Source organism: Leptospira ryugenii, assembly GCF_003114855.1.
GTDB classification, from domain to species: Bacteria; Spirochaetota; Leptospiria; order Leptospirales; family Leptospiraceae; genus Leptospira_A; species Leptospira_A ryugenii.
Genome location: NZ_BFBB01000003.1, coordinates 242,420 through 357,762, shown reverse-complemented (window position 1 = coordinate 357,762; position 115,343 = coordinate 242,420). Strand labels below are relative to the sequence as shown.

The window sequence follows — 115,343 nt, the reverse complement described above, 5'->3', positions numbered from 1 at the left end:
CTAAAATTTTGGCAAGAGCAAATTCTGAAGACTTTCTGAGTTTAGAATCTCGCCTTTCACAGTACATACGGTCACGAATGATTTCAAAGTAATCCTGAGAAAGGTCAACAGTACAAAAGAGAAGTAACTTTTGGTACACTTGGTGGAACTGGTATTGGGAGTAGTGTTTTTTCAGATCTTCCACAAGTTGGTAGAGTTTGGAAAGATAAAAGGCATCTACTCTTTCCAATTCATTTACATTGGAAAAATAAGAGAGGGCTTCTTTCTTGGAATTTCCTAATAAATAGCGGAAGGTATTACGGATCTTTCTATAATTGTCTGCAACGATTTTTATGGAATCTTTTCCAACCTTTACATCATCTCGAAAATCCTGAGTGGAAACCCAAAGCCTTAAAATATCTGCCCCGTAGATATTGATGATATCAGTGGTTGGGTTGATGACATTCCCAAGCGACTTTGACATAGCATGCCCTTTCTCATCCAAGACATATCCATGTGTGAGAACATTTTTGTATGGTGGTACTTTTCGGATAGCCATGGATGGCCAAAGTGAGGATTGGAACCAACCTCTATGTTGGTCCGATCCTTCCAAATAAAGATCCGCAGGTTCTTTTCCTATTGAATCCCCAAAGACTGCAAAACTGGAAACTCCTGAATCAAACCAAACATCCAAAATGTCTTTGTCTTGTTTGAGTTCTTCTGAACCGCATTGCGAACACTTTGTACCGGATGGCAATAGTTCCTTAGCTGATTTTTCATACCAGACTTCGATACCTTCCCTTTTTACGATCTCAATGAAGTGCGAGATAGATTCCTTTGTTAGATGAGTATGGTTACAAGATGTACAGGTATAAGATGGGATAGGAACACCCCAATTTCTTTGTCTAGATAAACACCAATCGGGACGAGACTCCACCATAGAGCGGATACGAGTGATGCCCCAATCTGGTATCCAGTTCACTTTGTCTATTGCCTTTAATGAATCTTCTCGTAGATTTGCATGGTCAATCGAGAAAAACCATTGTGGAGTCGCACGGAAGATCAGAGGTTTTTTACTTCTCCAACTATGCGGGTAAGAGTGTACGAATTCTGAATAATGAACCAAAGCATTTTTTTCTTTTAAGATCTCAACGATTTTGGGATTGGCATCCCAGATTTTAATCCCCTTCATCAAGGGAAATTCATCCGTATAACGACCGTAATCATCTACGGGTGAAAAAGGTGGTAAACCTGCTGCAGTCCCTACCCGGTAGTCATCAGTTCCGTGGCCAGGTGCAGTGTGTACACAACCAGTTCCAGCATCTAAAGTTACATGCGGTCCAAAGAGGGGAATAGATTTTTGGTCAAGGAAGGGATGACGGAATACCATCTTTGCTAGATCGTCTTTGGAAAGAACGGTCTCTTTTTGTAATGAAAGGCCTGTTTTTTGGCTTACGGCCTCTGCAAGTCCAGTCGCTAGGATTAATTTTCCATGGCTGTCAGATTGAAAGACAGCGTATTCAAGTTCTGGGTTGAAACAGATTGCTAAGTTAGCCGGTAAAGTCCAAGGAGTCGTTGTCCAAATCAAAACGGATTCGTTTGTTTTGCCCTCTACAGGGAACTTAACGTAGATGGAGGGAGAGGTATGGTTTTGGTATTCAATTTCGGCTTCTGCATGCGCTGTAGCTAAATCAATGCACCAATAGACTGGCTTTTTGCCTTTATAGATATAACCCTGTTCGAATAATTTCCCAAAGACTTCGACGATCTTTGCTTCAAATTCAGGTGCCATGGTGAGGTATTTATTGTCTTCCTCCCAGAAACACAGAAAGCGAGTTAAGTCTTCTCCCTGTTTGGCGATATATTCATTTGCATATTCACGGCATTTTTTTCTGAGCTCTGTGGGGCTTGTATTCCTTGCTTCCTTGCCAAGGTTTTTTAGAACTTGAACTTCAATGGGAAGTCCATGGCAATCCCAACCTGGGATCATGTCTGCATATAGACCTGACATCGTTTTGGATTTTAAAATGAGGTCTTTTAGAATTTTATTAAGAGCATGCCCTGTGTGGAAGTTCCCATTGGCATAGGGTGGGCCATCATGCAAAACAAAGCTAGCTCGGCCTTTGCGAATTTCTTTCATCTTTGCAAAGGTTTTGTTTGTTTTCCAGTCTTGGATTTGTTTGACCTCTCGTTTGGAAAGGTCGGCCTTCATTGGAAAATTGGTCTCGGGGAGTGCTACCGTTTTCGAATACGGATTCTCGGATTCTGCTTTTGCCATGGTACAGCCATAGTTTGCAAGTAAGGAGAAATCGAAAACGGAAAAATCCGAAATGGAGCTTAGAGTTTCACTCTCACCCCAGGAAGTTCATCACGGAGTCTTTTCACATCGGCCTTTTCAAAAGGTATCTTCTGGAAGGAAATTTCTTTAAGGAAGGATAGTTTCCCAATGTTTTTCGGTAAACTTTGGTAGCTCCGCAGTAGGGTCAGATCCAATCTTTCTAAACTTTTGATGGAGGCCAAAATCTCTACGTCCTCTTCAGTCAGTTGGATTTTTGTTTCATCCAAGGCTAGAGTTTTGAGCTCTTTCAGTTCTCGAAAAAAAGTTGGGACTCTTTCCAATTTGGTTCTTCCTAAAAGAAGGACTTCTAAGTTTTGTAAATTTGCCAAGCTACTCGGCAAAGACTGGATGGGATTGCCATACAGATTTAAAATCTTAAGTTGCTTTAGCTCTCCTAGTTCCTCTGGAATAGCCACGAGAGAGTCGTACTGTAAGGTCAACTCTTCCACCTTTTGGAGTTTGGAGATTTCTTTGGGCAGGTAGGCGATTTCTTTTTTGGAGAGATTCACAACTCTTTCTTGTTGGTTCTCCTCTATCCATTTGTTGAGATCAATCGTTTCCTTCTTACAATCTGCAAATAGACCCAATAGACACACTGGTAAAAGCAAAGAGATAGGTTTCATGATTACCTAGATTTTGCTTTGCGTATCCTTTGGAAATGAAGAATTTGCAGAGGCTTGTCTACGTGAGAAAAATACTCGAATTGAGATGGTTCATTAAGGAGATAAAGAAATGAGTGTCGGATAGTTTTTCTGCCTTTCCTTCCATTTTGGTTTTTAATCCTTCAATACGGCCTTCTTGCCATAGAAGCACATAACCGTGGATGAGCGACCACAAGAGGAAAGAAATCTCACGGATGTCACCTTGTTTGATGATACCACCCTCCTGCAATTTGTTTACAGCATCCAAAAGAACTTGAAAGGATGCAAAGCCAGCCTTCTGGCAAGCAGGGTAATCTTCATAATCATCCAAGGTTTTGGAAAACATCAATCGATAGATTTCTGGGTTATCATTTGCAAATTTAATATAAGAGAGGCACATCGATTGGAAGGCTTCTCTTGGTTCAGTCTCCAAGTTTTTGCAACCTTCGAGAAGTGCGATACGGAATTGAATGAACCCATGTTCCACCATGTTTGCCAGTAACACTTCTTTTTTCGGAAAATGTTTGTTTGGTGCTGAATGAGTGACACCTAACTTTTTTGCAATCTCTCTCAAACTTAAGGTTTCGATGCCTTCTTTTTTGATCCAAAGAAGGGACTCCTTTAAAATGGCATCTCGCAAATTTCCATGGTGGTAGGATTTTCTCATTCGAACCATAGTTTCATTCTAAAAATAAATCTTTCCTGTGTCTACATTTTTCATTGACAAAAGAGAGAATGTGGATATTGTCTACATTTAATGTAGTCACTGTCAACCTGGAGGGGAGATGAAGGCATTAATCACACAAAGTTTGGTCCTCTTATGTATTGGATTTCATTTTTACTGTAAACAAGGGAATGGATCGATCGAAAAAGAACTTCCCGTAAATGGTTTTCGCATTCTGGAATCCATCCCTTTAAAGGAGATGGTGCTTCGAGCCAAAGTAAACCAAAGAAAAGGAGAGAGGGAATACTACTTGGAATTCTCAAAAGATCACGAAAGGATCTTACGAGAATACAAACCAAACAAACTTAGGCTGAGTTTACCCTATGCTATGGCAAAGGATATCTTTGTGGATCTTCAATACCGCGAAGAGCGCATCGTAAGTCGATTTTCCTTTCCCCAAGGACTCATAGATTCTGCCGAATTGAAATGTAGTTTTTATACAAAGGATAAATATACCTACCCGGTTCCAGTTGAATCAATCTACAATCCATTCGGGAAAAGTCCGAGTGTTTACATCGTGCGAGATGGAAAAGCTGTCTCAGTTCCTATCACAGTACAAGGTGTTCACCAAAATTTGGTCCTTGTGAGTGGAGATCTTACGGAAGGATCGATTATCATAAAATCTAGATTAGGTGAATTATTTTCTGGCCTCAAAGTAGGTGTCAAATTATGAATTTAGCAAATTTTGTATTAAACCGTAAAAATTTAATTTTAACGATTAGTATCTCTCTCTTCTTTTTGGGGATTTTAGAATTTTTTGTGGTACCGAGGGAAGAAGACCCCAGGCTTAAAGAAAGAGTGGGTGTCCTACGACTCATCTATCCTGGTGCATCCATTGAATCTATGCGAAAGTTGGTTGCTAAGCCCACCGAAGAGGCATTAGTTGAAATACCAGAGATTTCAGTTTTAGAATTGAGGATTCGTCCCGAAGTATGTCTAGTGGAAATTCGTTTGAACGAAGATCTCGGTTCTGAACAGGAAATCAATGAAGCATGGAAGAGGGTTGAGGATGTTTTAAAAACCAAGGAGTCCGTTTTCCCGAGAGGAATGTTTCCTTGGGATTTGAATCGAAGGGTTCTAGACCAAGAAGCGATTTTGATTTCTTTAACAGGTTCTGAAGATCCGATTCTACTCAAAGATACATTGGAAACTCTTCGAACTGAGCTTTTGCAATTGCCACAAGTAGCAAAAATCAATCGATTAGCAGATCCCGAAGAGGAGGTCGAGATTTTTATCCCCAAATCTAGGTTAGATGCAAAAGGCATAGGATTACGTTTTTTAAATGATTGGATGCGAGCCGCAAATCATGAGATTCCGCCCGGAACATTTGCTTTAAGTGGAAAAAAGACAATTATAGAAACTGATTCTTGGTTTCGGAACATAGAATCGATAGAAGACTTAATCATTCCACTTGCGAGTGGAGAGATAGTAAAGGTTTCCGATATTGCAACGGTAAGGCGGATCCCAAAAAAACCACAAACTGAATGGATGCGGTTGAATGGCACACTTTCGGTAGGAATAAGCATTGTTGCCAAAAAGAATATTGATCTGATCAAATTCGGAGAAAAGGTCAATGCTGTGGTTAGCCAGTGGCAAAAGAGACACCCAGATCTAAAATTAACAGTTATCAATTCTCAACCAAAATATGTAAAAGACAGGTTGCAAGAGTTGGGTGTAAATCTTTTATCAGGAATTCTAATCGTAGCCTTGGTACTTGTCGGTATGATGGGATTGCGTTTGGGACTTTTATCCGCATTCATCGTTCCAATGATTGCCATAATTAGTTTGGGGATATATGGATTGTTTGGTGGCGTTTTACACCAGATATCAATTGCCGCCTTTGTTATGGCCTTGGGTTTACTCATTGATAACGTCATCGTGGTTCTGGAAAGTATCCAAGAAAAAATTGATGGTGGCATCGCATTGGCAGATGCTCTTACACAAACAATTTCAGATCTAGCATTCCCTTTGCTCAGTGCGACGGGCACAACATTGGCTTCTTTCATTCCACTTTTGGGCTCTAAGGGAAATTCTTCAGACTTTACTAGAGCGATTCCAATCATCAATATGCTGACTTTGTTTGTAAGCTTTGTCTTTGCCATTTTGGTAACGCCTATCCTTGCAGAAAAATTTCTTAAGCCAAAACGAACAGAAAAGGCGGATCCCTTTCTCAAATTATCTGAATCGGTAGGAAAACAGGTTATCAAACACTATCGTTTTTTCTTATTGGTTGCTGGAATCAGTTTCCTTGTGGCAATGTCTGGCTTTCCTTTGATACCAAAGAAATTCTTTCCTGACGCAGATAGAGACCAGCTTCTTGTGGATATCCGTCTCCCAGAAGGAACCGATGTAACGAGAACCAATGAGATTGCTAAAAAAGTTGAATCTTGGATCCAAGGAGATAAGCGAGTAAAAAATGAAACTGTATTTGTTGGCAGAACCTTGCCACTCTTTTATTACAACCTAAACCAATCACCAAACAGCCCACACATTGCTCAAATTTTGATCAATATGAAAAACAAAAAGGAGAAAGAATCCTTTAAAGCAGAACTGCAGAAGAAAATCGATACTGAAATAAGCGAAGGATATGTGATCCTACTTGAGTTAAAACAAGGACCACCTATCAAAGCTCCCATCGAACTCAGGTTTTATGCAAATGAGTTTGAGGACTTGGTGTCGACAAATCAGTTGGTATTACAAGAACTTACAAAGATTTCTGGTTTGAAAGAGATCCGTAGTGATTTGAGTATTGGAACACCAAAAGTGAATTGGCAAGCAGACGATGCCTCGCTCAGTCGATTTCGTTCCAATCGGTCGGACCTTAGTTTGAGTATCCTTTCTCAGACAAGGGGAGTTCCCGTTGGAAAGTACCAAGCGGGAGACAGAGCCATCCCACTTGTGATCCGCACCATGGAGCCAGGAGATTTGAGCATCGAATCTATCTCGCAAAGCACATTATTTTCCACAAGGACAGAGCCTATCAAACTTTCGAGTTTGAGCCAAACAAGTTTGGAATGGGAACCATCCTATCTCTTCAGAAGGAATTTAAAAACCGGATTTACCATTTTAGCAGAATTAGGTCCTGGGCTTTCCGTAGATGCAATCGTTCCCAAAATTTCTGGAAGAATTGAATCTTTATCGCTTCCCAATTCCATAAAATGGGAGTTTGGTGGTGATCAGGCAGAATCCTCAGAGGCAAACCAATCACTTCTGGCCGTGGCACCCCTTGGGATGATGTTACTCATTTCCTTTCTCTTGTTTGAATTTGGATCTTGGAAAAAAGTAGGGATCATTCTCATTACGGTGCCTCTCTCTTTGATCGGAGTTGTCCCTGGTCTTTTGATAACAGGCCAATCGTTTGGCTTTTTGTCTCTTTTGGGAATCTTTGCACTCGTCGGTATCGTCGTGAACAATGGAATCTTACTTCTGGATTATGTTGGCAGTAGCCAAAGGGAGGGGAAGAGTTTGGAATCTTCCGTTCAATTTGCAATCCAGAAACGAATCCGTCCTATCTTACTTACTTCCATGACGACGGTCGCAGGCCTACTACCTTTGGCATTTTCGGAGGCAACGTTATGGCCACCATTTGCATGGACTATGATTTCTGGATTGTTAGTGTCCACATTGCTAACATTAGTTGTCGTTCCCTCGGCTATCTTATTGATATTAGGGAAGAAAAACGAAAGTACGAAAATAAAAAAGAAATTCCTAGGTTTCATTGCACTCTTTTTAGCATTTCCTCTTTCAATCTCTGCCGAAACAGTACTCGATTGGAAGGATGTTCTACGAATAGCAGAAGAAAGTCCTCGAGTTAAACTGGCCTGGGAAGAGTGGAGGAGAAAACACTTTGAAACCGAGAAATTGAATCGCGCAGTGTATTATCCTAAATTAGGTTTATCTGTAGAACATGTGGATAGAAATAAAACTCTTTTTCCCAATGCATCTCTTCCTATTGTAAATGGATTGAACCAAAGTTATTGGACAGGTGGAGTGGAAATCCAACAAACACTCTTTGATCCAGCCAATTGGTTTGCTGTCTCAAAGGCTTTGGAATATTCCGAAGATGCTAGTAAACTTCTCTCCTTTCGAGCAAAGGAAACTTCCCAATCAGAATCTCTGCTTGCCTATATCAGCATCCAAAGGATTCAGAAAAAAATAGCTAATTTGAAGGATCTACAAAAAACTTTGAACCAACGAATGGTAGAATTGAAAAGACTCTATCTACTTGGCCAAGTAACCGAGGGCGAGTTATTTCGGATTGAGCAAGCGATCAACCAAACCAAAATTGCGATCGAAGATTTGACTGAAAAACAAAAAATCGCAACTCTCTACTTAAAAAGACTCCTTGGTTTAGAAGAGCAAATCAGCTTAGGAGGACTTCCTGACATCAATGACCTAAAATTCCAAGTCAATGAAAACGATTTGGAGCCACGCCTTGAACTTAGGGCCTTACATAAAAAGATGTTTGCATTGGAAGAGCAAAAGAAATCGATAGAGTATGAAGCCTATCCAAAGTTAGTTGCAAAGGGTGGATACTTTTACTTAGGTACCCAACAATTCAATACAAATGATTGGGCACAAATCTCTCTTGGAGTTTCTGTAAATCCTTTTGATGGAGGAGTGCGAAAGACTCGTTCCGATGAGTTGGATTCTCAGATGATCTCTGTCCGAGAAGAAATTAAGGATTTGATCAGAGCTCTCGTATTAGAAAAAGAGGATTCCAAGTCACAGATAAAAGTAAAAGAGACTGAACTTGAAATCCGCTCCTCTAATGTAAACAAATCTCGGTATGCTTCTAGAAAAGAATACGAAAGAATGAAATCTGGTCGTGTGAATATCAACACTTGGATAGATGCAGAGGTTATGTATACTGAAGAAAAAGATAAATTTGATATGTGCCAATTTGATTTGTTGGAAAATTGGGTTCGTTATCGTAACGTATTAGGGATTGCTTATACGGTAAATCCATAAGAAAAAGATAGACAGGGGGAAAATCGTAGAGATTTCTTCCCCTATGGCCCTCATACAATATACAAACGATCATACCATTTTACAATCTTCCGAAACTGAATCTATCCTTGATTGTTCCTTGCGAAATTCGCTACCTCACAAGCATGCTTGTGGGGGAAAAGCGAGGTGTTCCACATGTCGAGTTTTGGTTTTGGAGGGTCTTGAAAATTGCCCACCTAGAAATGAATTGGAAGAGGCTTTAGCCAAGGCAAAAGGTTTTTTACCGAATGTGAGACTTGCCTGCCAGACAATCCCAACAGGGGAAGTGCATTTGCGTAGGTTAGTTATAGATGATGAGGATGTTGAACTAGCTAAGGAACAGGGAGCAAATGGTTTCGGAAAGGAAAAGGAAGTGGCTATCCTTTTTAGCGATATACGAGGTTTTACTTCCTTTGCGGAATCAAATTTGCCTTACGATGTGATCCATATCCTCAACCGCTATTTTAAACAAATTGGGGAGGTCATCTTAAAAAACAAAGGTTACATAGATAAATACATTGGCGATGGGATTATGGCAATCTTTGGATTAGAAGACGGAGAAGAAGCAAATGAAATCTGTTTTCAAGCTGTGCAATCTGCACTTTTGATGTTAGAAGAATTGGATAAGTTAAATGAATATCTTGAATTGAATTTTGATGTTCAGTTCAATATTGGTATCGGGATTCATTTTGGAGAGGTAATCATTGGTGAGATTGGTCACCCACTTAGCAAACAAGTAACAGCTATTGGTGATAATGTAAATTTGGCTAGTCGCATTGAGCAGTTAACAAAGGCGACCTCAGTGAAAGTTCTTCTGAGTAAAGAAGTGAAAGAGAGAGTTCAGGATCGAATCAAAATCGGTAAAAGTTTCCAAGCAAAAATTAAGGGCAAAACCGGACTCTATCATATTTTTGAAGCTTTATCTCTTAAATAGGGGATAGTTGCAAGCTTAGATTGGCTTCGTTTTGGTGGAACATTAGAAGTGAGCTGAGTTTTAAAATTTTTAAAATTCTTTCCACACTCTTAGTGGTGTGAAGCAGGTAAATTTCTCTACCTTCTTTTTTGAGTTTCATCTTTTTATGGATGATGATCCCAAGCACTGCTGAGGATACTTCTTCTACTTCAGAAAAGTCAAGAAATACATGTTTTTCATTTTGGTGGAGAATGCCATTTAATTCTCTTTCAAATTGGGTGACAGATAGAATATCCAAACAATTTGTTTCTACTTTATAAATGGTAGTTGTTTCCATCTCACGAATCATCTTGTTTCCCTTCCTTACATCAAAGGAAACGGATTTAAAAAAAATAAGTTAACGTACATCTGGATTTTTTTGCATGTTTGCTTCTTTTCCTGTTAGAGTTTTATAAGTCTTTTTTTCCCGTTTTGAAAAAAAAATGCTAAAGCCTCCTCTTGAAACTTAATTGCTAGAATTTGCCAGTGCCCTAAAAAAACTGGGAAAGAATTCAGGTAATGTATGATTAAAATTTCTGGCCTCCACAAATCCTACGGCAGTCAAGTTCTCTTTGAAGATCTCAGTTTTAGCATCAATCGCGGTGAAAGAGTGGGGATCGTAGGACGGAATGGACATGGAAAATCCACACTTTTCCAAATCATGTTAGGCCATACAGATTATGATAGTGGAACCTTAACTGTGCCCAAAGGATATAAAATTGGTCACTTAGAACAACATTTAAAATTCACAAAAGATACGGTATTGGAAGAATGTGCGCTTGGTTTACCTGAAGGTGAAGAGTATGAAACCTGGCAGGTAGAAAAGGTACTCTTTGGGCTTGGGTTTACAGAAAAGGATATGGAAAGATCGCCGAATGAATTTTCTGGTGGGTACCAAATTCGAATGAATCTTGCGAAACTTTTGGTTTCTAGACCCGACATGCTCATGTTAGATGAGCCAAATAACTATCTAGACATTGTCACGATTCGTTGGTTGGAAGAGTTTTTAAAATCTTGGGAAGGCGAAGTAGTACTCATCACTCACGACAGAAGTTTTATGGATAGTGTGGTGACCCATGTAGTGGCCGTACATAGAAAAAAGGCCATCAAGGTAGAAGGAGATACTGAAAAATTATACTCACAAATCAACCAGGAAGAAGAGATTTATGAAAAGACACGTTTGAATGAGGCAAAAAAAAGAAAACAAGAAGAGCAGTTCATTGCCAGGTTCAAAGCAAAGGCAAGTTTTGCAAGCCGTGCCCAATCAAGAGTGAAGAAATTAGAAAAACAAGGAGAGATGAAAGCATTAGAAAACATTGAGGATTTAGAACTTTATTTCAATGCCAAAGAATTCAATGCCCAGCAGATGATGTCAGCAGAACATCTAAACTTTTCATATAATGGCCAAACTCCTTATTTGATAGAAGATTTTTCGATCAGTGTCGGAAAGAGAGATCGTATTTGTATCATAGGAAAGAATGGAAAGGGAAAGTCTACTCTACTCAAGATGTTGGCAGGAGAGTTACAACCTGTAAACGGAACGATCGCAAGGCATCCTTCCCTTAAAGAAGGCTACTTCGGTCAGACAAATAAAATGTCTCTCAAGGATGGTGCAAGCATTGTCGAAGAAATAATGAGTGCTGACCCAAACTGTTCCGAGGGGAAGGCAAGAAATATTGCGGGCGGATTGATGTTTTCTGGAGATTCCGCACTTAAAAAAATCAAATTTCTGTCTGGTGGCGAAAAAAGTAGAGTGATGTTAGGAAAAATTTTGGTGACTCCTTGCCATCTTTTGTTTTTGGACGAACCAACTAACCACTTAGATATGCAATCATGCGATTCATTGATCGAGGCTATCGATCTATTTGATGGATCAGTCATTATGGTCACCCACAACGAAATGCACTTACGCGCAGTGGCCACCAAATTGATTGTTTTTGACCATGATACCATCCAAGTTTATGATGGAACCTATGATGATTTTCTCTCTGATGTTGGTTGGTCTGATGAGATGTAGGTTTTCTAAAACGTACATTTTGTCCGAAATCCTATAGATGCGTATTTCAAATTTCACCTTAGAAAAAATTGCAACAGGTAGCAGAGCACGTGCCACGAGTTTTGAAACCATGCATGGTAAGGTGCAAACGCCCATTTTTATGCCAGTTGGAACACAAGCCACCGTCAAAACTCTCAATGTCGAGACTCTAAAGAATGTAGGTTCAAATGTTTTATTAGCAAATACCTACCATTTGTTCATCCGCCCAGGCAAAGAGGTATTTGATCATTGTGGTGGGATCCATTCCTTTATGAATTGGGATAGGCCTGTTCTGACCGACTCGGGTGGGTTTCAAATCTTTAGCCTCCCCAATGCGCGAAAAATCACAGAAGAGGGCGCTCGGTTTCGCAGTTATTTGGATGGCAAAGAAATTTTACTCTCACCTGAAGTCAGCATACAGATGCAAAGGTCTATCGGTTCTGATATTATGATGGTATTGGATGAATGTGTTCCTTCCACTGTTTCTCATTCAGAAGCAAAACGAGCCATGGAGCTCACCCATCGTTGGGCGAAAAGAAGTTTAAAGGCACGAGAAGACAGCAAACAAGCATTATTTGCCATTGTGCAGGGAGCCTGTTTTGAAGATTTGCGCAAAGAAAGTGCAAAAGTTCTATTGGATATGTCTTTTGACGGTTATGCAATTGGCGGTTTAGCTGTTGGAGAAACCAGGGAAGAGAGAGAGCATTTTGCCGAATTTGTCGCAGATCTTTTGCCAAGAGAAAAACCAAGGTATTTGATGGGTGTAGGGACTCCCCTTGATTTACTTGAGGCAGTACATAGAGGAGTGGATCTTTTTGATTGTACGATACCTGTAGAACTAGCACAAAGAGGGGTAGCATTTACAAGCCAAGGAAAGATCCAGATCCATAGAAGTCGTTACCGATTTGCAAATGAAAGTTTGGATGTAGAGTGTGCTTGTCGTACATGTAAACACTATAGTAAGGCCTATCTACATCATTTGATCAAAGCAAGTGAAGTTTTAGGTTGGCAACTTCTCGCAGAACATAATTTGGTATATTATCATAACCTAATGTCGGACATGCGTTCTGCTATCCTAAATGGAACGTTTCTTTCTTATTATGCGAATAAGAAGGAAGAAGTTCTCCAATCGGATAACACAAATGCTTCTTTTAGTCGGATCATAGGAAAAAAGGAAAAAAAGTTAAGTTTAGGGAATTATTTTCTTTTGGAAAATGTTGAAAAACATATTTTTAGCATCCAACATACTGTGTCGGGAGAGGTTATGCATTCTATACACTCTCCGGATGAAGAAGCAAATGCTCTCTACATACGGCATTCCCAATTAGAAAACCGCTTACGAGAAGGGAAAGAAAGGGAGATAGTGGTTTGGGATGTTGGACTTGGAGCTGCACACAATGCAATGGCGGCATTGTTACTTAGTAAACAAGAAGATTTAGGCAAATTGTCTGTAGAGAGTTTTGAAAATGATTTAGACCCTCTCCGATTAGCCTTACGCCACCAGGGTCGTTTCCCGCATCTATTCCATAAAGCCCCCAAACAATTGCTAGAGAGTGGAATTTTTATTGGAGAGAATGTGGAATGGAAACTCCATTTAGGTAATATACAGGATACATTTCAGAAAGCAAAACTTCCAGATGTAATTTTTTACGATCCTTTTTCCTACAAAACCAATGCAGAACTTTGGGATTTTTCCTGGTTTTTACAACTGAATCGATATCTCAAAGGTGCAAACAAACAAATACAATTGCTAACTTATTCCCAATCAACTCTTGTACGTTCTGCACTTTTAGCTGCTGGCTTTTATGTTTGTAAGGCGGAAACCTTAGGTGAGAATAGAGAATGTACGATAGCCTATACGCGAAAAGAACCAATGATTTCGGGACAGATTTTAGGAGAGGAGTGGCTTGGTCGTTGGAAGAGAAGTGATGCGAAATATCCAAACTCCTATCAGAATAGAAAGGAAGAATGGGAAAGATTGGTGCTTTCCCATCCTCAATTCACCGAATAAAATTAGCTTAGGGATTCATACGGTATGTATCTTTAAGCGCGAGGATTTTATTCACATAAAACGTATCAATCTTTTCTTGATCATAGATAGATTTACGAACCAATCCTAAACAAAGTTTGGAATGAGCCTCTGAAATTTTTTCTTTACCCGCAAGGTCAGTTGCATACCTTGAAAAATCACGGACAAATACATGAAAGATTGCATCTAGGCTATCCTCATCTATCGAATCAAATTCAGAATATTCTAATATGAGCTGTCCGTAAATGATCAAACTCAATAACTCTCCGATGGAAAGCATCAAATCAATATCTGTCTGGTCTTCTTTGGAGAGCGATAGAGTTTTGACTAGCTCAACGAAAGATTGAATTTGTGATTTGAATACATTTAGATTTGGAGTGCTAAATTTTCCGTAAATTTCTTCATAATCACCGAGAGGGACATTGCGCGTTGCCTTCGTTGTTGCGCCTTGAGCAAAGAGAAAATCATCGCTTTGGGGAGCGGTGATGTGAGGTACTTTTTTCGCTGGTTTTTTCTCAAATAGATAAGCATTTAAGAACTGATTTACAAGCATCATATTGATATGGACTGTACCTTCTAATTTTGGTAACATGCGTATGTCACGAGTTGCCATCTCAAAGTACATATCTTTTTCAAATCCTTTGGCAGCAATGATATCCCAGAGGTGGTTGATGACCTCTTCCGCTTGCATTGTAACTTTCATCTTTACCATGGGATTGAATAGTAAATACCTTCGGTCTTCTTTCGAAGCGGCTCGCATATAATCGCAGGCGCGAAATGCAAAGGCTTTCATAGCAATCAATCTTGCATAGGCATCAATGAACAGTCGTTTGATGTGAGGAAAGTTTGCTACCGTGTCATTGAAGAGTCTACGATTGGCAGCATGGTTGAGTGCTTCATGGAAGGCATGGCTTGCAATACCGATGGATGCCCAGCCTAAATTGTACTTTGCATAGGCAACAGTAGCAAGTGCCGCATCCCAAGCATCCCTATCTTTACTTAAGATATCTTCTTCGGTGATGGGGTAGTCATTTAATTGGAATTCTGCCACATATTTTTGAGATTGGACTACATTTTGTTTCAATTCGTACTTTGGATGGTTTGTTCTCACGGCAAAGAAAACAAACTTTCCAGTTTCTGCATTCTTTCCAAAGACAGAAAGTCGGCTGGCGACGTTTCCATTTCCAATGTAGTACTTTGATCCTTTTGCAAGGTACGTGCCGTCCTTTTGTGGGTAGAGCATCATATCTGAGGAGATCAAATCGGCACCATGTTCTTTTTCGGAAAGGCCAAAGCCAAATACGCCTCCCTTCAATAAATCTTCTTTGGTTTCGTTTTTTACCTTTTCATTTTGTGAGTTCCAGATAGGGCCAAGGCCTAGGATACTCACCTGCCATACATACCAGTAGGACAAACCATAGAATCCCAAAATTTCATTGAAGTAACAATTGCGATAGTTATCAAAACGGCTTCCCTCTGTCCCAAAGGCGGGAGGTGCGAGCAATTGGCCAAAAATGTTTTCTTTTTTCAGGTGTTCAATAAAGTCATCATACCAGCGGTAACTATGATCATCACTTTTTAGTTTCTGTTTTCCTTTGGTTTCAAAGAACTGAATGGTAGATTTTAAAATATGCTGTGTTTTTTCATCCAAGTGGGAATAGTCGGTTTTCTTTGGATTTAAGATTTGCATGGGTATCCTCAAAATTTTGCTTACAGGGCAAGGAAAATGATCCACCCTAAAGAATTCCATCATTTAAAATTTAAATTTAATGTTGTTAGATTCGGCTTCCCCTTATGAATAGAAACAAATCCAGATTTTTTTGCCTCTCAAATGATCAATTTTGACCAACTAACAGCTTATAAACAAATTCCCAACCAATTGGATGGTAAATGTTTTGCTTGTGGCCCCATCCATCCAATGGGATTGCATATGGTATTTTATACTGACGAAACTTTTGTTTTTTCCCGATTGGAAGTCCCAGCTCATTTTGCAGGCTGGAGTGACCTAGTCCACGGAGGGCTCACGGCAACCATTTTGGACGAGACTCTGGCTTGGACTGCTATTTACAAAAAACAATCTTTTATTTTAACAAAATCTTTGCAGGTTGATTACTTAAGACCCTTGCACGTAAACCAAACCATCTATTCCCTCGGTAGTATCAAAGAGGTCTTATCCGATCGTGAGTTGTTGATGGAAGCCAAAATTTTCAACAGGGAAATGAAACTAGCCGCAAAAGCAGAGGGAAAGATAGTTTTATTTTCTTTGGAGGAGATGAAAGAAAGAAAGATTATTGATGAATCTTACCTTTTAGACTTTCAGAATGTAGTCTTTTCAAAGTAAGACGGATTTGTTCTTTTTTCCTAAGGTGAGGCTTTGCAGGATAAATTTATCTTTGTCGGAGAGATCAATAAACTCAGCACCAATGTGAAAACTGGAGGCGTCTCTTTTCTCTTTTCGTACGATTCGTATCTTTGCATCGATCCATTGTCCAGAAATGGCCTCACGAAGTTGGATATCCAACACCTCTGAAATTTCAATTGGATGTTCTGTTTCAAATCCTATGCCTGTCAGAGAAATATCCTTTGAAATACTTTTGAATGTTAAATCGGGCAGGCGTAAAAAGAGCTCCATACGGGAAGGAACACGCATACTGGCACGTTTGTCTTGGCTATAGATGCTGACTTTATTTTTCCCGGTGAATTTTGAATAGTAGAGAGCTTTGTCAGCCATATCATAGAGCTCCTCTGCAAAGGTTCCTTGCTTCGGATAGGTGACCAAACCACAACTAATCGTGATTTTGCGGTCTTTGAAATAAATCTTTCTAACTTGTTCCAACAATTTTTCCGCTACAATTTGCGCATTCTCTTCCCCCGTATGAGGTAATAGAATGGCAAACTCCTCTCCCCCAATTCTACAGACGGTGTCTTCGGTGCGGATATTTTGTTTGAGAGTGTTTGCAACCAATTTCAAAACCTCATCTCCGCTAGTATGTCCATGTGTATCGTTGATTTGTTTAAAATCATCGATGTCTAAAATCAATACGGAAAAAGGTGCACCATGCCTTTGGCTTTGTTTGAACTCTCTTTCTAGGGAATGGTGGAAGTGCCTACGGTTGAAGAGTTTTGTCAGTTCGTCAATGAGAACCAACTTTTCCGTGTCTGTATAAACTCGTATTTCTATGAGTTTGGGATTGTTTAACTTTTGGTTGATGCGGATGAAATAATCCAACATTGCAACACGAAAGCTGATGGGACGTTCCAGTGCGGATGAGATAGTATTTTTGTGGTCTAATATTTCTTCCCAGATTGTTTTGGCTTCGTCTTCCGGAAATTCGAGAGAGCTGAGGATTTGGAGTAAGGTTGAGTAGGTACCTGTTTCTTGGCTGTCTTCGTGTTTCAGCTCTGAGATTCTTTTTAGAATGTACTCTTCGTTTTGGGCATCTTCATCTAAGATATGAATGATTGTATCTTTTAGGCTAAGAGCTTGCACGGATTGTTTGTTTTCTATTTGAACCATAGGGAATGCGGGAATGTGATAAACATCATAGGGCTCATTCTTTTATCAAGTTTTTTCAAAAAGTGATCCTCCGTTGTGGATTCATTTTTTGATTCTTTCTTTACCTATCCGTAAATCAGCTACAAGTTGCACCTATGAAGCATGAAAACGAGTCAAAATCAATCGAGCTCACAGCGGTTCGCAATCTTTTGCAAGTAAGCGGAGAGGAGAGCACTTATTTAGAAAAATTAAACTCCTCAGAACTTACGAATTTAAAACACCAAATTCTCCAATCCGTGCAAGATGGTCAGAAAGAAATTTTCGGGACAATTGCAAAAGTAAGTAAATATATGCCAAATTTCTTAAATGCTAAAGTATCCCAGGATATTCTGGGCCCACAGATCACAGCAAATTTGTCCTATTTTTTGCCACCAAAAGAGGCAATTGGGATCGCTTCGCATTTCCCTAGTCGTTTTTTTGCAGATGTTGTCGAACATTTAGTCCCAGAAAAGATCAGTGAAATGATTGCGCTCACTCCTTTCCCTCAAATGAGAGATGCGGTGCAAGAGCTTGTGAAACGGGGGAATTTTTTTGTGATCGGATCATTGATCGATTACACACCTTTGCCTTCTGTGGATAAAATTGCCCGTGGCATTGCTGACCCGGCACACCTCATTCAGATCACATATTTTTGTCGGGACAAGGAAAGAGTTCTCGCTCTCTTTCGTGAGTTTGGAACGGAAAAAATCTTTGAAGTGATCCGTGCTGGTCTAAGGGAGGAGCTGTTTTCTATGATGCAAAGCATTTACCAATATGCGGATGAGATGTTATTAACCTTAACAGAGAATAGCATTCGAGAAAAGGACCCGAGCCTACTCGGTAGGTATGGGGAACTGATAGGCAAGCGTTTGTAAGGTGGTAAAAAACTGAATCGTATCTGCGATAATTTCTCCCTCTGGGAAGTATTGGGAAGATTGCTTTAGGACCGAAACTGTTTGGTTTTGTGTCGTCCATTTTCTATTGCATAAAGATGGACGAGGTTAGTTTGCGTTTGATGTTAAGCTACTCCACGAAACAGATCGCTCCTTGCTAAAAAAACGATTTACTATTCCTAGAGGATCCGCCTTTAGCAAGAGTTCTTCTTTGGAAAAAGATGCTTTCGGTGAGTTTGGTTGCGTATAGCTTGGTTGTATGGAACCACAAGCTTCCAGCTACTCCTGTTTTTGTGAATAGCCAAAAAAGGAAACGAAATCTGCAGATATACGTATATCTACTCTTAGTTCAGAATGAATTTATTTCAATAAAGCAAAAATGTACCTTCGTAGATCAAGGAAAGGACAATGCTTCTTTATTTTGGATCGGTTCCATGTTTCAATTTTTTTTGAAGTTCGTGAAATTCCAGAAAGGATATCGAAAAATTGATCGGCTTTTGGTAGTTCTAGACTGTCATTTATTAAAACAAGAGTTAATCTGTTAGCCGATCGGGACACAAGAGGTGAGATAAATTACGTGCATTAAAAAAAATCATACTACTCGGTAGCGTATTTGTTGTAGGAAGTATTTCTCCTCTTTATTCACAGCCGACATATGGCATGGAATATTGGCGAATTCGTTTTGACATGAGGTCAGAAAATTATATAGACTATAATTTTGATATGGCGAAACGTATAAAACGTTTTCCTGCATCTAGCCTAAATGGAATCTTCCAATAATATCTCTATACCTTAGACCCTACCATTTTACAGAGAAAAAAGACTTTAGATATCTTGGACTATGGATGGCAAACCTTCAAAGAGGATGATCAGACTCTGCGATTTAAATCTATTGAATTTGAACATTTAACTTATCTTCAATTCTTAAGTGGGAAAACAAAAGAAGCGATCTTTGAAAATCAAAAAGCAATTGATACTTTAGTGAAATCAATAGAAGAAAATTCAAAAAAGAACGCGCAAGATTTACCAGTAAGTGTGAAATTTGATATTTTCCAAAAGAATATCCTCGTTCTTACGAACATTGCACTCAAACGAGTTTTGGAAAAGCAAACAGGAGAGGTTCTAAAATACGATGAGGGTATGCTGGAAAATCGCATTTGGTTGCATGAGAGTGCAATGCATATGTTTATTTACCTCGAAACGTTTGTCATCCGAGACCGGAGTGATTTGATGGAGGCGATTTTACTTTCGGAATTAAAAAAGTCTGGAACATCGACCTTATTTGTTTCCAAGGAAATTTCTAATCTGATTTTTAAGATTATAAATGAAAGAATGAGCTATTGGATATCCCCGGAGATGAAACAGGTTCTAGATACCTATCGACTTAAATTGGATGCAACCTTACCTTCATGCGAATTTGTTAATTTAATAGAAAAGAAATGTGTATAGAACTTTTGACAAACCTACGTGATTCTATCGAAATGAAGTGGTAAGGAAACCTTTCCAATTGAAAATTTTGTTCTGTTAGGTTATTCGTTTTTTCTTTTACAAACTCGAACAAACCCTTCGCCCGGATCGACCGAGCGCCCCCGTCGAGGGAGAGCCGGATATGCGCCTAAACCATTAAGAACTAGCTTACCAATCAATGGGGAAATAGTCTTTTAGAAATTTTCCGCACCAGTGTTTGCCTGTATTGATCCCGTCAAAGAGAGGGTCAAGGACTCGTGCGGCGCCATCCACGATATCCAATGGTGGTTGAAAATCATGTAACTCTTGTTTTTTGAGGGAAAGTTCCATTGGGTCTTCATCAGTCACCCAACCAGTATCCACCGCATTCATGTAGATCCCATCTTTCGCAAAATCACTTGCAGATGTATGGGTTAACATATTCAATGCTGCCTTCGCCATATTGGTATGGGGGTGGCGGTCCTCTTTTTTGAAGCGATGGAATTTTCCTTCCATGGCAGAAACATTGATAATATGTTTTGTTCCTGTGTTGTCTTTTCGCATAATGCTAACCAGACGATTGCAAAGGACAAAGGGGGCAATGGCATTGATGAGTTGGACTTCTAAAAGCTCTGAAGTAGGGACCTCGCCAAGTTTTAGTCGCCAACTATTTGTTTTGCGAAGATCTACTTGTTGTAGGTCAGCATCCAATTTTCCTTCAGGGAAAACGGTTTCTAGTTCCTTTTGGTTGTCATGAGAATAAGGGATCATGGCAAGTTCAGCTGAGGAGCGGATGCCAATGCCTGGCAATTTTCCGGTCCATGCCACAGGTAAGGCCTTTTCCATTGCCAAATTTTTTTCGCCTGCGACTTCATGGAGCTGAGATTTACATTCCTCATAAAAACGCAGGGTGTTTCTCACATCTTTTGGTAAATCTGAGTAGGGGCTTTGTTCAAGAGGCAAAAGATGTTTGTAAAATCCTGGTGGTCTGCGGACAGTTTGTGCGGCATTGTTTACTAGAATGTCTAAACGATCTAAATGCTCTTCGAGGTAAGAACAAAAAATTTCCACACTCGGCGTATGCCGTAGGTCAAGGCCAAATACTTGCAATCTATGTTTCCAAATATGGTAGTCATCCTCTTTGGAAAAACGTACTGCCGAGTCTACCGGGAACCGTGTTGTCGCAATCACACTAGCTCCAGCACGCAGTAACATAAGAGTACTTTGGTATCCAATCTTTAAGCGCGAACCAGTGATGACAGCGACCTGGCCATCTAAAGGCGCAGACTGGAATCTTTTTGCATAATTCAGCTCTGCACATTCCTTACACATGGAATCATAAAAAAAGTGTAATTTCGTATATTCTTTTTTACAAATATAACAATTTCTTGGTGAGTGGAGCTCCTCGGCCTTTTCCCAGTTCCAGGAACTACTCGTTATCATAAGTGGTGCTTTAAAAACGGTTTCTGTCCTTGCTACCCGAATGCCTGTTAGGGCCCGCGCCTTACGTTCTTCTTTGGCAATCAGTTCTTTTCTTTGCGTCTTTACACTGCGATTTCGTTTGCGGACTTCATCTCTTGCGGGTCTAGAAATTTTACCAGCCGCAATCATCAAACGGAGACGCTCCTTTTCCTCTATACTTGTGAGAAGTTCTGTTCGCTCGGCAAGTTGTTCTAATTCGGAAATGAGCCTTTGGATATCCATACCTAGTACCAAAATGAAACTAGGAACTTTGCCCTCAATTCAAAAAGAAACAAACCGAAAAGAAAAGACAAACGGATAGAAGAGTGTAGCCGCAAGCCCGGAGGAGAATGCATAGATGAGTTCTTCTAAGGGAATGCCAAACCATCGAATGTTCAAAAACTTTTGCGTATGCCATGTGAGATCAAAGATACTCGGGTAGATCCAAAGCAAAAGGAAACAAAGGATAGAATATACGATTGTGGAGGAAACGCCACCTAAGACCGCTGGTATGAGTAGATCTCTACGTAAAAAAAGTAAGATAGAGCTAAAACTTAACATGATGAGGGGAGCTCCATAAATTAAATGGATGCCCATGGCATGAACTGTAGGAACTAGAGTCACAAAGAGTAAAACCAAAAGTAGGATGCGGTATTTGGGAGAAAAACCTCTCCCTTCCCATTTAGCGAATTGTTTTCGAAAAAAGAAAGGATAACTTGTAGAGGTGAATGCGGAAAGTCCAATGACAAACAAAAGATCCTCAATCCCAAATCCAAGTACATGGACCAAATCAAATAGAAACTTGGGCTCCCAATAGCTTGGATAAAATAAAAATTCTGTAAAGCCAAATGGAATGGAGACAATGGCAAGGATATGGATCACCTGTCGGAGGTCACTTCGGAGGAGATACACAACAAGCCCCGGGATACAAAACAAAAGGGAGAGTGTTAAGAAATGATATGATAAAATCGAAGGGTTCATGTGACCTGAAAGAAAAAAAGAATTAGCCAAACTTGTACGGAAAGATTGAATAAAATGGATAAAAAAACAAAAACGGACAGACGAAGTTTACCAGGAATCCCGTTGGAGCATAATAACTGTAATGCGATGATTGCAAACAGGAGGATATGGCCTAGTAACAAAGTTTGGCTTACAGCTGGGAAAAGGATGTATATAGAAACAAGTGAGACGACTTCACAAAACATGAGAATCAACTTGGCCGCCAAAGGGCCAAAACTCACGGCGATCGTTTTTTTATTTGAGATTTTATCGGAAGGTTGGTCAGGCAAGGAAGTGGCGATCCCACAGGAAAGGTTTAGGGGAAGTAGAACAAAAAGAAGTTCCCAAGGATATGAATTTCCTTGGCAAAGAAAAAAGGAATAGTAAGGTAAAACTAAACCAACACCTAACATTTGTAAGAACTCTCCACCCCCACGATAGGAGAGTTTGACAGGAGCATAACTATAAAAGAATAGAAGAAGGAGAGAAAGGATGGTGAGCACAAAGGGAAGGAAGGACTGGCTAGCAAGGGAAAAATACAATGATAAGGCAATACAGAGAGACATACTCAACAAAGCCGCATTGCGAATCTCTTTGGGATTTCTTTCGCCAGTCACAAGAACCCTAGAACCTCCTGAAAAAAGGGTGAAGGTTTCGTTCAGAGCATCGGTTTCCTGGTCGGCATAGTCATTGGCAAAGATGATGTAGAGTTGCAAACAAAGGCTATAGATGGCCAGACAAATCAGGATCTCGAATTTTAAATTACCGCCTTGCGCTTGTGCTATGGACAAACCTAAAACCAAAGGTGTGAGGATGTAAGATTGGGAGGGAAGCCTTGCTGCTTTTAACCAAGATAGGATCATATGTTTTCCTGTTTGTTCCATGATTGTTTGGATTGTATTTGGAAGAGAAGGCCACCTAATCCAAGTAAACAAATACCTTCTGCCATGAGGACTATAAATTTCATTCCAAAATTTTGCTCTTCCAAACCAGACTCCCAAATGCTTTTTAAGAGGGCTCCTGGAAAGTAAGAAAAGAGCTCTAATGAAAAGAAATAGAGAGTAGGCCTTGGAAATAAAATTCCAGAGATCAGTAAAAATAAAAACATAAAAAAACTCGCACTGAGGAATGCCTGCAAACTGGTCTCTAGAAAGGCACTCAAACAAATTCCCAAGCCGATGAAGGGTAAGGCTCCAAGAACACCAATGAATAGAAATAGGACAGGTGTCTCAGTGTGAAAACCGAGGGTAACTGCAAGGGATAGGGAGAGGCTTAGAGAAAATATAGCATTTGTTAGTTGTAAAAGAATTTGGGCCATATGGAAATAGATTGGGTTTGTGCTAGAAAGATACATTCTAACCCAATTTCCAGATTCTCTTTCTTGTGTCACAGACATAGCTGTAGAGAACAAGACCATAATGATGGAAAAAACCAAAAACCCAGGGACAAATTGTTGGAACTGAGAATCCTTTTGCCTTTTAGATACCACTTCTTCAGTCTCCAGCTGGAACTTAACCTGGCTTTCGTGTAGGAGTTCTGATTGTAAAAGCATAACAATCGTTTGGAGGCTGTCTTGGCTAATATTGGAATGGGGATTTGTTTTTAGAATGACCTTTAATTTTGCATCGGAGGTTTGGCTTTGGATGTAAAGTTTCAGATCGGGACTTGGGCACTCTGTTTCAGAGCTACAGAGTGTGGTATCCGAATCTACGAGTTTTGCTTTGGCTCTCTGCATCCAAGGGGAGGTTTCCCAGTCAGCGCCTCCTTCCCAATGTATCCGTATTTGAATAGCTTTTACTTTGCCAAAGACTGACCAAAAGAACAGGATAAAAAACGGCGTTGTCAAGAGAAGGAGTAAGGTGACCAGCCTGTCCCTAGTCTCTTGCCAAAGAAGCCGTTTGTAAATGCTCAACACTTTCATAACACAGTGTTTCCGAAAAGTTCGGTATAGGTTTGTTTTAGGAAAAGATATCTGTCGTCTCGATTGGGATATTTGTCTGTATCCATTGTATACGCAACCGTACCATTGCGAAGGAAGAGAATTTGATCTGAGATTTTGGAGAGTTCTTCCAAATCATGTGAAGTATACAACAGGGAAATCCCTTCGTGTAACAAGCCTTCCAAGAATGTGAACACAAGTCGTTTGCTTTCTTGGTCAAGGTTGGCAGTGGGTTCATCAAGGATGAGAAGTTTTGGTGAATGGACTGTTGCCATGGCGAGATTGAATCTCCTTTGCATCCCACCTGACAGATATTCAATGCGCTTGTCTCTTTCTTGCCACAAACCCAATTTGTGAAGGAGGTCTTCAGATTGGAGTTTTGCTTTGTCTTTGGGAAGTGAATACAGGTCTGCTAATGAGAAAAGATTTTCTAATACGGTCAATTTCTGCCAATAGGAAATGGTTTGGGGTGCGTAGCCTAAGGATTTGGGAACTTGTAATTCTTCGTGAAACTCAATCTTTCCTCTATGGAATGATTCCAGTGATAAGAGGATTTTGACTAAGCTTGTTTTGCCAACGCCATTTGGACCAAGGAGCGAAAGGCATTGGCCTTCCCAAAGTGTAAAGGAGATACCTTTTAAGACCTCCCTGTTTCCGTAATTTTTGAAAACCTGGTCAACCCACAATAATCTTCTTGTTTCCTTTTCGGTCACAATTGAAATGAAATTATCAGACACTTTTTGAGAAAGTAGAATCCCTTTGCTAAGTGAAAAAATCATTCGCATGCCCAATCTCAGTCGCTGGTTATTCGCCTTAAAAATCAAGAGCTGGCCCAAACTCCTTGTTCCGAGCTTTTTCGGCCAAATGATGGGAATGTATACGTTGCAGGAAGGTTCACTTTTTCTTTTGCTCAATGGCTTTCTCTTTACCTTCTTTCTCTTGGCTTATATTGTTCTATTGAATGATTATGCAGATATCCATGTAGATACTCTGAAAAGAAAAATGTTCCCTGACGCTGTTTCACCAAAAACGATTCCTGATGGGATATTGCCAAAAAAACAAGTGTTAGTTGTTGGAATATGCTCTGCTATACTTTGTGTTTTAGTTTCAATCTGGCTAGATATCTATTTGCAAAAAGTCTATGCGGTCTTGTTTGCCATTCTTTGCATTGTGGTCTTTGCTTTCTATTCTCTACCTCCTGTAAAACTCAATTACCGAGGTGGGGGTGAGTTTTTGGAAATGATGGGTGTAGGTGTATTGTTGCCCTATTTCCATTTTTCTCTGTATGTAGGCTTTCTTTTCCCGACCGCGCTAATGTTTTTACTTTCGCTGACAGGAGTTTTGTCTTTAACAAGCGCTATTGCAAGTGGGCTGAGTGACGAGGAGAGTGATAGAGAAGGTGGAAAAACTACCCTTGTGACCCTCCTTGGCAATGATATGGCAAAGCAGATTATCTTTTTTATATTCACCCTATCCTATTTTTTCTTCTTACTTTTTTTTATTACCCAATCCGAATGGAACCATTGGGTTTTTGTTAGTGTCTTTATCCTCTTCTATCTCTACGAATGGAAAAAAATCCAAGTCCTCACGCCAAAGGCAAGGACCAACGCCTTTGAGGAACAAAGGGTCTATAAGGACCATATCCATTACTTGATTTGGTTTGTTTTTTTTAGTTTTTCGGTGTATGCTCTCATTCGATTTTTAGTGGAGTATTTCGGTCGTGTCTGTTGATTTCAGTCATCTAGATGAGGCACTCTTAGAAAGACACCCTGAGAGAAAGAGCCTTTGTCCAGGCAGAGAAAAGGCTTCTTCCTTTGTGTCCCTTGCCAAATCTTTCGAACAGTTTGACTTCACCATTGAGGAAAAGGAAACCATCCAAGAATGTTTTAGCCAAATAATATTCACAGCAATGGAACATTTCCCAGAAAATATTTTTTGGGATTTTGATTTTGTCTTTTATCAAATGTTAGTCGATTCAAATAAATCGGAACAAGGGGTAAAAGGATATTGGATTGAGTTTTCAAAGAGAATCGGAGATATATTTTGTACCTTTGGTATCCAATCCAAAATCAAATTTAGATACATCCACGACTGGTTGTATGGATATGATTGGCTAAAGTGGACCTTGGAAAAAAAAAGAGAGGCAGAGGATCCGAGTCCGTTAGGCATTCCCTTTCTTTCCTACATCCGAGACAGGGGTCTTGGTCTATTGGAGCTCATCGATAGAGATGATCGAAATTACCCTGATCTAGGGGGAGTCTTTCGAAATCCTTTTTTCTTTTCTAGGTCAAAGGAGGAAGAGATCCTCCTACACACATCTTTGAGTTCCTCCGCCTACATTCCTATAGAAGCATGGAAATCCAAAGCATTCCCTAGGTGTGATCGTAATTATTCCTTATTGCGTTTAGAAAGAGCAAAAGAACTCAATTTACTTCCCAATGATTTACCAGGAAGCCACAAGATTTAATGAAACGGGAACGTTTGGATAAAGTATTATCCCATCTCGGTTTTGGATCGAGGACGGACGTAAAACGAATCATCGGCGAAGGAAGAGTCAGTATCAATTTACAGATTCAAAAAGATCCCTCCTTTAAAATTTCTCTCGAAGACGAGCTTTCTGTGGATTCCGAGATTCTCTTACGAAAAGAACAGTATTACTTTATGATGAATAAAGCCCCGGATTGTATCACAGCAACAGAAGATCCAAAAGAAAAGACAGTTATGGATTATTTGAAAGGAAGGCACAGGCGTATGCCACTCTTTCCCGTTGGGCGATTGGACAAAGAAACGGAAGGCCTTTTGATTCTAACAACGGATGGGGACTTTGCTCACAGGTATACATCTCCCAAACACCTAATTGAAAAGACATATTTCGCTTTGGTCCAAGGTGAAGTCACATCCAAAGACCAAGAAAAATTCAAACAGGGCATCCGTTTAGAAGATGGTTACCAAACTCTTCCAGCCGAACTCACGATTTTGGAAGCCGGTGAGACTTCAAAAGTGGAAATCCGTATTAAAGAAGGAAAGTATCGACAAATTCGCAGAATGTTTGTTATGTTAGAAAAGGAAGTTTTGTATCTTAAACGCATTCAAATGGGCTCAATTTCCTTAGATGAATCACTAAAAGTTGGAGAATACCGCGCTCTCACACCTTTGGAAGAGGCAAGTTTATAAAGAAAAACTCTCCTTTTCTTTTCACGTTTTTTTCCTCTTCTAGTTTACTTTTCTTACGTTTCCTCGTATCATCTTTCTATGGTCATTAGCACATTCCTTTCCGATCTGTTTCTCTCCATCGTAAGTTTATGGATTGCCTCTCGCTTTTGGGCACTGAGTTCTGTGGCGGCTCGAGCCTCATTCCTCGGATTTGGGATCATTGGCATTTCAGCAGGTTTGGGTTCTTTGCACTTTGCGGGGTTGACTTTCCACGACCCATTGTATCATTTTTTTGTCGCTATGTCTGGTGCTGTGGCTGTGCCTCTTATTGGCCTTGCCTTCTTTCATTTGGGAATCAAATCACTCAGCCAGAATTTTTTTCTCATCAAAGTCTTGAGCATGACCATCGGCTTTCTTATTTTTACTTATGTGTTTCCATTTGGCCTATACCAAACCATAGTTGGCGCAGTTTCTATGTTAGTTGTCATCATTGTTTGTTTAAAAAAAATCGGACGGGAACAGAAAGGAGCACTTTTGGGACTCCTAGGTGCTGTTCTTTTCATTGTAGCAGGTTTAGTGATAGGCACGAAAGGTGCGAGAGGGCCAATTTTGAATGTTGATATATTCCATGTCATGCTTGCCTTCGCAAACTATGCTCTTGGCACATCCATCCAAAGATTAAAGTAGTTATCTTTTTTCTAGGAAAGGCTCCACTAGTTCCACAAACTCTTTCGGAGCTTTTCTTGGCCTAGAAGTAGACAGTTGGACAAATAGCTGTTCGTCTCTCATACTTGCAATGGTCTCTCCTGACTCAGTAAGGATATCTTGCCTAAAATAAAATCGAATCTTTTCTATGCATTCGATCCAACTTAAGAGCAGAATCTCGGATCCTGGTTCTGGAAGTGTATGGATTTGTATATCCCCGCCCATAAAAAATGTAGTCGAGTCCGTTTCATGAATGAAGTTTAGATCAATGATTTCTTTAAAGAAAAGAAATCTCCCTTCTTCAAAGATCTTCCAAACAGACTCAGAGGGAAGATTCCAAAAACAACTCATATCACTAAATGGAATGTGCATTTTGTGCTTTAGAGTGTTTTGCTCTGGTAGTCGTTTCCCAATGCGGGTGAATGGGGAGGACTCCTGAGTAGGTATGCCCTCCAAAAGCAATCGGTTCCCCTCGGCATCAATTAGGTAGGCACTTGCTGTGATGCTACATACTTTTTTTTCATTCTGGTCATAGATAACTTGGTCAAAGTAAATGGTACGATCTGTACCTTGGCTGCCGATAGTATGGATTTCTAATTTTGCATTTTGGAATTGTTGGCTCTGGAAGCGGACATTTGTGTCCAAGGAAACAAATTTGATTCCCTTTTCGAGGCAGCTATGGATGGGGTAGCCTAGACTCTCCAAGAGAGAAAAGCGACCATCATAACAAAACCGTTCATAGGCTCGACTCGTGACATGTCGGTTCCAATCCAAATCAGAGAAGTGCGTATAACGAGAGATGCGGTTTTCAAAAGGCATAATACCCACAGGAACACCGTTCTGCTTTCTGTAAAGGGATTTCTAAGGAGAAACTTAGCGAAAAAAGAATGGTAGTTTTTGTTCTTCTGAGACTAGGTCTTGGAAGTCAGAGAAGCTCGCAAAAGGAAACCAGATTTCTTTGAAGGCCTGTAGGAGGAGAGAACGATAGTATTCTTTGTCATACCGGACCAATTTGGGGTCTTTTAGCGATTGTATCTTTTCTTCCGGTGTATATCGATTTTCTTTGCTATCGGCTCGCCTGTTGGACACGAGGTAACGAATCTTTTCACCTGCTTGCACCTCCATACCCATTTCTAACAGCTGTTTAAGGGAAATGGATGTCGCGCCATCCACTTCGTATTCTTCTGCTTCTTGCGAGGTAGATCTTTGGATCAAAAGTTCTCTCCAAGAGGCAGTTCCATTCTTTAACAAAGCATCATAATGGCGAAAAATTTCTAACACAGAGTCCTCTATGGTTTTTATGTCCTCGATGCTTTTTTTTTGGCACATCAAATCTATGATATCTAATTGTGCCTTTCTGATTAAAAGAGGCATATCCTTTCTTCTTGAATAGACACCTCTTGATTTTAAAGCACCCGTTTCAAATCTACCTATATAACGATTGGCTACTGGCATGTTTGCATCCATTGTGGAAGGAGGAAAGATTAACCATGAATAGATGCCATCTACATCCATTCGAATTTGTGTGCGTTTGTATATCTCATCACATAGATCTCCCAATTCTTCGCTAGTAAATGGAGTTTTGTCTTTTTTTTGGATAAAGATACTATCTGTAATGGCATGGATGAGTTGGTAACCTTGTTCTTCAGAGACTTCTTTTGCGGTAAGGAGTTTTTCCCGTCCAAACGCAGTCACTGATTCATGGCTTTCCAAGCGACCAAACTTTGCATTTCGATAGCCCAAGTAGCCAAAGGATGTTACCAACATCCATTTTAAGCTGGATTGTTTTGCATTGTACGCTTCCGAGAGAAGACCTGATGTTTCTTTTTTTCTTTTTTTGTAGTAAGCGCGCCTTTCTAAAACATGTTTGAGTGCATCGGACACAATACCCCTTCGTTTATTACAGATGGTATAGCCGATTTTGGGAACTCGAGGGACATCAGGATCATCTTTGCAACAAATACAATTCACACATTCAGGAGATACATTGTGTATGACCATGATACTTGGATACATTTGAGCAAAGTCAAGCTGTGCTACATTTTCCAGAACAAATCCTTGGGAAATCTCTGGTTGGAAGATCAATCCTCCTCTATCTGCATTTAGCAATTGATTGGCGGTTTTAGGGGACTCAACTGCACTTTTTTGCCAGGGAACCAAATATTTTTTTTTCAGAGCCACATCAACTTCTATATATGTTAAGGCCTTGCCCGTAGATGCACGAGCTATCTTTTGGATGGGCAATCGTGAAATACGTGCCAGTTCAACAATGCCTAATAGTTCGGCTTCTTTGAAGACAAAACTATTTCGTGAATCAATATGCCAACGACCAAATAATGGATAGGAAGCCGCACGAAAGACAATGGTTCCATATGTATTAAAACTTGTCCCTTTTGTTTGGATTTGTCTTCGAATGGGGGCAGTTTTGTCTCGGTCAAAGGCCAATGGGATTTTTAATCGTTGCGCCTCTGCAAATAAAAAAGGGAAAATCACCTGATCTCCGTAAGCCGACAAAACGATATCAGGGTCCTCTTTTTCTATGATGGTATTGATTTCAGCCAACATCCCTTCAGTAGATCTTTCTTGGATGTTGTATTCATTTTCTTCTGTTCTGAGTAAGATGCGGTTCCGTGGAATGGGAATCCTTTGGCTTTTTTCTAAAGTCAGAGAAATGGTTTTTAAGGGAGGTAAACTATATTCTAAGTCTGAAATCTGTGTGAGAGAGCGAATGCTTCGGATCACTTCTTCGCGCCCTACGGTTTCAGAAAATATTTCCAATTCGCAAAGAGGGTAGATCCCTTTTTCTACCATGTAACTAATCGGTACTTCAATATCGGTATGGTATATGTCATACTTCCCATAGAGAGCGTATAACTTTTTTGTGATTTTGGGTAGGATGCTAGGTTTGGAAATCACTAACCTCAGTACAGGTATGGTTTTGTTTTCATAGAAGAGAACCTTTTCTTCAAAACTAGGAATTTCTGCGAGAGCATCTAAATCATAGAATCGTTTGACCAATTTTTTGAGGACTTCTTTGGACCCTCGGGCATAGATTACAGGATAGTATCTATCAATGAATAGTTTCATTTTGCCTTGTTTATCTTTGGTCCAAAGAAAAATTTTCTCTTCGGAATGGTAGATATCAAAGAGATAGCCAAGTGTATGTGAAACAAATGCTTTCACAAAACGCCCTTCAAATCAATGGCCTTGGAGTTTCTGGATGTCTGCCTGGAGTTTTTTGATTTCTTTTTTGAGTTCTATGACCATGGTGAGGAGCATGGAATCAATCGGATAGGGAGATGCAGCCATAACTCCAGCTTGCACTTGTAATTTGGAAGAACGAATCAATTCATCGTAGATGGCTTGGTCTTCTTTTCGGAGGGCTCTACGAAACTCGGAAAGATTTTCTTCAATTTGTAAAATTTGGCGTGAGTAAGGTGCAATGGTTCGGCCCATAGGTTCAGACCTCCGATCTACGAATTTTGATACGCGAGAGACCTTCTTCGATTTTGAGTTCCCATAAATTGGGAGATGCTTGCAACAGTTTAGGGAAAAACATTTGGAAATTTTTGTGTCGGTATTGGACAGATTCTATGACAAGAAGAGGGATGCGGTATTCTTGGAACCTTTCTAGGCAATGCAACATCTTATGCAAAAGAAAGATGCCTTCTTCTTCTTGTACGTCACCATCTAAGAACTGTTTGCAGGGAGCTAAAAGAAAATAGATCGTATTTGACTCCTGCTCTTTTAGGAGCCGGTGCAGTGTATCGAGGATCTGGTAAGGAGTGAAGGCTCTTTGTACCAAAATCCGATCTAGGAGCGGCTCTGGGGGGACATTGCGCTTCCTTGTCTCTTGGGTAATGACAAAGGGATTGAAGCGAATGGCACAATCCAAATTGAAGATGCGAAGCCCCGCTTGGGCAAAGGCATACTCCCAATGCAGGGCCAAACGGTAGATCCCTCGTTCGCCCGTGAGGAGGGCCATACCTTTTTGGTTCCAGTTTTGGATAGGGGCATAGAGTTCCGATTCTCGGAAGGAAAGAAGGGCATTTCCCATAAATACTATTCAAATGATAAGTATAAATATGTAAAGTAAAAATAGATTTTCGTACAAATCTAGGGCCCAGTTCTTGTGTTGGCACTTGCAAATGGAAGAGAGGAAGGGAAATCCTCTATGGGCTTAGAAAAGAATTATGTGACATAAATCTAAAGCCGAGAGATCGAGTAAAAAATCTGGGTCTTTGGCATACCAACTAATTTTTATTAGATGGAGGTGGGGACTGTGTTTAAAAAAACTTTTTCGGAACAAAAATAAAAAAGAATCCAAAAAAATCATCGCATCTGGTTCTCTATCCCAATGCTCGGGAAATTCTTTCTCTTTGCCATTTGCTTACTCTTCCAACATTGCCAAATATCTTGGTACGTGCGAGAGATCAAATCCAACCAAAAGACCCAAGGGGAGCCCACCCAAGTTCGTTTGCCTATCCTAGAAAAGAAACCAAATCTCTGTTTGGTTGCACAAATGAGATATGGCCATTTTGATTCAGAGATTTCCAGTATCGATACCAAACGCGACTGGATTGATATGGAGGGCGAAGAGAAACCGAGACCCGAAGATAAGATAGACTTTTTGGGAGTTGACCCAGAGTTTTTGGTCTACCTAAAAACAAGTTTACCAAAATCTTTGCAATCCAAAATCCAAATCATTCCCATACTCTACGGAGTACCCAATTCTTTGAAAGATACAGAAGACCTAAAAATCCTTCTCAGCCCAAAATCATTTGAAAAATACGCTTTATTCAAAAAACAAAAAAACCAAGACCGAGATTGGGAAACAAAATGGAGTGCCTATACCAAGTATTTGGACCACAATACGGAAGTTATCTTCTTATCGGAGAATTGGCTAACAAAAGACTTCCGCAATTGTGAAGCCTATCTCTATTTTACTGAGCCAAAAAAAGAAGCAGACCAGATCAATATGATTGGATTTCTATTGAGTTTAGGTATACTTCCAAAAGTCGAGTATAGAAATGATACCTATTCAATCTATTACAGGGCTAAAGGAGAAAAAAAGCTTCATTTAGTGCAATACTCATTTGGCTATCGTAAAGCATTGTCTTGGCTCTTTCTGCCGACTCTTGGGCTCATGGATGAAGTCACAATCTTTGACAAACAGAATAACTTTGAAGATGAAGCTGAGGATCTGCTCTTAGATAGCCTGTCAAGCACCTTGGAGAGCAATTTATGAGACGTATCTTTCTCTTCTTATTGTTAGGACTAATACAGTGCCAAACTGTCAATGTGCTCAGAGATCCTTATGTTTACCACGGAAAGGAATCAGGAAATCTATACCAGTCCTATGCTGGAAAATTTCGCTGTTTTATCCCCGTTGATTGGAGACGAGCCGTCGTGAATGAATCCAAATATGGAATCAGTTTTTATGATGAGGACATTGGACTCTTCAAAGTGCAGGCAATCCCTTTACAAAAAACTTACTTTGAAAATCAAAAACTCGTGGGCAACGAACAAAATTTAGTCCCTTTCGTGAAAGACATCTTAGTTCGCTCAATTGGAAAACAAAAAAAGAATTACCAAATCAAAAGTGAAATGTACAGTCCGGATGTAGAAGATGGCGCTTTCTTTTTTGTATTGGAACTTCCAAAAGATATAGATATAAAAGAGAATACCTTTGCACTCTTAGCCTTACAAAAAGACGGATTCATCTATTTGATCACAAGAGACATTTCTTCACAAGCTGATGAATCTCCTTTAGAGTCTAAAGTTTTAGATTTTTATTCTCGTTTAGAGTTTTTTCCACCAAGCGTACAGTCCGTACTCAACCAATCAAATGATCTCAAAAATGAAGATGCAGAGGAGGAGGAAGGCCTGGGACTCGGTCTCTCTGGTGGCTCTTCAGGGTCTGCCAGTTTTGACCTATCTGGTATCATTCAGATCTTGCAGAGAAACCTAAATATTCCTAGTTCTAGGTTTGATATCAAACCAGGTCGATTTAAAATGAATTCTGGTATTTCTTCCAATCGGTTCAAAACACCAAACCGTGTGCATGTTAAACCCGGCAGATTTAAAAATTCCTTCCGTCCTTCCCGCTGGAGACCTTAAGATAAAGACTCTTTTTCAGGAGAGCACACTTTGTTTGGAAAATTCTTGGTAGAGTAGGCTACCTCCCAGAACGGCAGTACTAGCAATATTGTGGTCTTTCAGAACAAGAAAGGCTAGTCGGGCAGTCTTTCCATCTTTGCAAATGGTTGCTATTTTTTTTGCCCCTGATCGACTAAATTTTTGCAATAACTCTGGAAGGTTTGTGCGAATGAGACCTATGGGAAAATGAGCATCAATGTCTATACTTTGCAATTCTTCCTCATCTACCTGCAACAAAAAGTAATCTTTTCGGTTTAGGAGAATGACTTTCGGTTCTGTTAGATCAAGTCGATGTTCCTCTTTCTCGATGGCTAGGCTAGCAAGTGAGTTGATGGCATCCTTACTCTCGCCTGCCGATGGAAAGTAGGGGAATGCTGCATATTTGAGATCCGATAATGTAAATTCTTCTTGAAGAACAATCGAAAATGCATCTAACCTTAATTTGGTGTTGTTTCCCAATGTTTCATAGCCCAAAATTTTTTGGTTTTTCTTAAGGTAGATCAACTCATTTGCGATGCGATTGCCATCTGATAAAAATTCCTCCCGATCCCTTGACCAATGGAAGATCCGCGCTATCTTTTCTTTTCCGTAACTTTGTTCTGCGTCTTTCCAACTCAATCCAATCTGCCCAAACTCTACACCAAAGACGCGCAAGGTGGTGGAATGAGCCATTTTACCTAGCCGAGAGGAGAGACCTGAGGCATTTTCGGCAGCAACAAGAGCAGTATGAGAGGATATGTTGGATTGTTTTAGCCAATGATACCCATCCCTTGTTGGAACCGAAGCAGCAAGGCCACAGGCAAACACATTTTTGATATTAGTTTTGCAATGGTCATCTATTTTAATCGTTCCATCTTGCCATAATTTTAAACCAATAGATTTTGAGAGTTCTGTTCTAGGGCGAATTCCAATACAAGATATGACTCCATCTATTGGCATTTTTTGGTTATTCCAAGTAGCGCTTGTTATTTGATTTTCATTGCTTTCAAAAGTAATGTGTTTGGTATTTTTAAATACCTTTACTTTCCCAGATATTTGATTTTCCACAAGACAAGTGATTGTCTCACCAAACATAGGTAAAATCTTTTCTTCTTTTTCGATGAGAATAGCTTCGACTCCCCGTTTGTAACAAGCGTCTACTGCTTCCATACCTGCAGAACCTGCTCCAAGAACTAAAATACGTTTTTGAGCCGACCGAAATAGTCTATCTATCTGTAGAGTATCTTGGATATTACGAAGGAAAAAATGATTTTTTATTTCGGAGTGCAATCCGTCCGGGTATAGAGAGGCAGCACCCGTTGCGACAATCAATTCATCATATTTGAGTTCTGTAAGGTCCTCTTCTGATGTTGTAAAGATTGTTTTGGTCTTTGTATCAACGGCGTTGGCCTTGGTTTGTGTATAGACTTCGATGTTAAAGAATTTCTTTAGGTAGTTCTCATCTTCTTTTTTTAATTGGTCTATGCTCTTTACCTCCCCACTTAAGAAATAAGGCAAGCCCGAAAGAGAGTAGGAAACTTCATTGCCTTTTTCTAGGAGCACTATCCTTGCTCTGGCATCAAGTTCCCGAATCCGTTTGGCGGCGATAGCACCCGAGAAGGAGGCACCAATGATAGCGATTGTTTTGGGTAGCTGGTATTCTTTCGCCATAGACTAGAGTAGAAGATTCATTCAAAAAATAGCAAGTATTTACAATTGCTTTAGAATTTTAGATAGCCTGTCCATTCTTCAGGCGGTGGGTTTTTGAGAAATTCCTCGCAACGTGTCAGATAAACTCTTACAAGAGGGTCATTAGGACAATGCTTCTGGTACTCTTGGAAAGAAGATAATGCCTTATCGAAATCTTTCCCTTTAAAAAATTGCATACCTTGGAATAGAAGGCTATAGAAAACTTCCTCCTGTCGCTCTGTCTTGTTTGGTGCATAGGCTTCATAGACGACGACTGGTTTGGTTTTCCCTTTTACAATGACGGCATCAATTTCTCTAAAGGTTATAACTTGGCTATCCATACAATGCTTGCGAACGGAATCACTCACAAGGATTGGCAAAGAAAAATATTTTGTTAGACCTTCCAACCGTGATGCAAGATTGACGGCATCTCCTATCACTGTTGTATCCAATCTCTTTGATTCACCTACTGTTCCTAACATAACATTACCATGGTGAATCCCGAACCCAGCATCCAAATGGAAATTTTCTGCATATTGCAAGCGCATCCTCTCCACCTCCTTGTGCATTTCCAAAGCTGCCATCACAGCATCTTCTGGGCGGAGAGGAAACAGTGCCATAATGGCATCGCCTATATACTTATCAATGAATCCGTTGTGTTTTGCAATAATCGGACCCAAACATTCCATGTATTCATTTAAAATGAGAAATACATCTTTGGCGGAATTGGATTCGGATAGGACAGTGAAGTTGCGAATATCCGAAAATAGAATCGTCATTTGGCGTTCTACACTATCTCCTCTTGCCACCTCGAGGATTGATTTTCTCTTTAGGATTTCCAAAAATTGATTGGGAACAAAACGAGATATAGATTCATTTAATTTTTTTTCTTCATCTAAGGCTTTTTTTTGTGAATCTATCAAATCTTTTCTAGCTTGCTCTCTTTCTTTAGTAAGGCTATTGATACGATCTCCTATACCTAAACTAAGAAATATACCTTCTAAAAAACTACCGTATAGCGGGCTATAGGCGATAAAACTTGAGTAGTCAAATACGCCTAAATTCATCAAGATAAAAAAACTTACACTCACCAATAAAAAAGACCAAGCGATCAAAAAATAGCGTGCGCCAGAAAATCCTTGCTGGAAGCGATACAATGCGGAGTAACTGATAACCAAAATCGCATACAGAGGTACCACATTTGCAATGAGAGTTTGGTATGTATAAGGAAAGAGTGAAATGACCACTACGCTAAATGCATTTAGAAATATCGCAACATTGATTAATTTTTCTATCCTTGTGCCCTCTTTTTTTGGAAACAAAAAGGCTTTTGCAAAGATGGTAGCTGCTAAAGTCGCAGCAATCGAACTAATCGGACTTAAATTGAGAATGAACTCGTTTTGTGAAAAATCTATGAAAGGCATCCATTGGTTCATGGAATTGAAGATAAACAGCAGAAAGAAAAAAATATAACAGCAGTAAAAAAAGAATAATTTCTCTCGGATGGAAAAAAATAGGATTAGATTATAGCACAAAAGTAAGATCATCCCTCCATAATAAAATCCACTCATTAGGTCAGATAATTTTACAAAGCTGATGAACTCTTCTTCTTGGAAAAAGCGCAAAGGAACAAAGGTTGGTCCTGCGGTTCTTACATGGAAGTAGAGCCTTTTCGTTTCATTTTTTTTGAATTCGAGAGGGAAAACGGGGTGTTTATATGGGTACAAAATGTCCGGTTTGGCAATCCTTCGGCCTGCCTGTAGATGTTCATATCGATCATTATTGGGATTTAAATAGAATAAATTGATGGAGATGAGGGATGCAGAATCGATGGAGAGAAACCATTTCTCTATTTCTGTTTGGTTGGAGACATCCAATCTGATCCAAAGTGCAGCATCTAGAATCCCAAATGTTGCGTTGTGTCCAGTCTGTGACCACTTTTCTTCCCTTAGGCTTAAGATATCATCTAAAGTGGCTTGGTCATGGGGGTCCAACCAATATTTGGCAGATGTATTTCCATAAAGCCAATACTCTCCTGACTTTAGATGGAAGACCCCCGAGCCATCTCCCCCTTCTTTGACTTTGCAATGCCCCAAGAGAGCAAACAGTGTGCAAAGTAGAAAGTAGGTAAGGGTCTTTCTCATTTTAAAAGTAAGGTTTCAAACCGGATTCAAAAGAATCGATCAATTCACGGAGCCTCCAGTGGAATGATTGTCCAAGTACTTGCAATGCCAAACCATCCCCCTGGCTTAGGCTACCCAAAGAAACAACGTCCAATCCTTCCGCAGAAAATATCGACTTTACTTCTTGTAGGTTTTCTTTGGCTGTGCTAACAAGAAAACTTGCCCCTGTCTCACCAAAAAGAAGTGTATCCAAACGTTTGTTAGTTTCCGTTAAAGCTTGTAAGTCTACTTCCGCTTTTAATTGACCTCCGATCACTATCTTTGACAATGCGATCAGTAATCCCCCCAAGGAAAGATCTTTTGCTGATCTCAGCAATCCCTTGGCATTTGCGGACAGAATAGATTGCATTACCTTTTTTTCTGTTTCGAGGTCGCAAGTTGGAATACTACCCTGGTCCAAACCATGGAATTGGGAGAGGTATTCACTAGCACTCAATTGGGGGGAAAATTTCCCTACTAAGAGTAACTCTAGTTTGTTAGATAAGTCTTTCGGAAAGGTGCTTAGTGCGTTTTGTACATCGGCAATGACACCCACCATTCCTATCGTGGGAGTAGGATAAACTGGCCCCTCGGGTGACTCATTATAAAATGAGACATTGCCTCCGGTGATTGGCAAACCTAAACTTCTACAGGCATCCCCGAGACCTTTTACACATTCCGTAAACACATAATAGTTTTCAGGTATGTAAGGGTTTCCAAAATTCAAATTGTTTGTGACTCCATAGGGTTCTGCACCTGTGGCAACAACATTGCGGGCAGCCTCACAAACGGCAAAGGCTGCACCATGGTAAGGGTCTAGATAGGTATAACGTGAGTTACAATCTGTAGATACGGCGATTCCCTTTTTAGTTCCAGGAATACGAACAAGTCCTCCATCCTGTCCTGGTGGGACAACTTTTACCAATCCAACTTCAGTGTCATATTGTTCATAGATGGGCCTTCGAGAACAAACATTAGGCGAAGAAAGAAATTGAACCAATACTTTAGATAGATCTTTGTGTTCTAAGTCTTTTATGCTGTTTAGCCCAAATTCTTTGGCAGTATCTAGATACGCAGGTCGTTTGGTCTCTCTAACATACCTCGGAGCACCTCCGCCTAGAACAAGGCTTTCGGCAGGGATTTCTGCCTTGAGTTTTCCATCTTTTCGAATGCGTAATATACCATCGCCAGTTACGGTTCCGATCTCCTTGGAATGCAGGCCCCATTTTTCAAAGATGGCAACTAGCTCTTTCTCTTTTCCAAGTTCAGGAATGACTAACATCCGTTCTTGGGATTCAGAAAGCATGATTTCGTAGGCATTCATTCCAGACTCTCGGAGGGGAACTAAATCCAAATCCACATCCATTCCGGTTTTGCCGCGAGCGCTCATTTCCGAAGTGGCACAAGAAATCCCCGCAGCTCCCATATCTTGTATACCCACTAATACTTGTTTTTGTATAGCTTCTAGGGAGGCTTCCATCAAAAGTTTTTCCATGAAGGGGTCACCCACTTGGACAGCAGAACGTTTCTCTTCCGACTCTTTGGAAAGATCCTTCGAGGCAAAACTTGCACCATGGATCCCATCTCGGCCAGTAGTCGTTCCAACAATGTACACTTTGTTGCCAACTTTTCCTTTGGTAGAAGCGGAGGCCATTTCTTTGTGTTTGGCGATACCAACTGTCATGGCATTTACCAATGGATTTTTATTGAAGGTTGGATGTACAAACAACTCTCCGCCACCAACGGCAATCCCAAGAGAGTTTCCGTAGTCCCCAATCCCTTTGACAGCCCGACTGAGAAGATATTTGTTTCGTGCTTCCTTAGGGTCACCAAATCGCAGTGAGTTGAGAGATGTAATGGGCCTTGCACCCATAGTGAAGATATCTCTCATGATCCCTCCCACTCCCGTTGCTGCACCTTGGTAGGGTTCTACGGCAGTCGGGTGGTTATGGCTCTCAATTTTGAAAACAACGGCAAGACCGTCACCGATGTCCATTGCACCCGCGTTCTCTTCACCTGCTTCGGCCAAAAGTTTATCTGACTTGGTCGGAAGTGTTTTGAGTTGCAGGATAGAATTTTTGTAGGAACAATGTTCGGACCACATGGCAGAAAAGATCCCAAGCTCAGTAGAGTTGGGAACTCTACCTAAGATAGACTGTATCTGTTCAAACTCTTGTTCGGTGAGTCCATGTTCTTTTGCATCTGCCAAACTAACGGTATCTTTTTCCATTCTATGAAAGCCCTTTATGTAATCGTGTGGTAATTTCGATTGAAGTAGAGAAGAGGTGAACCTTCTTCCCATTTTGTGTCTTCCACCTTACCGATCACGATCCAATGATCGCCTGCCTCAATCATTTGGTGCAAACGACAGTCAAGGTTTGCTAAGGATTGGGGCAAAACGGGCGCACCCGTTTTCAGTTGGATCGGTGAAAGTGCGTCTAAAACTTCAGCTTTGTCCAGTGAACCAGAGGCAAAATCAGCGGAAATTTGTTTTTGCTCTGACTTAAGAATATTCACACAGAAAGCCTGTGCGGATTCGATTTCTTCTTTGGCTTGTGAACCCTTCAATAAACAGAAGAGGACAAGGGGCGGATCAAGAGAAAGTGAGGAGAAACTAGAGACCGTAAGCCCTCCCTTTTTGCTTGGTGATTGGTACGTAATGACAGAAACTCCACTGGCCCAACGGGAAAGTGTCGCTTTGAAGTTTTGTGCAGATGAATCCATTCCGCCTCCGAGATTGATAAATATCAATGTTTGGAATCAGAATAAATATGAAATTCAATTTGACCAAGCTGAAAAAAAAACGTCAGACTGGAAGAGTAGAGCGGAGTTTCCCATGAAAACATTGACCAAACATAGAGAATTGATTTACCAGGACCTAGCGCAAAGGTTCGACCACCCCACAGCAAAGATGGTTTTTGAGTCGGTACGATCCAAAGCGGATAGGATTAGTTTTGCTACTGTTTACAATTCTTTGGAATACCTTGTCGACCGAGGTATGGTCAACAAATTGAATATCGAATCTGATTCTGTGCGTTATGATGCTTGTGTAAGCTCACATTCGCATGTGATTTGCCAAAAATGCGGAAAGATCATAGACGTTCCGACCTTACAATTGCAGGAAAACCAAGTGGACTTTGACTCACTCGGATTTTCCGTCCAGAAAGTGGATACTGTGGTCGTAGGAGTTTGCAAAACCTGCTAATTTTTTGTAGGACATAATCCCTAATTTACCCATGTTGGTTCCATGGGTAAAATCCACAGCCTCTCCCCAGAACTCGTCAACCAGATTGCGGCGGGAGAGGTCATTGAATCCACTCATTCCATCTTAAAAGAACTCATTGAAAATTCTTTGGACGCGGGTGCAACCGCCTTGGAGATTGCCACGGAAAACGCGGGCCTTTCCCGTATCCTCGTCTCAGACAATGGCCAGGGCATACAAAGAGAAGATCTACCCTTAGCCATACAAAGGTATGCCACCTCTAAAATCCAAAACTTCCGCGATTTAGAATCACTTTCGAGCTTTGGCTTCCGTGGAGAGGCACTGGCTTCTATTGCCTCGGTTTCCCGCGTGCTACTAGCAAGCGGCACGGAAGGGCAGAGAGTTGCCTACCAAATTACCGTGGAAGAGGGAAAGGTCATTCGTGAAGAGGAAATCCCGCACTTCCAAGGAACAAGGATAGAAATCACAGACCTCTTCTATAACACTCCAGTGCGTCGGAAGTTCTTAAAATCAGAAATGGGAGAAGAAAAGAAAAATCGAATCCGCGTACAAACCATGGCTTTGGCAGAGCCTGGTGTTTCCTTTCGTTACATCCAGAATGAGAGAGAAGTTGTCTCGGTTCCCAGAGAATCAGCCTGGGAAAGAGTTTTATCTTTGTTTGGTGAAAATCTAAGGGACCATCTCTTGGAAGTACAACTCGAAAGGAATGGGATCAAGATCCAAGGCTGGATCTCCCACCCTGATTTTTATAAATCGCAAAGATCGGGGCAATTCTTCTTTGTAAACCAAAGAGCAGTGGATTTGAAGTTTAGTTCTCAAATTCTAAAACGTTGTTACGGAGAGCTTTTGCCTTCGGGCGCCTTTCCTTATGCCTTTCTCTTCCTCTCGCTCCCAGCCAATTTTGTGGATGTAAACGTTCACCCACAAAAAAGAGAAGTCCGCTTTTTATCCGAGGAAGTGATTTCAGGCCTTCTATACCAAGCCGTCATAGAGGTACTCCGCAACAAAACCCCCATCGAATTTTTAGAAATGAGACGACGCCTATCTCTGCCTCAGGTGGCACAGCTTCCCAGAGAGCAAACTTCGGATGGCGAGCCAGACCTGCTGATGGAGATGCCTCTCACCAAACGTACGCCATACGAAGTGGAAACACACGGCCCAGGCATCAACCTCCACCTTCTCACAGATTCCTCTCAAAAGCAGACTAGCTTCGTTCCCAAAAAACACTTTGGGATCGTCTTTGAAACCTTTATCCTAGCCGAAGGAGAGGACGGTCTCTATATCATAGACCAGCACACCGCACACGAAAGAATCCGCTACGAAGAAGTCCTACGTGACTTAAAACAGAAGGCATACAAAAGACAGGCTCTTCTTTCCCCCATACGTTTGGAGATGACAAAAGAGGATGCGCAGGCAGTCTTTCAGGAAAAGGAAAAACTGAGTGGTTTAGGCATTGAGATCGATGCCTTTTCCGGTGGCACCATCCTTGTCCGTGAAGTGCCAAGTTACCTAAACCCAGGAGAAGAAAAGGATACCATCTTGGAATTTCTGGAAACAAGAGAAAGCACTTGGGAAAACGAACAAGAATTATACGATGAAATGGCAAAGTGCATCGCATGCCGCTCCGCAGTGAAAAAAGGAGACCAAATCTCTGATGCTTTGATTGCGGAACTCCTCCAAAGGCTTTCCTATTGTGAAAATCCTAGCCTCTGCCCCCATGGCCGACCCACCTTGATCAAACTGACCAAAACCGATCTCCTAAAAATGTTCCATAGAATCTAAAGACAAAAACATTGAACTTTTGCATGGGAATCACATCCTTGACCTAATGCCACGTCCATTAGAAGGCAAAAACATGACACTCCGGGAGAAGGAGAAAATCCTCCTCCAAAAGATCAAAGCCGGTGATCCACAGGCCTATATGACCTTGGTCTCTCCCTTCCGCGAGAGGCTTTTCCGCAAAGCAGTGTCCATGGTAAAGGATGCCGATGATGCCGAAGACATCGTCCAAGATGCTTTGATCTCTGGCTACCGTTCCATCCAAAACTTCCGAGCCGAAGCTGGTGTCTACACCTGGCTCTACCGCATTGTTGTGAATAAATCCAAAGACCTGCTCTCCAAAAAGAAAAGGGGTCGGGAAAAGCCCATGGATGATACTGGAGACAACCAGTTTGTGGATGAAAGAGAAGGTTACGAAAAAAAACTCGAACTTTCCGAGGAGTCCGCTTATCTAATGGAAAAGATTGCCCAACTAGAAGATTCCTACAAACAAGTTCTAGAACTTCGCTATTTTGAGAACCTTTCGTATAACGAAATAGCCGAAATTATGGAATGTAATGTGGGGACTGTCAAGAGCAGGCTCTTCAAAGCGAAGGAGTTTTTGAAACACCTAATCCTGAAAGACGAAAAGGGAGAGGGTTTTTTCGAGAAATGATAGGTATGAAACTTTCCACTTGGTTACGCATCCGTTATCCACAATTTTTCACTGAGTCAAAAGAGTCAGTGGTCCTTGACAATTGCCTCTGTTCTTCTTTCCGTGAAAAGCGTCAAAAAGAAGAGACCATTTTACCCCGGATGTCCCAAGACTTCGATACTAGGCTTTTGGCACTCCTACGCGAAGAAAAAATTGCTCCTATTGACGAGCAAATATCTTTCGTTAGGCGCTGGTTAGAGAACCGCAATTTACAATATTCCGTTTCCTTTGCTATGGTTCTCACTTTGGCCCTTGTCCTTGTGAGCCGCTATTCCAGCCAAGAGAGTCGACTTCCCGATACAGCCGGTGTCGTACTTGAAAATAGCTCTTATTTGAATGAACCAACCAGCATGGAATTGAGTGATTCCCACCACAAACGGGTGTTTGTGGACTCTTTAAAACGAGACCCAGCTTCCATCCAGGGCTTAAAGGGCCTAGAAGTATACTACCAAAAGACAGGTAGGGGAAGTGCGGCCGAAGAAGTCCGTCTCCTCATTGAGTCTGCTGAAAATTAAACTTCAGCCAAGATCGTTTTTGCCAGAGCCAAAGCCTCACGGAATTCGTTCCCTGGGGCTTTTTCTTTGATGAGGTAGGCATAAAAGAGAAGACGAGCTTTGACTTTTTTCGGATTGTGTGAGCCCCTAAGGTTTGCCTCGTGCATCCGTTGCATTTCTTTGGCCCATTGTTCCACCTCTGGGTAAACAGCCGGTAGGCCGTTCGAGAAGAAACCTTCCTGCCAGAGCAAAACGGCAAACCATGAAAATGCTTCTGGTTCGGACAAAAGAGTTTGGGCGTTTTGTAATTGCTGTTGCAGAGGAAGAAAACGTACCGATTCCCAAGGGAAGAGATCTGGTTCTTCTAAAAAGGCTCTCATATAGAGATCCCTTCCTTCTCTGTCTCGTCCCGTCATACATAAAGCTTCCGCCAGAAAAAAACGGAGCTGTGTTGGCATTCTGGACTGGGCAAGACTCAGGGGAAATACCTCCAAGGCCGATTTGAAATCCCCGACCTTCACCAAACAGATGGCAAGGTCTGCCAGTGAATCAAAGTCAAGGGCATTGGCGCCTTCCCAACGGTAGGCAAGTTTCAGGTGCTCACTTGCTTCCTCTAGGATACATTTTTGGCAACTGTAGTAGGCTTGGGTTTTGTGGTATTGGCGTTTTTTGGATTCTATTTCAAAATCGGAGAAATAATTGAGTAATAATTTGCCTCTTTCCTTTCCTTCTCTTGTTCGTAGAACAAGATCTAGGCGGTTATCCCAAAAACTAGCAATGAAATAACCGCTGATATGGTCAAGGTCGTCTGGGTCTTTGTCCAACAAAACTGAGTAGAGGGACTTCGCCTTCTCAAATTCGCCAATGGAAAGAGAGTGAAGAGCCTCCTCAGATTTTTGCAACATAGCACTTGCTTGGAAGGATTCTAATGTTTACTCTTTTTGTCGTGTATTTTACTGACTTGTGAAATGATTTTACTTTCTAGTCCATCAATGCAGGCATAGATGTCCTTGTTTTGGTTATGGGCATTGAAATGGGAACCGTCCGCATTTAAATTCAGATTGGCTTGGATTTCCCCATGGATGCTCTCAAAGGAAACATCACAATTGATGACAGTTTGTACAAACTTTGTAACTCTTTCTAATTTTTCTGTTGCATACGATTCAGCAGCCTCAGAGCGATCTAAGTGTTTCCAAGTATATTTAATCTTCATATGATCCTTTCTATCTATTTCATTATACGATGGATGCACAAAAAAAACGAGTCAAATAAAAAAGAATTGAAGGCACCTCTTTCCTGCTAAAATCAGAATCATAAGATTTTTGGCTTGTAGGAGGTGCATGCAATGGCAAAGAACGATTCCAAACAAGAACCCCTTACCGAAAGAATCCTTGGGATCTATGATGACACTCAGTTCACAAGACCCGCGAGTTCACCTTCCAAAAACTTAATGAAGGTCCTCACACGAAATCCGTACGAAGCCTTCGTGCTGTGGAAAATAGATCCCAAATACTTCAACCAAATCCAAAGCGATTTTGGTAAACCTCCAGAATCTGAGATCCAAATGAAACTTTTGTTAGAGTATGTGGATTCCGAGGGCAAACAGGAGTCGACTTGGTTTGAGATCCCACCTTTGTCAAAACATTACTACTGTAAATTCTCAAGTCCCAAGTTCAAAATCCGAGCAAAACTTTTTGCAAACCGTGGGGCAGATCTTCGGCTAGCACTTGAGACCGGCAACCAAGACCTGCCTCCGAGTTCGGAATCAAACCAGTTAGACGAACAATGGGTACATCCTGTCTGGCGAGAAAGGGGCTTTGCCAAACAATCAAAATCGGGTAGCTGGTTTTATTCCGAATCTTGGCAAGAAAATGAATCCCATCCCACCTTTCTTTGGGGTCCACCAGAGATCGGAAACTCACCGAGTTCACATCGTTCGGAGAGTGTATGAAAGGTTATCTGGTTTTTTTATTGCATGCCCATCTACCTTTTGTTCGGCATGAAAATGCACAGATACCATTTATAGAAGAGAATTGGTTGAATGAAGCCATTCTAGAAACATACATCCCATTGTTGCGAGTCTTTCGGAACCTAAAAAAAGAGAATGTTCCTTTTAAAATAACAATGTCTTTCACGCCGACATTGTCCACAATGCTCGTCGACCCATACCTCCAAAATCGATTTAGAACTTATATCAAAAATCTCATTGCACTCTCAAAATCCGAGACCAAAAGAACAAGCGGTGATCCTCACCTCAATTATCTATCCAAATACTACAAAGAACACTTTGAAGATACTGAAGCCATATTCGAGGAATTAGGTGGTGATCTTACGAAGGGATTCTTACCTTTCTTTGAATCTGGTTCCTTGGAGTTAATCACTAGCCCAGCAACCCATGGATTTTTACCTTTGTATGAATCCGAACCAAGCATCATTCGATCCCAGTTACGAAATGGGCGGCGTACCTTCCGACGTATCTGGGGCCGCGATCCTAAAGGGATTTGGCTTTCCGAATGTGGTTATGCACCGGGTCTTGAGGAAGCTCTCGACCGTGAGGGATTCCGGTATTTTTTTGTGGATAGCCATGGCATTACCCATGCTGAACCTCGGCCTAAGTACGGAGTGTATGCACCTGTAGAAGTAGGGAACGGGATCTTCGCCTTTGGACGAGACCCTGAAAGCTCTAAACAAGTTTGGAGCTCAATCGACGGATATCCAGGCGACTTCCGCTACAGAGAGTACTACCGAGATATTGGCCATGATTTGGAATATGAGTACATCCAAAAGTATTTACATGCGAATGGTATCCGGATCAATACGGGCATTAAGTACTTTCGGATCACGGGCAAAACCCCGGCGAAAGACCATTACCATCCAGATTGGGCCATGGAAGCCTGTGGACAACATGCGGATGATTTTTTAAGAAATCGAATTCGGCAAGCAGAATGGCTCTATTCGCAGAATGGACAAGCGGCGTCGATCTTATCACCGTATGATGCGGAGTTATTTGGCCACTGGTGGTATGAAGGCCCACAATTCATAGAGTTTCTCTTTAAGAAGATTCATTTTGACCAATGCACAATTCGATTGGCACATCCTTTGGAGGTGGTCAGACTCTTGCCAAGAGTACAATCTGTTCACATGAAAATGTCCAGCTGGGGTGAAAATGGATATGGAGACGTTTGGTTAAACGGTACAAACGATTGGATTTACGAACACATATTTTCCCTATCGATCACAATGCAGGAGTATGCGCATGCTTACAAACATGAGATGGATGAATGGAAACTTCGAGTTCTACAACAGATGGGCCGTGAACTCCTTCTACTCCAAAGCAGTGATTGGGCCTTTATCATGAAAACCCAGACAATGGTTGACTATGCGATTCGCCGAACCAATGTTCATTGCAATCTATTTTTGTTTTTGAAGGACATGTTGGACCGAGGCCAGATCGATCGGGAAAAGCTCCAACAAATTGAAAGGGAAAACCCTATTTTTCCTGACCTCCTCCTGCAGGACTTCCAATAGCTTAGAATTATTCTAGATTTTTTTTGTTTACATAACGTTCGTGAGAAAGAAATTTGGGTTAAGTAGGGGGATTCTTATGAAATGGCTCGTACGTTTTCCACTGGTACTTTTGTTCACTGCTATCGCTTTTAACTTTTGGGTTTGCCGCTTGGCAGTCCACGATAGTTTGGATGGTCGTTTCCGACTCGGAGAAAAGATCATCCGCTACGGAGAAGAGGTAGATCGCAGTACACCTTGGCAACCAAACTCCCATCAGCTTGGTTCCTCAAAGAAAAAAGCAGGTCTTCTTTAAGCGAGGAGGCCTGTCACTCTCACTGGTCCTTTTGGTTTAGGATTTCGCTTTTATTTTGGTTTGAAGTCCACATTGTCCCAATAGTCGCTTCCATAATCAAAAAAGATTTCTTCCCCCTCTTCAATTTTCTTCAAAGCCTTGAATCTGGCAGTTTTCCAACGCACGGAAGTAATAAGCTCTGCATTTGGTTTGGAAGAATGGTTAATATAACGTGTGTAATTCGACTCTCTTCCTTCTCCATAGATCCACCAATCTTTGCAAATCCACAATAGATATTTGGAATCTACATATTTCGGAGATTCTGCTTCTTCATCTGTGATGATGCGCCCTGTGTAATAACCAATGGTATCTCCTTTGAATAGGGTCTGTTTGGGAAAAAGACCCATGCCAATGCCGGGAATCGAGGACTCTTTGACGATGAAATCATGGGCGGTGTATACAACAGGTTTACGTTTTGTCTTTTTACCTTTGGTTTTACGGGAAACAGTCTGTTTCTTTTTCATCTGTAAAGGACATAACAGGGAAACAAAACTATTTGTAAAGCGAATGAGATTCAAGAATGAAGGTTCTCTTCTCCGATCTTTGCTAGGAGAGGTCGTCATGGCAGAGAACCGAGAACCCAAGTCAGAGAAATCAAACGTAGTAAACCTTGCTTTGTACCGGGCGAAAAAGGCCTTAGAAAAAGATGGCTTCGAGGTAGTAGAAAATCCGGACGGAAAGATTACCCTTGTCATTCGTCTTGCGAAATAAATTGGTTCTAGAAAGAGTGTAAAAGATGACATACCAGAGATTGGAAGGATCCAGAATCGGAAACGGGCAAAAACATTGCATCATCGTTTCTAAGTTCAACGAGTTCATTACAGAAAGTCTCCTCAAGGGAGCTCTCGATGCCTTTCGGCAACACGGAATAGCTGAGTCAGATTTGACTGTGGTATATGTTCCTGGTGCCTACGAGTTACCGGCGACTGTAAGCAAAGTCCTAAGTTCTAAAAAGTTTTCCTTTTCATCCATTGTTTGTTTAGGAGCGGTGATCCGCGGAGCCACTTCTCACTATGATTTGGTGTCGGGTGAGGCAGCAAAGGTTGGAGCCATCTCCCAAACGGCTGGGGTCCCCGTAATCTTTGGTGTGATTACCACAGAAACGATAGAACAAGCGATCGAAAGAGCGGGCACCAAGGCAGGAAACAAGGGTTACGAGGCAGCCACTACTGCTATCGAAATGGCAAATCTCTTCACGCAGATCGGATGAGTAGCCGCCATAGAGGCAGATCCATAGCTCTTATGTGTCTCTACCAAATTGATCTGGTAGGGACAGAGCCAGCCAGGGCCATGAAATTCGACTGGTACGACAAAAAAATCTCCAAAGAAGAAAAGGATTACGCCGTCTTTCTCGTGAAAGGAGTGGTGGAAAATAAGGAATCGATCGATACTCTAATAAAGAAGTATTCCGAAAACTGGGAGTTGTCTAGGATCTCGGTGGTGAATCGCTGCATCTTACGTTTGTCAATCTTGAGTTTACAGAATGAACCTTTTTTGGCAGGGCCTGTAGTGATCAACGAAGCAGTGGAACTGACAAAGGAATTCGAAACCGAAGAGTCAGCCCAATTCATCAACGGTTTGTTAGATGCTTTTTACAAAAAGGAGATTCTGGCAAATCAGAAAACTAGTGAGAATGGACCCAATCCGAAGAAATAGATTCAAAATTGAAGAAGACTGGAATAATTCACAACCTAGTTATTATAAGGAAGACCCTTACCTGCGCAGATTGGATGAGAGAGACCGCGAGTCGACTTATGAATCCACCACTGAAACAAACAGACCAATTCTAAATTTTCTATTTTGGGCCACTCTCATCATACTCGTTTGTGCAGTTTGTTCGGCTGCAGTATACTACTTTTATTATTATAAAAAGACCAATCCCGAATCTATCGCAAATCAATTAAATGACCCAAAGATCGATAAACGATCTTTGGAGCTTCTTATCGATAAAGCCTATCTTCCAAAAGATTCAATACGGCCTGGACTCGCCAATTGCTTAAATTCTTATTATGATCGTTATGTGAATAAAGCCTTTCGCGTCTGTGAAGAATTTCTAAATACACCGGAGTCTGATGAAGACAAATCCATTGCTTTAACCGTTCTAGGTGTTATGTTTGATGAGGCAGGTCGTTACCCTAGTGCCATTGAAAGATTGGAAAAAGCGGTTCAATATGACCAAAAAAACTATTTCGCATATTATAATTTAGCTTTGGCATTTAAACACTCAGGAAAATTCGAGGAAGCTCGAAAAGCGGCCGCCAAGGCTAAGGAAATCGCACCGAATGATGCAAGGATTGCACTGCTCACAGGAAATCTCTACCAAGAAATTGGAGACCCCACCGCTGCCATCCAAGCCTATCGCGAAGGCCAGTCTCTTGCGCCAAGCGATCCCGTATTGACATACAACTTAGCGATTAGTTATTACAAACAAGGAAAGATCCCAGAAGCTATCGAAGAGTTCCAGAAAGTAGGGCAATTATCACCTAATTCACATGCAGCGGCACTTTCTTATGGACACCTAGGTTCCATTTTCTATGGAAGAGAGGACTATGACAGAGCTGATTACTACTTTCGGGAAGCAGTTCGATTAAAACCAAGTGATGCCAAATCCTACTACAATTTAGGACTTATCCAACTTAAGAAAAAGAATCCTGAAGAAGCTGCTCGTTATTTTCAAAAGGCCCTGGATACTGGTGCCCAGGATGCGGAAGTGTATCGTTACATTGCTGAGGCTTTTGTAACTATGGGACAGCCTTCCATGGCAATCCAAGCACTGAAAAAAGGACTATTGCTAAAGCCCTCCGATGTGGACACAATGTTCGCACTCTCTGAGTTATATTACAAAAAAGGTGAGTTAATTGAGGCAGAGTCCCTCTATAGGAGAATCATACGCCTAACTCCTGGCGACTCCTACACTGAGACAGCATACGTAAATTTAGGAATCATTCTGGATGAGATGGAGAGATTCCAAGATTCTATCCAAGCCTTCGAGGCGGTGATTGCACTCAATCCCAAAAGTCTTTCCGCAAGATACAATGCAGGCCTAGCCTATCTTCATGCGGGTATGCCAACCAAAGCTATCGAAAATTTTCGAAAGGCACAGGCAATCGATGCCAGCCACATCCCGAGTCGCATTGCGATTGCTGATTATTATGCCGAGAATCGTTTTTACAGAGAGGCCATTGCTGAATACGAAGAGATACTTCACGAAAAAGAAGATCTTTCGGAGGCGAGGCTAAAACTTGCTGATGTGTATTTGAATGTTAAGAGTTATGATGCCGCAGAAAAGCATTTGCTTTATCTTCTAAATCATGCAAAAGAAGGCGCAGAAATCAAACAGGCTCACCGTAAGTTAGCGCTTGTTTATGCAAATAGTGGTGCCAGTGATTCTAGAGTGAAGGCAAAAGAGGAGGCCTTTCGTGCTTCCCATATGGATCCAGGTGATATGGAATCTAAACTCGTCCTTGCCAAAATTTTAATTGATTCAGGCTCTTTACTCGACCGAGAAAAAGCCATTGAAGAATTGATCCTCATCACTAGATCCGATGCAGGGCCAACTGTTCTCGCGAAAGCTCATAATTATCTAGGGGTATGTTACTTTAAAAATGGTGAGTTCAAAAGGGCCATTGCAGAGTTCCAATCAGCTATGGATATGAATCCGTCCTTAACAGAAGCTTATGAGAACAAACGAGCGGCACGGGCTCAATATGAAAAATCGTTAGAGAACAAAAAACGGGATTTTTTCTGAAGTACTTTCAATTCCAAAACCATCCCAAGTTTTTGAACTACTACGAAATATGTAAAATAACAGGTGTATTGCGTTATTTACCTGCAAAGTCGCGAGAGTATGGTGATACATATTTCATGGAAGAATACCAAAATCAGTATCATAAAACCTACTATGATGATGAACCAAACCTCCGATCCTTAGCTAAAAGACGGCTCGCTGTATTAAAAAGTTTAGAACCAGAAGGATTTACTGGAAAGACCTTATTGGAAGTCGGCTCTGCTGCTGGTTTTTTTTTGGATGAAGCAAGGTTTGCTGGGTACCGTGTGGAGGGCTTAGAACTCTCCTCCCAAGAGGTGGCATATTCGATCGATAAACTAGGGTTAGATGTTAAGAAAAAGTCAGTTCTCGATATTGGGGTAAAGGAATGGGCAAACCGGTTTGATGCCATTGCTTGTTTTTTTGTCATTGAGCACATTTCCGACATCGAAGGGATCTGGGAAAGAATGGAGGCTTGGCTAAAGCCAGGTGCTTATTTATTCCTTGCTGTTCCCTCCTTTTTTGGGCCAAGCTTTCAAACAAATCCATCATTTTGGCTGCAAACCCATCCAGAAGACCACTTTTACGACTACGATGTAAACTCCTTGAAAAAACTCTTGTCAATCCTTGGCTTTAGAATGAAATATGCTAGACCCATGTCGTATCACCAAAAGAGGGATCTCGGTCTTCTCGGTAAGCTCCCCACTTGGGCATTTAAACGATTCTCAAATTTAATGTGCTATGGAGACACCATTGAAGTCGTCTTCCAAAAAAAATAACTTATGAAATTTACTGAACTTCCTTTCGCAGAACCACTGCAAAAAGCCTTAGAAAAAATCGGATACTCTGAACTAACACCCATACAAGCAAAAGCTATCCCTTTCGCCATGGAGGGCAATGACCTCACAGGTCTTGCCCAAACTGGTACGGGAAAAACCATGGCATTTTTGCTACCCACCTTACATCGATTATTGATATCTGAAGAGCCACAAAAACTTCCATACGCACTCGTTCTTGCGCCAACCAGAGAGTTGACCATACAAATTGGAGAAGAAGCAAGAAAACTATTACAGTTCACTGATTATGGAGTCGCTACCATTATTGGAGGGACAGATTACAAGTCCCAAGAAGAGGCTTTGAACAACCAAGCCTGTATCATTGTAGCAACTCCTGGTCGACTCATAGACTTTGTTAAGAACAATCGTTTGTCATTAGAAAATATACAAGTTGTTGTTCTAGATGAAGCAGATAGAATGTTTGATATGGGGTTCGTCATGGACCTTAAATATATCTTTCATAAATGTAAAAATAGAAAACAAAGTCTCCTATTCAGTGCAACCTTGAGTTATGAAGTTGTCCGTTTAGCTAGCAAATATTTAAACGACCCAATTGAGGTGCACATCAATCCGGAAAAGGTCATCACGGAGAGAATTGACCAAAGTCTGCTGCATCTGGGCAGAGAGGAAAAACTTCCGTACCTTGTGAACTCACTCTTAAATCAACCTATTGAAGGCTTAGGTATCATATTCACGAACTATAAAATGAATATTCCACGTATTGTTTCTACTCTTAGGCAATATGGCATAACAGCAACTGGCCTATCTTCTGAGTTGGACCAAAAAAAACGGATTCGGCTACTCCGAGATTTCAAAGCAGGAAAATACAAATACTTAATCGCAACGGATGTTGCTTCGAGGGGTATCGACATTGAGAACATTGATGTGGTGTATAATTTTGATCTTCCCCAAGATGCAGAGAATTACGTTCACCGAATCGGACGAACTGCACGGGCAGGTCGTAAAGGTAGTTCAATCGGCTTTTGTTCTGAATCGGATTACACAGAGTTGGAGCGCATTGAAAAATATCTCAATTTCAAATTACCAGTCACTGAAGTCAATGAAGCCTATTTGAGTTTCCCAGTCGGCGAGTTCACACCTGTTTTTCCTGACGAAGCCGTTCCTGGAGAAAAAAGACAGCAGCAGAGCCAATCAGGCAAAAAGAAAAGACCAGGCAGAGGTGGCCCAAAAGAAAGGAGAGAGCACCATGCACCAGCCAAGATGAGCCATCCCCATGGCCATCCGCATCACCACCAGGAAAAACCTAAAGTACATAAGGAATCTCATCCAGACCAGAAACGGACAAACCATAAGCAAAAGCATAAAAAAGACTCTCCGGCACCTAATTCTCAAATGCAAAAATCGAGAAGAAACTTATTTGATATTGAAAAAGAGAAACCTTCAAAGAATAAAAAAGGCTCCCTTTGGTCCAAAATCATTTCCTTCTTCAAAAGAAGTTAATATTATTTTTCATTTTTTGCCCTTTTCTTGTTCATGCGGAAACCGTAAAACTTCCGCTATTCGGGAAAGGGCATTTTGTTTCGTATACCGAACTGAGTCCATTATTTCCTGAGCTCAGTTCCAACCATGAAAAATCTACAGGAATTGTAAAACTTCAGTCAGCACAAGGAAAACTTCAATTTCGTTTGGGTGCAAGTTTTTATGTCTTCGATGAGAAAATAATTAAAGTTTCAAAACCAGCCCTTTTGAAAAATGGAGATCTGTATCTCTCTGTAGATATTTTTGAGTCCATTTTGTTGAATTTAATTTCGTATGACGTTCGCTATAAGATAAAAGAATCTGAAGTTCTTTTGGATATTCCCCGAGAGCCCATTGCAAAACGAAATATAAATGTGAAAGCCATTGTGATTGATGCAGGCCATGGAGGAAAAGATCCTGGGACCTCAGATGCAAGTGGTTATTTTGAAAAAGATGTGAGTTTGGCTGTGGCAAAGTATGTTTACCTTTACTTACGAAAATACTATCCCGAAATCCGAATTCACTTAACAAGAAAAAATGATACATTTATTGAATTGGAAGATAGATCCAAACAGGCAAATTCTCTATTAAAAGATACAAGAGATTCTATTTTTATTTCTCTGCATTGCAATGCCTCCTTAAATGAGAAGGCGAGTGGCTTTGAAGTGTATTATTTGAGCCAAACTCCAAGTACAGAACAAGCTAGGGAAACAGCTCTCATTGAAAACCGTTATATCGGGCCACACTCCCAGAAGATCATTAGCTCCATCCAATCACAAATGCTTTCGAGTCTTACCCAAAGGCGTTCCAAAAAGCTAGCCATCGCCATCGAAGAAGAATTTGGCAAGGGAGTAGAAAGTAATATTTCCTCACGTGGTGTGAAAAAGGCAGATTTTTCCGTCTTGCGAGGAAGCCTTATGCCTGCTGTATTGATCGAAATGGGGTATTTGACAAACCCCGAAGAAAGCAAATTACTCAAGGACAAAAGTTTTCAGAAACGAATTGCACGGAGTATTATTAAGGGAATTCGAGGTTATGCTCAAACAAAAGATTAGAGAACAAGGAAAAAAGATAAAGGAAGCATTTATCTATTGGAGAGATCGGCTTTATCTCATCGGGACAGAAAAAGAAAAAACAAGTCGCGAATTTAGATTTCTATTTTTATCCTGGGCCTTCTTTCTCCTATTCTTTACCTTTTTTATCTTAGCTGAAAAAAATCCATTCAACCTCCTTGTTCCTTTTAATGTATTCCAAATCCCAAGATTTGACCAAAGAGATGAGGTTCAAATTTATGTTTCGGATGGCGAAGATCTGCAAATACCAGTTAAACGAAAGTTGTTGGTACATGAGGATTCTCGCGAACGTATTTTTCAGTTCATTAACGAAGTAGCAGCTCCTCCTTATTTTTCAAACAAGGAAAAGGTAAATGATAATGATACTTTGGTTAATCCTAAAAAACTTCTCAATTTACATGATTCTTTAACACAAGTATGGTTTCTAGAAAATGAAAGTCGGCTTGTCCTAGATTGGAATGCCAAACAACTGGAATCCGTTCTTATGAGTTTTCGCCTGCCCAGATCATATGCACTGGGAAATGAGAATGAAGAAGAAAACCAAGAAAACACACCTGTGGATGCTATCTCATACTATACGGGTCCAGAGAACTTTGTAACAGAAGAAGAATCAGTAACCAGAAAGAGAAGGCTTTCGGCTCTCTCTGCCACCCTTAAGGCGATTGAAGCTACATTGTTTCGAAATCATCCGAACCTAAAGGTCATTGAGCATAGGTTAGACGGAAGATCGCAAACAATCGACCAAATTCCAAATCCGATGAACGAACCTAGAAAGCGAGAAACATTTGGATTATAATTCTGGATCCGTCCAAAGATTGTGACTTTTGATCAAGTCTATGAGTTTGTCTGTGGCTTCTGATTCTGGAACACCTTTGAGGACGATTTCTTTTCCTTTGTAAAGGTGTACCCTACCAATCCCTGCGCCTACATAACCAAAGTCAGCATCTGCCATCTCTCCTGGCCCATTGACGATGCAACCCATGACAGCTATCTTTACACCTTTCAAGTGGCCTGTTCTTTCTTTGATTTTAGCTGTTGTCGTTTGTAAATCAAACATAGTCCTACCACAAGAAGGACAGGAGATATATTCTGTTTTTGAAAGTCGTAGCCTTGTCGCTTGTAATAGGTCATAGGAAAGTGCAATTGTCTTTTTGGGATCTGGCTCAGATAAGCGAATTCGAATGCTATCGCCAATTCCATCTAACAGAGAACCTCCGATGTGAATTGATGCTTTGTAAAGAGCGTCCTCTTCATTTTCTGCAAGTAGAGCCAAAGTAATAGGATAATCAGAGTCCTTTAAACGGTATGCTAGTTTTCTAATTTCTAAGAGTTCTGCATTTTCCAAGGCAAAAGAGATATTTTCTAATCTATGGCGCCGCAACTCTGAGACTAGATCAGCTACCAATGACAATTCATGTCTATTGATTTGGAATTCTACCATACGGTCTTCTTTGGCATATTTTTTAATGAAAGCAAAGAAGGCTGTGGCTTCCTCTGAATCTCTATCTTTTGGATTCCAGAAGAGAAAGGGAGAGACAATCCACTTCTGGAAGGCATAGATTTCTTCTACAAAACCCTCATACATCCGCGCAAGATCATCACTGAGTGTAAACGATATTGCCTCTGAAAAAAGGTTCTTTCGTTTCATCGCACTCGCTGCTGTTAAGCTCAACTCATCTGAGAATTGAAAGAATAAGAATTCGAGTTCGTGGGAGGTCTGTTTTGAAAGCTGACGTAAAGCAGAAATCTCAGAAAGTATGTCTGCAGATTGAAAAGAAAATTCTGTCTCTACGCGAACTGGGTGTTTGTCGCCTAGGGATAGATTTGGAATTTGTATCTCACGCGAATAGAACCTGGAGTAGTTGTAGGGGTCGCGGAATTCCTGGTATTGGGAATTTGGAATCTCAATAGACGAAGAAATGTCATTGTACTTTTTCACGAGTGCCTTGGCGACGGGAATCTCCGCGATAGCATCTTCTGTGAGGGACACGCGTATGGTATCTCCTAGTCCCTCTTCTAAAAGGCAGCCGATCCCGAGAGCAGATTTTATCCTTCCATCTTTTCCATCTCCAGCTTCCGTTACCCCCAAGTGCAATGGATAATCCATGGATAGTTCATAAAATTTGGAAACAAGGAGTCGGTAGGCCTGGACCATCACCTGTGGATTGGAGGCCTTCATGGAAACAACGATGTCTCTGTAAGAATTGCGTTCAGCTATACGGATGAATTCTAAGGCACTCTCTACCATACCTTGCGGAGTGTCCCCATACCGATTCATGATCCTATCGCTAAGGGATCCATGGTTTGTTCCAATGCGCATGGCAACACCGAGTTCTTTTGCCCGTAATACCAATGGCGTGAAAACTTCTTCGATTCTTTCCAATTCCTCTTCGTATTCTCTGTCGGTGTATTCGATAACATCAAATTTCTTTTTGTCGGCAAAGTTTCCTGGATTGATCCTAACCTTTTCCACCCACTCCACACACTTCAATGCAACTTGGGGAGTAAAATGAATATCAGCAACGAGAGGCACCTTCAGGCCGAGTGCTTTCATTCGTTTTCTGATTTCTGGTAAATTGTCTGCATCTGCCTGGCTAGGTACTGTTAGGCGAACAATTTCTGAGCCCACACGCTCAAGGGCCGCAATCTGTTCAATACTGGCTTCCGTATCTCTCGTGTTAGATGTTATCATGGACTGAACCCGAATTGGGTTTTTACCACCTATACCAACATCACCAACTTTGACCTCACGTGTAGGTCTGCGTTTATAGAAAAAAGGGGATTCATTGTATTTAGTATTCATGGCGTGGTTATGGTCTCATTATCTAGAAAAATAAATGCGAAATTTTCAGCAAGCTTTCGAAAATCCCAAAGGGCTTTCAATTTTAGACTAGGGAAGGTCGAAAATGGTATCAGAGCCCAAGCCCAAGACCAGAGTATGAATACTGAAGTCAAACCGAATCTACGAAGACAATATCGAGTCCAAGTTACTATTGCAATTTACCGAGATGGAAATCTATCCTATAAAAGTGAGATCCTCTCACCTGCTTTTTATTCCAAAAGAGCAGAGGCGCGAGATCACATACGCCAAGAAATTCGCGAGAGACTTGCTCATTCTAGGTTTTTTCGTTCGGCTAGGTTAGACTATGATTTGGTTCGGTATACCGAAGAGGGGACATGTAACACATACCTCCGTTATTCCATCCAAGATACGGAAATTTGACAGCCCAAGAATCACTCTTCTATTGGTTCCAGAACCAAAAACGAGATTTACCCTTCCGCCAAAATAAAGTAGCTTATCGCATTTGGGTATCTGAAGTGATGCTCCAACAAACACGTGTATCTGCGATGTTACCACTTTACAACCGATTTATTTCAAAGTTTCCAGATGTAGCAACACTTGCGAAAGCTAGCGAAGACGAAGTGCTCGCCAGTTGGTCAGGTCTTGGTTACTATTCTAGAGCAAGAAATTTAAGAAAGGCAGCCATCTTTTTGATGAGCCAATACAATGGTGCCTTCCCAAAAACCCTAGAGGAGGCTCTGCAAATTCCAGGAATCGGTCCATATACTGCAAGAGCGGTTCTTTCGATTGCCTATGATAAGCCCTATGCTGTTTTAGATGGGAACGTAAAACGAGTTCTCTCTCGTCTATTTTTATACGAAAGTAATATCCTTGGACCCAAAGCGGATAGAGAATTGCAAGCATTAGCTGATGATTTTTTAAATGTAACCCATCCCGGTGACCATAACCAAGCGATGATGGAATTGGGAGCTACCATTTGTCTGCCACAAAATCCTAAGTGTTTGCTTTGTCCCTTGCGAACGATTTGTAAAGCGAGTGAGACAGAAAAAACAGCACTCATCCCAATTCGTGAATCAAAAAAAGAGAAACATATCCTGAAAGGTCGTATACTTTGGATGGAATGTTCTGGTGAAGTTCTTCTGATCAAAACGGATGGATTTCGTTTTTTGAAGGGGATGTATCGTTTGCCGATGTTATTTGATTCTCCGTATCCAACAAAAGAATATGAACCGGACGGACTTTCCCTGTTTTTAGCAGAACAGATGAAAGGACAAGTCTCCAGAGCATCCATTCGGCATAGCATCACCCACCATGCCATGCAATTGGACCTATTCTTTAGAAACTTCACTTCCAAGGAGAGAGAACATTTGGATGCATCGATCGGAAGTGATAAGGAATTTCTCTGGGTGAAAATGGAAAGTTTGGAAACCTACTTTCCTTCCTCTTTAGCTCGTAAAACCAAAAAAGCATTGGAATCTAGTTAGCGAAAAAAATGCTCTCTTAAAGAGGGGATTACTCTGCCATGCGGGTCATACGAATTCGGCAAATGCGCTACGAGGAAGCTCGTATCAAATTGGAAAGAGAAGTCCATGAAGCCTTTATGGATGGGGAATCCTATATCGAAATCTTACATGGCATTGGAGAGGGAATTTTACGTAGAATGGCGATTGACTACGTAGAGTCCTGCGATTTCCTGAAATTAGTAGAGAGGGATCCGCTCATCCGAACGAATCCTGGATCCACTTTGGTGGAGGTTTTGGCACCCTCTCGAGAATATATCAATCGATTGAAAAAATGAAGAATGAAGGTAACCAAATCCAGATACTTGATGTCACTCTCCGTGACGGAGAGCAAACCAATGGTGTATCATTTTCCTGGGAACAAAAACTAAATATCACCAAATTTTTGCTATGTGATCTGTTGGTTGATCGAGTTGAAATTGCTAGTGCACGAGTTTCCCCAGGAGAGTTTGCAGCTGTAAAAAAAATCATCGCCTGGGCCGAGAGTGTTTCACTCCGCAAAAAAATTGAGATTCTTGGTTTTGTTGACCACGACAAAACCGTCGACTGGATGAAAGAGACAGGCGTTCAGGTTCTCAACCTTCTCACCAAAGGCTCCTTAAACCACCTAAGCAACCAATTGCGAAAGAGTCCTTCGGAACATTTTGCTGACATTGAAAAGACGATCAAACATGCCAAAGAGGCAAACATTGAAGTCAATGTCTATTTAGAAGATTGGTCGAATGGGTATTTACATTCAAAAGAGTATGTGTATGAGTATTTGAAACAAGTTTCACAGTTTCCCATCGGTAAGTTCTTTTTGGCCGATACCTTAGGGGTACTCTCCCCAGATGAAGTGAGTTATGCGGTCAAAGATCTATCGGATCGATTCCCTAATCTTTGGTTTGAGTTCCATGGACACAATGACTATGACTTGGCAGTGGCCAATTGTTTAGCTGCTGTAAACGCAGGTGTTCGAGGCCTACATGTGGCAGTCAATGGATTGGGTGAGAGAGCAGGCAACTCTCCCTTGGAAGCAGTGGTCACCGCCCTACATGACAAAACAAAGTTCAAAACAAAAGTCCTAGAAAAGGAAATCACAAACGCCTCTCGTCTGGTGGAAGTTTTTTCAGGCAAAAGGATCGGCGACAACCGCCCGATTGTTGGAGAGGATGTGTTTACGCAAACGGCTGGTGTGCATGCCGATGGAGATAAAAAAGGAAATCTCTACGCAAACCCTATCCTTCCTGAGCGATTCGGAAGAAGTCGTGTCTATGCATTGGGCAAATTAGCAGGCAAAGCAAGTATCACAGAAAATTTAAAGCAACTCGGAATGGTTCTTTCCCCGGAAATTGAAAAGAAGGTCTTAGAAAGGGTGATTGAGTTAGGTGACCAAAACAAAACTGTCACAAAGGAAGACCTTCCCTATATCATCGCAGATGTTAGCGGAGAAAACTTAGACGCCTCCTTTCAAATCACTTCTTGCCAAGTGACGAGTGGCATTGGAGTAAAACCGAAAGCAAGTTTGAAAGTCAATTTCCATAACCAAGAATACCAAGCAGAAGGGGAAGGTGACGGCGGATACGATGCATTTATGAATGCACTTGGTAAGATTTTAAAAGACCTAGGAATACAAATCCCTCCACTGTATGACTATGAGGTGAGGATACCTCCTGGCGGAAACACAAATGCATTGGTAGAAACGGTGATCACTTGGAAACGGGAGACGGATGTACAGCCGATCCGTACCATCGGCATCGATTCTGACCAACAAGTAGCAGCCATAAAAGCTACTGAGAAGTTACTCCACATCCTTCTGGGCTGAATTAAAATGGAACACTGCCTGATCGTTGGTTTAGGAAATCCTGGCAAACAGTACAGAATGACCAGACACAATATCGGATTTTTGTTCATCGACTATTTGGTAGAAACAAAATCCTTGGTATGGAAGGAGCAAAAAACGTATGATCATTGTTATATGGACGATGAAGGTTTGCGGATCCACTTCTTAAAACCCAAAGAATATATGAATCTTTCCGGCAAGGCAGTAGCAAATATCACCCAAACTTACAAAATTAAAGCTGAACACATTATCGTATTACAGGATGAAGTTGATATATCCTTTGGCAAAATCAAAAACAAAATTGGTGGTGGAACAGCCGGCCATAATGGATTGAAGGATATTATCCAACGCATAGGTTCTCAAGATTTTCATCGATTGCGTCTGGGTGTAGACAAACCGCCCAAGGGGACTATGGATGTCGCAGACTACGTTCTACAAAATTTTACAAAAGAAGAAGAGACAGCTCTTCCTGCGATCTGGAAAGAAGCCGAATCTCGGATCCAAGAATGGATCAAATTACAAAAACAAATCATTACTGAAAAATAAAACATGCACCACAAATCCGACGAAGACATCCAAATCAAAAGATTGATCATCCAATCGTTAGTTTCCATTTTGTTGGTAGTTGGATTGGTGTTTGCCTTGGCATTTTTTTTTAGAGAGCCATTGGTTTCTTATTCTGCAAATTTTGTGAATCAATTCGGTGCATTGGGTTTATTCTTTGGTATGTTACTATCAGATAGTCTACCTGCTTTTGTACCCCCTGACGCTTTTTTGGTTTTTGCCATTGGTGGGAATATGTCCGCATTGGAGACCATTTTATCAATGTCTGTTGGAAGTATTCTTGGTGGAAGTCTTGCCTATTTGATCGGAAAGTATCTAATCCCGAAATTCAAATTTGGGCGACTCTTCGTACTTAAATTCGAAGATCAGTTACTTCCATATATGAGAAAGTATGGTTTCTGGGCTGTGGTCATTGCTGCACTCACTCCTGTTCCGTATTCTTGGATGGCCTACACCGTTGGCACCTTTCGTATGACCTACCTTAAGTTCTTTCTGGGTTCACTCTTTCGATTCGTACGTATGTCTGTGTATTATTTTGCCATATACTTTGGATGGGTTACAGGTACTTAAATGGAAGATAGATTGTTCCCCAAAACTGTGGATGAAATCATTGCAGAAAAAGTTAAATTTTTCTTTCTACCGCAAAGGACAGAAGCCTTAATTAAAAATCTAGTCGATGGAAAGGTTTCGGAACGTTCACTTGTTTGTTGCCATTCTGGATGTGATGTTTGCTATGAAACCATACATCTTTGTTACCAAGCTGTAAAAAACGAATTACAGAGCTAAGAAATGGACTCTCTCTTCCCAGAACCATCCAAACAAGTTCCTTTAGCACATAGTTTACGCCCGAAACTTTGGAAGGATTATGTGGGCCAAACAAAGGTCACGGAGCAAATCCAAAAAATAAAAAAGCCCACATCGGTATTGTTATATGGCCCACCAGGTTCTGGAAAAACCACCTTAGCACATTTGCTTGCAGATGAATGGAAATTGCCAAAGCGATTTTTATCTGCCGTCACTAGTGGAGTTAAGGACCTAAGAGACGTTATGGAAGAGGGAAAGTCTTTGGGGACTATTGCACTATTTTTGGATGAGATCCATAGGTTTTCCGCAAGCCAACAGGATGCTCTTTTGCCCTCAATCGAGGAAGGCAGTCTCATTCTCATTGCAGCAACGACGGAAAATCCTTCCTTTAGGATCAATCGAGCCTTGCTAAGCCGTTTGCAAGTCTTTCGATTGGAAGAGTTGAGCCACTCGGAGAATGAACAAATCCTATCACGCGCTTTGCAAGTATTAGGTGCTCAAGTAATACTTTCTGATTCTGCAAGGCGTGAGCTTCTCTCCGTCGCCAAGGGAGATGCAAGAAAATTATTGGGTTTACTCGAATCCCTTATGCACTCTCATACAGAAGGCGACACAATAGAGGCTTCTGATGTCGAAGCTATTTTGAATGTTCAAGTTCTCGCTTATGATAGAAATAAAGAACAGCACTACGATGTTATCTCAGCTTTTATCAAATCTATGCGTGGCTCTGATCCTGATGCTGCCATTTTGTATCTAGCCATCATGTTAGAAGGTGGTGAAGACCCACTTTTTATCGCAAGGCGGCTTCTTGTGTTTGCCAGTGAAGATGTGGGCAATGCCTCGGTTCATGCCTTGCCTTTGGCAATGGCAACTTGGCAGGCTGTGGAACGATTGGGTATGCCCGAGGCTAGGATTCCCTTGGCCCAATGTGTGACTTTTTTAGCAAGTGCTCCCAAATCAAACTCGAGTTATATGGCGATCAACCAAGCTTTGGACTTTGTGCGGAGGAAAGACTTTTCCTATCGCATCCCAAATCACCTCCGGAATGCTCCCACGGCTACTCATAGGAAGGAGGGCGCAGCCAAGGATTACCAATACCCACATAACCACCCAGGCCATTTCGTCTTGGAGTCTTATTTCCCCAGTGATTTCGCAGACAAAAACCCTCAGTTTTATGACCCAAAGCCACAAGGTATGGAAAAGAATCTCAGGGATCAATTGCGTAAGCTTTGGGGAGAGAAAAGATACCCTGACCCATAGCTTGGTTGGCCCAGGGGAAAGGCAAGGAAAAGATTGAGACTAGCTCTCAATAAAGAAAAAGTGAAGCAAAACAATCTAGCCTTGACAATAGGCTCCTATATGCGATCCTTTCACCGATGGGTTCTGCACCGGATAGTTTTGCACCGATTCTTCTCCAGCTGGCCTTGGGCTTAGGCTTTTCCTTTGTTGTCCTCTCCTTGGCATTTTTACTCAATCCCAAAAAGAAATCAAAGCCGCAGGATACGTTTGAATGTGGTGTGACCTATTATGGGGATGCAAGGGGCTTGTTCAATATCAAGTTTTATCTCGTATGCCGTCTTATTTATATTATTCGACATTGAAGCTGTCTTTCTCTATCCATGGGCGGTGAACCTCCTCAATTTTAAAAATGCCGGATTGGGAGGATTCTTTTTATTAGAAATGTTTTTCTTCCTTCTCATCTTGGTGGTTGGTCTATACTATATATGGAAGAAAGGAGCTCTTGAATGGGATTGACGGACCTTCTGTCCAAACCTGGTGAAATGTTTGGTGACATGTTCCAAGTCGCCAAACTCGAAAATGTTGTCCAATGGGGGCAAAGTTTTTCTCTCTGGCCTTATCCTTTTGCAACTGCCTGTTGCGGAATCGAGTATATGTCAACTGCCTGCGCAGACTATGATATCGCGCGCTTTGGAGCAGAACGACCCTCCTTTTCTCCGAGACAAGCAGATATGATCCTTGTGTTGGGCACAATCACTTACAAAATGGCTCCCGTATTACGCCAGATATATGACCAATTAGCGGAGCCTAAGTTTGTGATCTCGGTTGGTGCTTGTGCTTCCTCTGGTGGGATGTTCCACACCTATGGGGTTTTGCAAGGGGTAGACCGCATCCTTCCTGTGGATGTCTATGTTCCTGGTTGTCCTCCTAGGCCAGAAGCGATTTTGGATGCCCTAGTGAAATTGCAGAAAAAAGTCCAATCAGAAGGTTTGGAAGCCCGGCGCCAAGAAATCATGAAAAAGATCCAAGAGATCAATGAACGAAACAAACCTCTGATTGTTGCATGAACGAAGCAATTCTATCTTTTCTACAAGCAGAGTTTTCACAGTTCCTAATTCCCAATCGGGAAATCCAAACCAACCTCTTTTTTATTACCCTTAAAAAAGAGGGAATCCTACCCGTTTGCAAGGCCTTGAAGGAACATCCAAACTTTTCTTTTTCCTTTTTGAATGACCTAACATCGGTGGATTGGTTAGGAAAGAGATCACCTCGTTTTGAAGTTTTGTATTTATTAAAATCACCAAAGTCTGGGCATAACCGCATCCAAATCCGTGTTCCCATAGAGGAAGGCGAAGAAGTTCCGAGCATTGTGAGTGTATACCCAGGGGCCAATTGGCCTGAGCGAGAAGTCTTTGACCTTATGGGGATCACCTTTTCTTCGCACCCACGTATGGAAAGACTCATTATGCCTGACAACTTTGTCGGACACCCCTTACGAAAGGACTATCCATTGGAAGGACCTGGTCAGGATTATCTGATTCAGGATTTACTTAGCATCCACGTAAATGAAGACATCGAAAAAGATTAGGACAAGGTACCCTTATGGCGATGTATGAAAAAACAGCGGAACACTTTCAGGAAAAGTTCAAAGAACTTCCAGAGGGTCACCTCCTTGTCAATTTAGGACCATCTCACCCGGCAACACATGGCATCTTACAAAATGTCATCCAAATCGACGGAGAGAGGGTAGTAGAAGCAGAATCAGTCATTGGTTATGTGCATAGATGCTTTGAAAAGTTAGGTGAAAGATACGATTACAACCAATTCTTAGTTTGTACGGACAGAATGAACTATGTGTCCACACCACTGAACAATATTGGTTGGATCTTAACTGTGGAAAAGATGATGCAGATCCAAGTCCCTGAGCGAGTAACCTATGTTCGGATGATCATTTCTGAGCTTTCTAGAATTATGGACCATATCATTTGTAATGGTATTATGGGAGTCGATCTAGGAGCATTTTCTGGACTCTTACACCTATTCCATCACCGAGAAAATATCTACCAAATCCTTGAAAAGCTAACAGGCGCCCGCTTAACAACAACCTTTTGCCGGGTTGGGGGAATGGAACGCGATATTTACCCAGAATTTGTGAAAGAAATTAAACTCGTTACGGAGGGCCTCAAGCCCGCACTTAAGGAGTTCCATGAACTCCTGATTCGAAACAAGATATTCAACGAAAGGACAGCGGGCATTGGTGGGATATCTGCGGAGGAGGCAATTGCCTACGGCTTCTCTGGTCCAAACTTGAGAGCAGCAGGAGTTGCCTGGGATGTCAGAAAAGATGATCCTTATATGTTATATGATAAGGTAAACTTCGATGTACCTGTGGGAGAGGATGGATCTGCCCTCCACCGAACTTTAGTTCGTATGGAAGAAATGCAGCAATCCATTCGGATCATAGAACAATTGATAGACGGAATTCCTGAAGGACCTTACCATGCGGATGTCCCGCATACTTTCCTTCCACCCAAAGACCGAGTTTACCATAATATGGAAGAGTTGATCTATCATTTTAAAATCATCATGCACGGAGTTAAGGTGCCGCCAGGTGAGTACTACCATGCAACGGAAGCCGCAAATGGTGAATTAGGTTTTTTTGTCGTGAGTGAGGGGGATAAATCACCTTGGCGTGTCCATGTAAGGCGTCCTTGTTTTTGGTACTACCAGGCTTTTCCAAAGATGGTGAAAGGTGGACTTCTTGCTGATACGATCGCGACTATGAGTTCTTTGAATGTCATTGCTGGGGAGTTGGATTGTTAATGTCATATCAGTTTTCTAAAGAGTCTGAAGTTAGATTTCAAAAATTGGTCCCCCAATTTCCTAACAAACGTTCTTTGATACTACCTTGTCTTTTCCTATTGCAAAAAGACCAAGGATTCGTGGACAAAGATGGTATGGAATACATCGCCAATCGGATCGGTGCCCCAGTCTCTTTGGCTCATGTGCACGGTGTCGCTACTTTCTATACGATGTACAATAAAAAACCAGTAGGCAAATACCATATACAGATCTGTGCAAATATCTCTTGTTATTTGGCTGGATCCGATGTTGTTACAGAGACTGCCTGCAAAAAACTGGGGATCAGACCAGGCGAAACAAAAGAAGACAAATCCTTCACAGTCGAAGAAGTGCAATGCCTCGGTGCTTGTGGCTTTGGCCCAGTTGCACAAATCAACGAGTCATATTATGAACATTTGGATGCGGAAAAAATCGAACAAATCATAGACCAGTTGGCAAAGCAGGGATAGTATGGGCTTACGAAAGCTATTAACTACGCATATAGACCATCCAGAGTCACACAGCCTTTCACACTACCAATCTGTTGGTGGGTATGTGTCCTTAAAAAAAGCACTCACAGACTTGAGCGCCGAACAAATCATAAACGAAGTTAAAACTTCCGGTTTACGGGGGAGAGGTGGAGCTGGTTTTCCAACAGGAAACAAATGGAGCTTTATTCCCAAAACGGACAAACCAAAATACCTCATTTGCAATGGGGATGAAGGTGAGCCCGGTACATTTAAAGACAGACTGCTCATTGAAAAAGCACCTCATATGCTCATAGAGGGCATGATCATTGCTGCGAAGGCGATTGATTCGCACCAGGGTTATATCTATATCCGTGGTGAGTTTATGAAGGGCATTGCGATTGTGGAAAAAGCTGTGGAAGAGGCTTATGCACAAAATCTTCTAGGCAAAAATATTTTAGGTTCTGGTTACGATTTTAACCTCGCAGTCTATTCAGGAGCAGGCGCCTACATATGTGGGGAAGAATCAGCACTCATCAATTCATTAGAAGGTAGGAGGGGTCATCCAAGATTAAAGCCTCCATTCCCAGCTGTATCTGGTCTTTATTCTTGTCCGACAGTAGTGAACAATGTAGAAACATTTTGCAATGTTCCCCACATCATCGCCATGACCGGTGAAGAATACAAAAAGATCGGCACAGAAAAATCTCCAGGGACCCGTTTATTTGCCGTTAGTGGGCATGTAAAGAAACGAGGGATCTATGAGGTGGAAATGGGAACTCCCCTCAAAGAACTTATCTATGACATTTGCGGCGGTATTCAAAACGACAAGGCGCTAAAGGCTGTGATACCAGGTGGCTCTTCCTCACCGATTTTGAACGCGGAAGAGGTCGCCATTGCTACCATGGATTACGAGTCGATTGCAAGCCTGAAATCTATGTTAGGTTCTGGCGCTGTGATCATTCTTTCGGAAGAAGCAGACCTTGTTGAGACTACCTTTCGATTGGCGGAATTTTACTCTCATGAATCTTGTGGCCAGTGTACCCCCTGCCGTGAAGGCACACATTGGGTAAAAGACATTCTCCACAAAATTCGGGAAGGGGAAGGGACAGAAAAGGATATGGATCTTCTATTATCCATTACCAGAAACATGGAAGGTGGTACGACCATTTGTCCTCTCGCGGATGCTTGTGTTATGGCGGTTCGTCCTACCATGCAAAAGTTCAAAAATGAATTCCAAAAACGACTGAAAGTTTCGGATAAACCTTCGGAAGAGAAACAGAGTGTCGTGCATGCAGGTTAAAAGGTAGGATACAAACAATGGATTGGGGACTAGTACTTGCTTGGGCAATCAAGATTCTATCTTTGTTCTTTGTCATTATAACGGGTGTAGCCTATTACACTCTCGCAGAACGTAAGTTTGCTGGTTTTATCCAGGACAGACCAGGTCCCAACCGAGCAGGTCCTTTTGGAATTTTCCAGCCTCTTGCGGACGGAATTAAGTTCATCGCAAAAGAAGAGGTCTTTCCCAAAAACGTTTCTAAGGTGATGTATTTGATTGCACCGACCATTTCCATGACTTGTGCCATCTTAGCTTGGGCTGTGATCCCTTTTGGTGGTACGATCCCAGCTCCTGCCTGGCTCATGGCTTGGACAGGTGTGCAAACCATAGATTTGCAAATTGCGAATCCAGACTCCGGTGTCTTGTATATGCTTGCCATTTCCTCTCTTGCGGTATACGGGATTATGATCGCTGGTTGGTCTAGCAATAACAAATACAGTCTATTGGGAGGGGTTCGCTCCACGGCACAGATGATCAGTTACGAACTTCCCATGGGACTTTCTATTGTTGTGATCGTCATCATGACGGGTTCTCTTCGTTTGACAGAAATCAATGATGCCCAAAAGGATCTTTGGAATATCCTCACCCCCCCTGGATTCATTGCCTTTTTTATCTATGTGACGGCTATGTTTGCCGAAACCAATCGCCTGCCATTTGACTTGGCCGAGGCAGAGTCAGAGCTTGTTGTTGGATTCCACACCGAATACGGAGCTTTTAAATTTGCCATGTTCTTTTTGGCAGAGTATATGAACATGATCACCATGTCTTGCCTTACCACTCTCCTTTACTTTGGCGGATACAATGTACCTTTTGGCCTAGGCGATGGTTCAGAATGGTCGGCCTTTATCGGCTTAGGTGTTTTTATCTTGAAAGTTCTCTTTTTTGCCTTTTTATTTATCTGGGTTCGATGGACCTTACCAAGATTTCGGTATGACCAATTGATGAGGCTTGGTTGGAAAAAAATGATCCCTTGGGGTCTGTTCACTGTTGCCTTAGCGTCGGTATATACCGTATACTGGAAAGAAGCTTGGCAAAGGATTTTTTCATGATTGCTCCTGACCATCCTAGTTTTTATCTTTTTCTTTTGTTTGGGACAGTTGCTGTCATCACGGCTTTAAATGTCATCTTCCAAAAAAACCCTGTCGTTTCGGCAGTCTCTTTGGTATTTACCTTCTTTTCTCTGGCAGGCATCTATGCCATCATGGGAGCCTTCTTCATTGCAACCATGCAAGTCTTGGTCTATGCTGGTGCCATTATGGTATTAGTGGTCTTTGTGATTATGCTCCTGTCCCAAAGGGCAGAGACTCTTTCCAAATTTTGGGACAATCCTTTGAAAGTCTTAGCACTATCTGTATTTGGTATGCTATTCTTCTTCACACTCTTTTCTGCTCTCCAGTGGGGTGTTCCAAAACAAAATCCTGAAACCAAGGGATACACTGTATCCGAACTCCAAACACAATACCAATACCCAATCAATGGTGGCACAAGTGTCACTGCCGAAGGAAATGTGGCAGCAGTTGGCGCGGCAACGTATTTAGATTATGTGTTACCATTTGAACTTTTATCTATTTTACTTTTGGTGGCCGTGGTTGGAGCGGTGATTCTTGCCAAACGACGGCTTACTACGGAATCTACAAAGGATAGTACACTATGAACGCTCTTATTTCAGGTATCCCTAGCGTTTATTTTTTAGCACTCGCGGGCATTCTGTTCTCTATCGGTTTAGTGGGAGTTCTCATACGTAGAAATGCCGTGATTATATTCATGTCAGTCGAATTGATTTTGAACGCCGTCAATCTTGTGTTTGTTACCTTCTCCAAAACTTTGTTAAATGTATCGGGGGAAGTCATTGTCTTCTTTGTGATGGCCATTGCTGCTTGTGAAGCGGCGATTGGTCTTGCTTTGGTCATCGCAATCTTTCGTCAGAACAAGTCTTCAAATGTGGATGAGTTGCAGTCATTAAAGTGGTGAATATGTTAGATTTGATTTATTTAGTAGTACTCTTCCCCCTGATTGGTTTTTTACACAATGCCTTTTTGATGAAGCGCATTCCACATCGTTTTGCGGGTGCGATAGGCACACTCGCAGTATTGATTCCATTTTTGATCACGCTTCAAATCTTTTTTGAATTTAAGCCAATGGAACGTACGTTCCCCCACATTGTCACTTTGTTCCCTTGGATCCACATTGGAAATTTTCATTTAGATATAGCCTATCAAGTAGACCAACTCTCTCTTTATATGGCTTTGGTCATTACAGGCATTGGCTCCTTGATTCACCTTTATTCTATGGGCTACATGAAAGGCGACAGCGGTTATGTTCGTTTTTTTGCTTATTTAAATCTTTTCGTCTTCTCTATGTTAAACTTAGTGCTTTCAGATAACCTAGTCCTCACCTTTCTAGGTTGGGAAGGGGTGGGTCTCTGTTCCTATTTACTGATAGGATTTGAGTACGAGAAAAATTCTGCAGCTGCTGCAGGCATGAAAGCCTTTGTCCTCAACAGGATCGGTGATCTCGGCTTCATATTGGGAAGTGGGTTTTTGTTTTGGTTGACTGGAAGCCTAAAGTATTCCGAAATCCAAACTCTTGTTCCAGGCATTGCCCACTTTGCTGATTATACAGATTTGATTGCTCTTTTCTTCTTTATAGCCGCCATGGGTAAGTCCGCGCAAGTTCCTTTGTATGTATGGTTACCGGATGCGATGGCAGGTCCCACACCTGTCTCTGCATTGATCCATGCTGCCACCATGGTGACAGCGGGTATCTTTTTGATCGCAAGGCTTTCCATTGTTTTTATGGCTGCGCCTCACACCTCGTTACTGATTGCAAGTGTTGGTGCATTTACTGCACTATTTGCGGCAAGCATAGGAACTCTCCAAACAGACATCAAAAAGATTCTCGCCTACTCAACGGTCTCACAACTTGGTTTTATGTTTTTAGCAATGGGGGTGGGGTCCTATGTAGCTGGATTGTTTCATTTGATGACCCATGCCTTTTTCAAAGCTTTACTTTTCTTAGGTGCAGGTTCTGTCATTCATATCCTACACCATGAACAAAATATACGGAAGATGGGCTCTTTGTTTTCCAAAGCCAAGATCACATCCATCACCTTTTTGTTGGGAACTTTGGCGATTGCTGGGATTCCTCCTTTTTCTGGATTTTTCTCAAAAGATTTAATTTTAGAAAAGACGTTTCAATACCCTATTTACGGAACATTTCTTTGGACTGTTGGGATATTGGCAGCTTTCTTTACTGCTTTTTATATGTTTCGTTTGGTGTTTGTTGTCTTCTTTGGAACAGATCGTACGGATACACATGGCAAAAAAATCCATGAATCTCCTTTGACTATGACCCTTCCACTCTTGCTCCTTGCCATAGGTGCAAGCATTGTTGGATTTCTTCAGACCCCACATTTCTTTTTACATATCCATACATTAGAATCGTATTTCGAGCCCATCCTATTCCCGGGTAAAGTATATGCAAATACAGTTGGTTCTGCAGTTACCTTGCAGGCCTTAGGGGAAGGCGATGATTTGAAACTAGCAGGCTTTGCTATTTTGATGAGTTTGTTCGGCATTGGCCTAGCAGGTTTTTTGTATACTGACAGAAATGTAGAAGTGAAAGAAGAACATTCCGGTTTCAGGAAAATCCTATTTCACAAATACTATGTGGATGAAATATATGATTTTTTATTTGTTCGTCCCTTCGTTAGTATCTCGAAGATCATCGCATTTACGATCGACCGTTATGCAATAGATGGATTTTTTACTGGAATAGCGCGCGTATTGCAAGGCTTAGCGGGTATTTTGCGTCGTTTCCAAACAGGATTTGTTGGGGACTATGCTCTCTATATCACACTGGGATCGTTTTTCATTCTTCTATTTTTGTTGGTAAAGGGAGTCTAAGGTGCCTTCTCAAATCATCTCTATCATACTTGCCATCCCTCTTCTAAGCTCCCTATTGATCGTTTTCCAAAAGAGAATGGGAAATGTAATCCTCATCTCTGCGATCTCCTCTGGGGTCACGACACTTCTTTCGGTAGGACTCCTATTTGCTTACGATGTGAACGATTCTAGCCTACAGTTTGTGCATTGGATTCCTGATTGGATTGTTTCTGGTAAATTGAGCATTGATTATCACGTCGGTTTAGATGGACTTTCTTTGAGTTTATTTGCCCTCACTGCCTTTTTGTTTTTTATTTCAAGCATTGCCTCTTGGTCCAATATCCCAAGGCGTATCAAAGAATTTCATATCTGTCTGCTTGTATTGGAAACTTCTGTCTTAGGGGTATTCGCGGCAGCCAATTTGGTGCTCTATTATGTTTTCTGGGAAATGATGGTGCTACCTATGGTGCTTATGATAGGGATATGGGGTGGCGAAGATAGAACGACCGCTGCATTGAAATACTTTTTGTATTCAATGGCTGGTTCCTTGTTTATGTTAGCTGGTATACTCACTCTTTACTTTAAAACCGGCAAAACTACAATTGAATCCTTGGCAACTATGGATTTATCCAATATTAGCCCCTCTCTACAAATCCTTTTGTTTTTTTCTTTTGCCCTGGCCTTTGCCATTAAAATTCCTATGTTTCCTTTCCACACCTGGATGCCGGATGTGCATACACAAGCGCCTACGGTTGGTTCGGTGGACTTAGCAGGGGTTTTACTGAAAATAGGTGCCTATGGTTTTTTGCGATTCTGCATTCCCTTTTTCCCTATCATAAGCTTGGAGACAAGAGACCTATTTCAGGTTTTAGCTGTGATTGGTATCGTTTACGGTGCTATGGCCGCATTAGTGCAAAAAGACATCAAACGTATTGTCGCCTATAGCTCACTATCCCACATGGGCTTTGTAATGTTAGGTGTATTTTCTTTCACAGAAGAAGGTGTAGTGGGAGCTATGCTGCAAATGATTTCTCATGGCATTTCAACAGGTATGCTCTTTTTACTGATTGGAATGATTTACGAGAGAGCAAGGACACGCGACATCGATGAATTTGGTGGGCTGATCCGCCAGATGCCAGTGTTTTCCACGTTTTTCTTCCTTGCAGTGATATCCTCAGTAGGATTGCCTGGGACGAATGGATTTGTTGGTGAGTTTTTAATTCTCATTGGGAGTATGAAAGGCAATCCATGGATCACTGGTATCGCAACAACTGGAGTTGTCTTTGCTGCCTTGTATCTACTATGGTTTGTGAAGCGTTTTTTATTTGGACCAAGCAAAACCATCCAAGCAAAGCCCTATACGGATCTCAGTTTCCGAGAGATAGGATTTTTAGTTCCCCTAGTGGTTCTCATTTTTTGGATAGGTCTCTATCCTAAACCTCTATTGGATCTTTTGAAACCATCTGCTCTTGTGATTTTGAATTCAGCTTCTGAGAAAGCAATTCAGGAAAGGGTGAATCCTCCTAAAGACCAGATTGGACTTTCCTTCAATCGCACATTTCCAGATTACAAGAGTTTGGGGCAAAGCCTTGGAACCTACGAAGAAAGATTAGGTGTCTACAGTTCCCGATTTGCTCTCCCCAATTTAAAATCCCCACTTTTGAAAGTTGCTCCTGATGAGAGTGGAACACATGATTCGATAGAATCCATAGAAAAGGATACCAAGTAAATGTCTTATATCCCAAATGTGAATGATTTATTTTCGATTTTGCCCATGCTCATTTTGGCAGGTATGGGTTTGTTCCTTCTCATCGTGCAGTTTCTACTGCCGAACAAAGAGGATACTGGAGTTTTGTGGTTACTAACATTTTTGGCTATCCTAGCTTCAACATTTTCTGTTTGGTATCTAACGCAAAACCCTGGTTATGGGAATTATTTTTATTCTCAAGTCTCTATTAGCCCACTCACTCGTTATTTGAATTTCTTATACCTCTTTTGCGCAGCTGTCACTCTGCTCATCGTACCCCATTCTTTCCGTAAGAATCAGGCGCACTTTCCCGAATTCTATGCACTCCTTCTCTTTTGTCTGACTGGTCTTATGTTTTTTACCACAGCTTACGATCTTATGGTAATTTTCATCGGCCTGGAGATCTTTTCTCTCTGTTTTTATATTCTCATTGGTATGACTCGCAATTCAGCAAGCTCCTTAGAATCTGCTATGAAGTACTTTTTGTTAGGAGCCTTCAGCTCAGCATTTATGTTGCTCGGCATTGCTTTTTTGTACGGGGGTTCTGGTTCAACAAACGTAGACCGTGTGTTAAATGGTTTATTCCAGACAGGATTTCAGAGCAATTTTGCCAAACTAGGCTTTGGTTTGTTTTTGATTGGAATTTTCTTTAAATCCGCTTTGGTTCCTTTCCATGCTTGGACACCTGATGTTTATGAAGGATCTTTAACTCCGATTACTGGTTTTATGGCTTCCGCTGGTAAGGTCTGTGCCTTGGGATTGCTTTTAGTCTTATTCCAGCATATTCCCAGTGGGAATGGTGGCGAGATTTGGAAACACTTAGTCGGTGCTGTAGCCTTCCTCTCGATGACTTGGGGAAACCTCGTTGCTATCCGCCAAACAAACCTTAAGCGAATCTTGGCTTATTCTTCTATTTCCCATGCGGGTTACATTGCCCTCGGGATCGCTTGTGGTGCCAATTTGGAGGCACTTTACTATTTGGTAACTTATGCCGTGATGAACCTCGCCGCATTCTCCTTACTCTCCTATATGGAATCAGGGGAGCGCGAAATCACACTGAAAACCATTTCTTCCCTCAGCCAAAACTCACCCTACATTGCCTTTGCGCTATCTGTCTTGTTTTTGTCTTTTGCCGGTTTTCCTCCCCTCATTGGGTTCTGGTCTAAGTTTTTCCTACTCCAAAAAGTTGCCGAGTCGGACCTTCTCTTCCATAGGTTTTTGCTTTTTGCTGCCGTTGCCAATTCTGCCCTTGCTTTCTTTTATTACATGAACATCACCATTCAGTCCTACATGAAGGCAGAGGCTCTGGAGGATCTAGATGGTTTGGAAAAGGACTTTCCCACTAGCCTGGTCGTCGGGATCTCAGTGGCCTTTTTGCTCTTCGGAATCCTTGTATTCCAGCCAATGAGCTTTGTGTAGTTTCGTTATAGCAGATTTTATTTCGCAATAACGAAACAAAGCTTGCCAAAGTTAATTCCTTTCAGACTTTGGTTCCCAAACCCTCGGAAACATCCGAGAGGAGGTGTCCATGGCAGTCGTTATCCGCAAACAAGAGTCAATTGAAGGAGCGGAAGCAATCCGAACTTTTCTCCAGGAAAAGGGTCTTGATTATGAGTCTTTTTCGACCCCCGAGGGGATCTCTCCTCTCCTGGGGCAAAAAGGCCTAAATGATGCAGAAAAAGAAGAAGTGCTCTCAAGCTTAGAATATCGCTTTGAAGACCTAAAGAAGAAATATGGTTATAAAGCGCGAGACTTGGTTGTATTGCATGATGAGGTCCCTGGGATTGATGAGGTCTTGGCAAAATTTGATAAACTTCATATCCATACGGATGAGGAAGTCCGCTACATCATTGATGGATCTGGTATTTTTGGTTTCATCATTGGCGGTGAGAAATTTGAAGTTCATGTTTCAAAGGGAGACTTTCTTTCCATACCTGCCAATACAAACCATTGGTTTACTCTAGATGAGAAAAAAAGAATCAAGGCTGTGCGTTATTTCAAAGATAACAGTGGTTGGGTGCCGGTCTACGTGGATGAGTCAAAAGTTTTAGTTCACTAAAGTAAACATAGTTTTATGCACTTTTGCCAAACCATTCTACTATGAACTGTAGGCTGGTTTGGCCTCGAAAGTTATTTTTTTCGAGATAACCAACGAGATCCATTTGGTCTAGTTGCGACATCGCCTCTTGGAATTCTACGCCGCGATTCCATACAATGTATTTTAAGGACCCTCCACCTAATACTTGAAATTTGATATGCTTTCCACCACTCAAGGGATTTACATGCATAGGGCGAATCGATCGTAAGGCAAGTCTCACTTCAGGATTTCCTTGGCCAAACGGAGCAAGGTCTATAATTTCTTTGTAGAGTTTATCATTGATCTCGTTTGCTTCTACGCAGATATCAGAGAAGATATCATAATCTGCCTGCACCTCCTCTTGGAAGACAGTCTCCGCACTTTTGTAAAGCGCTTCTTCGAAATCTGGTAGTTTCTCTTGGCGAATGGAAAACCCCGCAGCTTCAGGGTGGCCACCAAAATGTAAAAAATGATCGGAAAGTGACTCCAATAATTTGAGAACGTTTTCTTTGTCATAGGCTCTGATAGAGCCTCTCGCTTCGCCATGGTCAGGTGTCACAAACACTGCAACTTTTTTGAAGTCCTGCACCATTTTGGTGGCAACAATACCAGACACTCCAGGTTCCATATCCGGTTCATAACAGTATAACACTGGTTTTGTTAGCCTTTCTGGCTTTCTCGCAAAATACCTTTGCATCCGATCCAAATTCCGAGCTGTTCTTTCTTTTCGCTCAGAGTTGATTTTTACAAGGTCTTTTGCTTTTTCTTTGGCAAAGGTCGAATCTTCACTTAACAGCAATTTGACTGCCTCCTCCGTCTTTCCCATACGTCCTGCGGCATTTAAAACAGGGCCTATGGTCCATCCCAGATCTTTGGGGCTAATTTCATTGAGTTGCAGTTCTTGCAGGAGAGCTTTTGTTCCGATTCTTTTTTTGGAAATTTGTGGATTCCAATAGTCCTGGAGGGCCTTTACTGCCAGTTTAACGATCATTCGATTTTCACCAGTAAGTGGCATCATATCGGTAATTGTTCCAATGCCTGCTAGATCTATCTCCTCCATTAGTAATTCTTCAAAATTTGGGATTTGTTTGCATTGGTGGTAAAAGAGTAGCCTTTCCTCACCTTGGGGGAAAGATTTTGCATCATACATATCCAAATCAGGGAAGGGGAAAACTTCGCTCTTCTCTGGCTTAGCCAATACCATCAAACCATTTTGAAAGTAAATCTCTCCTGATTCTGTTTTTTTCACATATACTTTGTTAAATTCTGCACTTTTGTAAAAGAGTAGAGCTATCACCAATTTGAAGGATAGGACGGATGTACAGATTTTTTTTTCCGGATACATTGAGTCCAATCTCCGGGGGTTTACGAGTAGACAGCCTTTAGGGATGCGGGCAGGGATTTCATGGTGGTCTAAAACAATGACCTTAACCCCCGTTTGGGTTAAAGACTCAATTTCATCTGCTTGTGATGATCCAAAGTCCAAACACACCAAAAGGTCAGGCGAAGCCTTTTTGATCTTTTGGATTGCTTCTTTCGAGAGACCATACGGATCACTATCGGAGGAGGTGAGGATTTCGATAGAGGTAGAACGAAAGTCGGGATGCAATCGTAAGAAATAACCTAACAAACAACTAGAAGAAACACCATCAGAATCTCTATCTCCATACAATAAGATCTTGGCGCCGTTTTGTTGTGCCTCAAACAGCAATTGAACACTTGCTAGCAGGTCAGGCAAAGAAAAAGGGGAGTGTAAAAAGGAAATGTGGGAAGCCAGAAATTCATGGGCAGACAAGTCCCGAAGCGCCTCTCTGCGATCCACTAGATAGCGTAAGATCGGGCGTTTGCTTTTGACTTCGGAACGGATTTGGGTGGGAGTGGGTCCAAAAAGAACCCGTTTTACATAATGCAATTACCTATGATTTTGGAACCAAATTCCACTTCAAGGCCTGGAGATTTGATGTCACCAACCACCTTGCCAGGTTTCTTCAATTCTACTCTTTCTTTGGCATCCACATTGCCTTTCAAATTTCCTAACACGAGTAAACTTCCTACTTCTACATCGGCTTCCACATCGCCGGTTTCATCGATGATCAACCTTCCCGGAGATGAAATGGTGCCTTTGAACTGGCCTTTGATCTTTAGTGTCTGGTTGAACGAGAGTGTACCACGGAAGCTGATGTCGTCGTTGATGATGGTGTCTACTGATTCATCTTTCATACTGGGGATAGATTCGAGGTTCCCGATTCTTTGGCAACTTCGTTCCCTTTTCATTAGAAAAGATTTCGGAAAAAAGTTCAGGATTTTAATTTTCCTGTTGAAGCTAGCTGTTCCCTCCTCAGATTGGAAGAAGGTGTTCTTTTTTGAAGGCTAGTAGAATCTTACAAACTGCTCTTTTACTTGTGCTTTCCATTTGTATCAATTGGAACGCGGTAGACGATCGATTTGTCTCTCCGATTGAAGACCTAAGCCACCAATACCAATCCTATGAACTGGAAGAGACGACACGTCTCAGCAATGTTTCTCTTAAAAAACAAAACCCGGTCCTGTTTGTTCTTGAGAACGAGACCTCACTGCTTGCGAACACCAAAAACCAAAAAGAAACATGGGAGAGAGAGGATTCTGATCGGATTGTCTTTTTTTTACTCCCTGTTCGGTTCTTGAGCCTTCCTCCACCATCTTTGGTCTGATTTTTGCAGTCTTTTGCGAGAGAGTGATTCTCGCACGTCCTAATTTCCCCAAAGGTATTTGTATTCATGTTAGAAAAAATCATTCAGTATTCCATACAAAATCGAGGCACAGTCCTTGTTGTCACCGCTGTTTTGACCATAGTAGGGTTTTACAATGCGATGCACCTCTCGATAGATGCGATTCCAGACGTTACGAACGTGCAAGTATCAGCAGTGACTTCCGTGCCTGGTCTTTCTCCCCTCGAAGTTGAACAGTTCATTACCTATCCAATCGAGTTGGAATTTAATGGAATGCCCAAAGTCACGGAAATCCGATCTATTTCACGGACGGGAGTTAGTTCCGTTACTGTCATTTTTGAAGATGGAACTGATATCTACTTCGCTCGCCAATTGGTCAACGAAAGGCTCAAACAGGCAGAGAACTTTATCCCAAAATCCTATGGCCGACCAGAACTTTCTCCTATTTCCACGGGTTTAGGAGATATTTACGAATTTGCTCTTGTTTCTGAAACCCATACTCCCGAAGAGCTTAGAATCACAATGGAATGGGAGGTTGCAAGGCAGCTTCGCTCTGTTAAGGGAATCATTGATGTCAACGTAGTGGGTGGGGATGTCAAACAATTCCAAATCAAAATTGACCCAAGAAGATTACAATCTCTAAATCTCACTCTTTCTCATATAACAGAAGCCTTAGAAGGAGCTAACATCAATTTAGGTGGTGGGTATATCCAAAAAGGTGAGGAACAGTTTGTTATCCGAGGAGAGAGTCAATTTAAGTCGGTAGAGGACATTAGCCAACTCTCGGTGCGTACCTCGAAAGATGGTATTCCACTTACTCTCGGACAGATTGCAAAAGTAGAGACAGGTCCAGCTCTTCGTTTTGGTCTAGCGACTAAGAATGGAAAACGAGAAGTCGTAAGTGGAACAGCGATGATGCTCATGGGTAGCAATTCACTTGAAGTGGTCTCTCGGGTGAAAGAGAAAATGAAAGAGATTGAGGCAAGGCTTCCCAAAGGAATGAAGATCGAAGTTTATTATGATAGATCGGAATTCATTGGACGAACACTAAGCACCGTTTTCACAAATTTAGTTGAGGCGGCTATCATAGTACTAGCTTGCCTTATTTTAACCTTGGGCACAGTTAAAGGCGCTATTGCCGTAGCCCTCGCCATCCCAGTTTCTATGCTCATTGCCACTATTCTAATGAATGCTTTTGGCATCGTTGGGAACTTGATGTCATTGGGAGCTTTGGACTTTGGATTGTTAGTGGATGGTTCGATTGTGATGCTTGAGTCCACCTTGCATGGATTTCTGATACGTAAAAACTTTCTGCTCTCAAAAACTTCCGCCCAAGATATGGAAGATGGCATAGAAGATGTGATAACAGAATCTTGTATGAAGGTAGTGAGAGCCTCTGCATTTAGTGTCGGTATCATCCTTTTAGTCTACTTACCGCTTATGACCCTTGAAGGTGTAGAAGGAAGGATGTTTCGTCCCATGGCGATCACCGTTGCCTTTGCTTTGGGTGCAGCTCTGCTCTATTCTATCACCACATTCCCGGCTCTTATGACCTTGATATACAAAAAACCGCTCTTACATGAATCTGAATTTTGGGAGAAGTTCCAACACAAATATTCTGAGGTCCTAACTTATGGAATGCGATTCAAAAAAGAGTTTGCTATTGCAGGGGTGGTCCTGGTTTTCGTATCACTCCTATTAGGTGGTACTTTGGGTTCTGAGTTTTTGCCAAGAATTGATGAGGGCGAAATTGCCGTAGATATCAAACGACTACCTTCCACAGCCATTAACCATTCCAGGGATTTAAACTTAGAAATTGAGAAAGTACTTTTAAAACTCCCAGAGGTTACATCAGTTGTATCAAAGCAAGGTAGGGGAGAGTCAGCAGCTGAGCCAATCGGTTCGGAAGAGGGCGAATCCATGGTGAAACTCAAACCCAAAAAAGAGTGGGTCACCGTGAAGGACCGCGAGTCTCTCATGGAGATTATGAAAAAGGAAATCAACGAACAAGTTCCCTCGTCTTATATCAGTTTGTCGCAACCTATTGAGAATCGGGTGAATGCACTTTTATCTGGTTCGAAAGCTGATATCGTGATAAAAATATACGGAGATGATATCCTTACCTTAAAATCGATTGCTGACAATTATGCTTCCAAAATCAAAAAGATCAAAGGGGCGGGAGATTTAAGGGTTCAAAAATTGCTCGGCCTCCCTCTCTTAGAAGTTAAAATGAACCGACAAAAAATGTCTCGTTATGGAGTGAGAGCCGAAGAGGTACTCACAACCATAGAAACATTACGTGTAGGTGTCAATGCAGGAAAGGTGTATGAGGGCTACAAACGTTTCGATTTGATTGTAAGGTTAGATGCCGATGTCAGAGATATCGATGTCATAGAAAATGTTCCCGTTATGACAGAATTAGGTGGAACAGTGCCTCTTGGCCAGGTAACGGATATTACGATGTCGGAGGGTCCAGCCGCTTTGTATCATGAAGGACTCAAACGAAGGATCCTGGTAGAGGTGAACGTCCGAGGGCGAGACATGATCGGATTTGTAAATGAAGTTATGGCTGCCACCGACCAAATCGAAAAGGATCTACCCGAAGGCTATTATGTAGATTGGGGTGGTCAGTTTGAGAACTTTACCAGAGCAAAGGCGAGGTTGGGAATTGTGATCCCCATTGCCGCTGGCATTATCTTTGCAATGCTCTTTATTGCTTTTGGTAGCGTATATTATGCACTTGGCGTTTTTATGTTAGTTCCTCTTTCTCTCTCGGGTGGGATACTTTCACTTGTCATCAGAGGATTGCCATTCTCTATTCCAGCAGGGGTTGGATTCATTGCCGCGGCCGGTATTTCTGTGTTAAACGGTGTAGTCTATGCTTCTGCTCTGAAAGACCAATTAAAGGTGACCAAAGACCCGAGTAAAGCCGTCGTGGAGGCAGCTGTATACACTTTGAGAGCTGTGGCCACTACTGAACTCGTGGCCATCATTGGATTTTTGCCTATGGCGATTGCCTCTTCCGCAGGTGCTGAAGTGCAGAGACCATTGGCGACCGTTGTAATGGGAGGAGTTCTTGTTGCGACGATTCTTTCTCGCTTCTTACTACCGATAGCTTTTGAGTATTTGGTAAAATTGGCCAATAAACAAGAGCAAAGACAGGCAGAAAGAGAACAAAAATTGAATGAATACTTCCTCCAAGAAATGAGACGATTCCAAGAGCATGAAAAGGAAGAATCTGCAGAAGAGGAATTGAAAGAATCAAAGTTAACGTTAAAAAAAGGGTCTAAGAGGAAATAAAACATGAAGCCAAATTACTATGTAGCACATCCGTGGCACGGGATTGAATTGGGGCCAAAGGCACCAGATGAAATCGATGTATTTATCGAACTCACTCCACAGGATCCTGTTAAATATGAAATCGACAAAGCATCTGGCTTTATCCGTGTGGACCGACCTCAAAAATATAGCAACCGTTCACCGACTCTGTACGGTTTTATTCCTCGTACTTATTCTGGTGAGGCATCTGGAAAACATTGTTCGGATGTAGTTGGCCGACCGAATATAGAAGGTGATGGAGACCCTATTGATATTTGCGTCCTTAGCGCAAGCCCTATCAATCATGGGAACACTATACTTTCCGTAATCCCTATTGGTGGGTTACGTATGATTGATAAGGGTGAGGCTGACGACAAAATCATTGCAGTTTTAAAAGGTGACGAAGTGTTCGGATTGATGAAGGAAATCGGCGATGTCCCAGAGGCAATGATCAAAAAACTACAACACTACTTCCTCACCTATAAACTCGATCCAAATTCTCCTACGTCTGGAACTGTAGAAATTACGGAGGTGTATGGTAAAGAAGAGGCTCTTCGGGTGATTCAGTTTGGCATTGAAGATTATATAAAGAAGTTTGTTACGGTATGAAAATGCTTCGAATACTTTCTATTCTAGTTCTTTCTGTAATGTCTTTGTCAGCAAAAGATATTATGGAGAAGAACTTAGATCCATTATTTTTGGGTGAGGATACTATTTCCTTAAATTTCAATGAAAAGTGGAATATAGGTGATTTGGAATCATTTGCTGTTTCGAGTAATCCCCTTTATTTGCGAGAAAAACAAAACATTGGGATTGCTAGAGGTGATATTATCACTGCGAGTCTGTACTACAATCCAATAGTCAATATGCAACAGCAGTTTATAGGTGCGCGAGCGACTAGCGGAACTGGCTTACCAGAAACATCTGTGATTTACAACCAACCATTCGATTTGAGTGGCGTAATCCCCCAAAGAGAAAAGGTCGCAAAACAAGAGTTTATGGCAACGATTGCTAATTTTAATGACTTTGATCGCTTGTTTCGTTTGCGGCTTCGGCAAAATTTTTGGACCTATTTGTATGTCACCGAGCAAATCAATTACCAGAAGGAATTTTTGGAAAATTACCAAGACCTTCTCGACCTGACAAAACTAAGAGCAGAAAAAGGGGATATTTCCTTTTTGGAATACGACCGATTAACCTTAGAGAGAATCCAGATCGACCGTGAATATAGAAATGCGAGAATACTACGGGCCCAGGTTGTCAAAAACTTACGGGTGCTCATCGGTCTTCCAGATAGCAATGTTCCCCTGGAAGTGAAGGGGCGTTTGGAATTTTTCTCTACGAAAGAATTTGGCCTAGAGCTAGATAAATTCGATATAGAAGGTCGACCTGATTTGGTTGTCTTAAAACTTCGACAACAGAAAGAGAGAATGAATATTGAACTCCGTAAACGAGAGATCATTCCTCCTTTGACTCTCGGTGTTGAATACCTAAACAAAGGAACAGAGCACGTAACAGGGATTTATGCGTCCACTCCTCTCCCTTTATTTGACCGCCGACAAGGTGAAATCCTGAAGTCAGAAGAGTCATTCAAAAAACTGACCTTTGACGTAGAGGCAAAGAGAAATGAAATCTTAAATGAGATATCTGCCGCCGTCAAGGAATTGCAGGCAAGAGAATCTCAACTTTTAGAATACAAACAGTTTGATCTCATCAATAAAAACAGAGAGGTTCAGGAAAAATCTAGACTAGCCTACATTCGTGGTGCATCAAATTTAGTTACTTTCTTGGAAGCAGAAAAAAATTATTTAAATGTCCTCAGAAATTATTATGAGATCATTTATCTCTACTACAATGCCTTAGAAGCATTTAGAGCAGCTATAGGCAAAATGGATACATCAGATTTATAGGAAACCAAATGAAAGCATCATTTTTAAAATCACCTTTGTTCCGAAAGATAGCGATAGGAGCCTTCCTCCTGAGTCTATCTTATTATGGATACACTAAGTTTTTTGGAGGACCCAAAAAAACAGAAAGTCTCTCCGATGATAAGTCAAAGTTTCGAGTTTCAGAAGAAATTCAAAAAAATCATCCTTTCTCCATAGTTTACCTTGAAGAAAGAGCTGTAGAAGAAGATCTACAATTGCCCGGTACTGTTTCGTATGACATGAATAATGTGGCAAAAGTTGGATCCCGCGTCAATGGACGAATTCTTTCTGTTTTTGTGAAAGAAGGAGATCGTGTAAAAAAAGGTGCTCCTCTCGCTTCCATTCAATCAGTTGAGCTCGGAACCACAGAAGCAAATTACCTGAAAGCTAGAGCTAGGTTAGAGGCTTTGAAAGTACAAGCAGATAGAGCAAAAGAATTATATGAGAAGAAGGTGACCTCGGCAAAAGAGTACGAAATGTCACTCATGGATTATAAATCCGTAAAAGCAGAAATGGAAACTAGTCGCAATGCCCTAGAAAATTTGGGACTAAACGATTCTGAAATTTCTAATCTGGAAGCTGGTAAATACAATTCAAAAAATCTTTTCATTCGGTCTCCCATATCAGGTACGGTGACCGTACGAGAAGCAATCATTGGCCAAGCTGTGAATGCAAGAGACAACTTATTTACTGTTGCGGATCTAAGTGTTCTATGGATCAATCTTGAGGTTTTTGAAAAGGATCTTAATAGTTTGCGGAAAGGAAATGAAGCAAAAGTCATTCCTATCGGTGGAACCATTGACGATGCTGTGAAGGCAGTTGTCTCCTATGTCTCAGATGTCATTGATCCAGTGAAAAAAACTGCGGAGATCCGTCTCGAAGTAAGAAATGCAAATGGTCGTTTGCGTCCCGGACAAAGTGTAACAGCAAACGTGAAGGGTATGGTAGCAGAAAATCTTCGAAACAAAATCAAAGTTATCCCTATGGATTCCGTTCATAAAATTGAAGGAGAGACCTTTGTATTTGTGAAGAATATGGATGCAAGTTTTAGCGCGAAGAAAGTAGGATTGGGCAAGTCCTACGAAGATTGGGTAGAAATCCTAACCGGATTGGATGGCAACGAAGCTATTGTGAAAGACGGCTCCTTCGTACTGAAAAGTGAATACTTAAAGTTGTAAAAATAAGTTTGACATAACATACATTTCCTATTTATTTGTTAAGTATGAAGGATTTAACAGAAAAGCAGGAGCAGGTTCTCCTGTTTATCACCGAGTCAGTTCGAGAAAAAGGATTTCCACCTACCATCCGAGAGATTGGTGACCAGTTCGGAATTACTGCAAAGGGTGCTTATGACCACCTCAAGGCTATCGAAAAGAAAGGCTATATCCGTACCTCTAAAAACCAAAGCCGAGCCATTGAATTATTGAAAGGCACACAAGATGAGGCTCTTCTTGTGCGTGCATCTGGCATCCCCCTTCTCGGGCAAGTGGCCGCCGGTTCTCCCATCCTCGCAGAAGAAAACATAGAAGAGTACCTTGCGGTGCCTGATGATTTAGCGAGTAAACCAGGAACCTTTGCCCTAAGGGTCAAAGGGGATTCTATGGTGGAAGCAGGCATTAGCGATGGAGATATCGCCATCATACAAAAAAAAGACACAGCCAAAAATGGTGAGATCGTAGTCGCACTCTTAGATAACGAAGCTACTTTGAAGGTTTTCTACAAAGAGGCTGACCACATCCGCCTTGAGCCGAGAAATTCCAAATTGAAGCCCATCAAAACAAAAAAAGCAAGCATCGTCGGAAAACTGATCGGCCTCTACCGAATTTACTGATTGACCCCTACCTGAGCTTATCACAAGGTCTAGGGGTATGCGATTAAAGCAACTCTGGCTCTTGTTTTTCATCCTACTCAGTTTCACTTTCTCATGCATTGCTGAAAAAGATCTTGTGTCGGAGGCTGATTTGTCTCGGGCATTGGAACGATTTGCGGAGACTCGTATCCAAACAGGTTTGATGACAGATCCCAAAAAGACTGTGCCTACAGACAAAGAGTTGTTTGAAGAGGCTTGTAGTGTATATCGGTTGCCGATTGCAGAGGCCAAATCTTTACTCCTCAACAAAAATCCAAAACTATACCACTCCATTTACGGAAACTAAAATATGAAGAACAAAGAACGACTGTTATGGCTTAGCCTCGTATTTATTTTAATCTCATTTATTTTTTTTGGTTCACTTCCTCGTGTGAAGGCCATTTCCACAACGGGCGAGGCTTACTTACAAGTGTTTCATGAAGTGCTCGGATTTGTTGAAAGTGACTTTGTAGAGCCTGCAGACGAAAAAAAATTATATGTTGGCGCCATACAGGGAGCCTTACAGAGTTTAGGTGATCCTCATACAAGATTTTTAGATTCTGATGAATTCCTCGAGTTGCAAAATGAAACAAAGGGTTCTTTTGGTGGCATAGGTGTGGAAGTTAGCTTTCAAGATGGAGCCTTTATCATTGTGGCACCCTTAGAGGGCACACCTGCTTGGAAGGCAGGACTCTTGCCGCAAGATAGAATAATAGAAATCAATGGAAAATCTACGAAGAATGTTTCCATGGCAGATTCCATCAATATGATGCGAGGAGAGGTAGGTTCTTCCTTAAGTATGAAGATCGAAAGGAAAGGTGTCAAGGATCCATTCACTGTAAGTATGATCCGCGAGTTAATCAAGATCCAATATATTCGTTCATCCTATTTACCTCAAACAAAAACAGGTTATATAAAACTCGCTCAATTTATGGGTAGGGAAAATACAGCCAAACAATTTGAGGATAGTATTAAAAAGTTAATCGAGAGTGGCGCAAAAAACTTAGTCATTGATCTGCGTATGAATCCTGGTGGACTTGTTGATCTCTCGGTAGAATTGGCTGATTTATTTTTGCCAGCAAACCAAGAAATACTTTCTGTTCGAGGAAGAGGAGGTGTCCTTGTCAAAACCTTTCGTTCCGATAAACAGGGTGCAAAATTTTTAGATATTCCACTAGCTATTTTGTTAAACGGTGGCTCAGCAAGTGCTTCGGAAATTTTGGCAGGTGCCTTGCAAGACCATAAACGAGCAAAAGTTGTGGGCACTCAAAGCTTCGGAAAAGGCTCGGTCCAATCCATCTTTCCTCTTTCTCACAAAACAGGAGTTGCCATTACCATACAAAAGTATTTTACTCCTTCTGGAAAGTCGATCCATGGGAAGGGCATCACACCTGATGTATTGGTAAACCCAATATCCGCAAATGATGACGAGAAATTTGCTTTCGAGAAACTGCAGAAACGTGGGAAACTTCGTACTTTTTTTAATGCTCATAGCGATTACAACGATGAGACCGTTCTAGAATTCCAAAATCTTTTGAAGGAAGAGAAACTTACCATTTCTGATTCGGTCATTCGATTATTCTTATTTAATGAATTGCGAAGCACTCAATCGACACAAGCTCCCAATACCGAACTAGACCTACAACTAAAGGAAGCGATCCGCATACTGAATCTATAAACATGTTAGGATTGGGGATTGAATCTAGTTGCGATGAAACTTCCTTAGCCATCATCCAAGATGGAAAGGAAGTCCGGTCCTTTGTGATATATAGCCAAATCGCTGACCATGCGGAATACCGCGGAGTAGTGCCGGAGCTTGCCTCCAGAGCTCATCTGGAAAAGATCAATCCATTATTGGAGACGGCACTCAGAGAGGCAAATATTCAGATTTCAGACCTCAGCTACGTTTCCGTTAGTTCTCACCCAGGGCTTATGGGTTCTCTTCTCATCGGGGCCCAATTAGCACGTTGTATAGCCCTCACTCACCAAATTCCGATCGTTGCTGTGAACCATTTAGAAGCACATTTTGCTGTGATTCGTTTAGAAGAGGAGTTGCCCAACTTTCCTTTGTTAGCTGTTCTTCTCTCTGGCGGAAACTCTTCCATTTATTTATACCATGACTTCGGAAAGATGGAAAAAATTGCAGATACTATGGATGACGCTTTAGGCGAGGCCTTTGACAAAGTGAGTGCTATCTTAAACCTGCCTTATCCTGGGGGACCGCCTGTGGAGAGGCTTGCTAAAGAGTATGCGGAAACGCAAGAAAAAGAAGTAGCCTCCTTTTTCCCAAAACTTTTAAAAGATGCCCCCAGTGACAGTTTAGACTTTTCCTTTTCGGGCCTTAAAACAGCTGTGATGTACCATGTACAAAGACAGCAGTTAGAGATAGATGCGAGGAAAATCTGTTACGACTTCCAAAACTCAGCCTTTGAACTCGTGTTGAGAAATGTAAAAAAAGCGGTCAAAAAAACAGGGATTCGGAACATTGCCTTTGCAGGTGGAGTACTCGCAAATGGAACACTTCGTAACGAGATTGAAACCATTTCGAAACGAGAATCCTGGAGAGTTTTCTATCCAAAGAAAAAAATTTACTGCACAGACAACGGAGCTATGGTAGCTTGCTTAGGATACTATCTTTTCCAAAAGGGGCATCGATCCCCGATCGACTTCCTTGTATCCCCAAAACCAAAAATTGAAGCAAAATTATGAAAAAGAAATTAGCCTGGATTCCCAACACACTTACCTTAGGAAACTTAACATTGGGTTTTGTTTCCATGTTGATCGCCTCGGAGGTTGGTCTTACCCAAAAAGATCCACATGATTTGTTTATTCTCTCTGGAGTGTTCATCATATTGGCAGCACTCTTTGATGGTTTCGACGGAATGGCCGCAAGGGCCTTGGACGCCACGACAGAGTTAGGTGCTGATTTGGATAGTTTAGCAGACTTAACCACTTTTGGAATTGCTCCCGGGTTTTTAACGTATAAGATGTTTCTAGACGAATACAAAATGGATCTCTTCGGAAAGCCTGAGTTTTTTCCCATTGGTATGCTGATTGCTGCTCTCTTTCCGATTTGTGCTGCCTATCGATTGGCGCGTTTCAATGTTGTACATGATCCAACGTACTTCCAAGGTTTGCCTTCGCCAGTCGCAGGTGTAGTCGTAGGAACCTTTCCCCTCGTCTTTCGCCCGGACCAAGTGCCTCTACCTTTGGTCATTGGTTTTTTTATTTGCACAGCTCTCCTGATGGTTTCGACCATTCGTTATTCCAAACCTCAAGTTGCTATCCGCGGGAGGTTTAGTTGGAAAAAGATGGCCATTGTATTTATTGGCTTAGCTGTGCTTCTGGTTGTGGTCAGTCTATACCGCTGGCCATACTTTTTGTATGGGGCAGTTGGCTTCTATGTCTTTTCGGGAATCGTATCTTTTATCATCCATACGATAGAGGAACTGAGAGTTTAAGTTTCTACAGAAAAGAGGTCGAGTAAGTTTGAAATGGTAAAGATGGACTTTACCTCTTTTGACATATGGATAATCTTCACTGAGCCTTCCCTTTCCTTGGCCCAATTATAGGTATGTAGTAGCACTCCAATGCCTGATGAGTCTAGGAAGTTGAGTTCTTTGAAATCAAAGACAATGTATTTGATGCCATTATCCTTTAATCGACTGAGTTCCGAACGTAACGTTGGTGTATCCCGAATCGATAGACTACCAATAAAATGAATTGTAGCGCTATCAGCACTGGCTTTCACCTTAAGTTCGAACATAACCTAAGTTACCATTCTTTTCTCTTCTAGGATAAGCAACCAAAAAACGTTTGATTTTTTTGGACAAGCCACCTAAAAAGATAGCAATGAAAATCAAATTTTGGGGAGTACGAGGTTCAATAGGTTCCCCGATCCGGCCAGAAAGCGTTAAACAAAAAATACAAAAGTTGCTTTCACTTGTTCGCCCTACGGACATACAAAATGAGGAGGGCATTAGGAAATTTTTAGACTCCCTCAGCTTCTCTGCCTCATCCACTTACGGCGGTAATACGACCTGTGTCGAGATCCGAGATAAAGAAAACAATTTGATTATCATTGATGGTGGCACTGGCCTACGGGAGTTAGGAAACCAGATGATGGCACAAGGCTTTGGCAAAAATGGTGAAAGTGCATTTTGGATCATGACTCATACACATTGGGATCATATCCAAGGGATTCCCTTTTTTGTTCCTCTTTTCATTCCATCCAACCAGTTTCATTTTTATTCTTCAGTTGAAGACCTACAGGATAGATTAAAACACCAATTTGTCTTCACACATTTCCCAGTATCCTTTGATCATTATGCTGCTCAAAAAACATTTACATTTATACCAGAAGGTCAGGAATTTTCGCTAGGCCCAAATGTAACGGCTTATAGCAAAGCTGTCCGGCATCCAGGTGGAAGTTTTTCTTATCGTTTTACCGAAGCAGGTAAATCAGTGATCTTTGCATCTGACGCAGAGTTTAACTTGGATGAGATGGAAAATATTGATACCTATATAGATTACTTTAGGGATGCGGATATTCTGGTATTTGATACTCAGTATACTTTTGAAGAGTCATTGCAGAAAATAGACTGGGGTCATAGTTCTGCATCGATGGCGACAGACATTGCCTTGCGAGCAAAGGTCAAAAAGTTAGTCATGTTCCATCACGATCCATCATACGACGATGAGAAATTAGATCTTGTTTACCTTCGCGCATTGAAGTACAAAGAAATGTTTGATCCACATGGAAAATTAGAAATCATTATGGCTCACGAAAACTTAGAATTGGAGATTTAGTTATGGCGAATAAAGGATACATCATTGGTATAGATGCAGGTACGACTGGAATTAGAACTTTCTGTTTCAATGATAAGGGAAAGGTAATCTCATCTGCCTATGAAGAATTCAAACAATACTATCCTAAGCCTGGTTGGGTGGAACATGATGCAGAAGAAATCTGGTCAAAGACACAGAAACTAATCGGTAAAGCGATTCGGTCTGGAAAACTAAACCCAAAGGATGCCGTCACCATTGGGATTACCAACCAAAGAGAAACCTCAGTTGTTTGGGACCGAAAGACAGGAAAACCCATTTACAAAGCAATTGTTTGGCAATGCCGAAGGACTTCTGATATATGCAAAAATTTGAAAGAACAAAGTTTGGAAGGAACGTTTCGCAACAAAACAGGCTTGGTTGTTGACGCTTATTTCTCTGGAACAAAAATCCAATGGATTTTGGACAATGTGAAGGGCGCTCGTGAAAAGGCGGAAAAAAATGAGCTAATGTTCGGAACCATAGATACATGGCTTTTGTACAAACTAACTGGGCATAAAGAACATAAAACAGATCATACAAATGCATCTCGAACTCTTCTCTTTAATATCCAATCCAAAGAATGGGATGATGAATTATGTAAAATCTTACGAGTTCCCAAGTCCATCTTACCTGAGACATTCAACTCTAAGAATTTGTTTGGTTTCACTTCCATGGTTAAAACCTTACCAGATGGTATTCCGATTTCTTCCTTGGTTGGAGACCAACAGGGAGCCTTGTTCGGTCAGTTATGTACTGAGCCCGGAGAAGCAAAGAATACATATGGAACGGGCTGTTTCTTTCTCTTCAATGTAGGTGAAGAATTCCGTATTTCAAATCAAGGTTTGATTACAACTTTGGCTTTAGGCCCAGAAGGCAAAACAGTCTATTGTTTGGAGGGAAGTGTCTTTATCGGCGGGGCTGTAGTTCAATTTTTGCGCGACAATTTAGAGTTTTTCCATGCCTCAAAAGACTCTGAAAAATTAGTGAAGTCTATCAAAGAAAAGGATGATATTGTTTTTGTTCCCGCCTTTGCAGGATTAGGTGCACCCCATTGGGACCAAGAAGCCCGTGGCGCTATTTTTGGGTTATCAAGAGATACGAGCGCAGCGCAAATTACAAGAGCCGCCTTAAAAGCAATTGCACTCCAATCATACGAATTGGCTCATGCGATGGAGAAGGAGACAGGAAAGGCCTTAAAATTTTTGAGAGTGGATGGTGGTGCCACATCAAATGCATGGCTAATGCAGTTCCAAGCAGACATTTTAGGCACAAAAGTGATTAGACCTTCTAACGTAGATACAACTGTGTTAGGTGCTGCTTATCTCGCTGGACTTGAAAGAGGTTTTTTCAAAAGCGTCGAAGCACTTAAAAAATTGGAAACAAAGAACACTGAATTCACTCCCAAAATGAAAGACAAAGAGAGAAACGAAGAGATTCGGAAGTGGAATTGGGCCATAAACCGTGTGAAGACAAATTCTTAAGCTTCGAACCATTGCAAAGCAAATTCAAATGGTTCCTTGCTTTGGGTGATCCCTGCACCAACTAAGAAACGGGCATGGGAAAGATTTGGCAATTCTAAGATTAAATCTTTAGGAAGTCTATGGTAGATGGTGGTTTCTAACTCTTTTTTGGAGATGAACCAATCAAATCGTAAGACTTCAATCCATGCCTTTGTTATAAAATAGATTTTGTTCGCTTCGACCGCATACAATTCAATTCCTGATTGAGTGGTCCATAGATTAAATTTATGTGATGGGATTGGGCTAATGTCTTTGCTTTCTTTGGACTCGTCTTCCATCTCACGATACGTAATAACCTGGTCTTTTTCATAGTAGATGTTTCTAGAAAATTGTTTGTACATTTCCATTTCTAATAGTTCCCATAGTCCTTCGCCTGGTTCTGGTTGTAAGGCTGGAGCGGAGAGGATCATTTGAAATTTATTTTTGGAGACAGATTTTTGGAGTAACTGTCTTAGCTGAGTCGAAAGTTTTGGTAAAGCAAACTTGATTTTCCTTTCATCAAACTGAGAGACAAAGGATTGCAAAAAAGGACCATGCACCAGTGGCAATAATTCCGGGTTGAAAATACTTTTACTTAGGAAATGGGCAAACTCTGCTTCATGGCTAAACAAATTGGAGATGATACTTTGCTCTTCACTTGGTGTACCAGCAAAGAGAATCTTTACCAAACGATATAAATAGTTTTTGCTTTTCTGGTCAAAATAAAGTGATTCTATTTGTTTTAGAATTTCTTCTTCCGAGAAGCTTGGATTTACTATATCTCGCAAAGACAGATACTTTGCGGATTCATACCTTGTCCGTCTATGTTTGAATATCGATTTTCTATCGTTCTGGATAGCTCCAATTTGTATTCTTTCCAAATTTTCAAATTCAAGAAAGAAAGGAATCTTCAAAGAGAGAGGGAAGGGGGATTGATCGACTCTCAAACGTATACTTTCATTTGGTTTCACTACATTTGTATTTTCTGGAATTTTATATGGGAAAGACAATGTTTTATAGTCATAACGATTGTAATATGGTGTGAAGATGGATTGAGAAGGGTAGGTTTGGCGATTCCATTGCAAACGGTATAAAAATCTAGGAACAACAATTGGATCAGAACAGAGAAAGGGGAGTTCTTCTGCTTTGAGTTTTAAGAATGGGTAAAATGGTTCGAGTTTGCTTTGGATTCTTGCAACCGCATCCGCGCTTGCTTTAAAAAAATGGTAGTTCTTTCCTGGGTAGTGGATCAAGGACTTCGTTTGATGAGTTTTTTTTGGATTCGAATGCGAAAAGCTTCCCAATTGTAATCATCTTTAAGTTTTGCAAACTCGTCTTCGGCTCCAAATCGTAAAAAATCAAAGATTTCAAATGATTGCATCCCCACTACTAAGCAAAGGTCAGAAATCACTCTTTCCAATCGCCTTGTATCTTTATCACTAAGGGAAAAGGTGGATTGCAATTCCTTTTCAAAATCTGTGAGTTGTATCAAAGAGCCTACCTCTAGAACGCGGCCACCAGGATGGTTTCTATCTCATTTTTTGGTAACTCTCTTGGCAAACAATCCAAAAATGGGTAGGTTGCAGCAAGAGTTGCGATTCCAGGTAAATCTATTTTTTTTACTTCATATTCTGAGAGCCTTTGGGGGATCTTGAGCTCAAGGTAAATCTTTCTGATTCCTTCCACCGCTTTGATGGCAGCTTCGATTACGGAGATATTGGTGACATCCTCATCCAGAGCTCTTGCAATCATGACATACTTACCAGCAGATGAGGTGAGGTTATATTCCATTACATGCGGAAGGAGTATCGACATAGCTTGGAATATATCTAAATTGGTAATTGTTGTTGTGGATAAAGAAAGAGCATAACAAAGACCAAGCGAACTTGTGGATTGGGCTATGCCTGCGAGTAAACTTGCCGCATAAATCGAATTTTTTGCACCTAAGTTTCTGGGCTCTCGGATGGAGGTAACTATATTTTTTGAAATCAATTCGATAGCGCGGAGAGCCGTAGAAGAAGTGATTTCATTGGCGTATTTGGAAAGAATGCTATCCACTGCCGCTGATAAGATGGCAATACCAGTCTTTGCCGTATCGGAAGATGACATACCCGCACCGATTTTTGGGTCGGCAACAATTAGTTCGGGGAAAGCCCACTCATGGGCAAAGTACTTTCTGTTCTTATCTCGATCATCAACAATCGAGAAAAAAGGAGAACATTCATTTCCTAACAAGGGCTTGGTTGGGACGACAATCACGGGTAGCCCTTTTTTCTTGGGGCTTACCTTACCGGAATACAAATCTTCCGTAAAAAAATCATTTGTTGCGAGTAGGCCAGCAGCCTTGCCAGCATTGATGGATTCAAAAGAGCCATAGGCAACCACACAATCTGCATTTGCAATTCGTAAGAAATGAGCAACTGAGTCTATGTCTTTGAAATGTGCTTTGTCTACGATGTCATCATATATAATAACACCTTCGGAATGTTTCTCTAGACTAGTTTTGATAATAGAAAGTTCTTCAGCGTTTTCTAACTCGCGTTGTGTGGCAATCAATACAACCCTGGAACCTATGTTTTTAACAAAGGAGCCTAGTTTATAACCACAGTCGATTTCGAAGTGTATCTTGGGAGTGAACTGGAAGTTGATCCATTCCGGTAGGACTGGCATACAACTCTCCTAAACTGTTATGGCCGAAGGTGAAAGTTCCCTAATTGAGGACAATGTAAAAGGACCCCCCACCGCCGGTCCTACTTACTGTTGGCCTAAAAAGGTATTTGCGATCTGATCGGAAATTTTATCCAACATCTCAGTTGAGAGGTTGTCATATTCTCCGTTTTTGAGTCTTTCTTTCACAGCTTTGATTTTTTCTGTGCGATCCTCTTCAGGTGGCATAGATACAATCTGTTTTGCGATTTGTTTTACTTCTGATTGCAATTTTGCTTCAGATGCAATTTTCTTTGCAGCATCTGATATTGAAATTGTGTCTACAGGACCTGTGGATTCTGTTTTCGCAGGCGTATTTGTTTTTTTGGATTCGTATCCAAAACCACCTACTCTTCCAACTTTATCGATATTCATAGTATTTGTCCTCTTACTACTTCAGGTATCGGAACTTTCAGAAATTCCCTTAAGCGTTTTTTTTCTATGATTTAGGAGAAAAACAAATTCGCCTTTTGCCATTGGGGGTGCTGAAACCAAAGCCTCGGGGTTTGGGTAGAGTTTGATTTCTTCATAAGGCTTTGTCAATTCTCTTCCTACCATGATTTCAGTATCGGCAAATAGCTCTTGGAGTAGAGGGTACAACCTAGGTAATTTATGAACTGATTCATAAAAGACGACCAATCCTTCGGTTTTTTGAGCTTCCTCCAATTCTTTTCGCTTTTTGGAAGGTTTCTCTGAGAGAAATCCCAAAAACAAGGTAGGATTGGTTTGGAACCCAGAGACCGAGAGGAGGGCCGAGAGAGCAGAGGCTCCTGGGACTGGTACGACTGGCAAACCTGCTTCCCGCACCACTCTGACAAGGCCTGAACCTGGATCGGATATCCCGGGTGTGCCCGCATCGGATACCAGAGCAAAGGACTTGCCTTCTTTGATTCCCTTTAGAATGGATTGGTAGGGGGTATCGGAAAGGTCTTTGTAGAGTGGCCAAACCTTTGCTGTGACTCCAATTTGTTTTAAGAGTTTTTGTGTCTCTCCTTGGGATTCACAAAGAACAGCTTCTACCTCTCCCAGTACATCGATGGCCCGGAGGGTGATATCTCGCGGGTTCCCAATGGGGGTTGCCACAACGTAAAGGAAGCCAGTTTGCTTAGGGGCCAATGAATTGACACCCTACACGTTTGACCCCAGAAGGACATGGGCATCCAAGTGCCTCTTTTCCTGCTTCCAGGCAAGGGTTGCATGCTGTTCCAACCGGACAAGCCAGCGGACTTGAGCAATTGGCAACAGAGCAAGTTGCGCTATTGCAACCAGAACCGACAGGGCAAAGAGAAAGTGGGGGCGTACCTGTATTGACAGACTCCGCTTCATAGCCACCTGCACAGGCGGAGACGGTAGCCGAGGGATTGGAAATGATGCCATTGTTTAAAAAGGAACGAAGGGTAAAGTTATACACCTGGCACCTTTGGAACGGGTAGGTCCCTGGGGGAGGGATTTGGTACCGGATCCGTTTGGTGATCACGTTTTGTGAGGCGGTGGAACTCTGGAAAGGAAGGTGAGGGAAACTTGGCTGCACACCATCTTCCAGCCACTCTCCTGAGATGGTTTGGATGATGGAAGGTGTGGCTGTTGTGATGTATAGATTGTATCCGACAAACTGAGGTTCGCGGTTCGTCACATAGTATTTTAGTAAAAACTCTGGGCGCGGGTTAACGGTAAAGTCTGTTAGGTTTGTTTGGAAGGTATCGGTAATGTTATTATTTACACGGATGACAGCCAAAATTTGGGGAACCCCCGCTGGAACCAAAAATACGAAGGGTGCCACTGGAGTGTCTGTATTCGTCCCACAACGAAAAAAAGAGAGGAAAGATAGGGCGACTAGACAGAATGGATGTAGGAGGGTAGCTCTCATCGATCTCCCCTCCAAGATTTTAGGAATTCAATCTATGGGAATCCAAAAAAAATTACTCTTTACGAGCCTTGCGCTACTGGCCCTATTTTTCATCACAATGTTTTTAACCTTCTCCAGTGATGAAGAAGAAAACAGAAGGAAAAAAGACCAAAATTCTAAGGCTTTGGCCTATTTACTCCAAGGAAACTCTGGTGAAAAGAACCGAGCCAATCCCCTAGGAGTCCGAGATGAGAATGCCGACTCGATTTTCGATTCTGATTACTTTAAATCTGGGGCAATGCGCTACGAAGAAGAGGTCGCTGCACAAGCAGGGCAAGAGGGTGAAATCCCCATCAATCCTGCCACAGGTAAACCCTATCCTGCAGAAGCCATGGAGTCGTTTGACGAGCTGAGAGAATTGTTCCCTGAAAACGATTTGATCCCAAGAAGAATGACACAGGAAATGAGAGCAAAGCAGGAGCAGTTCAATAACAAATTGAGTGCCGCAACGAACAATGTTTTTGGTGGAAGTGCAACACCTGATGATGTCAAATTTTATTATTCACATGTAAAAAAACAAGGCAATGATCGTTTGGAAATCATCAATTATTTAATCGAGAGCCAAGGTGGTGATGACCCTGAAATGGATAAAAAATTTCAGGAGATATTGAGTAATATCAAATTCCAAAATGAGCAAGTTGACAAAGAGATGGCCCAAGCCTACCAAAAAGCAGGTATTCCAACGCCTTAATCTAAACCAGAGAGGATCGGATAACGGTAGCTAGTTTTTGGATCAAGCCCGTACCGGTCCAAATGAAAAGAAGGTGCCAAACGTTCACGCTTCCATTGTGAACTTTGGAAGAGTTTTTGGAATCGTTCAATCTGTTTTTTGAGATATTCTCTTTCAAAATTTGGATACAAATCAGAAATCCGCTTGAGACAGTCTTGAGAGGAAAGGCCCAGACCTACAAAACTTTCCTCAATGGATTGCAAAAGAGGATAGGGCATGAGGTCTCTTTCATCTTCTTGGTGCTCGTGGAGAGGTCTCAATTCTGCTGTAGGTCGGGTATTTCGTAGGAGACGTATGCTCTCTCTGGCTTGGATATAGCGATTTTTACCTGCCAAAATATCATCAAACCATTGTAAGATGAACTCTTTGCTCACCCCACTGATCGGACAAAGCGAACCAGAGGCATCTCCATCCATGGTCGTATAACCAACGCTTGCTTCACTACGATTCCCTGTCGAGATAAGTAAATGCCCATTCATATTTGCTAATAACCAGATGAGAGGCGAGCGGACCCGCGCTTGGATATTTTGCAAAGCTAAATCATCCTCCGCCCATGTTAATTCTCGCTTCATTACGGATTGGATGAGTTGGAGAGAAGTTTCTACAGCAGAGTCAATCCGAATGCTATGGTATTCGCAGCCTAATTCTTTGGAGAGTGTTTCTGCAATATGTTCTGTAATTTCAGAATTATTATCTGTTTTTTGGTATAAAGTGACCAATAGATTTTTTTCATTGATACCAAGGTTTGCAAAAATACTATCCCCAAGCTCTTCTTTTGCAAATCGTTTCATAGAATCAACTAATATAGCACAGGCGGCACTATCAGCACCTCCGGATAAAGAGAGGGTGTATCCTTTTGTTTTTGATTTTCGTAAGTAGTCAAATAAGCCAAGTGAGACGGCTCGAGTAAATTCTTCGAAAGGGCTCAGTTCATCGGCCAAAATTTCGCTTGTTGTTTGGTTTCGGAAATCTTTGACTTTTGGTTTGTTCCATTCTCCTAAGTTCAGGACTGGGATGCTCTCTCTGACAAAAGAATCCGTGTGCGAGCGTTTCTCTCTTGCTTGGCCTCCGCGAATTTCGGAAAGTGAAGTCACAAAATTGAGTACGGAATGTTCCCGAAAGGAAAAACGCTCCCCTTCTTTTTGTAGGCGACCATGTTGGCAGACAAAGGCTCCACCATCATAAATGGCACGTCCCGCTTCGTTTCCTTGTAAATTGGTGAACACGGTGACAATTTGGTTCGAGCGACTGGTTTCGGAAAAGATCCGGTGGCGGATTTCTCGTTTCCCTAGAGCAAAGTGGGAAGCACCTGGAGAAAACAATAGGTCCAATCCTCTTTCGGCATATTCATGCGAGAGTCGTTTGGACACCCAAGAATCTTCACAGATTTCTAAAGCAAAGCGAACTCGGTTGGAGACAAAGAGAAAATGCCCAAATGGGATTTCGGTCTGCAAAGCACCTTCTAGCCCGAATTCTGGTATGTACCTATCGTCTATCCTTTGCAGTGGGCTATGGAACCAACGTTTCTCGTAGTGGATACCAGTGTTTGCTAGATGGATCTTTGGAACAAGTGCTTTGATTTGGTTTTGGGAAAGTACGGCTACACAGTTATAGAGAAAACCAGAGTGAAAGATAGGCAATCCAACAAAAACAGTCCGACCCAATGTAAAAGGCAAAAGTGCCAAAAGGCTCTTCCATGACTCCTCCCAAACGGATTCACGATAAAAAGCATCTTCACAACCATAACCAGAAAGGCAAAGTTCTGGAAATAAGATGAAATCAGCTCTCTCCGTTGCTTTCGATTGGAGGGCTTGTATGACCAACTCTCGATTCCGTCGGAAGGCAAGCGGAGTTGTATTCAGTGTGACAGCAGAAATGTGTAGCTCAGTCATGCGCAGAAAAGACCTTTGCGTAAAGTCTTTCTGAGGCACCTCGATTATCCAGCACAAACTGCTTATTTTTTTGGCCTAGGGATGTGCTCCGTTCATCGGAGTTTAAAAAATTTCTCAGTGTGTCGGTAAATTCTAAGTTGCTGTGTACAACTTTTAGACCACCTAATCTCTGCATAATGATAGCTTCTGACGCATTTGTGATCTTTGGGCCGGTAAAGAGTGCCAAACCAAAGGCGGCTGGTTCCAAGGTATTGTGAATGCGGTGGTGGAATCCTCCGCCGACATAAGCAAAACGTGCATATTGATAGGCAAAGGCAAGAATCCCCATCTCGTCTACCAAAACAAATTGTGGTAACTTTCCAGACACCAATGTTTTTAGCTCTGAGAAGCGTTTCACTAGACCATATCTTTGAAGCTTTGCGGAAAACTCTGACATCCGAATTTCTTCCCATTTGTGTGGGAAAACCCAAAACGATTTGTTTTGTATTTCTTCTTCAGGGATTTGCGAAAGGGAAGAAAGAATCTTTTCTTCACAACTGGGATAGGTGGAACCAAAACAAACCAAGTTCTTATTTCGAAAAGAATCTGAAAATTGTTGAATCACTTGAGAGAAAGATTTACCTGGTTTTCCCTTTTCCAATTTTGCGAGTATGGTATCAATCCTTGTGTCACCAAGCGCTTGTATCTCTGTCCCTCGTGGAGCAATATTTGAAAATAAAGGTGTGAGAATTTCGTTTGTTGGGTAAATCGCTGTAAAGTAGGAGAAGGTTTTTTTGGTTAGGAGCAAAGAAAGCCCTTTTAATCGAGAAGAAGATTCCGAAAGAGTCGCCGAGGCAAGGTAGACATCTATAGAAGATTCATGGCAAGACTTGACTAAATTGGGCCAAGTATCCCAGGCAAAAATACATAGAAAGAGGGGTCTCCATTTTTTTAGAATCAATTCGTAAGCATTGGGTAAATCAAAAGGAAGTCGAAAACAAAAATCAAAATTTGGATCTTGTAAATGTTTATCCAAAACACTATCGGAATAATAGGAAACATAGACTTGAAGAGAAGGGTCTTTTTGTTTAACTACACTTGCAAAGGCCCTCACTTGGTCAAGTTCACCGACACTTGGGCCATGCAACCAAATCGTCTTTTGGGAAGGCAGAATGTCCATAGACCCTATCCGAGTTTGGTCGGTGTTTCTATCTTGTATTAGTTTACGGACCTTAGGTGAAAATAGGGCCAGAATTTGAATCAAAAAGAAAGCAAGATAAACCAAACAATTATAGAAAAAAAAGATCAATTATTTTTACCCCAATTGTCTTTGATTTCAGCACCAGGATAGGTAAAGGTTGAGGTATCTATGACAAACGTTAGATTGTCAAAGCAAAGGTGAAACGCACCTTTTTTTTGCGTCGTTCTTGTCGCTAAGTGAAATCCCTTCACCGATACAGGGATGGATAAACTTTGTAATAATTTTGCATTCTTTGCAGGAAGGTTGATGGGAACTTCCAATCGTCTCCAACCTACAAAATTAAGCATACCCAATGGTAGATGGATATCTTCTGATTTCTTTTGCGAAACGAGTAGCTCTAAATTGATGTGGTGGCCTTCAGAATAGACCCAAAGAATCGCCTGTATAGGAAGCCCAGTTGGCAATAACAAAGGTTTTGCGGGCCTTATATCCCAATGGTCAGTTTTGGGATTTTCAACAAATGATTGGATGAGGAAAGAGGTTTGGTTTTGGAATCCTTCGTAGCCGTACTTTTGGTAAACGGCTTTCTCCTTAGGAAAGGCAGTGGAGTCAGATAGAAATGCTGAGAATTGAGTATGTGCCAAAAAGGAATCGGATCTGTAAAAGGCCCAAGGCCGATTTCCTTCAAAATCTTCGGCAACGAATAAGACATAGTTTCTCTCTTGCGCTAGGGTTTGGTCGAGTAAGATTACCCTTCCTTCTTCATCTTGGTCCCAGGGTCTTGGTGCTCCTCCCATGGGTGAGACCAAACTCAGAAAAAAATATAAAACCAGTATGAATTTTTTTACGGTTGGATTCATTTCTCAATTGCATAATGACGAATACATGCCATCCTTTCTAATAACGGAATTTATCGCATTAGGTTAAGGTCTTTTCCATGGCCAAGAAAGATAACATAAAAATTTTTACGACGGCACTCCTTGTGGTGCTACTCATTTCTTCGATTTTCCTGGCATTTGTCTACCGGAGTGAGATTTACCAGAAAATGCAAGCGATGGACAAGGGGGCAAAGGATGCTGTTCCTGATCGTTTGATAGAACGAGAAGAAAAGAAAGAGACAGCTACCCTTCCGAAATCGGAAACCAAAGTGGATGCGCCACAACCAAAACAAAATGATTTAGCAGAGATTCCCTCCTTTGAAGAGATGGAGCCCGACAACTCCAACCGCAACCAAACCTCAGTCTCCGTAACCCAAGCGGCAAAAACTAAAAAACAAAAAAAGACGGAGTCCTCTCAAGTTGAGACCCAAACTCCAACCGAGCCCGAAATCAAAATCGAGAAAGTCCCACAAAGAGCCACTCCAGAATCTCTTCCCAAACAAACTGCCCTAACAAACCAAACAAAGAAAAAAAAGACAAAGCAAGTTGTCCCATCGGTAGTGACTACTTCACAGCAAAGTTCTAAGAAAAAAACAAAAGTCGTAGCTTCCACACCAAAAAAGAATCCAAAACCAGAAAGCAAATCGCCCTCCTTAGAAGCTAGGATACAAGCTATCGAAACCAAATTGTCATTGCAAAACGAAAAGAATGACAAACGTTTTACGGACATTGAAACACGTTTGGATCGATTAGAAAAATCACTATCCGCCCCTTAGTCTTGTCCGAGTTCTTCCAACGCTACCAGTCCATCAACGAGAGAATGAAAGCGAAGTTTCCCCTGCGGGACTTTGCCATCATTGCCGTTTCCAAAACCAAAGAGTATCCGATTGTCAGAGAAGCTTACCTCCAAGGCATACGTATCTTTGGAGAAAATTATATCCCAGAAGCCACAGAAAAATTCCAGAGACTATTTTCTGAATTTCCAAATGCGAAAGATGAAGTTCAATTGCACCACATTGGGCCTACCCAAACCGGCACCTTACGTAAGTTATTTCCTCTATTCACAGCTACCCATGGGGTAGCATCCTTTTCCACTTTAAAAGAACTGCTGAAGAGGGCAGAAAAGGAGCAAACATCCATCTCCTATTTTTTACAATGTAACATCAGTGGTGAAGAAACAAAACATGGATTTTCCTTTGAAGAAATCCTCATGGCGAAAGAACAGTCTGTACCGTTTGAAAATCCATGCTGTAAATTTTTAGGCTTTATGGGTATGGGTCCTAGCAGCGGGGACGAAACAGAAACGCGAGCTGCTTTTTTACGATTGGCACAATTCCGAGACCAATCTTTTCCCGATAAAAAACTCTCGATGGGAATGAGTGGAGATTTTGAATGGGCAGTGGAATTAGGATCCAATTATTTACGAATCGGCTCCTTAATTTTTGGAGAAAGAACGTATGGCTGAACGCATTGGTATCATTGGTCTCGGGAAAATGGGAGAGGCAATCGCAAGAAGCCTCTATGCACGCACACAATCACAAGTTTTTGGCTATGATCCCTTTACGAAAACCAGACAGCCCTTCGTATCCTACCAAAACTCGATTGCAGACTTGGAAGCCGTAGCTGATGTCTTGGTTGTTGCCGTTAAACCAGCTGACGTAACGAAGGTGCTAGGTGAATGTAAACAGCCAAAAGTATTTCTTTCCATTGCAGCAGGTATCTCTGTAGAAACAATGCAATCCGCCTCTCCTAAAGGGAGCCAAGTGGTGAGGATGATGCCAAATTTACCTCTCCTTGTTGGGAAGGGTGCCATCGGCTATTTTACTACATCCAAATTAGATGATTTGGTTTCTTCTGTCTTTTTTGGGCTAGGGCTCCTTGTTAAGGTAGACAAAGAGGCACACTTGGATGCCATCACTGGGCTCTCTGGCTCTGGACCTGCCTTTGTCTTGAGTTTTTTGCAAGGATTGGCTGAAGGTGGACTGAAGGAAGGTTTGACTTATTCCCAAAGTTTAGACCTCGCCTTACAAACGATAGAGGGTAGTATCAGCTACTTTAAACACCTAAAAGAAGAAGACCCAAACATTCATCCCATGGAGGTCCGCAATTGGGTCACCTCACCGGCGGGGACAACCATACACGGATTGGATGCTTTGGAGAGAGCTGGCTTTATGACGGCAGTGCGAGATGCTGTGGCTTCCGCCACGAACCGGAGTAGAGAGTTGGGAAAAGGGGGATGATAACGGTTGCGCGGACAGGATTCGAACCTGTGGCCTTTGGGTTATGAGCCCAACGAGCTACCAGCTGCTCCACCGCGCGGTGTAATGTCCAGGTTCTCTGGGATGGGCTTTTTCGTCAACCTTTTATTCCCTGATTGCTCTAAACATAGGAAAAGATCGCTGAAAAATTAGACAATTAGGGAAAATCTTACTTTACAAGCCTTTGCTAAACGATGTTTTATTCATCAACCTCTAAAGGGAAGGTGCGGATTGTCATTCAAGGATAACACGGACATAGTTTTTGAACATTACGAAAAGAAAATCTATGACCAAAAGCAGCTTCTAGAGATCTCGCGGGCCCTCAACTCGACGCTCGACTACAAATACCTAATTGATGCGATCTTAAATATATGCCTAGCGCAATTGCAGACCTTGCATGCTGCTATGTATCTAGAGCCAGAAATTGACCTTGGCATTTTCAAACTAGAGCCACAGTCGACAAAAGGTTTTGAGCTTTCTTTTGAAGAACAGAATTATGAAATCAAAATGGACACTTCCCTCATCCATTTTTTTGAAGAGAAGACAAAAGCCATTACGATGGAGCAAATCTCAAAAGTAGAGTCTCTCCAAGATTCTGCGGATTTGCAATTCCTCAAACGCCTTGGTGCTGAAATCATCGTCCCCCTCAATGCAAAAGGAAAGGTAAATGGCCTCCTTGTTTTGGGAGAAAAGATGACTTCGGAAGAGTTTCTCGAAGATGAAAAAGAATTTATGACTACTTTGGCCAATCTAGCGGGGATTGCTGTTGAAAACGCAAGGCTCTACGAATTGGCAACGGTGGATATGATGACTGGCCTGAAGATCCACCACTACTTCCAAACCAAGCTAAAGGAAGAGATGGAACGCTGTCGCAAAAAAGGGACCAAACTTTCCCTACTATTTACAGACGTGGATAAGTTTAAGGTCTTCAACGATACCTATGGCCACCAAGCAGGCGATGTCGTCTTGATTGAAGTGGCAAGACAACTCATCAATGCTGCCCAACGCCACCACATCCCAGCAAGGTATGGTGGAGAAGAGTTCTGCTTAGTGATGCCAGGAGCCTCGGAAGAAGAAGCCTTTGCAAAAGGCGAAGAGATCCGCAAAGCAGTAGAAGCAATGGTTGTCAAAAACCCAAATGATGGCTCTGACCTTAAGGTGACACTTTCTGTTGGCATTTCTTCCTTTCGTTTGAGTGACCGAAACAACAAAGACCTGATTGAGAGGGCAGACAAAGCTCTCTACCAGGCAAAACATTCTGGTAGGAACCGGACAATTTGTTATAAGGAATAGAGAAACTGCCGATGTTTGGGATATGGCAGAAGCACTTTCGATCGTATCTCAACCTTCTTCAGACCAAGAGGCCCTTCGTGCAAACATTCGTGAAAGAGCACTCGGTATGGCAGCTTTTGATTTTCAGCCCTATTCCTGCTTCATTGAATACAAAAGCAAAGATGAGAAAACGGGCATTGAATACCGAGATTGTACGGTAGACTATACAAGATGCCCCAATCGAAATTGTATCAAAAAACTTGTATAGGCAGTTTCCTTTGTTTCCTTTTAAGCCTCTACTGCCAAAGCCCTCACAAACCTAAATACCAATTTTCCTTACCAGAAGAAGGCCGCCTGGGTTTCTTCCAAACGGAAAGCTTTCCTTCACACATCCTTTTGCACGGTTTTCAGAACCAAGCTAGCCACGAGAAAGTATCTGCTCTCTGGGACAGTGGCTCTAGCCAAAGTTTCTGGAATGGGAAGGAGACTTCCGAAGAATGGAAACTCGTATGGGAGGGTAGAGAATACACATTCCCTAGTTTCCTTCAAGTCTTTCCCAAACAATTTGATCTTGTGATCGGCACAGATTTTTTCCACAAAACATGCATTCTATGGTCTGATGAGAAGATCTACGTATATGAATCGCAGGCTAGTTTTTGCAAAAGACCCGATGTTTTCCTATCCCTTGCTTTAAAATTCATTCAGGTCAGGGAGCGAGATGGGCACTACTATACACAGCTAGAAAAGGAAGGCCAGAAAGTAGAGGCGCTTTTAGATACAGGAGCAAGCTTTTCCATACTACCCGAAACGCTCTACCAAAACAGAGAACTGATAGAGTCAGTGACGGTACATTTGCCTAGAGGAGAAACTCAAACCCGTTCTCTCTTTAAAACGAAGGAATCCATCTACTTCCAAACGACGAATGGAGAATTATTCTCTAAGCAGATACCATTATTTTTGGGTGGAATTTCAAAGGATGGCAAACAAGCTGGAAAGGAAGGCCTTTGGGTCATCGGGTTGAACGCCTTATCGCAATCTCCGGTGTTTTGGGATTTTTCCCGTGCTCGTGTGGCTTTTTACCTTCAGTGAGGGAAGATATGGCAAACAAAGGCAAGATCATCGTAGCTATGAGTGGGGGAGTCGATAGTGCTGTGGCGGCAGGGCTTCTCATGGAAGAAGGTTACGATGTGATCGGAGTGAATCTTAGAACTTGGGAATATGAAGCTCCCGCCTGTGACACCACAAAAAAATCCTGCTGTTCCCCTGAGGACATCAGGGATGCTAGGGACGTTGGATTGTCTCTCAATATACCTTTTTATGTGATCAAAATGGAAAAGGTATTTGGAGAAAGGGTCATCAATCGATTCATTGAAGATTATAAAGATGGACGAACACCTAACCCTTGTGTTGAATGCAATACTTTTGTGAAATTTGGTGCATTATTTGAACAAGCTCAAAAATTAGGTATTGAAAAGATAGCAACTGGTCACTATGCACGTACGATTGAGATCAATGGAAGATATGCCATCCAAAATGCAGTCGATGGAAAGAAAAACCAGGCGTACTATTTGTACGGATTGAGCCAAGAAAATATAAAGAATACGGTTTTCCCTTTGGGTGGTATGATTAAAGAAGAGGTCAGAGCTCTTGCATCTCGAATGGGGCTTCCTGTTGCGAATAAACCAGAATCCCAAGAGATATGCTTCATTCCCGAAAATGATTATAGGAGTTTTTTGAAAAAGAAGGGAGTGCAATTCACACCTGGCTTTTTTAAACTCAGAGATGGCAAAATCATAGGCAAACACCAAGGAAAGGAAGGCTTTACCATAGGACAAAGGAAAGGATTAGGGATTGCATGGAAAAATCCTCTCTATGTACTTTCGATTGAGGACGATGGAACAGTAGTCTTAGGTGAGGAAATCGAGACCTACTGTGAGTCTTTTGTCTTGGAAGATATTTGCTACCAAGCGCAATCAAAAATGGAAAGGGGTGAAACTCGCGACATGATGGTGCAAATCAGATATAGAAGCCAGCCTGTTCCCTGTAAGGTGACCTCCCATGGCGAACTTTGGTCTGTGCAATTTTTAACGAATGTGCGAAGTGTAACACCTGGTCAATCTGCAACCTTTTACCCTGTTGGTGGTGATTATCTTTTGGCTGGCGGAATCATTCAGAAAGGATCGATCACTTTCAAGGAAGTAGAAAACCATTTGGATCTTGCGAATCATATAGGGTAGGTTTGATTGAAGTCAGTCGCTGAAAAAACAATACTTATCATTGGTGGTGGGGACCTTCAGCTTCCAATCATCCAAACTGCCAAAACAATGAAACTTCGTACCTTAGTCGCAGATATGAATCCAAATTCCATCGGATTTCAGATTGCCGACGAAAAAATCATCATGTCCACAAAAGATGTAGAGGGTATGGTTCGTGAAGCCAAACGGTATCTCCAAAACAAACCGATACATGGTGTGATCACTGCTGGGACAGACGCGTCTATGACAGTTGCAGCTGTTGCCTCCGCTGCTGGTTTACCAGGTATACGTTTTGTGGATGCCGAAGCTGCCTCAAATAAAGTAAAGATGAGGCAACGTTTGAAGGAACACTCTGTACCCATCCCTGCCTTTGCTCCCGTTTGGTCACTGCAAGATGCAAAAGATGCACTTGCTTTTTTACAATTTCCTCTCGTGATGAAACCTGCTGACAATATGGGTTCGCGAGGGGTGATTAAGGTTAACCATAAGGATGAAATACCCCAAGCTTTCCGCCATGCAAAACGATTCTGTCCCACGGGGGAGCTCATTTTAGAGGAATATATGGAGGGGCCCGAATTATCGGTGGATGCTTTAGCATTCAATGGACAGATTCGGATGACAGGCATTGCCGATAGGATCATTGAACGAGAGCCTTATTTTGTAGAGATTGGGCACAATATGCCCTCCGCACTTCCCAAGGAGATTTTAGCTGAGGTCGAAAGGGTGATGGTTGCTGGTATGAAGGCCTTGGGCATCAACCTAGGTGCAGGAAAAGGTGATATCAAAGTCACAAAGACTGGAGTGAAAGTAGGTGAAATTGCTGCTCGTTTATCAGGTGGTTATATGTCGGCTTTCACCTATCCTTTGTCAACTGGTGTGAATTTAAATCGGGCGGCTTTACTCATAGCACTTGGTGAGACACCGGACAATCTTGACCCAGTGATCGAAAGAGTATCGATTGAGAGATCCCTCATTGCCAATCCAGGAAAGTTAGTCAATGTCCAAGGTGCTGAAGATGTAAAAAAAATTGATGGTGTAAATGCGATCTTTCTCCAATCCAAACCAGGAGATCTCATAAAAGAGCCAACAAACAACATCGAAAAGTCAGGACACGTAATCATTACAGCAAATACCCTCGCAGAGGCGGAGGCTATCTTTCAGAAAGTAAAAGATACCATTCGCTTCGAAGTGGACGATTTGTATTCCGTAAGCGAAAAAGAAGTCAATGATTTGGCAAGACAAAGGTTTGGAAAGGACATTTGTTGGGTTTGCAAGGTTTGTGATGGAGTCAATTGTGCTTCTGGTGTGCCTGGTATGGGTGCAGTGGGCAAGATGGACACATTCCAGGATAATTATTCTGCTTTGCAAGAGTTTCACATCATACCAAGCTATATTCGCGAACACATTGTACCTGATATTCGATCTACCTTCCTTTCGTTTCCGTTGGCTACTCCGATTATGGCAGCTCCCATGACAGGAGTTGGGACAAATATGAATTATGTAATGTCCGATCTCGACTATGCCCAGATCGTAACGAGAAGTTTTCAACAAATTGGCTCCTTGGCTTGGTTAGGAGATGGTGCTAGCGTCGACAAATATAAGGTGATGATTGAGGCACTGAAAAAAGTCGAAGGAAAAGGCATCCTGATTTGCAAACCGAGAGAGGACGAAGCTCTCCTACTTGAAAGAATGTTGGAGGCAGAGGCGGCAGGCGTTTTTGCCTTGGGAATGGACATTGATGCCGTTAACTTTCGTACGATGGCAAACAAAAACCTAGGAAGCGTTGCGAGAAACATTGAACAATTGGCTAAAATCCGAAGCCGAGTGAAAGTTCCCTTCCTATTGAAAGGTATATTAAGTACGGACGATGCAAAATTGGCTTCCGAGTTCGGATTTGATGCAATTGTTGTTTCCAATCATGGGGGTAGAGTGTTAGATGGTCTACCAGGGACAGCTAGAGTATTGCCTGAAATTGTGGAAGCCGTGAACGATAAACTTCCAGTTTTAGTGGATGGTGGCATCAGAAGTGGAATGGACGTATTTCGGATGTTAGCTCTTGGTGCAAAGGCTGTGTTAATTGGTAGACCTGTAGCCATCGCTGCGGTCGGAGGGGAGGAGGCTGGACTTCGTTTCCTTTTAAACCGTTACACCGAGGAGCTGAAGCAGAGCATGAGCATTACGGGCGCAAAAGACCTTTCCATGATTTCCTCTAAATTCCTGAGACACAAGTATCGGAACTAATAGATGAATAAAGAGATCATAGATCCGGAAGGGATGATTAAAGTCATAGCCGCTTTGTTTGGTAAACTTCCGGTTTATATGGTCGTTGGCACAAGGGAAACCCCTATAAAGATCATAGCTTTAAAAAACAAAGCACTAGTGATCAGCAACAATACTCCCATTGCAAATAAAAGTCGTATTCTCACTCTTGTGCACAACGGAAGTAGGTTTGTTTCTCAATTTACCTTAGTAGGTGGAGATGGCCAAGGTATCGAAATCTTACAACCTTTGAAGATAACGATCGTTCCTGCAACTAGACAAGGTGCAAGGGTTGATCTCGCCAAGTCTGGTGGTTCTAGCCTCACAGTTACAAATTTAATCAATGTTTTGGATGTCTCGAAAGCAATCGGCTTTGATGATAAAAAAGTAGATGCAGTGCTATTGAATTTTCGAACAAAACTTTCAAAAATATTTCCATATTCTTCCATCTATTTAACAAGTAGAGCAGACAACCGACTTCGATTGATGCAACATTATGAAAAGCCAATTTACATCGTTGATCGCAAAAACAAGTCTACTGCAAATCCGATGTACCTTCCATTTGATGAGTATTTAAGAATTTTCGAAACTTCTAAATTGCCAGATGAGTTAATCTCAGAGATTTGTGTGCCCATTCGTTATAAGGGTTACATAAGTGTCGGTTATGTCCAAATACTTTCCCATAAATCATTCGAGCCAGAGGTATTTGACCAAATGTCAATGTTTTCTGGAACATTGGCGAAAGAGATTATTGCGACAGGAGTCTTCCAAGAATCCAAAGAGCAGTGTAGCGTTGTAGATTTAAGTGCTGGTGGTATCAGTTTTATCCATGCACCAACACGAGCATTTAGTCGTAACGTCACGATGAATGGCACAATTATTTTTGACCTAATCCTCGGACCTAACGAAAAAGCTACATTTCGGAGCATCATCAAAAATATCCGAAATCAAGAGACCAATTACCGCGTTGGATGTCAGTTTTACAATCCAACGGAAGAAGACACTCGGATCTTGGAGGAATTTTTGGGAAAAAATTCTGAGAAAGAATCAGGAAATGGCAATCACCCGGATGAAGAAGCAAAGGAGGATAGTCCTCCACAAAAAGATGTTTCTGAAATCCATACTACACAGGAAGAGAAAGAGATTTCGGAATCATCAGAAGAGTGAAGCCATATTCTAGTTTTGTACCTGAAAAATATCATAATTTTCCTATATTAGAATATTTACACCTAAGGTTTCCTTACTATTCCGCATCGGATTGGGGCCGCCACTGCCATGAGGGACGTGTAAAACGAAACGGTTATGTTCTTTGCGCAGACGATTTTGTCTTGAAAGGGGATTTGATCTCCTACACTCCAGAAGATAAAACTTTCTCCGAACCTACTGTAAATGCAAAGTATAAAATTCTCTATGATTCTCATCAATTTTTGATTGTAGATAAACCAGCCAACTTACCTGTCCACCCTGCAGGCAAATATCGGACACAAACCTTACTAAACTTCCTAAAGGCAGATTTGAATTCAGAAGAAATTTTCCCTGTGCATCGACTAGACAGAGAGACTTCGGGGATCATGGTATTTGCAAAGAACAAAGAGTGGCAATTGTATCTCCAATCTGCCTTTGAAAAAAGGCTCGTGAAAAAAGAATATGAGGTTTTAGTATATGGAAAATTTCCAATCGAGTTAGAAGCCATTGGCTTTATCGGAAAGGAAGAGAATTCCATTGTAAGAAAAAAGCAAAAATATTCGCCGTATGGCTTCCCAAATTCGAAAGAGTCAGAAACTCACTTTTCATTAATTCATTATTCACAAGAGAAAGATATTTCACATCTAAAGGTGTATCCACGAACAGGTAGAGTTCATCAAATACGAGCTACTCTGTATAGTTTAGGCTATCCAGTACTTGGAGATAAACTATATGGTAAAGACGAATCCTTTTTTCTTAGCTTTGCAAAAACAGGTGATACAAGTGGGTTTGTAGAAAGCTTAGGGCATACCCGTCAGGCCCTACATGCCACCTATTTGGAGTTTGGCGACAATGTATCTGATCATAAATATTCTTTCCATCTGCCTTTTCCAGATGAGCTTTCATTACTTCTCAATTAAATGTACTATGTCCCATTCTAATTTTTAAAAAACCTTCCAGGAGTTTTCCCCTTTGTACCGACTCTTTTCTTAGAAGAGAAGGAGGCTTTTGCAAAGGATGGCAGGAGCAAAGAGATTATTTAAAGACGAATCTAAATTCGTCATGGGTGAATTTTGGACCGCAAAACAGAGACAAGGTCATTCACTCCATCATACAGTTAGTTACCGAGCATCGTTTAAGCCAGAGTTACCTTCTTTTTTTATGAATCAATATCTAAAGAAAAAGAAATCCAAGGTCTTAGATCCATTTGGTGGCCGTGGAACAACAGCTGTTCAGGCAAACATAGAAGGTCACGTTGCCGTTCACAATGATATCCATCCGCTCTCGATTTTTTTGGCACAATCTAGACAAATCGTACCTCCATTAGAGGATTTGGACAAAAAATTGAAATCTTTGGATCTGTCGGGTACCTATACAGAAGAAGAAGGTGATGAAAGATTACTTGCTTTTTATCATCCGAAAACCTTAGCAGAGATCAAAAAATTTAAAAAATACCTTAAAGAAGACCATAGTCCTGAAATGCAATTTTTAGGACTTATCGCCTTATCGAGATTACATGGTCATAGCACTGGGTTTTTTTCGGTTTATACCTTCCCACAGGTTTCCATACCTTGGGAAGCCCAGAAAAAAAATAATCTTAAGCGAAACCAAGAGCCGGAGTATAGAGAGATTAAACCTAGAATTTTTCAAAAAATGAAACGAGATTTAGCCGAACCTCTACCTCCATTTTATCATGAATTTTCAAAGAACAATGCATACATTTTGTCCTCAGCGAATGCAATGGAAAAGATCGAATCTGATTCTATTGATTTGATTGTGACTTCACCTCCATTTTTGGATAAAGTTGACTATGAAGGTGACAATTGGCTAAGGCACTGGTTTTTGGATATTCCCAAAAATCAGGAACGAAAACTGAGTGTCTTTAGTAGCCATGCTGAATGGAACAGTTTCATTGCTCAAACCTTGAAAGAGTCAAGCCGCGTTCTAAAGAAAGGGGCGCATATGGTCATGGAAGTTGGGGAAGTGAAAAAAGGTAAAGACATTCTAAATTTGGATGAAGATGTCGTACGGATGGCAGAGGGCACTGGATTACTCTGGTCAAAAACATTCATTCATACCCAACAATTCACCAAGCTGTCCAATTGCTGGCAAGTTTCGAACAATGAAAAAGGAACAAACTCAAATCGTTGTGTCGTTCTCCAAAAAAGATAGTCTAAAGAATATGAAGTTTATTTTACTCTCACTTGTACTGGCAGTCTCTTTGCCAGTTTCTGCTCAATTGGCAGACCATCCGATTTCACTTTCTGTAAAAAAGAAACAAGATGGTACATTTGAATTGAATCTTGATTTGCCACAAGGGTATGGATTCCAAAAGGAAGCTCCACATAAAATTCTTTTGGCGGGGAAAGACGGTTTGGAAGTGAAAAAAGCAGACTTAAAATTGCAAGGGCCTACACATCCTCAAAAATTAGAATATTTTGAATATGTTAAACCACTTCCATTAGCCTTAACGGGTAAAGGAAGTTTGGAAGTGAATGCTAAACTTTTCTATTGCAATTTCAAAAAGAATATCTGTATACCCGCGAAATTGAACCAACAAATCAGTGTGCCTTGATCACTCAAGGCCGCTAGTAACAAGTTGCTTTAAATCTTTTCTCTGGATTTGGTATAAGAAAAAGTAACGTCCACCAATCGAGATATTTTTATCCACGATCTTTCCTTCTTTTGAGATTTCACGTAATTCTTTTTTGCCTTTCTCTGACAAGATGGGTGGTGCGTAAGTTTTCAAAAGATTCAATGACTTTTGCTCTGCTATGGACCTTGCCTCATTTAGTCGTGCATCCGAGTCAGATAACACACTCGAAACGGCAACTTGGAATAAAGACCCAGTAATAAAGCCTTCTTTTGCTTTTGTGAACTCAATCACCTCGGGAGAGTTTTCATTGATTTCTTCTTTCGTTACTATCGTTTCCTGTGGTTTTTTGTCTTCCTGTTTAGGGGCCGACTTACACATGTTCGCTGTTAGCATCAAAAGACTGAAAAGCATGAAGAAATTAAGGACGTGTATTTTTTTCATCAGGGATACTCTCATTTTTGTATAACAATGACTTTGGTAGTTCTGTTTGCAAAACCTTATCATAAAGATTTTTCTGGATCAGGCGAAATAGGAAAGCACATTTTGTCTTTGAGGAGTAATCTTCCTTATACAAAAACATAGATTGGAAAAACCAGCCAAAGCTTTGGATGTATTGTTTGTTTTGCTCCGGAAGCGTTTTTGTCATTGGTTGTGGAGCCACAGTGGTCGCATTTGGACCAACATTTGTCATGGAATTTGTCACAGTGTTCGATCCTGGTGAAACTGTGGAAGCTTGGGAGATGGGACTTGAGTTTGCCACTGAGGTTTGGCTTTGGGAGAGTCTTGCTTGGCCTATTTTTGTTTTCGCGTAGGTTTCAAACCCATCTCCCCATTGGTATTGTTCGCGGTGCACGTCTAGTAAAAATGGCAGAGCCAGTTCTTCTTTTTTCAAAAATGCATTTTGTTTACAGGTTTCTCTGCTTTGGCGTCCAGAGAGTTCCAGGTTGGGGTAGGGGACTTCCACCTTTACTTGGAAAAACTCACGGGAGATAAAGCCTTCATCGGATTCGTTTTGTAAGGCGTGTTCCACGAGAAGGGGATCGGCTGGTTTGAAAGTTCCACAATATGTGACAAAAACCAGAAAAATTAGAAGTTTACGGTTCATTTTCCTCTCGTAGGCTTGCAGAAGATGTTCAAATTCATACCGGTATTTCTCATTTCCCTTTGCTTCGCTTTTTCGATCTTCGGGGAGGCAAATTTTTTTGCAAGTTCCGAAAGGCAATTCTCTGAAAAAATCAAAACCTTTTCTTTGCCAAATGGTCTGCGAGTGGTCATGATGAAGCGCGGAACCTCTCCCACTTTGGCCTTGTACATCAAATTTCTAGTGGGTGGTGCAGATGAAAGCCCGGAAGTAGCGGGGACAGCCCACCTTTTGGAGCACATGCTCTTCAAAGGTACTAAAAATGTAGGTACCCTTGACTACCAAAAAGAAGAAAAATACCAAAAACAGATCGAGGTTTGGGGTTCTCGACTGGATGATTTAAAATTAAAAGAGAGAGCTCTCCTTTTGAGAGGACAAACTGTTCCCAAAGAGTTAACAACAGAGATCCAAACCTTAAGTAGACGCTTGAGAAACTTGATTGAACTCCAAGATCCTCTGATTCTAAAAAATGAGGACTCTTATATCTATGAACAGAATGGAGAGGTAGGCTTTAATGCATATACTTCCCATGACGTGACAAACTACCAAATCCAACTGCCTTCCAATCGATTGGAAGTGTGGGCAAAAATAGAATCAGATCGATTGAAACATCCAGTGCTTCGCGAATACTATACAGAGCGTGATGTCGTCATCGAAGAGAGAAGAATGCGTACAGAAGATAGTGGTGCCGGTGTATTACGGGAACGTTTTTTTTCCATTGCCTTTGAGTCTCACCCATACAGAAAACCTGTCATTGGTTATCCAACTGCTCTTCCCTTTTTAAAAATTGAAGATACCATTGCCTTTTTTAAAGAACATTACACGCCAGATAAAAT

At 41.5% G+C, this 115,343-nt stretch carries 112 protein-coding genes, 1 tRNA gene and 1 pseudogene (2 of these 114 running past the window's edge); 76 read left to right on the top strand and 38 right to left on the bottom strand.

Annotated elements, in window-relative coordinates; translation table 11 throughout:
* The 3 genes in view from ileS to DI060_RS06055 are tightly spaced (at most 59 nt apart) and all read right to left on the bottom strand, a layout consistent with a single transcriptional unit that may run on beyond the window.
* Positions 1 to 2,257 carry the 5' portion of an isoleucine--tRNA ligase gene (gene ileS / locus DI060_RS06065; RefSeq protein WP_108974770.1) on the bottom strand. Its footprint begins 494 nt before the window's first position, so only the first 2,257 of its 2,751 coding nucleotides appear in the window; its start codon is at positions 2,255 to 2,257; its stop codon lies off the left edge, out of view.
* A 59-nt stretch (positions 2,258 to 2,316) separates the two neighbouring features.
* The gene (locus tag DI060_RS06060; RefSeq protein WP_108974768.1) at positions 2,317 to 2,940 is read right to left on the bottom strand and encodes a leucine-rich repeat domain-containing protein; all 624 of its coding nucleotides are present in this window, start codon (positions 2,938 to 2,940) and stop codon (positions 2,317 to 2,319) included.
* A gap of 58 nt (positions 2,941 to 2,998) precedes the next feature.
* On the bottom strand, positions 2,999 to 3,634 hold the full coding sequence (locus DI060_RS06055) for a TetR/AcrR family transcriptional regulator (RefSeq protein ID WP_108974766.1): 636 nt from the start codon (positions 3,632 to 3,634) through the stop codon (positions 2,999 to 3,001).
* 109 nt (positions 3,635 to 3,743) lie between these two features.
* Here DI060_RS06055 and DI060_RS06050 point away from each other — a divergent pair, with 109 nt between their 5' ends.
* Genes DI060_RS06050 through DI060_RS06040 form a run of 3 tightly spaced genes read left to right on the top strand, consistent with a single transcriptional unit; the run spans position 3,744 to position 9,605 of the window.
* Positions 3,744 to 4,355, top strand: coding sequence for an efflux RND transporter periplasmic adaptor subunit (locus tag DI060_RS06050; RefSeq protein WP_108974764.1), 612 nt, complete (start codon positions 3,744 to 3,746; stop codon positions 4,353 to 4,355).
* Positions 4,352 to 8,653, top strand: coding sequence for an efflux RND transporter permease subunit (locus tag DI060_RS06045; protein WP_108974762.1), 4,302 nt, complete (start codon positions 4,352 to 4,354; stop codon positions 8,651 to 8,653). The genes DI060_RS06050 and DI060_RS06045 overlap by 4 nt, the downstream gene beginning before the upstream one ends.
* Positions 8,654 to 8,696: 43 nt before the next feature.
* Entirely contained in the window at positions 8,697 to 9,605 is a 909-nt protein-coding gene (locus DI060_RS06040; RefSeq protein ID WP_108974760.1) for an adenylate/guanylate cyclase domain-containing protein, read from the top strand.
* Here the strand turns inward: DI060_RS06040 and DI060_RS06035 are convergent.
* On the bottom strand, positions 9,598 to 9,933 hold the full coding sequence (locus DI060_RS06035; protein WP_108974758.1) for an STAS domain-containing protein: 336 nt from the start codon (positions 9,931 to 9,933) through the stop codon (positions 9,598 to 9,600). The two genes, DI060_RS06040 and DI060_RS06035, sit on opposite strands and share 8 nt — an antisense overlap.
* Positions 9,934 to 10,146: 213 nt before the next feature.
* On the opposite strand from DI060_RS06035, the gene DI060_RS06030 reads away from it, so the two are divergent.
* Both DI060_RS06030 and tgt read left to right on the top strand, forming a co-directional pair.
* Complete coding sequence (locus DI060_RS06030; protein ID WP_108974756.1) at positions 10,147 to 11,640, top strand: ABC-F family ATP-binding cassette domain-containing protein; 1,494 nt, start codon at positions 10,147 to 10,149, stop codon at positions 11,638 to 11,640.
* Positions 11,641 to 11,677: 37 nt separating this feature from the next.
* Positions 11,678 to 13,669, top strand: coding sequence for a tRNA guanosine(34) transglycosylase Tgt (gene tgt / locus DI060_RS06025; RefSeq protein WP_108974754.1), 1,992 nt, complete (start codon positions 11,678 to 11,680; stop codon positions 13,667 to 13,669).
* A gap of 7 nt (positions 13,670 to 13,676) precedes the next feature.
* Here tgt and DI060_RS06020 read toward each other — a convergent pair whose 3' ends face one another.
* Complete coding sequence (locus DI060_RS06020; protein ID WP_108975679.1) at positions 13,677 to 15,377, bottom strand: acyl-CoA dehydrogenase family protein; 1,701 nt, start codon at positions 15,375 to 15,377, stop codon at positions 13,677 to 13,679.
* 141 nt (positions 15,378 to 15,518) lie between these two features.
* Between DI060_RS06020 and DI060_RS06015 the strand changes: the two genes are divergently transcribed.
* Positions 15,519 to 16,028, top strand: coding sequence for a PaaI family thioesterase (locus tag DI060_RS06015; RefSeq protein ID WP_108974752.1), 510 nt, complete (start codon positions 15,519 to 15,521; stop codon positions 16,026 to 16,028).
* Here DI060_RS06015 and DI060_RS06010 read toward each other — a convergent pair.
* Positions 16,020 to 17,204 carry a diguanylate cyclase gene (locus DI060_RS06010; protein WP_108974750.1) on the bottom strand — a complete coding sequence of 395 codons (1,185 nt, stop codon included), beginning with the start codon at positions 17,202 to 17,204 and terminating at the stop codon, positions 16,020 to 16,022. The two genes, DI060_RS06015 and DI060_RS06010, sit on opposite strands and share 9 nt — an antisense overlap.
* Positions 17,205 to 17,338: 134 nt before the next feature.
* On the opposite strand from DI060_RS06010, the gene DI060_RS06005 reads away from it, so the two are divergent.
* Together DI060_RS06005 and DI060_RS05995 are read left to right on the top strand one after the other, a co-directional pair.
* Entirely contained in the window at positions 17,339 to 18,097 is a 759-nt protein-coding gene (locus DI060_RS06005) for a hypothetical protein (protein WP_108974748.1), read from the top strand.
* Between the two features lie 852 nt (positions 18,098 to 18,949).
* Positions 18,950 to 19,564, top strand: a complete 615-nt coding sequence (locus DI060_RS05995) for a hypothetical protein (protein ID WP_108974743.1) — start codon at positions 18,950 to 18,952, stop codon at positions 19,562 to 19,564.
* Positions 19,565 to 19,750: 186 nt separating this feature from the next.
* Here the strand turns inward: DI060_RS05995 and DI060_RS05990 are convergent, their stop codons facing one another.
* Genes DI060_RS05990 through DI060_RS05970 form a run of 5 tightly spaced genes read right to left on the bottom strand, consistent with a single transcriptional unit; the run spans position 19,751 to position 24,739 of the window.
* Entirely contained in the window at positions 19,751 to 21,265 is a 1,515-nt protein-coding gene (locus DI060_RS05990) for an SDR family oxidoreductase (protein WP_108974741.1), read from the bottom strand.
* A 39-nt stretch (positions 21,266 to 21,304) separates the two neighbouring features.
* On the bottom strand, positions 21,305 to 22,003 hold the full coding sequence (locus DI060_RS05985; protein WP_108974739.1) for a lycopene cyclase domain-containing protein: 699 nt from the start codon (positions 22,001 to 22,003) through the stop codon (positions 21,305 to 21,307).
* Positions 22,000 to 22,884, bottom strand: a complete 885-nt coding sequence (locus DI060_RS05980) for a prenyltransferase (protein ID WP_167836931.1) — start codon at positions 22,882 to 22,884, stop codon at positions 22,000 to 22,002. Before DI060_RS05980 ends, DI060_RS05985 begins: the two co-directional genes overlap by 4 nt.
* Entirely contained in the window at positions 22,881 to 23,942 is a 1,062-nt protein-coding gene (locus DI060_RS05975; protein ID WP_108974735.1) for an ABC transporter permease, read from the bottom strand. Before DI060_RS05975 ends, DI060_RS05980 begins: the two co-directional genes overlap by 4 nt.
* Entirely contained in the window at positions 23,939 to 24,739 is an 801-nt protein-coding gene (locus tag DI060_RS05970) for an ABC transporter ATP-binding protein (protein ID WP_167836930.1), read from the bottom strand. Before DI060_RS05970 ends, DI060_RS05975 begins: the two co-directional genes overlap by 4 nt.
* A gap of 4 nt (positions 24,740 to 24,743) precedes the next feature.
* Between DI060_RS05970 and DI060_RS05965 the strand changes: the two genes are divergently transcribed.
* The 4 genes from DI060_RS05965 (at position 24,744) to DI060_RS05950 (ending at position 27,800) form a co-directional block, all read left to right on the top strand.
* The gene (locus DI060_RS05965; protein WP_108974731.1) at positions 24,744 to 25,691 is read left to right on the top strand and encodes a prenyltransferase; all 948 of its coding nucleotides are present in this window, start codon (positions 24,744 to 24,746) and stop codon (positions 25,689 to 25,691) included.
* A complete protein-coding gene (locus DI060_RS05960; RefSeq protein ID WP_108974729.1) occupies positions 25,681 to 26,427 on the top strand; it encodes a hypothetical protein in 747 nt (248 codons plus the stop codon). The genes DI060_RS05965 and DI060_RS05960 overlap by 11 nt, the downstream gene beginning before the upstream one ends.
* Positions 26,427 to 27,134, top strand: coding sequence for a pseudouridine synthase (locus DI060_RS05955; protein WP_108974727.1), 708 nt, complete (start codon positions 26,427 to 26,429; stop codon positions 27,132 to 27,134). Before DI060_RS05960 ends, DI060_RS05955 begins: the two co-directional genes overlap by 1 nt.
* Positions 27,135 to 27,212: 78 nt before the next feature.
* Entirely contained in the window at positions 27,213 to 27,800 is a 588-nt protein-coding gene (locus tag DI060_RS05950; protein ID WP_108974725.1) for a DUF6962 family protein, read from the top strand.
* On the opposite strand, the gene DI060_RS05945 is transcribed toward DI060_RS05950, so the two are convergent.
* Genes DI060_RS05945 through DI060_RS05930 form a run of 4 tightly spaced genes read right to left on the bottom strand, consistent with a single transcriptional unit; the run spans position 27,801 to position 31,875 of the window.
* Entirely contained in the window at positions 27,801 to 28,637 is an 837-nt protein-coding gene (locus DI060_RS05945) for an acyl-CoA thioesterase (RefSeq protein ID WP_108974723.1), read from the bottom strand.
* Between the two features lie 54 nt (positions 28,638 to 28,691).
* Positions 28,692 to 31,001 carry a DNA polymerase domain-containing protein gene (locus tag DI060_RS05940; protein WP_244594295.1) on the bottom strand — a complete coding sequence of 770 codons (2,310 nt, stop codon included), beginning with the start codon at positions 30,999 to 31,001 and terminating at the stop codon, positions 28,692 to 28,694.
* Between the two features lie 15 nt (positions 31,002 to 31,016).
* On the bottom strand, positions 31,017 to 31,274 hold the full coding sequence (locus DI060_RS05935) for a DUF8156 family protein (protein WP_108974721.1): 258 nt from the start codon (positions 31,272 to 31,274) through the stop codon (positions 31,017 to 31,019).
* Between the two features lie 4 nt (positions 31,275 to 31,278).
* The gene (locus tag DI060_RS05930; RefSeq protein ID WP_108974719.1) at positions 31,279 to 31,875 is read right to left on the bottom strand and encodes a hypothetical protein; all 597 of its coding nucleotides are present in this window, start codon (positions 31,873 to 31,875) and stop codon (positions 31,279 to 31,281) included.
* A gap of 300 nt (positions 31,876 to 32,175) precedes the next feature.
* Between DI060_RS05930 and DI060_RS05925 the strand changes: the two genes are divergently transcribed.
* The gene (locus tag DI060_RS05925) at positions 32,176 to 33,066 is read left to right on the top strand and encodes a hypothetical protein (protein ID WP_108974717.1); all 891 of its coding nucleotides are present in this window, start codon (positions 32,176 to 32,178) and stop codon (positions 33,064 to 33,066) included.
* Positions 33,063 to 33,938 (top strand): hypothetical protein, encoded by an 876-nt coding sequence (locus DI060_RS05920; protein ID WP_108974715.1) that lies wholly within the window; start codon positions 33,063 to 33,065, stop codon positions 33,936 to 33,938. The genes DI060_RS05925 and DI060_RS05920 overlap by 4 nt, the downstream gene beginning before the upstream one ends.
* Before the next feature lie 15 nt (positions 33,939 to 33,953).
* Here DI060_RS05920 and DI060_RS05915 read toward each other — a convergent pair whose 3' ends face one another.
* Genes DI060_RS05915 through DI060_RS05900 form a run of 4 tightly spaced genes read right to left on the bottom strand, consistent with a single transcriptional unit; the run spans position 33,954 to position 40,531 of the window.
* The gene (locus DI060_RS05915) at positions 33,954 to 35,627 is read right to left on the bottom strand and encodes an FAD-dependent oxidoreductase (RefSeq protein ID WP_108974713.1); all 1,674 of its coding nucleotides are present in this window, start codon (positions 35,625 to 35,627) and stop codon (positions 33,954 to 33,956) included.
* 50 nt (positions 35,628 to 35,677) lie between these two features.
* Positions 35,678 to 37,789 carry a 7TM diverse intracellular signaling domain-containing protein gene (locus tag DI060_RS05910; protein ID WP_108974711.1) on the bottom strand — a complete coding sequence of 704 codons (2,112 nt, stop codon included), beginning with the start codon at positions 37,787 to 37,789 and terminating at the stop codon, positions 35,678 to 35,680.
* Position 37,790: 1 nt separating this feature from the next.
* Positions 37,791 to 40,037 (bottom strand): phosphoribosylformylglycinamidine synthase subunit PurL, encoded by a 2,247-nt coding sequence (purL, locus tag DI060_RS05905; protein WP_108974709.1) that lies wholly within the window; start codon positions 40,035 to 40,037, stop codon positions 37,791 to 37,793.
* 14 nt (positions 40,038 to 40,051) lie between these two features.
* On the bottom strand, positions 40,052 to 40,531 hold the full coding sequence (locus tag DI060_RS05900; RefSeq protein ID WP_108974707.1) for a flavin reductase family protein: 480 nt from the start codon (positions 40,529 to 40,531) through the stop codon (positions 40,052 to 40,054).
* 112 nt (positions 40,532 to 40,643) lie between these two features.
* Here DI060_RS05900 and DI060_RS05895 point away from each other — a divergent pair, with 112 nt between their 5' ends.
* Genes DI060_RS05895 through DI060_RS05880 form a run of 4 tightly spaced genes read left to right on the top strand, consistent with a single transcriptional unit; the run spans position 40,644 to position 44,018 of the window.
* Positions 40,644 to 41,012 (top strand): Fur family transcriptional regulator, encoded by a 369-nt coding sequence (locus tag DI060_RS05895; protein WP_108975675.1) that lies wholly within the window; start codon positions 40,644 to 40,646, stop codon positions 41,010 to 41,012.
* A gap of 42 nt (positions 41,013 to 41,054) precedes the next feature.
* Positions 41,055 to 42,812: a DNA mismatch repair endonuclease MutL gene (mutL, locus tag DI060_RS05890; RefSeq protein ID WP_108974705.1), complete on the top strand. Its 1,758-nt coding sequence runs from the start codon at positions 41,055 to 41,057 to the stop codon at positions 42,810 to 42,812.
* 46 nt (positions 42,813 to 42,858) lie between these two features.
* Entirely contained in the window at positions 42,859 to 43,464 is a 606-nt protein-coding gene (locus DI060_RS05885) for an RNA polymerase sigma factor (protein WP_439956890.1), read from the top strand.
* Between the two features lie 5 nt (positions 43,465 to 43,469).
* Positions 43,470 to 44,018, top strand: coding sequence for a hypothetical protein (locus tag DI060_RS05880; RefSeq protein ID WP_108975671.1), 549 nt, complete (start codon positions 43,470 to 43,472; stop codon positions 44,016 to 44,018).
* On the opposite strand, the gene DI060_RS05875 is transcribed toward DI060_RS05880, so the two are convergent.
* Positions 44,015 to 44,902, bottom strand: a complete 888-nt coding sequence (locus DI060_RS05875) for a hypothetical protein (RefSeq protein WP_108974703.1) — start codon at positions 44,900 to 44,902, stop codon at positions 44,015 to 44,017. The two genes, DI060_RS05880 and DI060_RS05875, sit on opposite strands and share 4 nt — an antisense overlap.
* A gap of 20 nt (positions 44,903 to 44,922) precedes the next feature.
* Positions 44,923 to 45,210, bottom strand: a complete 288-nt coding sequence (gene hpf, locus DI060_RS05870; RefSeq protein ID WP_108974701.1) for a ribosome hibernation-promoting factor, HPF/YfiA family — start codon at positions 45,208 to 45,210, stop codon at positions 44,923 to 44,925.
* A gap of 132 nt (positions 45,211 to 45,342) precedes the next feature.
* Here hpf and DI060_RS05865 point away from each other — a divergent pair, with 132 nt between their 5' ends.
* The 3 genes from DI060_RS05865 (at position 45,343) to DI060_RS05855 (ending at position 47,817) form a co-directional block, all read left to right on the top strand.
* Positions 45,343 to 45,948, top strand: coding sequence for a hypothetical protein (locus DI060_RS05865; protein ID WP_108974699.1), 606 nt, complete (start codon positions 45,343 to 45,345; stop codon positions 45,946 to 45,948).
* Entirely contained in the window at positions 45,945 to 47,525 is a 1,581-nt protein-coding gene (locus tag DI060_RS05860) for a glycoside hydrolase family 57 protein (RefSeq protein WP_108974697.1), read from the top strand. Before DI060_RS05865 ends, DI060_RS05860 begins: the two co-directional genes overlap by 4 nt.
* A gap of 76 nt (positions 47,526 to 47,601) precedes the next feature.
* On the top strand, positions 47,602 to 47,817 hold the full coding sequence (locus DI060_RS05855) for a hypothetical protein (RefSeq protein ID WP_108974694.1): 216 nt from the start codon (positions 47,602 to 47,604) through the stop codon (positions 47,815 to 47,817).
* 50 nt (positions 47,818 to 47,867) lie between these two features.
* Here the strand turns inward: DI060_RS05855 and DI060_RS05850 are convergent, their stop codons facing one another.
* Entirely contained in the window at positions 47,868 to 48,320 is a 453-nt protein-coding gene (locus tag DI060_RS05850; protein ID WP_108975669.1) for an SET domain-containing protein, read from the bottom strand.
* Positions 48,321 to 48,417: 97 nt separating this feature from the next.
* On the opposite strand from DI060_RS05850, the gene DI060_RS18930 reads away from it, so the two are divergent.
* Genes DI060_RS18930 through DI060_RS05810 form a run of 8 tightly spaced genes read left to right on the top strand, consistent with a single transcriptional unit; the run spans position 48,418 to position 55,806 of the window.
* Complete coding sequence (locus tag DI060_RS18930; RefSeq protein ID WP_167836929.1) at positions 48,418 to 48,567, top strand: hypothetical protein; 150 nt, start codon at positions 48,418 to 48,420, stop codon at positions 48,565 to 48,567.
* A gap of 25 nt (positions 48,568 to 48,592) precedes the next feature.
* Positions 48,593 to 49,066, top strand: a complete 474-nt coding sequence (gene ribH / locus DI060_RS05840) for a 6,7-dimethyl-8-ribityllumazine synthase (protein ID WP_108974690.1) — start codon at positions 48,593 to 48,595, stop codon at positions 49,064 to 49,066.
* Positions 49,063 to 49,512 carry a transcription antitermination factor NusB gene (gene nusB, locus DI060_RS05835; protein ID WP_108974688.1) on the top strand — a complete coding sequence of 150 codons (450 nt, stop codon included), beginning with the start codon at positions 49,063 to 49,065 and terminating at the stop codon, positions 49,510 to 49,512. Before ribH ends, nusB begins: the two co-directional genes overlap by 4 nt.
* Positions 49,490 to 51,604, top strand: a complete 2,115-nt coding sequence (locus DI060_RS05830; RefSeq protein ID WP_108974686.1) for a tetratricopeptide repeat protein — start codon at positions 49,490 to 49,492, stop codon at positions 51,602 to 51,604. Before nusB ends, DI060_RS05830 begins: the two co-directional genes overlap by 23 nt.
* Positions 51,601 to 52,401: a class I SAM-dependent methyltransferase gene (locus DI060_RS05825; protein ID WP_108974684.1), complete on the top strand. Its 801-nt coding sequence runs from the start codon at positions 51,601 to 51,603 to the stop codon at positions 52,399 to 52,401. The genes DI060_RS05830 and DI060_RS05825 overlap by 4 nt, the downstream gene beginning before the upstream one ends.
* A gap of 3 nt (positions 52,402 to 52,404) precedes the next feature.
* Positions 52,405 to 53,919 carry a DEAD/DEAH box helicase gene (locus DI060_RS05820; protein ID WP_108974682.1) on the top strand — a complete coding sequence of 505 codons (1,515 nt, stop codon included), beginning with the start codon at positions 52,405 to 52,407 and terminating at the stop codon, positions 53,917 to 53,919.
* Positions 53,883 to 54,992 carry an N-acetylmuramoyl-L-alanine amidase family protein gene (locus tag DI060_RS05815; protein WP_108974680.1) on the top strand — a complete coding sequence of 370 codons (1,110 nt, stop codon included), beginning with the start codon at positions 53,883 to 53,885 and terminating at the stop codon, positions 54,990 to 54,992. Before DI060_RS05820 ends, DI060_RS05815 begins: the two co-directional genes overlap by 37 nt.
* A complete protein-coding gene (locus tag DI060_RS05810; RefSeq protein WP_108974678.1) occupies positions 54,973 to 55,806 on the top strand; it encodes an LIC_10740 family protein in 834 nt (277 codons plus the stop codon). Before DI060_RS05815 ends, DI060_RS05810 begins: the two co-directional genes overlap by 20 nt.
* On the opposite strand, the gene ispG is transcribed toward DI060_RS05810, so the two are convergent.
* Positions 55,801 to 57,813 (bottom strand): (E)-4-hydroxy-3-methylbut-2-enyl-diphosphate synthase, encoded by a 2,013-nt coding sequence (ispG, locus tag DI060_RS05805; protein ID WP_108974676.1) that lies wholly within the window; start codon positions 57,811 to 57,813, stop codon positions 55,801 to 55,803. The genes DI060_RS05810 and ispG overlap by 6 nt on opposite strands.
* A gap of 135 nt (positions 57,814 to 57,948) precedes the next feature.
* Here ispG and DI060_RS05800 point away from each other — a divergent pair, with 135 nt between their 5' ends.
* The 21 genes and pseudogenes from DI060_RS05800 (at position 57,949) to DI060_RS05700 (ending at position 76,102) form a co-directional block, all read left to right on the top strand.
* Complete coding sequence (locus tag DI060_RS05800; protein WP_108975667.1) at positions 57,949 to 58,233, top strand: hypothetical protein; 285 nt, start codon at positions 57,949 to 57,951, stop codon at positions 58,231 to 58,233.
* Positions 58,230 to 59,297, top strand: coding sequence for an A/G-specific adenine glycosylase (mutY, locus tag DI060_RS05795; protein WP_108974674.1), 1,068 nt, complete (start codon positions 58,230 to 58,232; stop codon positions 59,295 to 59,297). The genes DI060_RS05800 and mutY overlap by 4 nt, the downstream gene beginning before the upstream one ends.
* A gap of 38 nt (positions 59,298 to 59,335) precedes the next feature.
* The gene (locus tag DI060_RS05790; protein WP_108974672.1) at positions 59,336 to 59,611 is read left to right on the top strand and encodes a Smr/MutS family protein; all 276 of its coding nucleotides are present in this window, start codon (positions 59,336 to 59,338) and stop codon (positions 59,609 to 59,611) included.
* The gene (cimA, locus tag DI060_RS05785; protein WP_108974670.1) at positions 59,608 to 61,137 is read left to right on the top strand and encodes a (R)-citramalate synthase CimA; all 1,530 of its coding nucleotides are present in this window, start codon (positions 59,608 to 59,610) and stop codon (positions 61,135 to 61,137) included. Before DI060_RS05790 ends, cimA begins: the two co-directional genes overlap by 4 nt.
* A 6-nt stretch (positions 61,138 to 61,143) precedes the next feature.
* Entirely contained in the window at positions 61,144 to 61,701 is a 558-nt protein-coding gene (pth, locus tag DI060_RS05780) for an aminoacyl-tRNA hydrolase (RefSeq protein ID WP_108974668.1), read from the top strand.
* A gap of 3 nt (positions 61,702 to 61,704) precedes the next feature.
* Positions 61,705 to 62,289, top strand: a complete 585-nt coding sequence (locus tag DI060_RS05775; protein WP_108974666.1) for a YqaA family protein — start codon at positions 61,705 to 61,707, stop codon at positions 62,287 to 62,289.
* The gene (locus DI060_RS05770) at positions 62,290 to 62,505 is read left to right on the top strand and encodes a hypothetical protein (RefSeq protein ID WP_108974664.1); all 216 of its coding nucleotides are present in this window, start codon (positions 62,290 to 62,292) and stop codon (positions 62,503 to 62,505) included.
* Positions 62,506 to 62,508: 3 nt separating this feature from the next.
* Positions 62,509 to 63,783, top strand: a complete 1,275-nt coding sequence (locus tag DI060_RS05765) for a replication-associated recombination protein A (RefSeq protein WP_108974661.1) — start codon at positions 62,509 to 62,511, stop codon at positions 63,781 to 63,783.
* 116 nt (positions 63,784 to 63,899) lie between these two features.
* Positions 63,900 to 64,212, top strand: a pseudogene (locus DI060_RS05760) (NADH-quinone oxidoreductase subunit A); the annotation flags it as partial.
* 56 nt (positions 64,213 to 64,268) lie between these two features.
* A complete protein-coding gene (locus DI060_RS05755) occupies positions 64,269 to 64,829 on the top strand; it encodes an NADH-quinone oxidoreductase subunit B (RefSeq protein ID WP_108974659.1) in 561 nt (186 codons plus the stop codon).
* The gene (locus DI060_RS05750) at positions 64,826 to 65,350 is read left to right on the top strand and encodes an NADH-quinone oxidoreductase subunit C (RefSeq protein WP_108974657.1); all 525 of its coding nucleotides are present in this window, start codon (positions 64,826 to 64,828) and stop codon (positions 65,348 to 65,350) included. The genes DI060_RS05755 and DI060_RS05750 overlap by 4 nt, the downstream gene beginning before the upstream one ends.
* Before the next feature lie 14 nt (positions 65,351 to 65,364).
* Complete coding sequence (locus DI060_RS05745) at positions 65,365 to 66,585, top strand: NADH-quinone oxidoreductase subunit D (RefSeq protein WP_209451990.1); 1,221 nt, start codon at positions 65,365 to 65,367, stop codon at positions 66,583 to 66,585.
* Entirely contained in the window at positions 66,585 to 67,073 is a 489-nt protein-coding gene (locus tag DI060_RS05740; RefSeq protein WP_108974654.1) for an NADH-quinone oxidoreductase subunit NuoE family protein, read from the top strand. The genes DI060_RS05745 and DI060_RS05740 overlap by 1 nt, the downstream gene beginning before the upstream one ends.
* Position 67,074: 1 nt before the next feature.
* Positions 67,075 to 68,373, top strand: a complete 1,299-nt coding sequence (nuoF, locus tag DI060_RS05735; RefSeq protein ID WP_108974652.1) for an NADH-quinone oxidoreductase subunit NuoF — start codon at positions 67,075 to 67,077, stop codon at positions 68,371 to 68,373.
* A gap of 17 nt (positions 68,374 to 68,390) precedes the next feature.
* On the top strand, positions 68,391 to 69,461 hold the full coding sequence (gene nuoH / locus DI060_RS05730; RefSeq protein ID WP_108974650.1) for an NADH-quinone oxidoreductase subunit NuoH: 1,071 nt from the start codon (positions 68,391 to 68,393) through the stop codon (positions 69,459 to 69,461).
* Positions 69,440 to 70,066: an NADH-quinone oxidoreductase subunit J family protein gene (locus DI060_RS05725; protein WP_439956888.1), complete on the top strand. Its 627-nt coding sequence runs from the start codon at positions 69,440 to 69,442 to the stop codon at positions 70,064 to 70,066. The genes nuoH and DI060_RS05725 overlap by 22 nt, the downstream gene beginning before the upstream one ends.
* Positions 70,063 to 70,383: an NADH-quinone oxidoreductase subunit NuoK gene (gene nuoK, locus DI060_RS05720; protein ID WP_108974648.1), complete on the top strand. Its 321-nt coding sequence runs from the start codon at positions 70,063 to 70,065 to the stop codon at positions 70,381 to 70,383. The genes DI060_RS05725 and nuoK overlap by 4 nt, the downstream gene beginning before the upstream one ends.
* A 2-nt stretch (positions 70,384 to 70,385) precedes the next feature.
* Entirely contained in the window at positions 70,386 to 72,317 is a 1,932-nt protein-coding gene (gene nuoL / locus DI060_RS05715) for an NADH-quinone oxidoreductase subunit L (protein ID WP_108974646.1), read from the top strand.
* Position 72,318: 1 nt separating this feature from the next.
* Positions 72,319 to 74,025: a complex I subunit 4 family protein gene (locus DI060_RS05710; protein ID WP_108974643.1), complete on the top strand. Its 1,707-nt coding sequence runs from the start codon at positions 72,319 to 72,321 to the stop codon at positions 74,023 to 74,025.
* On the top strand, positions 74,026 to 75,462 hold the full coding sequence (locus DI060_RS05705; RefSeq protein WP_108974641.1) for an NADH-quinone oxidoreductase subunit N: 1,437 nt from the start codon (positions 74,026 to 74,028) through the stop codon (positions 75,460 to 75,462).
* A gap of 109 nt (positions 75,463 to 75,571) precedes the next feature.
* Positions 75,572 to 76,102: a cupin domain-containing protein gene (locus DI060_RS05700; RefSeq protein WP_108974639.1), complete on the top strand. Its 531-nt coding sequence runs from the start codon at positions 75,572 to 75,574 to the stop codon at positions 76,100 to 76,102.
* A 13-nt stretch (positions 76,103 to 76,115) separates the two neighbouring features.
* Here the strand turns inward: DI060_RS05700 and recJ are convergent, their stop codons facing one another.
* Positions 76,116 to 78,032, bottom strand: coding sequence for a single-stranded-DNA-specific exonuclease RecJ (gene recJ / locus DI060_RS05695; protein WP_108974637.1), 1,917 nt, complete (start codon positions 78,030 to 78,032; stop codon positions 76,116 to 76,118).
* Entirely contained in the window at positions 78,020 to 78,340 is a 321-nt protein-coding gene (locus DI060_RS05690) for a bactofilin family protein (RefSeq protein WP_108975661.1), read from the bottom strand. The genes recJ and DI060_RS05690 overlap by 13 nt, the downstream gene beginning before the upstream one ends.
* 143 nt (positions 78,341 to 78,483) lie before the next feature.
* Here DI060_RS05690 and DI060_RS05685 point away from each other — a divergent pair, with 143 nt between their 5' ends.
* The 10 genes from DI060_RS05685 (at position 78,484) to DI060_RS05640 (ending at position 89,384) form a co-directional block, all read left to right on the top strand.
* Entirely contained in the window at positions 78,484 to 78,810 is a 327-nt protein-coding gene (locus DI060_RS05685; RefSeq protein WP_108974635.1) for a hypothetical protein, read from the top strand.
* Between the two features lie 66 nt (positions 78,811 to 78,876).
* Complete coding sequence (locus tag DI060_RS05680) at positions 78,877 to 82,128, top strand: efflux RND transporter permease subunit (RefSeq protein WP_108974633.1); 3,252 nt, start codon at positions 78,877 to 78,879, stop codon at positions 82,126 to 82,128.
* A 3-nt stretch (positions 82,129 to 82,131) separates the two neighbouring features.
* Complete coding sequence (locus DI060_RS05675; protein WP_108974631.1) at positions 82,132 to 82,755, top strand: inorganic pyrophosphatase; 624 nt, start codon at positions 82,132 to 82,134, stop codon at positions 82,753 to 82,755.
* Positions 82,756 to 82,793: 38 nt separating this feature from the next.
* A complete protein-coding gene (locus tag DI060_RS05670; RefSeq protein ID WP_439956899.1) occupies positions 82,794 to 84,056 on the top strand; it encodes a TolC family protein in 1,263 nt (420 codons plus the stop codon).
* Positions 84,057 to 84,064: 8 nt separating this feature from the next.
* On the top strand, positions 84,065 to 85,252 hold the full coding sequence (locus tag DI060_RS05665) for an efflux RND transporter periplasmic adaptor subunit (RefSeq protein ID WP_108974627.1): 1,188 nt from the start codon (positions 84,065 to 84,067) through the stop codon (positions 85,250 to 85,252).
* Between the two features lie 44 nt (positions 85,253 to 85,296).
* A complete protein-coding gene (gene lexA, locus DI060_RS05660; protein WP_108975658.1) occupies positions 85,297 to 85,905 on the top strand; it encodes a transcriptional repressor LexA in 609 nt (202 codons plus the stop codon).
* Between the two features lie 37 nt (positions 85,906 to 85,942).
* Positions 85,943 to 86,230: an LA_1448 family UV-C exposure upregulated protein gene (locus DI060_RS05655; protein WP_108974625.1), complete on the top strand. Its 288-nt coding sequence runs from the start codon at positions 85,943 to 85,945 to the stop codon at positions 86,228 to 86,230.
* 3 nt (positions 86,231 to 86,233) lie between these two features.
* Positions 86,234 to 87,601 carry a S41 family peptidase gene (locus DI060_RS05650; RefSeq protein ID WP_108974623.1) on the top strand — a complete coding sequence of 456 codons (1,368 nt, stop codon included), beginning with the start codon at positions 86,234 to 86,236 and terminating at the stop codon, positions 87,599 to 87,601.
* Positions 87,602 to 87,603: 2 nt separating this feature from the next.
* The gene (gene tsaD, locus DI060_RS05645; RefSeq protein WP_108974621.1) at positions 87,604 to 88,632 is read left to right on the top strand and encodes a tRNA (adenosine(37)-N6)-threonylcarbamoyltransferase complex transferase subunit TsaD; all 1,029 of its coding nucleotides are present in this window, start codon (positions 87,604 to 87,606) and stop codon (positions 88,630 to 88,632) included.
* Complete coding sequence (locus DI060_RS05640; protein WP_108974619.1) at positions 88,629 to 89,384, top strand: CDP-alcohol phosphatidyltransferase family protein; 756 nt, start codon at positions 88,629 to 88,631, stop codon at positions 89,382 to 89,384. The genes tsaD and DI060_RS05640 overlap by 4 nt, the downstream gene beginning before the upstream one ends.
* Here the strand turns inward: DI060_RS05640 and DI060_RS05635 are convergent.
* Positions 89,381 to 89,689: an STAS domain-containing protein gene (locus tag DI060_RS05635; protein WP_108974617.1), complete on the bottom strand. Its 309-nt coding sequence runs from the start codon at positions 89,687 to 89,689 to the stop codon at positions 89,381 to 89,383. The genes DI060_RS05640 and DI060_RS05635 overlap by 4 nt on opposite strands.
* An 86-nt stretch (positions 89,690 to 89,775) precedes the next feature.
* Here DI060_RS05635 and DI060_RS05630 point away from each other — a divergent pair, with 86 nt between their 5' ends.
* Together DI060_RS05630 and glpK are read left to right on the top strand one after the other, a co-directional pair.
* The gene (locus DI060_RS05630; RefSeq protein WP_108974615.1) at positions 89,776 to 90,732 is read left to right on the top strand and encodes an MBL fold metallo-hydrolase; all 957 of its coding nucleotides are present in this window, start codon (positions 89,776 to 89,778) and stop codon (positions 90,730 to 90,732) included.
* Positions 90,733 to 90,734: 2 nt separating this feature from the next.
* The gene (gene glpK, locus DI060_RS05625; RefSeq protein WP_108974613.1) at positions 90,735 to 92,231 is read left to right on the top strand and encodes a glycerol kinase GlpK; all 1,497 of its coding nucleotides are present in this window, start codon (positions 90,735 to 90,737) and stop codon (positions 92,229 to 92,231) included.
* Here the strand turns inward: glpK and DI060_RS05620 are convergent.
* The 6 genes from DI060_RS05620 to DI060_RS05595 all read right to left on the bottom strand — a co-directional run bounded on the left by DI060_RS05620 (position 92,228) and on the right by DI060_RS05595 (position 96,822).
* On the bottom strand, positions 92,228 to 93,502 hold the full coding sequence (locus tag DI060_RS05620; protein WP_108974611.1) for a flagellar motor switch protein FliG: 1,275 nt from the start codon (positions 93,500 to 93,502) through the stop codon (positions 92,228 to 92,230). The two genes, glpK and DI060_RS05620, sit on opposite strands and share 4 nt — an antisense overlap.
* Positions 93,499 to 93,741, bottom strand: a complete 243-nt coding sequence (locus tag DI060_RS05615) for a hypothetical protein (RefSeq protein ID WP_108974609.1) — start codon at positions 93,739 to 93,741, stop codon at positions 93,499 to 93,501. Before DI060_RS05615 ends, DI060_RS05620 begins: the two co-directional genes overlap by 4 nt.
* Positions 93,742 to 93,752: 11 nt before the next feature.
* On the bottom strand, positions 93,753 to 94,919 hold the full coding sequence (locus tag DI060_RS05610) for an iron-containing alcohol dehydrogenase (protein ID WP_108974607.1): 1,167 nt from the start codon (positions 94,917 to 94,919) through the stop codon (positions 93,753 to 93,755).
* Between the two features lie 84 nt (positions 94,920 to 95,003).
* Positions 95,004 to 95,330 (bottom strand): flagellar biosynthesis anti-sigma factor FlgM, encoded by a 327-nt coding sequence (locus tag DI060_RS05605; RefSeq protein ID WP_108974605.1) that lies wholly within the window; start codon positions 95,328 to 95,330, stop codon positions 95,004 to 95,006.
* 21 nt (positions 95,331 to 95,351) lie between these two features.
* Positions 95,352 to 96,071, bottom strand: coding sequence for a 16S rRNA (cytidine(1402)-2'-O)-methyltransferase (gene rsmI / locus DI060_RS05600; protein WP_108974603.1), 720 nt, complete (start codon positions 96,069 to 96,071; stop codon positions 95,352 to 95,354).
* Complete coding sequence (locus DI060_RS05595; protein ID WP_108974601.1) at positions 96,061 to 96,822, bottom strand: LIC11073 family putative lipoprotein; 762 nt, start codon at positions 96,820 to 96,822, stop codon at positions 96,061 to 96,063. The genes rsmI and DI060_RS05595 overlap by 11 nt, the downstream gene beginning before the upstream one ends.
* A 34-nt stretch (positions 96,823 to 96,856) precedes the next feature.
* Between DI060_RS05595 and DI060_RS05590 the strand changes: the two genes are divergently transcribed.
* Positions 96,857 to 97,552 carry an LIC_20245 family lipoprotein gene (locus tag DI060_RS05590; protein WP_108974599.1) on the top strand — a complete coding sequence of 232 codons (696 nt, stop codon included), beginning with the start codon at positions 96,857 to 96,859 and terminating at the stop codon, positions 97,550 to 97,552.
* Here DI060_RS05590 and nadE read toward each other — a convergent pair.
* The 3 genes from nadE to DI060_RS05575 all read right to left on the bottom strand — a co-directional run bounded on the left by nadE (position 97,549) and on the right by DI060_RS05575 (position 101,523).
* Positions 97,549 to 99,483, bottom strand: coding sequence for an NAD(+) synthase (nadE, locus tag DI060_RS05585; RefSeq protein WP_108974597.1), 1,935 nt, complete (start codon positions 99,481 to 99,483; stop codon positions 97,549 to 97,551). The genes DI060_RS05590 and nadE overlap by 4 nt on opposite strands.
* Positions 99,476 to 100,642 (bottom strand): 3-deoxy-D-manno-octulosonic acid transferase, encoded by a 1,167-nt coding sequence (locus DI060_RS05580; protein ID WP_135355002.1) that lies wholly within the window; start codon positions 100,640 to 100,642, stop codon positions 99,476 to 99,478. Before DI060_RS05580 ends, nadE begins: the two co-directional genes overlap by 8 nt.
* Before the next feature lie 125 nt (positions 100,643 to 100,767).
* Positions 100,768 to 101,523: a flagellar filament outer layer protein FlaA gene (locus DI060_RS05575; RefSeq protein WP_108974593.1), complete on the bottom strand. Its 756-nt coding sequence runs from the start codon at positions 101,521 to 101,523 to the stop codon at positions 100,768 to 100,770.
* Positions 101,524 to 101,600: 77 nt separating this feature from the next.
* Here DI060_RS05575 and DI060_RS05570 point away from each other — a divergent pair, with 77 nt between their 5' ends.
* The 3 genes from DI060_RS05570 to proC are packed head-to-tail and all read left to right on the top strand — an operon-like array spanning position 101,601 to position 103,781.
* A complete protein-coding gene (locus DI060_RS05570; RefSeq protein ID WP_108974591.1) occupies positions 101,601 to 102,317 on the top strand; it encodes a hypothetical protein in 717 nt (238 codons plus the stop codon).
* A gap of 44 nt (positions 102,318 to 102,361) precedes the next feature.
* On the top strand, positions 102,362 to 103,006 hold the full coding sequence (locus tag DI060_RS05565; RefSeq protein ID WP_108975656.1) for a YggS family pyridoxal phosphate-dependent enzyme: 645 nt from the start codon (positions 102,362 to 102,364) through the stop codon (positions 103,004 to 103,006).
* Positions 102,999 to 103,781 carry a pyrroline-5-carboxylate reductase gene (proC, locus tag DI060_RS05560; protein ID WP_108974589.1) on the top strand — a complete coding sequence of 261 codons (783 nt, stop codon included), beginning with the start codon at positions 102,999 to 103,001 and terminating at the stop codon, positions 103,779 to 103,781. The genes DI060_RS05565 and proC overlap by 8 nt, the downstream gene beginning before the upstream one ends.
* A gap of 6 nt (positions 103,782 to 103,787) precedes the next feature.
* On the opposite strand, the gene DI060_RS05555 is transcribed toward proC, so the two are convergent.
* Positions 103,788 to 103,860, bottom strand: a tRNA-Met gene (locus DI060_RS05555).
* A 170-nt stretch (positions 103,861 to 104,030) separates the two neighbouring features.
* Here DI060_RS05555 and DI060_RS05550 point away from each other — a divergent pair.
* From DI060_RS05550 to mpl17, 9 genes are all read left to right on the top strand, one after another.
* Positions 104,031 to 105,092, top strand: coding sequence for a sensor domain-containing diguanylate cyclase (locus DI060_RS05550; RefSeq protein ID WP_108974586.1), 1,062 nt, complete (start codon positions 104,031 to 104,033; stop codon positions 105,090 to 105,092).
* A 22-nt stretch (positions 105,093 to 105,114) separates the two neighbouring features.
* The gene (locus DI060_RS05545; RefSeq protein WP_108974584.1) at positions 105,115 to 105,339 is read left to right on the top strand and encodes a hypothetical protein; all 225 of its coding nucleotides are present in this window, start codon (positions 105,115 to 105,117) and stop codon (positions 105,337 to 105,339) included.
* A complete protein-coding gene (locus DI060_RS05540; RefSeq protein WP_135355001.1) occupies positions 105,303 to 106,160 on the top strand; it encodes a pepsin/retropepsin-like aspartic protease family protein in 858 nt (285 codons plus the stop codon). Before DI060_RS05545 ends, DI060_RS05540 begins: the two co-directional genes overlap by 37 nt.
* An 8-nt stretch (positions 106,161 to 106,168) precedes the next feature.
* Positions 106,169 to 107,308: a tRNA 2-thiouridine(34) synthase MnmA gene (gene mnmA, locus DI060_RS05535; protein WP_108974580.1), complete on the top strand. Its 1,140-nt coding sequence runs from the start codon at positions 106,169 to 106,171 to the stop codon at positions 107,306 to 107,308.
* Positions 107,309 to 107,314: 6 nt separating this feature from the next.
* The gene (locus tag DI060_RS05530; protein WP_108974578.1) at positions 107,315 to 109,567 is read left to right on the top strand and encodes an alpha-hydroxy-acid oxidizing protein; all 2,253 of its coding nucleotides are present in this window, start codon (positions 107,315 to 107,317) and stop codon (positions 109,565 to 109,567) included.
* Positions 109,568 to 109,570: 3 nt separating this feature from the next.
* Positions 109,571 to 110,752, top strand: a complete 1,182-nt coding sequence (locus DI060_RS05525; RefSeq protein WP_108974576.1) for a PilZ domain-containing protein — start codon at positions 109,571 to 109,573, stop codon at positions 110,750 to 110,752.
* Positions 110,749 to 111,690: an RluA family pseudouridine synthase gene (locus DI060_RS05520; RefSeq protein WP_167836927.1), complete on the top strand. Its 942-nt coding sequence runs from the start codon at positions 110,749 to 110,751 to the stop codon at positions 111,688 to 111,690. The genes DI060_RS05525 and DI060_RS05520 overlap by 4 nt, the downstream gene beginning before the upstream one ends.
* Before the next feature lie 97 nt (positions 111,691 to 111,787).
* Entirely contained in the window at positions 111,788 to 112,942 is a 1,155-nt protein-coding gene (locus tag DI060_RS05515; protein WP_108974571.1) for a DNA methyltransferase, read from the top strand.
* A gap of 10 nt (positions 112,943 to 112,952) precedes the next feature.
* Positions 112,953 to 113,345 (top strand): cell surface protein MPL17, encoded by a 393-nt coding sequence (mpl17, locus tag DI060_RS05510; RefSeq protein WP_108975654.1) that lies wholly within the window; start codon positions 112,953 to 112,955, stop codon positions 113,343 to 113,345.
* Here mpl17 and DI060_RS05505 read toward each other — a convergent pair whose 3' ends face one another.
* Positions 113,346 to 113,807 carry a lipoprotein gene (locus DI060_RS05505; RefSeq protein ID WP_244594294.1) on the bottom strand — a complete coding sequence of 154 codons (462 nt, stop codon included), beginning with the start codon at positions 113,805 to 113,807 and terminating at the stop codon, positions 113,346 to 113,348. It lies immediately after the preceding gene.
* Positions 113,785 to 114,471, bottom strand: coding sequence for a hypothetical protein (locus DI060_RS05500; RefSeq protein WP_108974569.1), 687 nt, complete (start codon positions 114,469 to 114,471; stop codon positions 113,785 to 113,787). The genes DI060_RS05505 and DI060_RS05500 overlap by 23 nt, the downstream gene beginning before the upstream one ends.
* 24 nt (positions 114,472 to 114,495) lie before the next feature.
* Here DI060_RS05500 and DI060_RS05495 point away from each other — a divergent pair, with 24 nt between their 5' ends.
* On the top strand, positions 114,496 to 115,343 hold the 5' portion of the coding sequence (locus DI060_RS05495; protein WP_108974567.1) for a M16 family metallopeptidase. 700 nt of this gene lie beyond the right edge of the window; 848 of the gene's 1,548 nt are visible here — the first part of the coding sequence; the start codon lies at positions 114,496 to 114,498; its stop codon lies off the right edge, out of view.

What these genes read in the sequence shown, in the direction of transcription:
- DI060_RS05965 (WP_108974731.1), top strand. Translation starts at nt 24,744, where the DNA reads ATGCCCAATCTCAGTCGCTGGTTATTCGCCTTAAAAATCAAGAGCTGG.
- DI060_RS05915 (WP_108974713.1), bottom strand. Translation starts at nt 35,627, where the DNA reads ATGGCGAAAGAATACCAGCTACCCAAAACAATCGCTATCATTGGTGCC.
- DI060_RS05675 (WP_108974631.1), top strand. Translation starts at nt 82,132, where the DNA reads ATGAAGCCAAATTACTATGTAGCACATCCGTGGCACGGGATTGAATTG.
- DI060_RS05635 (WP_108974617.1), bottom strand. Translation starts at nt 89,689, where the DNA reads ATGTTCGAACTTAAGGTGAAAGCCAGTGCTGATAGCGCTACAATTCAT.
- DI060_RS05670 (WP_439956899.1), top strand. Translation starts at nt 82,794, where the DNA reads ATGTCTTTGTCAGCAAAAGATATTATGGAGAAGAACTTAGATCCATTA.
- ribH (WP_108974690.1), top strand. Translation starts at nt 48,593, where the DNA reads ATGACATACCAGAGATTGGAAGGATCCAGAATCGGAAACGGGCAAAAA.
- nuoH (WP_108974650.1), top strand. Translation starts at nt 68,391, where the DNA reads ATGGATTGGGGACTAGTACTTGCTTGGGCAATCAAGATTCTATCTTTG.
- nadE (WP_108974597.1), bottom strand. Translation starts at nt 99,483, where the DNA reads ATGACTGAGCTACACATTTCTGCTGTCACACTGAATACAACTCCGCTT.
- DI060_RS05540 (WP_135355001.1), top strand. Translation starts at nt 105,303, where the DNA reads ATGCCCCAATCGAAATTGTATCAAAAAACTTGTATAGGCAGTTTCCTT.
- DI060_RS05970 (WP_167836930.1), bottom strand. Translation starts at nt 24,739, where the DNA reads ATGATTTTTTCACTTAGCAAAGGGATTCTACTTTCTCAAAAAGTGTCT.
- DI060_RS05740 (WP_108974654.1), top strand. Translation starts at nt 66,585, where the DNA reads ATGTCATATCAGTTTTCTAAAGAGTCTGAAGTTAGATTTCAAAAATTG.
- DI060_RS05975 (WP_108974735.1), bottom strand. Translation starts at nt 23,942, where the DNA reads ATGAAAGTGTTGAGCATTTACAAACGGCTTCTTTGGCAAGAGACTAGG.
- DI060_RS05700 (WP_108974639.1), top strand. Translation starts at nt 75,572, where the DNA reads ATGGCAGTCGTTATCCGCAAACAAGAGTCAATTGAAGGAGCGGAAGCA.
- DI060_RS05865 (WP_108974699.1), top strand. Translation starts at nt 45,343, where the DNA reads ATGGCAAAGAACGATTCCAAACAAGAACCCCTTACCGAAAGAATCCTT.
- DI060_RS06030 (WP_108974756.1), top strand. Translation starts at nt 10,147, where the DNA reads ATGATTAAAATTTCTGGCCTCCACAAATCCTACGGCAGTCAAGTTCTC.
- DI060_RS05665 (WP_108974627.1), top strand. Translation starts at nt 84,065, where the DNA reads ATGAAAGCATCATTTTTAAAATCACCTTTGTTCCGAAAGATAGCGATA.
- DI060_RS05980 (WP_167836931.1), bottom strand. Translation starts at nt 22,884, where the DNA reads ATGATCCTATCTTGGTTAAAAGCAGCAAGGCTTCCCTCCCAATCTTAC.
- DI060_RS05525 (WP_108974576.1), top strand. Translation starts at nt 109,571, where the DNA reads ATGAATAAAGAGATCATAGATCCGGAAGGGATGATTAAAGTCATAGCC.
- proC (WP_108974589.1), top strand. Translation starts at nt 102,999, where the DNA reads ATGGCTGAACGCATTGGTATCATTGGTCTCGGGAAAATGGGAGAGGCA.
- DI060_RS06035 (WP_108974758.1), bottom strand. Translation starts at nt 9,933, where the DNA reads ATGATTCGTGAGATGGAAACAACTACCATTTATAAAGTAGAAACAAAT.
- nusB (WP_108974688.1), top strand. Translation starts at nt 49,063, where the DNA reads ATGAGTAGCCGCCATAGAGGCAGATCCATAGCTCTTATGTGTCTCTAC.
- DI060_RS06040 (WP_108974760.1), top strand. Translation starts at nt 8,697, where the DNA reads ATGGCCCTCATACAATATACAAACGATCATACCATTTTACAATCTTCC.
- DI060_RS05985 (WP_108974739.1), bottom strand. Translation starts at nt 22,003, where the DNA reads ATGAACCCTTCGATTTTATCATATCATTTCTTAACACTCTCCCTTTTG.
- DI060_RS05765 (WP_108974661.1), top strand. Translation starts at nt 62,509, where the DNA reads ATGGACTCTCTCTTCCCAGAACCATCCAAACAAGTTCCTTTAGCACAT.
- mnmA (WP_108974580.1), top strand. Translation starts at nt 106,169, where the DNA reads ATGGCAAACAAAGGCAAGATCATCGTAGCTATGAGTGGGGGAGTCGAT.
- DI060_RS06055 (WP_108974766.1), bottom strand. Translation starts at nt 3,634, where the DNA reads ATGGTTCGAATGAGAAAATCCTACCACCATGGAAATTTGCGAGATGCC.
- DI060_RS05505 (WP_244594294.1), bottom strand. Translation starts at nt 113,807, where the DNA reads ATGAAAAAAATACACGTCCTTAATTTCTTCATGCTTTTCAGTCTTTTG.
- DI060_RS05830 (WP_108974686.1), top strand. Translation starts at nt 49,490, where the DNA reads ATGGACCCAATCCGAAGAAATAGATTCAAAATTGAAGAAGACTGGAAT.
- DI060_RS05750 (WP_108974657.1), top strand. Translation starts at nt 64,826, where the DNA reads ATGAACGAAGCAATTCTATCTTTTCTACAAGCAGAGTTTTCACAGTTC.
- DI060_RS05910 (WP_108974711.1), bottom strand. Translation starts at nt 37,789, where the DNA reads ATGAGAAAGACCCTTACCTACTTTCTACTTTGCACACTGTTTGCTCTC.
- DI060_RS06010 (WP_108974750.1), bottom strand. Translation starts at nt 17,204, where the DNA reads ATGGTTCAAATAGAAAACAAACAATCCGTGCAAGCTCTTAGCCTAAAA.
- DI060_RS06005 (WP_108974748.1), top strand. Translation starts at nt 17,339, where the DNA reads ATGAAGCATGAAAACGAGTCAAAATCAATCGAGCTCACAGCGGTTCGC.
- pth (WP_108974668.1), top strand. Translation starts at nt 61,144, where the DNA reads ATGGAACACTGCCTGATCGTTGGTTTAGGAAATCCTGGCAAACAGTAC.
- DI060_RS05790 (WP_108974672.1), top strand. Translation starts at nt 59,336, where the DNA reads ATGCGGGTCATACGAATTCGGCAAATGCGCTACGAGGAAGCTCGTATC.
- DI060_RS05860 (WP_108974697.1), top strand. Translation starts at nt 45,945, where the DNA reads ATGAAAGGTTATCTGGTTTTTTTATTGCATGCCCATCTACCTTTTGTT.
- DI060_RS05650 (WP_108974623.1), top strand. Translation starts at nt 86,234, where the DNA reads ATGAAGAACAAAGAACGACTGTTATGGCTTAGCCTCGTATTTATTTTA.
- DI060_RS05850 (WP_108975669.1), bottom strand. Translation starts at nt 48,320, where the DNA reads ATGAAAAAGAAACAGACTGTTTCCCGTAAAACCAAAGGTAAAAAGACA.
- DI060_RS05885 (WP_439956890.1), top strand. Translation starts at nt 42,859, where the DNA reads ATGCCACGTCCATTAGAAGGCAAAAACATGACACTCCGGGAGAAGGAG.
- DI060_RS05610 (WP_108974607.1), bottom strand. Translation starts at nt 94,919, where the DNA reads ATGCCAGTCCTACCGGAATGGATCAACTTCCAGTTCACTCCCAAGATA.
- DI060_RS05755 (WP_108974659.1), top strand. Translation starts at nt 64,269, where the DNA reads ATGGGATTGACGGACCTTCTGTCCAAACCTGGTGAAATGTTTGGTGAC.
- DI060_RS05595 (WP_108974601.1), bottom strand. Translation starts at nt 96,822, where the DNA reads ATGAGAGCTACCCTCCTACATCCATTCTGTCTAGTCGCCCTATCTTTC.
- DI060_RS05605 (WP_108974605.1), bottom strand. Translation starts at nt 95,330, where the DNA reads ATGAATATCGATAAAGTTGGAAGAGTAGGTGGTTTTGGATACGAATCC.
- glpK (WP_108974613.1), top strand. Translation starts at nt 90,735, where the DNA reads ATGGCGAATAAAGGATACATCATTGGTATAGATGCAGGTACGACTGGA.
- purL (WP_108974709.1), bottom strand. Translation starts at nt 40,037, where the DNA reads ATGGAAAAAGATACCGTTAGTTTGGCAGATGCAAAAGAACATGGACTC.
- DI060_RS05640 (WP_108974619.1), top strand. Translation starts at nt 88,629, where the DNA reads ATGAAAAAGAAATTAGCCTGGATTCCCAACACACTTACCTTAGGAAAC.
- DI060_RS05775 (WP_108974666.1), top strand. Translation starts at nt 61,705, where the DNA reads ATGCACCACAAATCCGACGAAGACATCCAAATCAAAAGATTGATCATC.
- mpl17 (WP_108975654.1), top strand. Translation starts at nt 112,953, where the DNA reads ATGAAGTTTATTTTACTCTCACTTGTACTGGCAGTCTCTTTGCCAGTT.
- tgt (WP_108974754.1), top strand. Translation starts at nt 11,678, where the DNA reads ATGCGTATTTCAAATTTCACCTTAGAAAAAATTGCAACAGGTAGCAGA.
- DI060_RS05680 (WP_108974633.1), top strand. Translation starts at nt 78,877, where the DNA reads ATGTTAGAAAAAATCATTCAGTATTCCATACAAAATCGAGGCACAGTC.
- DI060_RS05930 (WP_108974719.1), bottom strand. Translation starts at nt 31,875, where the DNA reads ATGGGAAATGCCCTTCTTTCCTTCCGAGAATCGGAACTCTATGCCCCT.
- DI060_RS05900 (WP_108974707.1), bottom strand. Translation starts at nt 40,531, where the DNA reads ATGGATTCATCTGCACAAAACTTCAAAGCGACACTTTCCCGTTGGGCC.
- ispG (WP_108974676.1), bottom strand. Translation starts at nt 57,813, where the DNA reads ATGAATACTAAATACAATGAATCCCCTTTTTTCTATAAACGCAGACCT.
- nuoK (WP_108974648.1), top strand. Translation starts at nt 70,063, where the DNA reads ATGAACGCTCTTATTTCAGGTATCCCTAGCGTTTATTTTTTAGCACTC.
- DI060_RS05800 (WP_108975667.1), top strand. Translation starts at nt 57,949, where the DNA reads ATGAATACTGAAGTCAAACCGAATCTACGAAGACAATATCGAGTCCAA.
- DI060_RS05575 (WP_108974593.1), bottom strand. Translation starts at nt 101,523, where the DNA reads ATGAATCCAACCGTAAAAAAATTCATACTGGTTTTATATTTTTTTCTG.
- DI060_RS05515 (WP_108974571.1), top strand. Translation starts at nt 111,788, where the DNA reads ATGGCAGGAGCAAAGAGATTATTTAAAGACGAATCTAAATTCGTCATG.
- lexA (WP_108975658.1), top strand. Translation starts at nt 85,297, where the DNA reads ATGAAGGATTTAACAGAAAAGCAGGAGCAGGTTCTCCTGTTTATCACC.
- DI060_RS05880 (WP_108975671.1), top strand. Translation starts at nt 43,470, where the DNA reads ATGAAACTTTCCACTTGGTTACGCATCCGTTATCCACAATTTTTCACT.
- mutL (WP_108974705.1), top strand. Translation starts at nt 41,055, where the DNA reads ATGGGTAAAATCCACAGCCTCTCCCCAGAACTCGTCAACCAGATTGCG.
- DI060_RS06050 (WP_108974764.1), top strand. Translation starts at nt 3,744, where the DNA reads ATGAAGGCATTAATCACACAAAGTTTGGTCCTCTTATGTATTGGATTT.
- DI060_RS05655 (WP_108974625.1), top strand. Translation starts at nt 85,943, where the DNA reads ATGCGATTAAAGCAACTCTGGCTCTTGTTTTTCATCCTACTCAGTTTC.
- DI060_RS05955 (WP_108974727.1), top strand. Translation starts at nt 26,427, where the DNA reads ATGAAACGGGAACGTTTGGATAAAGTATTATCCCATCTCGGTTTTGGA.
- DI060_RS05935 (WP_108974721.1), bottom strand. Translation starts at nt 31,274, where the DNA reads ATGGGCCGAACCATTGCACCTTACTCACGCCAAATTTTACAAATTGAA.
- DI060_RS05875 (WP_108974703.1), bottom strand. Translation starts at nt 44,902, where the DNA reads ATGTTGCAAAAATCTGAGGAGGCTCTTCACTCTCTTTCCATTGGCGAA.
- DI060_RS06060 (WP_108974768.1), bottom strand. Translation starts at nt 2,940, where the DNA reads ATGAAACCTATCTCTTTGCTTTTACCAGTGTGTCTATTGGGTCTATTT.
- DI060_RS05690 (WP_108975661.1), bottom strand. Translation starts at nt 78,340, where the DNA reads ATGAAAGATGAATCAGTAGACACCATCATCAACGACGACATCAGCTTC.
- DI060_RS06045 (WP_108974762.1), top strand. Translation starts at nt 4,352, where the DNA reads ATGAATTTAGCAAATTTTGTATTAAACCGTAAAAATTTAATTTTAACG.
- DI060_RS05920 (WP_108974715.1), top strand. Translation starts at nt 33,063, where the DNA reads ATGAGACGTATCTTTCTCTTCTTATTGTTAGGACTAATACAGTGCCAA.
- DI060_RS05770 (WP_108974664.1), top strand. Translation starts at nt 62,290, where the DNA reads ATGGAAGATAGATTGTTCCCCAAAACTGTGGATGAAATCATTGCAGAA.
- cimA (WP_108974670.1), top strand. Translation starts at nt 59,608, where the DNA reads ATGAAGAATGAAGGTAACCAAATCCAGATACTTGATGTCACTCTCCGT.
- DI060_RS05820 (WP_108974682.1), top strand. Translation starts at nt 52,405, where the DNA reads ATGAAATTTACTGAACTTCCTTTCGCAGAACCACTGCAAAAAGCCTTA.
- DI060_RS05925 (WP_108974717.1), top strand. Translation starts at nt 32,176, where the DNA reads ATGCTCGGGAAATTCTTTCTCTTTGCCATTTGCTTACTCTTCCAACAT.
- DI060_RS05705 (WP_108974641.1), top strand. Translation starts at nt 74,026, where the DNA reads ATGTCTTATATCCCAAATGTGAATGATTTATTTTCGATTTTGCCCATG.
- DI060_RS05945 (WP_108974723.1), bottom strand. Translation starts at nt 28,637, where the DNA reads ATGCCTTTTGAAAACCGCATCTCTCGTTATACGCACTTCTCTGATTTG.
- hpf (WP_108974701.1), bottom strand. Translation starts at nt 45,210, where the DNA reads ATGAAGATTAAATATACTTGGAAACACTTAGATCGCTCTGAGGCTGCT.
- DI060_RS05950 (WP_108974725.1), top strand. Translation starts at nt 27,213, where the DNA reads ATGGTCATTAGCACATTCCTTTCCGATCTGTTTCTCTCCATCGTAAGT.
- DI060_RS18930 (WP_167836929.1), top strand. Translation starts at nt 48,418, where the DNA reads ATGGCAGAGAACCGAGAACCCAAGTCAGAGAAATCAAACGTAGTAAAC.
- DI060_RS06020 (WP_108975679.1), bottom strand. Translation starts at nt 15,377, where the DNA reads ATGCAAATCTTAAATCCAAAGAAAACCGACTATTCCCACTTGGATGAA.
- DI060_RS05500 (WP_108974569.1), bottom strand. Translation starts at nt 114,471, where the DNA reads ATGAACCGTAAACTTCTAATTTTTCTGGTTTTTGTCACATATTGTGGA.
- DI060_RS05565 (WP_108975656.1), top strand. Translation starts at nt 102,362, where the DNA reads ATGAAAGCGAAGTTTCCCCTGCGGGACTTTGCCATCATTGCCGTTTCC.
- DI060_RS05570 (WP_108974591.1), top strand. Translation starts at nt 101,601, where the DNA reads ATGGCCAAGAAAGATAACATAAAAATTTTTACGACGGCACTCCTTGTG.
- DI060_RS05580 (WP_135355002.1), bottom strand. Translation starts at nt 100,642, where the DNA reads ATGGACATTCTGCCTTCCCAAAAGACGATTTGGTTGCATGGCCCAAGT.
- DI060_RS06015 (WP_108974752.1), top strand. Translation starts at nt 15,519, where the DNA reads ATGATCAATTTTGACCAACTAACAGCTTATAAACAAATTCCCAACCAA.
- DI060_RS05590 (WP_108974599.1), top strand. Translation starts at nt 96,857, where the DNA reads ATGGGAATCCAAAAAAAATTACTCTTTACGAGCCTTGCGCTACTGGCC.
- DI060_RS05895 (WP_108975675.1), top strand. Translation starts at nt 40,644, where the DNA reads ATGAAAACATTGACCAAACATAGAGAATTGATTTACCAGGACCTAGCG.
- DI060_RS05545 (WP_108974584.1), top strand. Translation starts at nt 105,115, where the DNA reads ATGGCAGAAGCACTTTCGATCGTATCTCAACCTTCTTCAGACCAAGAG.
- DI060_RS05855 (WP_108974694.1), top strand. Translation starts at nt 47,602, where the DNA reads ATGAAATGGCTCGTACGTTTTCCACTGGTACTTTTGTTCACTGCTATC.
- DI060_RS05630 (WP_108974615.1), top strand. Translation starts at nt 89,776, where the DNA reads ATGAAAATCAAATTTTGGGGAGTACGAGGTTCAATAGGTTCCCCGATC.
- nuoF (WP_108974652.1), top strand. Translation starts at nt 67,075, where the DNA reads ATGGGCTTACGAAAGCTATTAACTACGCATATAGACCATCCAGAGTCA.
- DI060_RS05990 (WP_108974741.1), bottom strand. Translation starts at nt 21,265, where the DNA reads ATGGATATCCAAAGGCTCATTTCCGAATTAGAACAACTTGCCGAGCGA.
- DI060_RS05810 (WP_108974678.1), top strand. Translation starts at nt 54,973, where the DNA reads ATGCTCAAACAAAAGATTAGAGAACAAGGAAAAAAGATAAAGGAAGCA.
- DI060_RS05745 (WP_209451990.1), top strand. Translation starts at nt 65,365, where the DNA reads ATGGCGATGTATGAAAAAACAGCGGAACACTTTCAGGAAAAGTTCAAA.
- tsaD (WP_108974621.1), top strand. Translation starts at nt 87,604, where the DNA reads ATGTTAGGATTGGGGATTGAATCTAGTTGCGATGAAACTTCCTTAGCC.
- nuoL (WP_108974646.1), top strand. Translation starts at nt 70,386, where the DNA reads ATGTTAGATTTGATTTATTTAGTAGTACTCTTCCCCCTGATTGGTTTT.